103 protein-coding genes, 4 pseudogenes and 2 riboswitches (2 of these 109 cut by a window edge) are annotated in these 115,343 nt (G+C 44.5%); of the genes and pseudogenes, 85 read left to right on the top strand and 22 right to left on the bottom strand.

Annotation, left to right across the window (positions count from 1 at the left end; genetic code table 11):
- From ACM1ND_RS14550 to ACM1ND_RS14490, 13 genes are all read left to right on the top strand, one after another.
- Nucleotides 1–852 carry the 3' portion of an ATPase, T2SS/T4P/T4SS family gene (locus ACM1ND_RS14550; protein WP_418026197.1) on the top strand. 984 nt of this gene lie to the left of the window's left edge, so the window shows 852 of its 1,836 coding nt (coding positions 985–1,836); the start codon falls outside the window, past its left edge; it ends in the stop codon at nucleotides 850–852.
- The gene (locus ACM1ND_RS14545) at nucleotides 842–2,926 is read left to right on the top strand and encodes a hypothetical protein (protein WP_076264872.1); all 2,085 of its coding nucleotides are present in this window, start codon (nucleotides 842–844) and stop codon (nucleotides 2,924–2,926) included. Before ACM1ND_RS14550 ends, ACM1ND_RS14545 begins: the two co-directional genes overlap by 11 nt.
- Before the next feature lie 51 nt (nucleotides 2,927–2,977).
- On the top strand, nucleotides 2,978–3,457 hold the full coding sequence (locus tag ACM1ND_RS14540) for a hypothetical protein (protein WP_023988985.1): 480 nt from the start codon (nucleotides 2,978–2,980) through the stop codon (nucleotides 3,455–3,457).
- A gap of 40 nt (nucleotides 3,458–3,497) precedes the next feature.
- A complete protein-coding gene (locus tag ACM1ND_RS14535) occupies nucleotides 3,498–3,893 on the top strand; it encodes a hypothetical protein (RefSeq protein ID WP_076264873.1) in 396 nt (131 codons plus the stop codon).
- A gap of 1 nt (nucleotide 3,894) precedes the next feature.
- Entirely contained in the window at nucleotides 3,895–4,449 is a 555-nt protein-coding gene (locus ACM1ND_RS14530; RefSeq protein WP_028541716.1) for a hypothetical protein, read from the top strand.
- Complete coding sequence (locus ACM1ND_RS14525; RefSeq protein WP_028541715.1) at nucleotides 4,436–5,425, top strand: hypothetical protein; 990 nt, start codon at nucleotides 4,436–4,438, stop codon at nucleotides 5,423–5,425. Before ACM1ND_RS14530 ends, ACM1ND_RS14525 begins: the two co-directional genes overlap by 14 nt.
- A 183-nt stretch (nucleotides 5,426–5,608) precedes the next feature.
- Nucleotides 5,609–7,162 carry an ABC-F family ATP-binding cassette domain-containing protein gene (locus ACM1ND_RS14520; RefSeq protein WP_023988981.1) on the top strand — a complete coding sequence of 518 codons (1,554 nt, stop codon included), beginning with the start codon at nucleotides 5,609–5,611 and terminating at the stop codon, nucleotides 7,160–7,162.
- 93 nt (nucleotides 7,163–7,255) lie between these two features.
- Nucleotides 7,256–7,364, top strand: a riboswitch (TPP riboswitch).
- Nucleotides 7,365–7,628: 264 nt separating this feature from the next.
- Entirely contained in the window at nucleotides 7,629–8,222 is a 594-nt protein-coding gene (locus ACM1ND_RS14515) for a thiamine phosphate synthase (RefSeq protein ID WP_081391172.1), read from the top strand.
- 64 nt (nucleotides 8,223–8,286) lie between these two features.
- Nucleotides 8,287–9,435, top strand: coding sequence for a glycine oxidase ThiO (thiO, locus tag ACM1ND_RS14510; protein ID WP_071558660.1), 1,149 nt, complete (start codon nucleotides 8,287–8,289; stop codon nucleotides 9,433–9,435).
- Nucleotides 9,432–9,635 (top strand): sulfur carrier protein ThiS, encoded by a 204-nt coding sequence (gene thiS / locus ACM1ND_RS14505; protein ID WP_013310519.1) that lies wholly within the window; start codon nucleotides 9,432–9,434, stop codon nucleotides 9,633–9,635. The genes thiO and thiS overlap by 4 nt, the downstream gene beginning before the upstream one ends.
- Before the next feature lie 2 nt (nucleotides 9,636–9,637).
- A complete protein-coding gene (locus ACM1ND_RS14500) occupies nucleotides 9,638–10,405 on the top strand; it encodes a thiazole synthase (protein ID WP_338532477.1) in 768 nt (255 codons plus the stop codon).
- A complete protein-coding gene (locus ACM1ND_RS14495; protein WP_053325600.1) occupies nucleotides 10,402–11,463 on the top strand; it encodes a ThiF family adenylyltransferase in 1,062 nt (353 codons plus the stop codon). Before ACM1ND_RS14500 ends, ACM1ND_RS14495 begins: the two co-directional genes overlap by 4 nt.
- A 138-nt stretch (nucleotides 11,464–11,601) precedes the next feature.
- Complete coding sequence (locus ACM1ND_RS14490; protein WP_023988976.1) at nucleotides 11,602–12,294, top strand: response regulator transcription factor; 693 nt, start codon at nucleotides 11,602–11,604, stop codon at nucleotides 12,292–12,294.
- 65 nt (nucleotides 12,295–12,359) lie between these two features.
- Here ACM1ND_RS14490 and ACM1ND_RS14485 read toward each other — a convergent pair whose 3' ends face one another.
- Entirely contained in the window at nucleotides 12,360–12,857 is a 498-nt protein-coding gene (locus ACM1ND_RS14485; protein WP_028541710.1) for a C40 family peptidase, read from the bottom strand.
- A gap of 280 nt (nucleotides 12,858–13,137) precedes the next feature.
- Nucleotides 13,138–13,779, bottom strand: coding sequence for a thiamine diphosphokinase (locus ACM1ND_RS14480; RefSeq protein ID WP_069080597.1), 642 nt, complete (start codon nucleotides 13,777–13,779; stop codon nucleotides 13,138–13,140).
- Nucleotides 13,780–13,920: 141 nt separating this feature from the next.
- Between ACM1ND_RS14480 and ACM1ND_RS14475 the strand changes: the two genes are divergently transcribed.
- Entirely contained in the window at nucleotides 13,921–14,385 is a 465-nt protein-coding gene (locus tag ACM1ND_RS14475; RefSeq protein ID WP_023988973.1) for a low molecular weight protein-tyrosine-phosphatase, read from the top strand.
- A 144-nt stretch (nucleotides 14,386–14,529) separates the two neighbouring features.
- Here the strand turns inward: ACM1ND_RS14475 and ACM1ND_RS14470 are convergent, their stop codons facing one another.
- A complete protein-coding gene (locus ACM1ND_RS14470; RefSeq protein WP_339200232.1) occupies nucleotides 14,530–15,264 on the bottom strand; it encodes an alpha/beta hydrolase in 735 nt (244 codons plus the stop codon).
- A gap of 255 nt (nucleotides 15,265–15,519) precedes the next feature.
- Between ACM1ND_RS14470 and pdhA the strand changes: the two genes are divergently transcribed.
- The 8 genes from pdhA (at nucleotide 15,520) to ACM1ND_RS14430 (ending at nucleotide 26,898) form a co-directional block, all read left to right on the top strand.
- Entirely contained in the window at nucleotides 15,520–16,587 is a 1,068-nt protein-coding gene (pdhA, locus tag ACM1ND_RS14465; protein ID WP_013310511.1) for a pyruvate dehydrogenase (acetyl-transferring) E1 component subunit alpha, read from the top strand.
- A gap of 100 nt (nucleotides 16,588–16,687) precedes the next feature.
- Nucleotides 16,688–17,668, top strand: coding sequence for an alpha-ketoacid dehydrogenase subunit beta (locus tag ACM1ND_RS14460; RefSeq protein WP_013310510.1), 981 nt, complete (start codon nucleotides 16,688–16,690; stop codon nucleotides 17,666–17,668).
- Between the two features lie 34 nt (nucleotides 17,669–17,702).
- Nucleotides 17,703–19,316 carry a 2-oxo acid dehydrogenase subunit E2 gene (locus ACM1ND_RS14455; RefSeq protein ID WP_028541707.1) on the top strand — a complete coding sequence of 538 codons (1,614 nt, stop codon included), beginning with the start codon at nucleotides 17,703–17,705 and terminating at the stop codon, nucleotides 19,314–19,316.
- 3 nt (nucleotides 19,317–19,319) lie between these two features.
- Nucleotides 19,320–20,741: a dihydrolipoyl dehydrogenase gene (gene lpdA, locus ACM1ND_RS14450; RefSeq protein WP_023988970.1), complete on the top strand. Its 1,422-nt coding sequence runs from the start codon at nucleotides 19,320–19,322 to the stop codon at nucleotides 20,739–20,741.
- Between the two features lie 254 nt (nucleotides 20,742–20,995).
- Complete coding sequence (thyA, locus tag ACM1ND_RS14445) at nucleotides 20,996–21,790, top strand: thymidylate synthase (protein WP_023988969.1); 795 nt, start codon at nucleotides 20,996–20,998, stop codon at nucleotides 21,788–21,790.
- Between the two features lie 17 nt (nucleotides 21,791–21,807).
- Nucleotides 21,808–22,296 (top strand): dihydrofolate reductase, encoded by a 489-nt coding sequence (locus tag ACM1ND_RS14440; protein WP_053325596.1) that lies wholly within the window; start codon nucleotides 21,808–21,810, stop codon nucleotides 22,294–22,296.
- A 238-nt stretch (nucleotides 22,297–22,534) separates the two neighbouring features.
- Nucleotides 22,535–24,022, top strand: coding sequence for a glutamate synthase subunit beta (locus ACM1ND_RS14435; RefSeq protein ID WP_076265275.1), 1,488 nt, complete (start codon nucleotides 22,535–22,537; stop codon nucleotides 24,020–24,022).
- A 527-nt stretch (nucleotides 24,023–24,549) separates the two neighbouring features.
- Entirely contained in the window at nucleotides 24,550–26,898 is a 2,349-nt protein-coding gene (locus tag ACM1ND_RS14430) for a DNA topoisomerase 3 (protein WP_418026195.1), read from the top strand.
- A 69-nt stretch (nucleotides 26,899–26,967) separates the two neighbouring features.
- Here ACM1ND_RS14430 and ACM1ND_RS14425 read toward each other — a convergent pair whose 3' ends face one another.
- Together ACM1ND_RS14425 and ACM1ND_RS14420 are read right to left on the bottom strand one after the other, a co-directional pair.
- Nucleotides 26,968–27,732 (bottom strand): HAD family hydrolase, encoded by a 765-nt coding sequence (locus ACM1ND_RS14425; RefSeq protein ID WP_028541704.1) that lies wholly within the window; start codon nucleotides 27,730–27,732, stop codon nucleotides 26,968–26,970.
- 66 nt (nucleotides 27,733–27,798) lie between these two features.
- On the bottom strand, nucleotides 27,799–28,716 hold the full coding sequence (locus ACM1ND_RS14420) for an ArsR family transcriptional regulator (RefSeq protein ID WP_310165809.1): 918 nt from the start codon (nucleotides 28,714–28,716) through the stop codon (nucleotides 27,799–27,801).
- A gap of 437 nt (nucleotides 28,717–29,153) precedes the next feature.
- Between ACM1ND_RS14420 and ACM1ND_RS14415 the strand changes: the two genes are divergently transcribed.
- The 5 genes from ACM1ND_RS14415 (at nucleotide 29,154) to ACM1ND_RS14395 (ending at nucleotide 34,577) form a co-directional block, all read left to right on the top strand.
- Nucleotides 29,154–30,311, top strand: a complete 1,158-nt coding sequence (locus ACM1ND_RS14415; protein WP_418026194.1) for an MFS transporter — start codon at nucleotides 29,154–29,156, stop codon at nucleotides 30,309–30,311.
- An 82-nt stretch (nucleotides 30,312–30,393) separates the two neighbouring features.
- On the top strand, nucleotides 30,394–31,119 hold the full coding sequence (locus ACM1ND_RS14410; protein WP_023988962.1) for a phosphonate ABC transporter ATP-binding protein: 726 nt from the start codon (nucleotides 30,394–30,396) through the stop codon (nucleotides 31,117–31,119).
- Nucleotides 31,116–32,450 carry a hypothetical protein gene (locus ACM1ND_RS14405; protein WP_310165795.1) on the top strand — a complete coding sequence of 445 codons (1,335 nt, stop codon included), beginning with the start codon at nucleotides 31,116–31,118 and terminating at the stop codon, nucleotides 32,448–32,450. Before ACM1ND_RS14410 ends, ACM1ND_RS14405 begins: the two co-directional genes overlap by 4 nt.
- 1 nt (nucleotide 32,451) lies before the next feature.
- Nucleotides 32,452–33,150 (top strand): response regulator transcription factor, encoded by a 699-nt coding sequence (locus ACM1ND_RS14400; RefSeq protein WP_023988960.1) that lies wholly within the window; start codon nucleotides 32,452–32,454, stop codon nucleotides 33,148–33,150.
- Nucleotides 33,147–34,577: a sensor histidine kinase gene (locus tag ACM1ND_RS14395; RefSeq protein ID WP_418028032.1), complete on the top strand. Its 1,431-nt coding sequence runs from the start codon at nucleotides 33,147–33,149 to the stop codon at nucleotides 34,575–34,577. The genes ACM1ND_RS14400 and ACM1ND_RS14395 overlap by 4 nt, the downstream gene beginning before the upstream one ends.
- Before the next feature lie 84 nt (nucleotides 34,578–34,661).
- On the opposite strand, the gene ACM1ND_RS14390 is transcribed toward ACM1ND_RS14395, so the two are convergent.
- Nucleotides 34,662–35,888, bottom strand: coding sequence for a glucose-1-phosphate adenylyltransferase (locus ACM1ND_RS14390; protein WP_418026193.1), 1,227 nt, complete (start codon nucleotides 35,886–35,888; stop codon nucleotides 34,662–34,664).
- 236 nt (nucleotides 35,889–36,124) lie between these two features.
- Here ACM1ND_RS14390 and glgB point away from each other — a divergent pair, with 236 nt between their 5' ends.
- Complete coding sequence (gene glgB, locus ACM1ND_RS14385; RefSeq protein WP_068942610.1) at nucleotides 36,125–38,047, top strand: 1,4-alpha-glucan branching protein GlgB; 1,923 nt, start codon at nucleotides 36,125–36,127, stop codon at nucleotides 38,045–38,047.
- 21 nt (nucleotides 38,048–38,068) lie between these two features.
- Nucleotides 38,069–39,511: a glycogen synthase GlgA gene (gene glgA / locus ACM1ND_RS14380; RefSeq protein WP_418026191.1), complete on the top strand. Its 1,443-nt coding sequence runs from the start codon at nucleotides 38,069–38,071 to the stop codon at nucleotides 39,509–39,511.
- Between the two features lie 88 nt (nucleotides 39,512–39,599).
- Here glgA and ACM1ND_RS14375 read toward each other — a convergent pair whose 3' ends face one another.
- On the bottom strand, nucleotides 39,600–40,670 hold the full coding sequence (locus ACM1ND_RS14375) for a hypothetical protein (RefSeq protein WP_068942605.1): 1,071 nt from the start codon (nucleotides 40,668–40,670) through the stop codon (nucleotides 39,600–39,602).
- Between the two features lie 42 nt (nucleotides 40,671–40,712).
- Nucleotides 40,713–41,891 carry a M20 family metallopeptidase gene (locus ACM1ND_RS14370; RefSeq protein WP_071558666.1) on the bottom strand — a complete coding sequence of 393 codons (1,179 nt, stop codon included), beginning with the start codon at nucleotides 41,889–41,891 and terminating at the stop codon, nucleotides 40,713–40,715.
- 148 nt (nucleotides 41,892–42,039) lie between these two features.
- Here ACM1ND_RS14370 and ACM1ND_RS14365 point away from each other — a divergent pair, with 148 nt between their 5' ends.
- From ACM1ND_RS14365 to ACM1ND_RS14355, 3 genes are all read left to right on the top strand, one after another.
- Complete coding sequence (locus ACM1ND_RS14365) at nucleotides 42,040–43,503, top strand: ABC transporter substrate-binding protein/permease (protein ID WP_023988953.1); 1,464 nt, start codon at nucleotides 42,040–42,042, stop codon at nucleotides 43,501–43,503.
- The gene (locus ACM1ND_RS14360) at nucleotides 43,490–44,212 is read left to right on the top strand and encodes an amino acid ABC transporter ATP-binding protein (protein ID WP_013310491.1); all 723 of its coding nucleotides are present in this window, start codon (nucleotides 43,490–43,492) and stop codon (nucleotides 44,210–44,212) included. The genes ACM1ND_RS14365 and ACM1ND_RS14360 overlap by 14 nt, the downstream gene beginning before the upstream one ends.
- 234 nt (nucleotides 44,213–44,446) lie before the next feature.
- Nucleotides 44,447–44,615, top strand: a riboswitch (cyclic di-AMP (ydaO/yuaA leader).
- Nucleotides 44,616–44,621: 6 nt separating this feature from the next.
- Nucleotides 44,622–45,290 carry a 3D domain-containing protein gene (locus ACM1ND_RS14355; protein WP_418026190.1) on the top strand — a complete coding sequence of 223 codons (669 nt, stop codon included), beginning with the start codon at nucleotides 44,622–44,624 and terminating at the stop codon, nucleotides 45,288–45,290.
- A 198-nt stretch (nucleotides 45,291–45,488) separates the two neighbouring features.
- Here ACM1ND_RS14355 and ACM1ND_RS14350 read toward each other — a convergent pair whose 3' ends face one another.
- Nucleotides 45,489–46,295, bottom strand: a complete 807-nt coding sequence (locus ACM1ND_RS14350; RefSeq protein WP_418026188.1) for a polysaccharide deacetylase family protein — start codon at nucleotides 46,293–46,295, stop codon at nucleotides 45,489–45,491.
- Between the two features lie 305 nt (nucleotides 46,296–46,600).
- Between ACM1ND_RS14350 and ACM1ND_RS14345 the strand changes: the two genes are divergently transcribed.
- The 11 genes from ACM1ND_RS14345 (at nucleotide 46,601) to mobB (ending at nucleotide 54,546) form a co-directional block, all read left to right on the top strand.
- The gene (locus ACM1ND_RS14345) at nucleotides 46,601–47,623 is read left to right on the top strand and encodes an NADH:flavin oxidoreductase/NADH oxidase (RefSeq protein ID WP_418026187.1); all 1,023 of its coding nucleotides are present in this window, start codon (nucleotides 46,601–46,603) and stop codon (nucleotides 47,621–47,623) included.
- Nucleotides 47,624–47,710: 87 nt separating this feature from the next.
- A complete protein-coding gene (locus ACM1ND_RS14340; protein WP_013310486.1) occupies nucleotides 47,711–48,379 on the top strand; it encodes a PspA/IM30 family protein in 669 nt (222 codons plus the stop codon).
- A 131-nt stretch (nucleotides 48,380–48,510) separates the two neighbouring features.
- Nucleotides 48,511–48,918 carry a DUF350 domain-containing protein gene (locus tag ACM1ND_RS14335; protein ID WP_013310484.1) on the top strand — a complete coding sequence of 136 codons (408 nt, stop codon included), beginning with the start codon at nucleotides 48,511–48,513 and terminating at the stop codon, nucleotides 48,916–48,918.
- Nucleotides 48,919–48,942: 24 nt separating this feature from the next.
- Entirely contained in the window at nucleotides 48,943–49,449 is a 507-nt protein-coding gene (locus ACM1ND_RS14330) for a DUF4178 domain-containing protein (protein WP_007432513.1), read from the top strand.
- Between the two features lie 13 nt (nucleotides 49,450–49,462).
- Nucleotides 49,463–50,218, top strand: a complete 756-nt coding sequence (locus ACM1ND_RS14325; protein ID WP_028541696.1) for a DUF4247 domain-containing protein — start codon at nucleotides 49,463–49,465, stop codon at nucleotides 50,216–50,218.
- A 186-nt stretch (nucleotides 50,219–50,404) separates the two neighbouring features.
- The gene (locus tag ACM1ND_RS14320; RefSeq protein ID WP_264453701.1) at nucleotides 50,405–50,857 is read left to right on the top strand and encodes an SRPBCC family protein; all 453 of its coding nucleotides are present in this window, start codon (nucleotides 50,405–50,407) and stop codon (nucleotides 50,855–50,857) included.
- A 192-nt stretch (nucleotides 50,858–51,049) separates the two neighbouring features.
- Nucleotides 51,050–51,763 carry a hypothetical protein gene (locus ACM1ND_RS14315; protein WP_076159564.1) on the top strand — a complete coding sequence of 238 codons (714 nt, stop codon included), beginning with the start codon at nucleotides 51,050–51,052 and terminating at the stop codon, nucleotides 51,761–51,763.
- A complete protein-coding gene (locus tag ACM1ND_RS14310; protein WP_076159567.1) occupies nucleotides 51,714–52,262 on the top strand; it encodes an accessory gene regulator ArgB-like protein in 549 nt (182 codons plus the stop codon). The genes ACM1ND_RS14315 and ACM1ND_RS14310 overlap by 50 nt, the downstream gene beginning before the upstream one ends.
- Nucleotides 52,235–52,366, top strand: coding sequence for a hypothetical protein (locus ACM1ND_RS14305; RefSeq protein ID WP_023988946.1), 132 nt, complete (start codon nucleotides 52,235–52,237; stop codon nucleotides 52,364–52,366). The genes ACM1ND_RS14310 and ACM1ND_RS14305 overlap by 28 nt, the downstream gene beginning before the upstream one ends.
- A gap of 357 nt (nucleotides 52,367–52,723) precedes the next feature.
- On the top strand, nucleotides 52,724–54,001 hold the full coding sequence (glp, locus tag ACM1ND_RS14300) for a gephyrin-like molybdotransferase Glp (protein ID WP_418026186.1): 1,278 nt from the start codon (nucleotides 52,724–52,726) through the stop codon (nucleotides 53,999–54,001).
- Entirely contained in the window at nucleotides 53,998–54,546 is a 549-nt protein-coding gene (mobB, locus tag ACM1ND_RS14295; protein WP_028541693.1) for a molybdopterin-guanine dinucleotide biosynthesis protein B, read from the top strand. The genes glp and mobB overlap by 4 nt, the downstream gene beginning before the upstream one ends.
- 4 nt (nucleotides 54,547–54,550) lie before the next feature.
- Here the strand turns inward: mobB and xerS are convergent, their stop codons facing one another.
- Nucleotides 54,551–55,651, bottom strand: coding sequence for a tyrosine recombinase XerS (xerS, locus tag ACM1ND_RS14290; RefSeq protein ID WP_023988943.1), 1,101 nt, complete (start codon nucleotides 55,649–55,651; stop codon nucleotides 54,551–54,553).
- A 116-nt stretch (nucleotides 55,652–55,767) separates the two neighbouring features.
- On the opposite strand from xerS, the gene ACM1ND_RS14285 reads away from it, so the two are divergent.
- The 7 genes from ACM1ND_RS14285 (at nucleotide 55,768) to ACM1ND_RS14255 (ending at nucleotide 67,092) form a co-directional block, all read left to right on the top strand.
- Nucleotides 55,768–56,277, top strand: a complete 510-nt coding sequence (locus ACM1ND_RS14285; protein WP_023988942.1) for a GNAT family N-acetyltransferase — start codon at nucleotides 55,768–55,770, stop codon at nucleotides 56,275–56,277.
- Between the two features lie 284 nt (nucleotides 56,278–56,561).
- Complete coding sequence (locus ACM1ND_RS14280; protein WP_418028031.1) at nucleotides 56,562–58,178, top strand: ABC transporter substrate-binding protein; 1,617 nt, start codon at nucleotides 56,562–56,564, stop codon at nucleotides 58,176–58,178.
- Between the two features lie 50 nt (nucleotides 58,179–58,228).
- On the top strand, nucleotides 58,229–59,155 hold the full coding sequence (locus ACM1ND_RS14275; RefSeq protein WP_023988940.1) for an ABC transporter permease: 927 nt from the start codon (nucleotides 58,229–58,231) through the stop codon (nucleotides 59,153–59,155).
- Between the two features lie 30 nt (nucleotides 59,156–59,185).
- Nucleotides 59,186–60,082, top strand: a complete 897-nt coding sequence (locus ACM1ND_RS14270) for an ABC transporter permease (protein WP_076265281.1) — start codon at nucleotides 59,186–59,188, stop codon at nucleotides 60,080–60,082.
- Between the two features lie 45 nt (nucleotides 60,083–60,127).
- Complete coding sequence (locus ACM1ND_RS14265; protein WP_418026185.1) at nucleotides 60,128–62,260, top strand: dipeptide ABC transporter ATP-binding protein; 2,133 nt, start codon at nucleotides 60,128–60,130, stop codon at nucleotides 62,258–62,260.
- A gap of 114 nt (nucleotides 62,261–62,374) precedes the next feature.
- Nucleotides 62,375–63,547, top strand: a complete 1,173-nt coding sequence (locus ACM1ND_RS14260; protein WP_340958625.1) for a M20 family metallopeptidase — start codon at nucleotides 62,375–62,377, stop codon at nucleotides 63,545–63,547.
- Nucleotides 63,548–64,020: 473 nt separating this feature from the next.
- Nucleotides 64,021–67,092: a X2-like carbohydrate binding domain-containing protein gene (locus tag ACM1ND_RS14255; protein ID WP_418026184.1), complete on the top strand. Its 3,072-nt coding sequence runs from the start codon at nucleotides 64,021–64,023 to the stop codon at nucleotides 67,090–67,092.
- 344 nt (nucleotides 67,093–67,436) lie between these two features.
- Here ACM1ND_RS14255 and ACM1ND_RS14250 read toward each other — a convergent pair whose 3' ends face one another.
- Complete coding sequence (locus ACM1ND_RS14250) at nucleotides 67,437–68,354, bottom strand: AEC family transporter (RefSeq protein WP_418026183.1); 918 nt, start codon at nucleotides 68,352–68,354, stop codon at nucleotides 67,437–67,439.
- A 250-nt stretch (nucleotides 68,355–68,604) separates the two neighbouring features.
- Between ACM1ND_RS14250 and ACM1ND_RS14245 the strand changes: the two genes are divergently transcribed.
- Nucleotides 68,605–69,609: a copper amine oxidase N-terminal domain-containing protein gene (locus ACM1ND_RS14245; RefSeq protein ID WP_023988933.1), complete on the top strand. Its 1,005-nt coding sequence runs from the start codon at nucleotides 68,605–68,607 to the stop codon at nucleotides 69,607–69,609.
- 188 nt (nucleotides 69,610–69,797) lie between these two features.
- Nucleotides 69,798–70,586: an SDR family oxidoreductase gene (locus ACM1ND_RS14240; RefSeq protein ID WP_053325578.1), complete on the top strand. Its 789-nt coding sequence runs from the start codon at nucleotides 69,798–69,800 to the stop codon at nucleotides 70,584–70,586.
- Nucleotides 70,587–70,680: 94 nt separating this feature from the next.
- On the opposite strand, the gene ACM1ND_RS14235 is transcribed toward ACM1ND_RS14240, so the two are convergent.
- Nucleotides 70,681–71,409 carry a DsbA family oxidoreductase gene (locus ACM1ND_RS14235; RefSeq protein WP_023988931.1) on the bottom strand — a complete coding sequence of 243 codons (729 nt, stop codon included), beginning with the start codon at nucleotides 71,407–71,409 and terminating at the stop codon, nucleotides 70,681–70,683.
- A gap of 212 nt (nucleotides 71,410–71,621) precedes the next feature.
- Here ACM1ND_RS14235 and ACM1ND_RS14230 point away from each other — a divergent pair, with 212 nt between their 5' ends.
- From ACM1ND_RS14230 to ACM1ND_RS14180, 11 genes are all read left to right on the top strand, one after another.
- On the top strand, nucleotides 71,622–72,650 hold the full coding sequence (locus tag ACM1ND_RS14230; RefSeq protein ID WP_053325576.1) for a LacI family DNA-binding transcriptional regulator: 1,029 nt from the start codon (nucleotides 71,622–71,624) through the stop codon (nucleotides 72,648–72,650).
- Nucleotides 72,643–73,521 (top strand): ribokinase, encoded by an 879-nt coding sequence (gene rbsK, locus ACM1ND_RS14225; protein WP_068942581.1) that lies wholly within the window; start codon nucleotides 72,643–72,645, stop codon nucleotides 73,519–73,521. Before ACM1ND_RS14230 ends, rbsK begins: the two co-directional genes overlap by 8 nt.
- A 1-nt stretch (nucleotide 73,522) precedes the next feature.
- A complete protein-coding gene (gene rbsD / locus ACM1ND_RS14220; RefSeq protein WP_023988928.1) occupies nucleotides 73,523–73,957 on the top strand; it encodes a D-ribose pyranase in 435 nt (144 codons plus the stop codon).
- 30 nt (nucleotides 73,958–73,987) lie between these two features.
- The gene (locus ACM1ND_RS14215) at nucleotides 73,988–75,469 is read left to right on the top strand and encodes a sugar ABC transporter ATP-binding protein (protein ID WP_023988927.1); all 1,482 of its coding nucleotides are present in this window, start codon (nucleotides 73,988–73,990) and stop codon (nucleotides 75,467–75,469) included.
- A gap of 1 nt (nucleotide 75,470) precedes the next feature.
- Nucleotides 75,471–76,439: an ABC transporter permease subunit gene (locus tag ACM1ND_RS14210; protein ID WP_013310465.1), complete on the top strand. Its 969-nt coding sequence runs from the start codon at nucleotides 75,471–75,473 to the stop codon at nucleotides 76,437–76,439.
- A gap of 34 nt (nucleotides 76,440–76,473) precedes the next feature.
- Nucleotides 76,474–77,394, top strand: a complete 921-nt coding sequence (rbsB, locus tag ACM1ND_RS14205; protein WP_023988925.1) for a ribose ABC transporter substrate-binding protein RbsB — start codon at nucleotides 76,474–76,476, stop codon at nucleotides 77,392–77,394.
- A 220-nt stretch (nucleotides 77,395–77,614) separates the two neighbouring features.
- Complete coding sequence (locus tag ACM1ND_RS14200; protein WP_418026182.1) at nucleotides 77,615–78,622, top strand: ABC transporter substrate-binding protein; 1,008 nt, start codon at nucleotides 77,615–77,617, stop codon at nucleotides 78,620–78,622.
- 32 nt (nucleotides 78,623–78,654) lie between these two features.
- Nucleotides 78,655–80,370, top strand: a complete 1,716-nt coding sequence (locus ACM1ND_RS14195; RefSeq protein ID WP_418026181.1) for an ABC transporter ATP-binding protein — start codon at nucleotides 78,655–78,657, stop codon at nucleotides 80,368–80,370.
- A 68-nt stretch (nucleotides 80,371–80,438) separates the two neighbouring features.
- The gene (locus tag ACM1ND_RS14190) at nucleotides 80,439–81,389 is read left to right on the top strand and encodes an ABC transporter substrate-binding protein (RefSeq protein WP_256715645.1); all 951 of its coding nucleotides are present in this window, start codon (nucleotides 80,439–80,441) and stop codon (nucleotides 81,387–81,389) included.
- 224 nt (nucleotides 81,390–81,613) lie between these two features.
- Nucleotides 81,614–82,678, top strand: a complete 1,065-nt coding sequence (locus ACM1ND_RS14185; protein WP_025720646.1) for a FecCD family ABC transporter permease — start codon at nucleotides 81,614–81,616, stop codon at nucleotides 82,676–82,678.
- Nucleotide 82,679: 1 nt separating this feature from the next.
- A complete protein-coding gene (locus ACM1ND_RS14180) occupies nucleotides 82,680–83,726 on the top strand; it encodes a FecCD family ABC transporter permease (RefSeq protein ID WP_053325571.1) in 1,047 nt (348 codons plus the stop codon).
- Nucleotides 83,727–83,828: 102 nt separating this feature from the next.
- On the opposite strand, the gene ACM1ND_RS14175 is transcribed toward ACM1ND_RS14180, so the two are convergent.
- The 3 genes from ACM1ND_RS14175 to aiiA form a co-directional block, all read right to left on the bottom strand.
- Nucleotides 83,829–83,996, bottom strand: a complete 168-nt coding sequence (locus tag ACM1ND_RS14175; protein WP_007432475.1) for a hypothetical protein — start codon at nucleotides 83,994–83,996, stop codon at nucleotides 83,829–83,831.
- 514 nt (nucleotides 83,997–84,510) lie between these two features.
- On the bottom strand, nucleotides 84,511–84,690 hold the full coding sequence (locus ACM1ND_RS14170; RefSeq protein ID WP_143109555.1) for a hypothetical protein: 180 nt from the start codon (nucleotides 84,688–84,690) through the stop codon (nucleotides 84,511–84,513).
- 69 nt (nucleotides 84,691–84,759) lie between these two features.
- Entirely contained in the window at nucleotides 84,760–85,515 is a 756-nt protein-coding gene (gene aiiA / locus ACM1ND_RS14165; protein WP_071558670.1) for a quorum-quenching N-acyl homoserine lactonase AiiA, read from the bottom strand.
- Nucleotides 85,516–85,715: 200 nt separating this feature from the next.
- Here aiiA and ACM1ND_RS14160 point away from each other — a divergent pair, with 200 nt between their 5' ends.
- The 7 genes and pseudogenes from ACM1ND_RS14160 to ACM1ND_RS14130 all read left to right on the top strand — a co-directional run bounded on the left by ACM1ND_RS14160 (nucleotide 85,716) and on the right by ACM1ND_RS14130 (nucleotide 91,507).
- Entirely contained in the window at nucleotides 85,716–86,024 is a 309-nt protein-coding gene (locus tag ACM1ND_RS14160; RefSeq protein ID WP_076159600.1) for a hypothetical protein, read from the top strand.
- A gap of 383 nt (nucleotides 86,025–86,407) precedes the next feature.
- Nucleotides 86,408–87,364 carry a tyrosine-type recombinase/integrase gene (locus tag ACM1ND_RS14155; RefSeq protein WP_023988917.1) on the top strand — a complete coding sequence of 319 codons (957 nt, stop codon included), beginning with the start codon at nucleotides 86,408–86,410 and terminating at the stop codon, nucleotides 87,362–87,364.
- Nucleotides 87,365–87,819: 455 nt separating this feature from the next.
- A complete protein-coding gene (locus tag ACM1ND_RS14150; RefSeq protein WP_418026180.1) occupies nucleotides 87,820–88,821 on the top strand; it encodes an ROK family protein in 1,002 nt (333 codons plus the stop codon).
- Between the two features lie 11 nt (nucleotides 88,822–88,832).
- Nucleotides 88,833–89,116, top strand: a pseudogene (locus ACM1ND_RS14145) (MFS transporter); the annotation flags it as partial.
- A gap of 406 nt (nucleotides 89,117–89,522) precedes the next feature.
- Entirely contained in the window at nucleotides 89,523–89,690 is a 168-nt protein-coding gene (locus tag ACM1ND_RS14140; protein ID WP_338532453.1) for a hypothetical protein, read from the top strand.
- A gap of 48 nt (nucleotides 89,691–89,738) precedes the next feature.
- Nucleotides 89,739–90,545 (top strand): HAD-IIB family hydrolase, encoded by an 807-nt coding sequence (locus tag ACM1ND_RS14135; protein WP_338532452.1) that lies wholly within the window; start codon nucleotides 89,739–89,741, stop codon nucleotides 90,543–90,545.
- A gap of 59 nt (nucleotides 90,546–90,604) precedes the next feature.
- Nucleotides 90,605–91,507 (top strand): ROK family protein, encoded by a 903-nt coding sequence (locus ACM1ND_RS14130; RefSeq protein WP_023988912.1) that lies wholly within the window; start codon nucleotides 90,605–90,607, stop codon nucleotides 91,505–91,507.
- A gap of 360 nt (nucleotides 91,508–91,867) precedes the next feature.
- Here ACM1ND_RS14130 and ACM1ND_RS14125 read toward each other — a convergent pair whose 3' ends face one another.
- Together ACM1ND_RS14125 and ACM1ND_RS14120 are read right to left on the bottom strand one after the other, a co-directional pair.
- Complete coding sequence (locus tag ACM1ND_RS14125; protein WP_338532451.1) at nucleotides 91,868–93,829, bottom strand: endonuclease MutS2; 1,962 nt, start codon at nucleotides 93,827–93,829, stop codon at nucleotides 91,868–91,870.
- A 694-nt stretch (nucleotides 93,830–94,523) separates the two neighbouring features.
- Nucleotides 94,524–95,708, bottom strand: a pseudogene (locus ACM1ND_RS14120) (IS1380 family transposase); the annotation flags it as partial.
- Between the two features lie 443 nt (nucleotides 95,709–96,151).
- Here ACM1ND_RS14120 and ACM1ND_RS14115 point away from each other — a divergent pair.
- From ACM1ND_RS14115 to ACM1ND_RS14075, 9 genes and pseudogenes are all read left to right on the top strand, one after another.
- Nucleotides 96,152–96,622: a hypothetical protein gene (locus ACM1ND_RS14115; RefSeq protein WP_418026179.1), complete on the top strand. Its 471-nt coding sequence runs from the start codon at nucleotides 96,152–96,154 to the stop codon at nucleotides 96,620–96,622.
- A gap of 722 nt (nucleotides 96,623–97,344) precedes the next feature.
- Entirely contained in the window at nucleotides 97,345–98,040 is a 696-nt protein-coding gene (locus tag ACM1ND_RS14110; protein ID WP_028541665.1) for a response regulator transcription factor, read from the top strand.
- A gap of 1 nt (nucleotide 98,041) precedes the next feature.
- Nucleotides 98,042–99,097, top strand: a complete 1,056-nt coding sequence (locus tag ACM1ND_RS14105) for a HAMP domain-containing sensor histidine kinase (protein ID WP_028541664.1) — start codon at nucleotides 98,042–98,044, stop codon at nucleotides 99,095–99,097.
- A gap of 221 nt (nucleotides 99,098–99,318) precedes the next feature.
- A complete protein-coding gene (locus ACM1ND_RS14100; protein WP_418026178.1) occupies nucleotides 99,319–100,500 on the top strand; it encodes an alpha/beta hydrolase family protein in 1,182 nt (393 codons plus the stop codon).
- Between the two features lie 90 nt (nucleotides 100,501–100,590).
- Nucleotides 100,591–101,541 (top strand): ABC transporter ATP-binding protein, encoded by a 951-nt coding sequence (locus ACM1ND_RS14095; RefSeq protein ID WP_418026177.1) that lies wholly within the window; start codon nucleotides 100,591–100,593, stop codon nucleotides 101,539–101,541.
- A 13-nt stretch (nucleotides 101,542–101,554) separates the two neighbouring features.
- Nucleotides 101,555–101,875, top strand: coding sequence for an ABC transporter permease (locus ACM1ND_RS14090; RefSeq protein ID WP_418026176.1), 321 nt, complete (start codon nucleotides 101,555–101,557; stop codon nucleotides 101,873–101,875).
- A 20-nt stretch (nucleotides 101,876–101,895) separates the two neighbouring features.
- Nucleotides 101,896–102,270 carry a hypothetical protein gene (locus ACM1ND_RS14085; RefSeq protein WP_418026175.1) on the top strand — a complete coding sequence of 125 codons (375 nt, stop codon included), beginning with the start codon at nucleotides 101,896–101,898 and terminating at the stop codon, nucleotides 102,268–102,270.
- 374 nt (nucleotides 102,271–102,644) lie between these two features.
- Nucleotides 102,645–102,892: pseudogene (locus ACM1ND_RS14080) on the top strand (YdeI/OmpD-associated family protein); the annotation flags it as partial.
- A gap of 73 nt (nucleotides 102,893–102,965) precedes the next feature.
- Nucleotides 102,966–103,259, top strand: coding sequence for an ROK family protein (locus ACM1ND_RS14075; protein WP_023988903.1), 294 nt, complete (start codon nucleotides 102,966–102,968; stop codon nucleotides 103,257–103,259).
- Nucleotides 103,260–103,418: 159 nt separating this feature from the next.
- Here ACM1ND_RS14075 and ACM1ND_RS14070 read toward each other — a convergent pair whose 3' ends face one another.
- The 4 genes from ACM1ND_RS14070 to ACM1ND_RS14055 form a co-directional block, all read right to left on the bottom strand.
- Nucleotides 103,419–104,807: a sigma-54 interaction domain-containing protein gene (locus ACM1ND_RS14070; protein WP_034095041.1), complete on the bottom strand. Its 1,389-nt coding sequence runs from the start codon at nucleotides 104,805–104,807 to the stop codon at nucleotides 103,419–103,421.
- Nucleotides 104,808–104,997: 190 nt separating this feature from the next.
- The gene (locus tag ACM1ND_RS14065) at nucleotides 104,998–105,957 is read right to left on the bottom strand and encodes a DUF561 domain-containing protein (RefSeq protein ID WP_418026174.1); all 960 of its coding nucleotides are present in this window, start codon (nucleotides 105,955–105,957) and stop codon (nucleotides 104,998–105,000) included.
- A gap of 83 nt (nucleotides 105,958–106,040) precedes the next feature.
- Complete coding sequence (locus ACM1ND_RS14060) at nucleotides 106,041–107,285, bottom strand: OFA family MFS transporter (protein WP_418026173.1); 1,245 nt, start codon at nucleotides 107,283–107,285, stop codon at nucleotides 106,041–106,043.
- 117 nt (nucleotides 107,286–107,402) lie between these two features.
- The gene (locus ACM1ND_RS14055; RefSeq protein WP_023988899.1) at nucleotides 107,403–109,010 is read right to left on the bottom strand and encodes an acyl CoA:acetate/3-ketoacid CoA transferase; all 1,608 of its coding nucleotides are present in this window, start codon (nucleotides 109,008–109,010) and stop codon (nucleotides 107,403–107,405) included.
- Between the two features lie 833 nt (nucleotides 109,011–109,843).
- Here ACM1ND_RS14055 and ACM1ND_RS14050 point away from each other — a divergent pair.
- The 6 genes and pseudogenes from ACM1ND_RS14050 to ACM1ND_RS14025 form a co-directional block, all read left to right on the top strand.
- Entirely contained in the window at nucleotides 109,844–110,140 is a 297-nt protein-coding gene (locus ACM1ND_RS14050; protein WP_023988898.1) for a PTS sugar transporter subunit IIB, read from the top strand.
- A 490-nt stretch (nucleotides 110,141–110,630) separates the two neighbouring features.
- Nucleotides 110,631–111,005 (top strand): hypothetical protein, encoded by a 375-nt coding sequence (locus tag ACM1ND_RS14045; RefSeq protein WP_226887810.1) that lies wholly within the window; start codon nucleotides 110,631–110,633, stop codon nucleotides 111,003–111,005.
- A 380-nt stretch (nucleotides 111,006–111,385) separates the two neighbouring features.
- Nucleotides 111,386–112,060: a response regulator transcription factor gene (locus tag ACM1ND_RS14040; RefSeq protein ID WP_023988895.1), complete on the top strand. Its 675-nt coding sequence runs from the start codon at nucleotides 111,386–111,388 to the stop codon at nucleotides 112,058–112,060.
- On the top strand, nucleotides 112,057–113,424 hold the full coding sequence (locus ACM1ND_RS14035; RefSeq protein ID WP_069080626.1) for a sensor histidine kinase: 1,368 nt from the start codon (nucleotides 112,057–112,059) through the stop codon (nucleotides 113,422–113,424). The genes ACM1ND_RS14040 and ACM1ND_RS14035 overlap by 4 nt, the downstream gene beginning before the upstream one ends.
- Before the next feature lie 228 nt (nucleotides 113,425–113,652).
- Nucleotides 113,653–114,615: an alpha/beta fold hydrolase gene (locus ACM1ND_RS14030; protein ID WP_371263077.1), complete on the top strand. Its 963-nt coding sequence runs from the start codon at nucleotides 113,653–113,655 to the stop codon at nucleotides 114,613–114,615.
- A 189-nt stretch (nucleotides 114,616–114,804) separates the two neighbouring features.
- Nucleotides 114,805–115,009 (top strand): annotated as a pseudogene (locus ACM1ND_RS14025) (ABC transporter ATP-binding protein); the annotation flags it as partial.
- Between the two features lie 134 nt (nucleotides 115,010–115,143).
- On the opposite strand, the gene ACM1ND_RS14020 reads toward ACM1ND_RS14025, so the two are convergent.
- Nucleotides 115,144–115,343, bottom strand: the end of a protein-coding gene (locus ACM1ND_RS14020; RefSeq protein WP_069080628.1) for an MFS transporter. It continues 1,018 nt past the right edge of the window; the window shows 200 of its 1,218 coding nt (coding positions 1,019–1,218); its start codon lies off the right edge, out of view; its stop codon occupies nucleotides 115,144–115,146.

Genomic DNA, 115,343 nt, shown 5'->3' with positions numbered 1-115,343 from the left:
GTAGTGGTAGTGCGTCCTCCTTTCTCAGAATCGTGGGCTTTCTTTGTTCGTAAATTCGATATTCAAAGCGCATCACTGGAACAGTTAATTAAGGGACAAAATGCTGATTTTCCAATCCAGTTACTTTCTTATTTAATGAAAGGTAGCCGGATTACTGCTATTACAGGCGCGCAGGGTTCAGGTAAGACGACGTTGTTAATGGCGATGGTCAAGCATATTTATGCTTCGTATACGCTTCGTGTTCAAGAAATGGCCTTTGAACTGCATCTACGCAGCATTTACAGTCGCCGTAACATTCTTACCTTTCGAGAAACGGACCATATTTCAGGACAACAAGGGCTTGACTTGCAGAAAAAAACAGATGGAACCGTCAATATACTAGGCGAAGTAGCAAGTGATGAAGTAGCTGCTTGGATGATTCAAATGTCGCAGGTTGCCAGTCTGTTCACCATTTTTACTCATCATGCCAAAACATTTCGTGATCTCGTGTTTTCACTTCGTAATTCATTGCTCAAAACAGGAGTATTTCAGCATGAAGGCATCGCTGAGGAACAGGTAGTTCATGTCATTAACTTTGATGTGCATCTCAAACGTGATGCGGAAGGGCGACGCTACATCGAACGGATCACAGAATGTGTGCCGCGTGACCCGGATCATACGGATGCAGGCTCCAATGTTTCAACGAGCTATAGTTATCGCCACATTATGGAATATCGGAACGGAAGCTATATACCGATGGAGCCCCTTACTGCCAAAAGTGCAAAAGAAATGTGTGAGCAGATGAATGTAAAGGATGCCAGAGATTTCCGCAGTTTTTTGACCCGCTATTGGGAGGAAGACTATGAGTCTTAAAGAAATTTTATTATGGATTTTACTAATATCAGGTGGGGGCTTTGCGCTTCTATATATAGTTTTGTGGGGGTTGCGTAAGCGAAGTAGTCATGCAGTTCGCAGAGGACGAATTCATTCTGTTCAGGAAGGTCGCAAAGGAAAAGCGGTACTTCAACGTGAGCTGCAAGCCTTACTGCATAAGTTGTACACGCTGTGTATGAAGGTGCCTTTTTTATCTGGATACATCACAAGTGTACGTAAGCGTCTAGCTGGTCAGCATGCCTACGATGAGTACAAGCTTCGCCTACAGACCATGAAGATGACGCTGTTCATCTGGGGGGCTTTTACTTGCAGTGGCGTTGTGCTGGTCATGATGAAGCCAGGAATAGAGTTTGCTATATTGGCTGTTTTATGCGGAGTGGTAATCAACAGTCTTATTTTGGATATGGCCATTAGCCGGATGGAGAAAAGGCTACTTGCACAGATGATCGAATTATTCGCCAATGTACGTCATTATTACCATCAGCACGGTATGGTGGAGGAAGCCATATCCGAAGCGGCCGATTTAGCGGAGGCAGAGGCTGGGAGACACGCACGACTCATCCATGAGGCGCTAACAGATGTTGATCCGCACGAAGCATTGGAAAGATACTATGAGTCGGCTCCTAATCGATTTTTAAAAGCTTTTGCCGGTATCTCATATATGGTAATGGAGTTTGGTGACCGGGTTGATGAGGGGGGCTCCATTTATTTGAAGGGGCTCGGCAGTCTCGCACGCGAAATCCAGTTGGAGTTGCTGCGAAGAAATAAACTGGACTATCTGTTAAAAAGTCTAAACGTGATCGCACTGGCACCTGTTTTCTTTACGACCCCAATCGAGACATGGGCGAGATCCAGCTTTCCATCCATGAATGAGTTTTATCAGGGAAAATTGGGTTATATAACGAAATTGTCCGTTTATATTGTGATAATCGTATCTTATTTCCTGTTACAGAAACTGCAACAGACCGATGAGACAGGATATCGTGCGGGTAGAGGCCGGAGGGTTTGGGAGCAGAAGCTATACCGTTTTCCCATCATTCGTAATGTGGTGGATTCTTTAATTCCGCGTCAGCATATGTCTTCTTATTTCCAAATAACCCGTCTATTAAAGGAAAGTGGTGCGGAGGTTAAGCTGGAGTGGCTCTACATACGCAGAATGGCTCTTTTTATCGTAGGATTGGTGCTCAGCATCAGTACGATATTTTTTTTACATGAAGCTGAGAAAACGCATATCCTTCACGCCCCAGTACAATCAGGTCAAATGTTTGGACGTTTAAGTCCGGTGGAGCAAAAAGAAGCTTCGAAGCAGAGTGAGATTGATCGCAAAATCATGCATTCGCTGAACATGAGGGCGAACAGCACATACGAACAAACGTACATTGTTTTAGAGCATAATGCTAATGGAACTGCTACTCCTGAACAGCTATCCACAAATACTCGGCGTATCCTCCAAAAGCTGAAAGATTGGAATGATGAATACATCAAGTGGTGGGAAGTACTGATTAGTTTGATTGTTGGGTATGTAGCCTATCAAATGCCTATGCTTTTATTATATTTGCAACGAAAAATGCGTCGGTTGGATATGAGGCATGAGGTGTATCAATTTCAAACGGTTATTTCCATTTTACGGGTTATGGAACGAATGTCTGTCGAGGAAATATTGGAGTGGCTGAACAGATTTTCAGTTATATTCAAAAGACCTCTGCAAAAATGTTTGCTTCATTATGAACACGGGCCAGAGGCAGCTCTCGACTTGCTAAAAGAAGAGGCACCTTTGCCGGAATTTCAACGTCTAGTGGACAAGCTCCATTTGTCTTTGGGTAAAATTACGATTCGAGAGGCCTTCGATGATTTGGAATCCCATATGTCCTACTATTTCGAACAAAGAAAACAGGAGTATGAAAAAATAATAGACAGCAAGGCTATCTGGGGAAGGATGATTGGTTTTGCCCCGATGTATGGTCTTATCTTTTTATATTTGGTGATTCCGTTGATCGGTATGAGCTTTGTTCAAATGGATAACTATTATGAGCAAATACAAAAAATTCAGTAAAAAAGTTCTATTATGACTAATACAAAATAACAAGCTGAGGAGAGAAAAATAATGAATAACGCATCAACAGCTTTAAAGGTAGCCGCTGGGATATTTTTGACCATCGCTCTAATTACGATTGTAGTTATACTGTTTATTTCAGCCCAGGAGGCGACTAAAACGGCACAAAACAATTTTGCTGATATCCAGACCGAATTGTCTCAGGCCTCTTTTACGGTATATGACGGCACAACGATTAGCGGTTCCCAGGTGACCAATGCGCTGCGGAAGTTTCAGGGGAAGGACCAATTCGGCATTCAGATTAAAACCGGCAAAAATATGGCAGGCCAGTGGTACGGTAATGCTCTGAACATTAGCCCAGACAGTGAACAGTATGGCGCCGTGAATGGCGGCAGTGATAAGACTGGGAAAATCACGAATACGCTTAATGAGAAAGAGAATGAATACGTAAATCCAAGTGGCAAATTCAAGGCTGAAATCGTCAAGGACAAATCGAACGTTGTCCGTGGATTGTTGTTTACCCAGTCCTAAGCACTACAGTAAAGATAATAATCATAAGGGGGATGAGGGTATGTCTGATCACGCTTCAAGCATGCTGCGGCTTGGTGTGTCAGTTATTCTGTTCATAACCGCATGTGTAACGGAAGCAGACTTGTCCAGCCAGCTGGATGGTGCACTGGAATTAAGATCACAGCAGGAGGAGCATTCTGAAGGGCGAATAGCCCGTACTGCTGGGGTGGGGTTGCCGGAACGGATAAAAGGGACTCAGGTAATGCAGGCAATTCGCATGAACTTACAGGAGGGGATTTCGATTCATGTCGACGGGACAGAGTACGATGCGTATTCTGAACCGTTTGAGCCTGATGTATCGACCTTAGATGCTTCTTCTTTATATTCCATATACCCACAGCGTAATGGGAATGGGGACATAACATCTGTACGTTTTGAGAAATTGGGGGAGGAATGAAGTGGTTCAAACAATATCCAAGCTGTTGGGGGCGCTGATCGCTGTATTGCTTTTGTACATCGTACCCGCAGCTCAAGCTGCTGAACGGCAGGAAGATATATCCGGGTTAAATACATATCATTCAACTGTACGTTTTGTTGATATGGTAAGAACCAAAGGTTACATTACACCGACGATGTATAACGATTTTATGCGTGATCTGGAATTGACAGGCAATATCTACAAAGTTGACTTGGAGCATATGCACAAAAAGTATGTACCGGACTATGCAGATGCCGCGAAGCCAGACAGTTTTCTGGGCAATTATGAAACTGTATATGATGGGTACTATAATCCGCAAATCTTACCTGTACTGTTTCCTGACAATCAGCAGCCAAAATCAGATCAGCCACGTCGGTATACCTTGATGGCCGGGGATTATTTTACGGTCCGGCTACATAATACGAATCGGACTCCTGCGGACTTGTATAAATCATGGCTTCTCGGTGGGGCAGATAGCGGAAAGCCGGCAGTTACAGCTTCTTACGGGGGCATGGTTCTGAATGAAGATTACTGATTTTGCAGTCATATTTATACTTTTGTTTTTGCCCTTTGGTGTAGTTAGTGACTTACGGGTCCAGAATCAGCGTGAAGTGCAGCAGCTAGAAATGAAATATACGTCGGCTCTCCGTACCGCAGTTCAGGATGCAGGGGTTATGCTCTCACAGAATGAACGTCAAGAACGCGAGGCCGGATACGGATCGGATAAGTTTTTTCGTGTAGATAAAGAAGCAGCGCTGCACACGTTCCTGCACACCCTTTTTCTTAATGTAGGCATTGATGGGGATATAGTAGCACAACGTGCATTATTGGATTACATACCAGCCATTGTAATTCTAGATTATGACGGTTATTATGCGTTCACTTCAGAAGCCTATACCGACGAGCATGGACAAGCTGCCATAGGTCCCAAATGGAGCGAAAAAAAGCCATATGCCTATGTTGATTCAGTAGACAACAGTGTGGGGTTCACCTTGGATAATTATGTGCACGCATATGATGCGCGGAATCACAGGTGGGTGGAGGGCTTTCAAAAGGAACTTCAGGACCAGACCCCTATATCTTTACTGAATAATTCAGAAACTTTTGAGCAAATACGTCGTTCCACCATCGTTCGCAGCGTCCAAGAGGACCTGGCGCGAATTATTAATGTCCATAACGAAAAAGCTGCACGTAACGGCATAACTTATACGTTCACGCTACCGCTCATTCCGCAAGAGGAGTGGTACAACACAGTAGATGATGTGGGTCTGATCGCGTTTATCCAAGGCATTCCGGTCGGAGACAGGTATTACAATAACTATGGATTTGGTGGTGGGAGAGTCGTTAGAAAGCAAGACATTATAGGCGGCATAGAACCAGATACTGGGATGAAATATTTTTATAGAGATTCATGTCCAGCTCCCTTTAAAGCGAGTGAACGTTTTGCGGATGAAAAATCTGCAGCAGCTGCGGGATACTTTGAGTACAAATGTTATAATGGCTTAAAATAATCACCTTCATGGGTGGTTTTTCTTTTTTTAGGCAGATCCATATCAAAAACCTTAAAAATCGCTGTTTTCCATATTCCGATATGGTGACAGAATGTGCTACAATAAAGCTTTGAAAGAAACGAAATGCATATGAAATAAGAACAGTCGGCAGCGCCGATGACAATAAGGAGCCAAAAACAGCTTATGAGTTTATTGACTGTAGAAAATGTATCTCACAACTTTGGGGACCGCGCATTATTTAAAAATGTTTCCTTTCGATTGCTTGCGGGGGAACGTGTAGGTTTGGTAGGAGCTAACGGTGTCGGTAAATCGACACTCATGAACATTCTGACTGGAAAATTGCTTAAGGATGAGGGTAAAGTGGAATGGACTCCACGTGTACGTTACGGCTATCTGGATCAGCATACCAAGCTGACACCGGGCAAAACGGTACGTGATGTTTTGAAAGACGCTTTTCTTCCTTTGTTGGAATTGGAAAAGGAAATGATGCAGATTACTGACAAGATGGGGGATGCTTCTCCTGAAGAGTTGGAAGTGCTGCTGGAACAGATGGGTGAAATTCAGGAGCAACTGGATATGGGGGATTTTTACCTCATTGATGTGAAGGTTGAAGAAATGGCGAATGGACTAGGTCTGTCGGCCATAGGACTGGATCGGGATGTATCTGCACTTAGCGGTGGGCAACGGACAAAGGTGCTTCTTGCTAAGTTGCTGTTGGAAAAGCCAAATGTCCTGCTGCTGGATGAGCCTACCAACTATTTGGATGTAGAGCATATTGAATGGCTTACGCGCTATTTGAAGGATTATCCCTATGCTTTTATCCTTATTTCACATGATACTGAGTTTATGAACCAGGTCGTTAATGTTATTTACCATCTTGAATTTGCCAAGATGACCCGTTATTCAGCTAACTATGAAAAGTTTCTTGAAATGGCGGATCTGAACAAAGCTCAGCATATTGATGCTTATGAGAAGCAACAGGACTTTATTAAGAAACAGGAAGATTTTATTCAGCGTAATAAAGCGCGTGCCTCTACATCTGGCCGAGCAAAGAGCCGTGAAAAGCAACTTGATCGGATCGAACGTATAGATAAGCCTGAAGAAGCTGCGAAGCCAACCTTTCAATTCAAAGAAGCACGTGCAAGCGGAAAGACGGTATTTGAGGGTATTGATTTTGAGATTGGTTATACGCATGCCCTTTTGCCTAAAATGTCCATGACGATTGAACGTGGCGAAAAGATTGCTATTGTTGGCTACAACGGTGTCGGTAAATCGACATTGCTCAAAACCATATTGGGAAAAATTCCACCAATCAGTGGAAAAACCTATCAAGGTGATTTTTTGCAGCCCGCTTATTTTGAGCAGGAAGTAAAGGCGGAGAAAATTACACCGATTGACGATGTGTGGAATGAATTCCCACATTTGAACCAGCATGAAGTACGAGCGCATTTGGCGCGTTGCGGTTTAAAGAATGAGCATATCACGCGTCCGCTATCTGCGCTCAGTGGTGGAGAACAGGCTAAAGTCCGTCTTTGCAAACTGTTAATGCGTGAAAGCAACTGGGTACTGTTCGATGAGCCTACCAACCACTTGGATGTTAAAGCTAAGGATGAGCTGAAACGTGCCTTGAAGGAATACAAAGGGACCGTATTGCTTGTATCTCACGAACCGGACTTTTACGAGGATTGGGTAACCAAAACGTGGAATGTGGAAGAGTGGTCAAGTAAAGTTAACTAACATCAACTAAATCCAATTCTGCATATTTCACACGAAGTGGGGTTTGCAGAATTAGGAAAATATGCTAAGCTATCTTTAGCTTATACAATAAAATAGTCACACTAGGGGAGCCGCCCATGCGGCTGAGACGGAATAAATGGATTTCGGACCCTTTGCACCTGATCTGGGTTATGCCAGCGTAGGGAAGTGAGCGCCGTACAAACAAGGCAACACCATCTTATTTTTGTTTGTGCGTGGGACGATACACGTATACGGATATCATTGTCCGTTCGATTATTGGACGTTCGTTAAACCACTTCCTTGGGGAAGTGGTTTTTTTGCGTTTCGTTCACTTTAAGTTGTTCGAGCTTCCGTAGACGATTCACATACAATCCTCTTTCATTACTGCTGGTAGACGTGACTGGCTAAGCTTATATCTTTTAGTCCAATGTGAGGTGAAGACAAAATCGAATTACACGCAATTTCGATGGAAAAGGGCACTTTTGCACAAGCAGCCCAAGTGGCTGCTGTGATTTGTCCGTATGTTCATTATGTACACGCACGTTTAAAACAGAATGGTGCCTCTGCATTGCTATCTTTGACTCGCAGCATGGTGGAGCAGGGAGTTCCTTTGCAACAAATTGTAGTAAATGATCGTGTGGATGTAGCTTTACTTACTTTGGTTGGAGCCGTCCAGCTACCAGCTAATGGATTACCTGTAGCGGATGTGAAAAGCCTACTTCCAAAGGGTACACGCTGTGGAGTATCTGTGCATTCCTTGAAGGAGGCGCAGACTGCCGAGCGGGTAGGAGCGGACTATGTACTTTATGGTCACATATATGAGACCCATTGTAAGCCCGGTATTGTACCACGGGGTTTAGCTCAGCTTGAACATATTTGCAGGCTGTCGAACATTCCGGTGATCGCGCTGGGCGGCATACAACCGCACCATATCCCGGAGCTTTATAGGGCCGGAGCAAGCGGAATTGCGGTGATGTCTGGTATATGGGAGGCTGAGTCGCCCGTTGCAGCTGCGCTGGAATATCGGCGAATGGCAGATCTTGTAGTTCACGACCTGTAGCGAGAAAACGAGAGTAGAGGCAAGCTGAAAGCAGAATGGTTTATGGAGAGGAGACACGGAACAAATGCCAAAGATACACATAGAGGCAAGAGCGATAGGACACGCTGAATGCTTGGTCATAGGTGGAGGTGTCATCGGCAGTTCCATTGCTTATCATGTGGCCAAGGAGGGAAGAAGTACGATCATGCTGGAACGATTGATCCCGGGTGAGGGAGCCTCAGGAGCAGCGGTTGGAATGCTGGCAGCGGAAAGTGAAGAGTTCACCGACTCTGAGCTGGCACGATTTGCTCGCATAAGTCGAGACGCATTCCCTGAGCTTGTTTGTGATCTGGAGCGTTTGTCAGGTATTTCGGTGGAATTCCGTACAGAAGGATTTGTGACTCCTTTCCGTACGGAAACTGAAGGCCAAAAACGCTGGAAAGCTGCTAAAACGCGAGAGGATGATTGTCCTATCTGGTGGGATGCGAGGGAATTGGCCCGACGAATTCCAGGTTTGGATGAACAAGCGATCGGGGCAATATATCGTTCAAAGGAGACACAAGTGGCTCCTGTCCAGCTTTGCCATGCTTATGCAGGTGCTGCTGCGGTGCTGGGGGCAACGGTATGGTCTGGTACACAGGCAGAGCAACTGGTCATACAGAATGGTCGAGTTTGCGGTGTTCGAACAGATAGTGGCTTTTTTTCCTGCGATCAGGTCATTATTGCCGGAGGCTTGGATAGCATGAAATTGCTAGCGCAGGTTGGATTTGAATATCCACTTTATCCGGTCAAGGGTGAAGCGGTAGCGGTCTCCTTGAAGGATCACCCGTTAGAATATACCATTTATGCTGATGATATTTACCTCGTGCCTAAACAGAATAACGAGCTTTGGATTGGGGCAACGAGCCTTCCGCATCAATATGACGAAGAGGTGACCGTAGGAGGCTTGGAGGGGTTGCTGGCACGTGCCTCTGCTTGGCTGCCGCGCGTCCGTGAAGCTTCTTTTATACGCACTTGGGCGGGCTTACGTCCGCAGGCCGCATCAGGTCATCCTTTTATAGGCACTGTCCCTGGGGTCGAGGGCGTATATGCTGCCGTCGGGCATTATCGCAACGGTGTCCTGCTGAGTGATGCTACCGGGCGTGCGCTGGCAGCTATGCTTAATGGGGCTGGTGCAGCTGAACTTGGGATAAGTAGATTTTCTTCTGAGCTCCTCAAGGAGGAAAGCTTATGAAGCTGACGATTAACGGCCAGAGCCTGACCTTTTCTAATCGAATCACTCATGTGGATCAATTGCTACATGAGCTTGATGTAAAGGTGAAAACCGTAGTGGTAGAGCTGAATCGGCGTATATTGACCCGTGAAGATCATGATGAAGCGGTACTGAAGGATGGAGATTGCCTAGAGATTGTACATTTTGTGGGAGGCGGTTGATCATGTTAACCATTGGAAAAGCATCTTTTACCTCAAGGTTGTTGTTGGGAACAGGAAAATTCTCTGATCTAGATATCCAATCCCAAGCCGTAGAGGCTGCTGAGACGGAAATATTGACGTTTGCTGTACGGAGATTGAACTTGGAGGAACGGGATAAGCAGCATTTTCTCGATATGCTGGATTTGAGCCGGTATACACTTCTTCCCAACACAGCAGGGGCTACAACAGCAGAGGAGGCCATTCGTATTGCCCAATTGGCAAAAGCCTCCGGCTTGTGCGATATGATTAAGGTGGAAGTCATTGGGGATAGCAAGACACTGCTGCCTGACCCTTTTGAAACGTTGAAGGCTAGTGAAAAGCTGTTAGAAGAAGGCTTTATCGTGCTGCCCTACATATCGGACGATGTGATTCTAGCCAAGAGGCTACAAGAGCTTGGAGTACACGCCGTTATGCCTGGAGCTTCACCGATTGGTACAGGACATGGTTTGCTCAATCCGTTTTCATTAGAGCTAATTATTGAACAGGCGGAGGTCCCGGTTATTGTCGATGCGGGTATTCGCTCACCCAGTGACGCGGCAATGGCTATGCAGTTGGGGGCAGATGCTGTTTTGTTGAACACAGCCGTATCAGGAGCGAAGAACCCAGTAAAAATGGCTGAGGCCATGAAACTGGCTGTTCGTGCTGGAAGATATGGTTTTGAGGCGGGGATGATTCCTGTAAAACGTTACGCTTCAGCGAGCAGTCCGACAGAAGGCATGATTCAGGCATGAAGGTATCTGACAAATCCGGTGCAGGAGGAACACATCCAAGTGACCGTTATTCCAGACAAGAAAGATTCACACCCTTTGGACCGACAGGACAACGTCGGCTTGCTTCCTCTCACGTATTAATCATAGGTGTTGGAGCGCTAGGCACAGGTATTGCGGAAACACTTGTTCGCGGGGGCGTAGGTACAGTGAGCCTCGTAGACCGGGACTATGTGGAATGGAGCAATTTGCAGCGCCAACAGCTTTTTCAGGAAAGTGATGCTGCGCAAAGATGTCCCAAAGCAGTAGCTGCTCAGCGAAGATTAAAGGATATTAATTCGGAAACGGTTATACATGCACATGTACTGGATGTTAGGGTGGAAGAGCTGGAAGAGTTGATCCAGGGGGTAGATCTCGTAATGGATGCAACCGATAATTTCGATACCCGACTTCTTATGAATGACATGGCACTAAAGCATCGGATTCCTTGGATTTATGGGGGATGTGTGGGCAGCTATGGTGTAACCTACACCATTTTACCGGGTCAAACGCCTTGTCTTCACTGTCTGCTGGGAACTGTGCCGTTTGGTGGTGAAACCTGTGATAGCGCCGGGATTATTCCGCAGGCCGTACAGATGGTCACGGCTAACCAAACTACGGAAGCTTTCAAACTTCTGGGTGGATATCCAGAAGATTTGAGAGGAAAGCTGCTTTCGTTTGATTTGTGGAAAAATGAGTATGTAACGATAGCAGTAGATAGCGTTAAAAAGGAGAATTGTCCTTCTTGCGGCAACCAACCGACGTATCCCTACTTGTCGGCCTCTCATCGGCAGAAAACAGATGTTTTGTGCGGCAGGGATACCGTTCAAATTAGACCAGCAAACCCGACACATCTGAATCTTGCGGAAATAGCAGATAGATTTGCTTCTTTGGGAGAAGGAAAAGTAGAGCAGAATCCGTTTTTGGTTTCCTTTAGTACAAGCGAGCATCGCTTAGTTGTTTTTGCAGATGGCAGAGCGTTGATCCATGGGACAAAGGACGTGGCAAAAGCAAGAAGTCTGTATCATCGCTATTTGGGTTAAACCATAAAAGCAGAAAGCCATTCTTTGGAGAATGATTTTCTGCTTTTTTGTTACAATAATATTAATATGCTTTAATGGCTTATAACAAACTTGTTCGTATCCAATGTAATGCTATGTCCAAACCAGGTGGGTGAAAAGATGAGCCCGTTAATTTTACTTGTGGATGTAAATGAAGCGTCTCCCGTAATTGTTCTTCCATTGGAGCAGGCAGGTTATCAGGTGGTACATGTTAGCAATACATCGGATGCAAGCTCTTATGCAGCCCACAATCCGGTGAATTTGCTACTCCTGAACATAGGAGATGAACAGGCGGATACACAAGGCTTGATTCGCATTTTGCAGCAAAACCATCCTCATGTCCCGCTATTTGCAATGACTTCATCAGATGAGGAGGACCATATTGTTTCCTGCTTTGAACAAGGGGCACATGATGTGATCGTTCTGCCCTTTTATCCAAGAGTTTTTCAGGCAAGAGTGGCTAATTTATTGCGGATTTTTGGTATTGAACGTGATGTGAAAAGGGCGATCGAAGCGGGTGATTTACATATAGACAATGCAAGCAGAATGGTGAGCAGAGGGGGACAAAAACTGGAATTAACTCCGAAAGAATTTGATCTTTTGCTTCATCTGGCGATACATCTTAACCAAGTTTGTAGCAGGCAGCAAATTCTGAAGGATGTTTGGAAACATGATTATATCGTTGATACGAACGTGGTAGACGTCTATATCAGACATTTGAGGGTTAAAGTAGATAAAGGGTATAAGTTTAAAATGATCCGTACGGAACGAGGTATTGGCTATTCACTCAGAACACCAACAGTATCAGAATAGCATAAGGCATATAAAAAAGCCGGAACTTTTCGTCCCGGCTCGCATATTTCAAAATGAGTTTCATATTACAGCACGCGGCGTGCTTTAATGTATGTTCTTTTCCAGTTGCCGGAGTTCAAATCGGAGATGGTCACGCCAGGTCCGCCGTAAGTGTGTAAAATTTTACCCCCGCCCATATAGACTGCTACGTGGGTAATGTTGCGTCCTGTGGCACGGCTACCGCTTGAAAAGAACACTAAGTCACCTTTTTTCAAATTGGACTTGGATACGGCATGTCCGACTTTAGACTGTTGAACAGAAGTACGTGGCAAATCCACTCCGTATTTCTTGAATATGTGCTTCATGAAAGAAGAACAGTCAAAATTACGTGTAGTGCTCGTGGAAGCTCCAAACTTATAAGGAGTTCCCATATATTTTTCACCGTAGTTAATTACTTTTTGGCCTACTGAAGTAGTAGTGGCAGCTTGTGCCGTATTTGTTCCCTCAATTGCAAAAGTACCAAAGCCGATAGTGGCTGCGACCCCTGCTATAATTACCTTTTTTATGATTTTCTGCATATTCATGTTGTAAGTACCTCCAGAAATTGATTTGTGCAATATTTTGCTGAGTTGCTAACTAACTGACAGCGTTGAGTATAACAGTTTTGAAACCGCCTAATAGTTGGAAAAGAACTCTCAAATGCTTGAGGGACAAGACTTACACAGCGTTTATTAAAAAACGATTAAAAATTACAATTTGTAAAAAATATATCGATTCATAGATCTCTATAAACGGAAAAACCCTTGTTAATCAAGGGTTTTGAGTGAAAGAACAATCTGAACAATGGTTACAACAATGTCATAATTAATCCTTGCTTTGAATAACGAGTAGTAGACCGCTTTTGATGGAAATCGTACCTTTTGAAGCCGTTAGCTTATTACTGACAGCACGCGATTGTCCCATTTTGAGGGTGGCATTATGTAGCGGATACATAAATCCTTCCAGTTGTATACCTGTTACTTCGGCAGTCATAGGAAGCAGCGATGTATATGTATAGCCCATAGGCTGGATCTCAAGCGTTGATCCGGTGAGCTCAATATAATTATGTGCGTCCATAATAGCGCAGCTAATATGATGCTGCATTGCGCGTACCAATATTTGAACATTAGCTAATGTGTGATCCATCCGGGTGCCAGTCACACCAAGCAACAATACATGATCTACGTGCTCGTCCATAGCGATTTCCAAAGCAAGCTCAGTATCTGTTAAGTCTTTAAGTACTGGATCACACGCAATCATACGTTGGCTTGCTAATTCTACCTTTTCTTTTTCCTCTGGTGTGATCGAATCAAAATCTCCTACAGAGACATGTGGTGTAATACCGTGTTCGATCAGGAAAAGAGCACCTTTATCTGCACCTATAATAAAATCATCGGGTTGTATTTGATGTAAATCTTCTTCATTAAGACGACCGCCTGAAAATACAATCGCTCGTTTTTTTGTCATAATCAACATCCTTTCTTTCTGATACGATCCTATATATACCATCGTTTTTAAGTATACCGCGTTAAATATGGCTTGCACAATTTTGGAGGACACGGATACAATGAAACAGAAAAAAGGAAGTGTAATAGGAAGGAGAACGAAATGATTAACGTTTTGTTTGTATGTTTGGGCAATATTTGCCGCTCTCCGATGGGGGAGGCGATACTGAGACATAAAGCGCAGGAACGGGGATTGGGTGCAGAAATCGGGGTAGACTCGGCCGGGACAGGCGACTGGCACATCGGAAATCCCCCGCATGAGGGAACACTAAAGCAACTTAAGCTGCATGGAATCAGCGAACAAGGCATACAGGCGAGGCAAGTAACGGGCCGCGATTTTGACGCGTTTGATTATATTGTGTGCATGGATGACTCCAATGAACAAAACATGCGTAAGATTGCAGGTGGGGCGGAGGCTGATATTCTAAAATTTATGGATTTGCTCCCTCAAGAAAAATTAAGAGAAGTACCCGACCCGTATTTTACAGGGAATTTTGAAGAGACCTATCGATTAATGGACGCAGGGTGCGACGCCTTGCTGGACAAGATCATAGAAGAAAAGCTATAATGTGAACGAAAGATGACGGCAATAATTGCCGTTTTTCGTTATACACTTTTGAAAGCGTAACCAAATTATGAAAAAGAGGAAGGAGCTTTATGACCTATTAGGTCAATGCTCTCATTCCCCTTAGTTACCTGGAAGAATATTTACTCAGGCGCGATCCAAAAAATACATTAGCGCGTCAGGCAACTCGTTTTGCCAAAAGCCCCACAAATGTTTGCCATCCTTTTCACGGTAAGAAACTTCAGCGTTCCGTTCGCGCAGCAAATCTGCACATTGACGGTTAAGCTCTACAAAGTTGTAAATGCCAGTATCACTCTCAAATGCATCTTCCTGAAGGCCAACTGTCATCCACACCCGCAAATGAGACAGATCTTTCTCACGGGCTATGATTTCCTGCGAAGCTTTATAGTAAGCACCTGAGAGGCTGATAATGCGGTTGAACAGCTGAGGATACATCAAAGCCAAATGCAGAGACACACTGCCTCCCAGTGAATCCCCCGCCAAAATGCGGGACGCTGCATCTTTTCTTATAGGATACTTTTGCTCTACATAGGGAATAATTTCTTCTGCAAAGCAGGCGGTATACGCCTCAAAACGATTGCCAAAGGGAGCATACTCCTGAGTTCTGATTTTGGTGTTCACTTCCACTCCTACAATAATGAAGGGTTCGACGCCCTCATCTAGAATGAGGCGGTTGGCGTGAGTTGCAATGCGGCCAAAATTGAAAAATTCTTCTCCGTCCTGACAGTATACGACCGGGTAGCTCAATATTTCATTATAGCCGGGCGGCAAATAAATCCGGAGAGTTCTGGTCTCGCCAAGAAAGCGGCTGTCTACTTCGTCTTTAAGGATGGTTCGTTTTAAATACCGAGAATCCGTCATTTTTCGTCACCTTTCTTGGGTATTATTTTGCATTCGGGATCACAATAAGTTAAGATTACCCTGATTGCAATAGATGTTTAAAATTTCAATCATGTACTAAGCTGTTATAGTAAAAAACATACCCTGTTACACACACAAAAATGTGGCAAACTCAAAAAAAATAACTAAATCTTTGACGCGAGCGATATAACAGGTGTATAATAATCCTATAACAGCGGAACTTGATATTCAAATTTTTTTGTTGAGGTGAAGAAAATGAGCAAGGTTCCTTATGAAGTTTACACAGAGGAAGTTGAGGCGCTGTCCGTACTTTCTCCAGATGGTGAAATTATCAATAAAGATATGTTGCCTAAACTTACAGATGATCAATTGAAAGAAATTATGTATCGAATGGTATTTACACGTACTTGGGATGACCGTGCCGTTAACTTAGGCCGTCAAGGACGTCTCGGTTTCTACGCTCCGGTATCCGGACAAGAAGCAACCATGATTGGTAGCGAATATGCGCTCCAAAAAGAAGACTTTATTGCTCCAGGCTACCGCGATATTCCGCAAATCGTTTGGCATGGCCTGCCATTATACCAAGCTTTCTTGTATTCCCGTGGTCATCAACACGGCGGCCAAGTGCCGGACGGTGTTAATGTACTGATGCCGCAAATCATCATTGGCGCGCAAATTTTGCATGCTATGGGTATTGCGATGGGTTACAAACTGAAAAAGCAAAAACAAGTCGCCATTACATATACAGGTGACGGCGGTTCTTCCGAAGGTGATTTCTACGAAGGCCTGAACTATGCTGGTGTATACAAGTTGCCAGTTATTTTCTTTGTGCAAAACAATGGTTACGCGATCACGACTCCATTCTCAAAACAAACGGCTGCTCTTTCGATCGCTCATAAAGCAGTAGCTGCTGGTATTAAAGGCGTGAAAATTGACGGCATGGACGTGCTTGCAGTTATTAAAGCCGTTCAAGAAGCTGCAGAACGTGGACGTAATGGTGAAGGTGCTACATTGATTGAAGCTGTAACGTACCGTTTCCGTCCGCATTCCCTTTCTGATGATGCAACAAAATATCGTTCCAAAGAAGAAGAAGGCGAATGGAATGCGAAAGATCCGATTGCCCGCTTTGCGAAATACCTTGAGAAAAAAGGTCTTTGGACTGAAGAAGATACAGCTCGCGTAAAAGAAGAAGCTAAGGCAAAAGTGAACGAAGAGATCAAAAAAGCCGAGAAAACAGAGAAAATGACAATTCCTGGCCTGATTGATAGCATGTTCGAAACAACGCCTAAGCACTTGGAAGAACAAAAAGCTGATTTTAAATAATTGAACTTAAAAGAGACCGGGCGGTAACCCGATCCGGTCTGCTTTTCGATTGACCTGAACTGAAATTGATCTGTCAATGTTTAAGGAGGAAATGAAGCAAATGGCACAAATGAACATGAAAGAAGCGATTCGTGACGCACTGCGCGTAGAGTTGAAACGCGACCCTAACGTCCTGCTTTTCGGTGAAGACGTAGGTCATGTAGGTGGCGTATTCCGCGCTACGGAAGGTCTGCAAAAAGAATTTGGCGAAGAACGTGTATTCGATACTCCGCTAGCGGAATCCGCAATCGGGGGTCTTGCTGTGGGTCTGGGTATTCAAGGCTTCCGCCCTGTAGCTGAAATCCAGTTCGTAGGCTTTATCTTTGAAGCACTCGATCAAATGGCAATTCAAGCATCCCGTATGCGTTACCGTTCCGGTGGACGTTACAATTCTCCAATCGTATTCCGTACACCTTTTGGTGGTGGTGTTAAGGCAGCCGAGCTGCATACAGATTCCTTGGAAGGTCTTCTGGCTCAAACACCTGGTATCAAGGTTGTTGTTCCTTCCAACCCTTACGATGCAAAAGGCCTTATGATCGCGTCTATACGCGACAATGATCCAGTATTTTTCATGGAGCATTTGAACCTGTATCATGCATTCCGCGCTGAAGTTCCTGAGAATGATTACACAGTTGAACTGGGCAAAGCTAATGTAGTTCGTGAAGGTTCCGATGTGACGATCATTACTTACGGTATGATGGTACACACTTCGATTAAAGCTGCTGATGAGCTGGAAAAAACAAAAGGTATTAAAGTAGAAATCATTGATTTGCGTACCATTAGCCCGATTGACATTGATACCGTTGTTGCTTCTATTCAAAAAACCAATCGTGCCATCGTTGTTCAAGAAGCGCAAAAGAGTTCCGGTGTAGCTGCTGAAGTTATTGCACAAATTAACGAAAAAGCAATCCTGCATCTGGAAGCACCCGTTCTGCGTGTAGCAGGTCCAGATACCGTTTATCCTTTTGCTCAAATTGAAGATACTTGGTTGCCAACGCCAACACGTATCATTGATGCGGTTAATAAAGTATTGGAATTTTAATTAAAGCACACCGTAAATTTGGGAGGTTTTAAACGTGGCTAAATTTGAATATAAATTCCCGGAGCTAGGTGAAGGTCTTCACGAAGGCGAAATCATCAAGATTCACATCAAGCCCGGCGACAAAGTAACAGATGAAGATATCATCATGGAAGTACAAAACGATAAGGCTGTAGTTGAAGTTCCTTGTCCGGTTAATGGTACAGTACAAGAAGTATTTGCCAAAGACGGCGACATCTTTAACGTAGGTCAAGTCGTAGCTGTAATTGATGCAGAAGGTGAACTTCCTGAACAAGAAGATGCACCAGAAGCACCAGCTGCTAGCCCTGAACCAAGTGCTGCTGCACAAGGCGGAGCTGCAGGTACAGCTAGATTTGAATATAAATTCCCAGAGCTGGGTGAAGGTCTTCACGAAGGCGAAATCATCAAGATTCACATCAAGCCCGGCGACAAAGTAACAGATGAAGATATCATCATGGAAGTACAGAACGATAAGGCAGTAGTTGAAGTTCCGTGTCCAGTCAATGGTACGGTTCAAGAAGTATTTGCCAAAGACGGCGACATCTTTAATGTAGGTCAAGTTGTGGCTGTAATCGCTGCAGAGGGCGAACTTCCTGAACAAGAAGATGCACCAGCTGCTGTGAAACAAGAAGAGGATGCTGCAAAAGGCGGAGCTAACACAAAACCAGCTGCAACACCTGCTGCTTCTAACAAAGACGTATTGGCTACACCTAGCGTCCGCAAATTTGCTCGTGAGCAAGGTGTAAACATCGCTCAAGTGAGTGGCTCCGGCAAAAATGGTAAAATCACCAAAGAAGATGTAGAAGCTTTCAAAAATGGTGGAGGTCAAGCGGCTGCACCAGTAGCGAAAGAAGCTGCAAAAGCACAAGAGCCTGCTAAGAAAGAAGCGAAAGCTGCAGCACCATCCGCACCAGCAGCAGATCCACGTGCTGAGGAAGAGCGCGTACCATTTAAAGGTATCCGCAAAGCTATTTCCAATGCTATGGTTAAATCGGCTTATACGGCTCCGCACGTTACGATTATGGATGAAGTAGATGTAACTGAACTGGTTGCTTTCCGTACTCGTATCAAACCAATTGCTGAGAAGAAAGGCACAAAAGTAACTTACCTGCCATTCATCGTAAAAGCTTTGGTTGCTGCTTCCCGTCAATTCCCGGCTCTGAATGCCACGATCGACGAAGAAGCAAACGAAATTGTCTACAAAAAATACTACAACATCGGTATCGCTACAGATACAGACAACGGCTTGATCGTTCCTGTTATCAAAGATGCTGATCGTAAGAGTATCTGGATGATTGCTGATTCCATTCGTGATCTAGCTGTGCGCGGTCGTGATGGAAAATTGGCTGCGAATGAGATGAGAGGGAGCACAATCTCCATCACTAACATCGGTTCCGCAGGCGGTATGTTCTTTACTCCAATCATTAACTTCCCTGAAGTTGCGATTTTGGGTACTGGCCGCATCAGTGAAAAAGCAGTCGTGAAAAACGGTGAAATTGTAGCTGCTCCAGTAATGGCTCTTTCCTTGAGCTTTGACCACCGTATTATTGACGGTGCAACTGCTCAAAACTTCATGAACTATATCAAACAGCTGCTCGCTAACCCTGAGTTGCTTGTTATGGAGGTGTAATCAATGGTAGTAGGAGACGCTTCTCTGGATATTGACACATTGGTTATCGGTGCGGGTCCTGGCGGCTATGTAGCTGCCATCCGTGCCGCACAATTGGGACAAAGCGTATTGATCGTTGACAAATCTGAGCTGGGCGGTGTCTGTCTGAACCGTGGATGTATTCCATCCAAAGCTTTGATCTCTGCAGCTCATCAATACGAAGCAGCTAAACATGGCGAGTCTTTCGGTATTACGGCTGAGAACGTAAAAGTAGACTTTGCTAAAACACAAGAATTCAAAAACGGTGTTGTTAAGAAAATGACAGGCGGCGTAAGTGGCTTGCTCAAAGGCAACAAAGTTGAAGTTTTCAATGGTGAGTGCATGTTCATCAACGAAAACGAAGCGCGTGTATTCAACGAACATGAATCACCACGTTACCGTTTTAAAAATGCAATTATCGCAACAGGTTCCCGTCCAATCGAACTGAAACCATTCCCATTTGGCGGACGCATTCTGTCTTCGACAGAAGCATTGAACCTGCCTGAAATTCCGAAAAGCCTGATCGTAATCGGTGGTGGATACATTGGTGCAGAGCTTGGACAAATGTACTCCAAATTCGGTTCCAAAGTAACGATCATTGAAGGTATGGATACAGTGCTTCCTGGTTTCGACAAAGATATGACTTCGATCGTTGCGAAAAGCATGAAGAAAACTGGCATCGAAATCTTCACTGGCGCTAAAGCGGAAAGTGCAGAGCAAACAGATAAAGACGTAACAGTGAAATTCTCCGTTAACGGCGAAAGCAAAGAAGTAACTGCTGATTATCTGCTTGTAACTGTTGGACGTCGTCCAAACACTGACGGTGAACTGGGTCTGGATCTGATCGGCCTCGAACTGGATGAGCGCGGAATGGTGAAAGTTGACCACCAAGGACGTACTAGCATTCCTCACATCTTTGCAATCGGCGATATCGTAGCTGGTCTTGCTCTGGCGCACAAAGCTTCTTACGAAGGTAAAGTAGCTGCTGAAGCAATCGCAGGCGAGCCGTCTGTAGTAGATTACAAGTGTATGCCGGCTGTCGTTTTCACAGATCCAGAATGCTCCAGTGTAGGCTACACAGAGACACAAGCCAAAGAAAAAGGCTACAATGTCAAAGTTGGCAAGTTCTCTTATGGAGCAAACGGTCGTGCGGTTTCCCTGAACGCTGCTGAAGGTTTTGTGAAAATCGTAGCTGACGCTGACACAGGTCTGGTACTGGGTACGCAAATCGTAGGTCTGGAAGCTTCCAACCTTATTGCTGAGCTGGGTCTGGCGATTGAAATGGGTGCTACACTCGAAGATATCTCCTTGACTATTCATGCTCACCCTACATTGGGCGAAATCGTTATGGAAGCAGCGGAAGTCGTGCTGGGTCATCCGATTCACGCATTGGCACCACGTCGCTAATACCATTTTTCATTATCTCGTTTTTGGTTTTCATACATGACAAAGAGAGGCAAGGAGCGCTATATCTGCGCTCTTTGTCTCTTTTTTTTCAAGCTTTAGGATTTTCAGGACTACCATGAAAATTCACACAGTACATGGTCAACGAAGCACCGTACATGATAAACTAAATATAGATATTGGTGCAGAAAAAGAATTTTAAAGATTAGAATCTGGCGATGCCAGGTTTTTATTCATGCTCAAAGGAGAGGAATAACGTGCGTAACTATTTGGAACTGCTGGAGGATATTTTAGAGAATGGAGTAAAAAAAGAGGATCGTACAGGAACGGGTACACTATCTGTTTTCGGAAGACAACTCCGTTTTGATCTGGCCAAGGGCTTCCCCTTGGTGACCACCAAAAGAGTACATTTGAAATCCGTTATTCATGAGCTGTTATGGTTTTTGCGGGGAGATACCAACATTTCTTATCTCAAGGAGAACGGAGTTACCATTTGGGATGAATGGGCCGATGAGCAGGGCAATCTGGGGCCTGTATATGGATCGCAATGGCGCTCGTGGGAAACAACAGATGGACAACATATTGACCAAATTTCGAATGTCATTGAGGCTATTAAAAATAATCCGGATTCACGTCGACACATCGTCAGTGCTTGGAATGTGGCTGAAATCGAATCGATGAAGTTGCCGCCATGTCATTTTGTATTTCAGTTCTATGTAGCTGGAGGGAAACTTTCCTGTATGCTAACGATGCGTTCTGTGGATACCTTTTTAGGGTTACCGTTCAATATTGCAAGTTATGCATTGCTAACGCATATGGTTGCACAGCAGTGCGGTTTGGAGCCCGGCGAATTTATTTGGTCAGGCGGCGATGTGCATATTTATTCAAATCATATGCAGCAAGTGCATACGCAGTTGGAACGTGATCCTTATCCGTTGCCTCAGTTGAAAATTCTGCGCAAGCCGGATTCGATTTTTGATTATACCTACGACGATTTTGCTTTTGAAAATTACGAGTATCATCCAGGGATTAAGGCGCCTGTCGCCATCTGATTAGAGGAGGTGGAAAAATGGGCATTTCAATGATATGGGCTATGGCACAAAATGGTGTGATTGGCCGGGATAACAAACTTCCCTGGCGCCTCCCTAGAGACATGGCTTTTTTCAAAGAGCAGACGATTAATAAAACGGTACTCATGGGACGCAAGACGTGGGAATCCTTTGGAGGAAAAAGCCTGCCAAACCGACGTAACGTCGTCTTGACTCGAGATCAGCGCTATCAGGCAGAAGGTGCAGAAGTAATTCATTCACTGGAAGAAGGGCTCCAATTAGCAAAGCAGGAGGAGTTAATGGTCATTGGAGGAGCGGAGATTTATTCACTGTTTTGGCCACATGCTGATCGGCTGATTGTGACTCGGATTGAGGAGACTTTTGAAGGCGATACAACCTTCCCTGAGCTGGGTTGGAACGGCTGGAATATAGTCAGTGAGACCCCGGGTATCAAGGATGACAAAAATCCCTATGAGTATCGTTTTGTTATTTACGAGAGAACGGAATAAGAATAGACTGTATCCGACCCCACTCATTTGAAAAATTAATAAACCATATAAAAAATCCTTTTGGCTGTTGATGCAGAAAGTTGCATAAGTTTTCATCACTTTTACGCTGTATTGTGATACAATAAATCAAATTCAACGAGAACAGACCCTTTCATAATACAAACAGACAAATTCGAATTTGACTTAAATTCTGAATGGATGATCGGGGTTCATAAGCGAAGAGATGGGGGAACGTAACATGTCTACACCAACTGGATTTATGGAATACACACGGCAGCTTCCTACAGACCGGGACCCGGCAGAGCGTATAAAGGATTGGGAAGAATTCCATAAGCATATGTCCGAAGAAGAGCTGCGTACCCAAGGGGCGCGTTGTATGGACTGCGGAACTCCTTATTGTCATACGGGGATGGATATCATGGGAGCAACTTTAGGCTGCCCGGTTCATAATCTCATTCCGGAATGGAACAATCTCGTATATCGTGGTTTGTGGAAGGAAGCGCTAGAGCGGCTGCACAAAACGAATAACTTCCCGGAATTCACAGGTCGTGTCTGTCCTGCGCCATGTGAAGGTTCGTGTACAGTCGGCCTGATCGGACAGTCTGTTACAATTAAAACCATTGAGGAAGCTATTATCGAAAAAGGCTTTGAGGAAGGTTGGGTCGTTCCTAATCCGCCAGAAAAGCGTACAGGCAAACGTGTGGCTGTTGTTGGTTCGGGTCCGGCAGGTTTGGCTGCAGCTGCTCAGCTTAACAAAGCAGGGCACAGCGTGACTGTGTATGAGCGTGCGGACCGTGTGGGTGGATTATTGATGTATGGAATACCGTCTATGAAATTAGATAAGAAGGTTGTTCAGCGGCGTGTGGATTTGCTAGAGGCTGAAGGTATTCAATTCATCACAAATACGGAAATCGGCAAAGATATCCCTACCGATCAGTTGATTGCTGAATATGATGCGGTTGTCCTATGCGGTGGTTCTACGAAGCCAAGAGAATTCAACATTGAAGGTAGCGATTTGAAGGGTGTTCATTATGCGATGGACTATCTGAATGGTACCATCAAAAGTTACTTGGATTCCAACCTGGAAGATGGCAACTATTTGTCCTCCCAAGGTAAGGACGTTATTGTAATCGGTGGTGGTGATACGGGTTCAGACTGTGTAGCTACTTCTTTGCGTCATGGTTGTCGGAGTGTCACTCAATTTGGCACTCACACCAAAGCGCCTATGGAGCGTGACCCGATTGCCAATCCTTGGCCACAATTTCCAAACGTGTATTCTCTCGATTATGCACAGGAAGAAGCGAAGGCGCTGTTCGGAGAAGATCCGCGTGAGTTCTCCATCATGACGACCAAATTTGTAGGTGATGAGAACGGTAATTTGAAAGAGCTGCACACCATTCAAATTCAACGGATTGTTGATGAAACGGGGCGCAAAATCTATCAACCGATTCCAGGTACGGAGAGCGTATTCCCTGCACAAATTGCTCTTATTGCCATTGGATTTGATGGTCCTGAGCAAACGATTGTAGAGCAAATTGGTTTGGAGACGGATCGTCGCTCCAACGTTAAAGCACGTTATGGAAAATATGTTACCAATGTAGATAAGGTTTTTGCTGCAGGTGATATGCGTCGCGGACAAAGTCTTGTCGTGTGGGCTATTAATGAAGGTCGCGAAGCTGCACGAGAGGTTGATAAATACCTCATGGGCGCTACCGTTTTGGTGTAATTATAAATTTTATGTTACGGATCAGTCAAAGCTCCATCTTCGGATGGGGCTTTATTGTATTTCAAGCTGAGTCTGTCAGAAGCGAAAAATGAATAAATGATTATTAAGCTGTGAAACATTGTGAAATTTATGTTAGTTAATGTAACTCGAATTTAATTATCTCACCATATATTTCTTATCTATATTGATCATAACATAAAAAAGAGTGTTTAGTGTAGCTTTTTTATAGAAAAAAGAATTAATTCACAAGAAAATTAGATAAAATCCGATATTTATGTAATATAAATTAACATATACATAACTTTTATTGACTGTTTAAAATCATGACCTGAGAGAAGCATGGCATCTATGGTATAATACACGTATATTGTTGAAGCGTTTGACTAAATGAATTTACAAAGGAGCTTTCATCGGGAGAAGGCTCCTTTTGCATGAGGCCAGGATACCTGTGTTTTCATTAACATTCCATGTATATGTATGATTCATGGAGGAGAAACAGAAGGCCGTCAGGAAGGAATGGAGTATGAATGAAGACGTTGATTATTGCTGAGAAACCAGATATGGGACGGACGATTGCCGCTGTTATGGAGCCGCGGGCTAAAAATAACCGTACCTATTTGGAAGGTGAGAAATACATTGTAACCTGGGCGATCGGACATTTGTTGGGTTTGGCTGAGCCGGATGCATACGATGATAAGTACAAACGATGGAATATTAAGGATCTTCCTATTATCCCTGAGCAGTTCAAAATTGTACCGAATCCGAAAACAAAAGATCAGCTGAAAATGATTGGTGAACTGGCTAAACGCTGCAATGCTATCGTAAATGCTTGTGATGCTGGACGGGAAGGGCAATATATTTTTGCGTTGATTCAGCAGCAATTGAAGTTGCATCAGCCAGTTAAGCGGCTGTGGATTTCAGATTTGACAGCGGAAAGTATTGCGACAGGCTTTGAACGATTGCGAGATGCTTCGGAGTTTGAATTTCTGACTCAAGCTGCGAGGGCACGAAGTGAAGCGGACTGGCTGATCGGAATGAATGCTTCCAGAGCGTTCACAACACGACATAATACACTGCTGTCAGTAGGACGGGTGCAGACTCCCGTGCTGGCACTGATTCATGACCGGGAAAAGGAAATTGAGGCATTTCGGTCTCAAACCTTCTATGATGTATGGGCTGAATTTAAGCAAGATCAGATCAAGTACAAAGGTGCGTGGCAGGGGGATCGGTTGACGAAGCCAGAGGAAGCTGAAGCGATCGCTGCGGCCGTTCGTGGAAAAACAGGTAAAATCACCAAATATGATACTAAGCAGACAAAAGAGTATCCTTTTAAATTGTACGATTTAACGCTGCTTCAACGCGAGGCGAATGCCAAGTACGGTTATTCGGCCAAAAAAACACTGGATGTGGCACAAGCGCTTTATGAGCGTCACAAGGTCATTTCCTATCCGCGTACCAATTCTAACTATGTGACAGAGCAAAATATAGACGGCATGCACAAGGCACTACGGATGCTGGGGACAGGTCCTTATGCTGATCTGGTACAACAAGCCAACCCCAATTTGGTCCATAAACAAAATAAATCGGTCTGCAATCCATCTCGTGTTGAGGATCACCATGCTATTCTGCCGACGTTAAAAAGGCCAGGAACGCTAAGCAAGGAGGAGCAAAATGTATATGACCTGGTTATTCGCAGGTTTTTATCACATTTTTTCCCGCCTGCTGAATATAAAATGCATACCGTAATGACGCAGGTGGACAAGCATCTGTTTAAAACAAATATCAAAGAGCTTCTTTCCTTGGGTTGGAAAGTAGTTTTAAGTAAGGTTGATCAGGATAAAGGTAAAAAGAGCAAATCACCGAAAAAAGAGGATGAAGAGGAAACGGACGAGTGGACGGATAAGAAGTTTGAGATTGATGCGGGGCGTCCCGTGGATTGTGTTCGGGCCGAGATGAAAGAAAAGGCGACTCAGCCCCCTAAAAGCTACACGGAGGGTACATTGCTTAAGGCGATGGAAAGCGCGGGCAAACAGATGGAGAATGAGGAATTGCGTGAGGTCATGAAGGACGCCGGTTTAGGCACACCTGCGACGCGGGCCGCCACAATTGAACGATTGAAAAAGGTTGGCTATATTGAAATGAAGGGCAAAAAGATTCTTATTACGGAAAAGGGAAAGATGGCTATTGACCTGATCCGTCATGCTGGGGTTGATCTATTAGCCTCGCCGGAGATGACTGGTCAATGGGAACGTCGTCTACACCAAATTTCCAAAGGAGAGGCGGCTCAAGAGAAGTTTATGGATAACGTTAAAAGATTTACGTTGTCCATCATTGACAAGGTGAGGCAGCAGCCACCGGCTCCGGCAAATGCCTTTGGCGAGGAAGCAAGGGGAAAGCGTGCAGCTGGAAAAGAAGGCGCACGTAATGCACGCGCGAGTGGAGGCACCGCCGCTAAAGGGGTGGGGCGTGCTTCATCAGGACGCGGTGGAAGCGCAACGCTGGAGCAGGCAGCAGCACCAGCAAGTCGTGCTGCGGGAACAGCGGGTTCCGCTGCACGCAGCTCCTCCGAAGGAGCCTCAGGCTTTTCGGTGAGCCAAAGGCAAGCTTTGGGTAGCTGCCCACGCTCTAATTGCGGCGGAAGCATTATAGAAGGCCGCAAAGGGTATGGGTGCAGCCACTACAAGCAGGGTTGTGGCTTTGTCGTCTGGAAGGAATATGCTGGAAAGCAGATTACCGGAACGATGCTCAAATCTCTGTTGACGAAGGGACAGACGCAATTGTTGTCTTTTAAGCGTAGAGATGGATCGACCGTCAAAGCGCGAATTGTTCTGAATGAACCAGGTACAGGACAACTTAGCGTTCGAGAGGAATCCTGAGACAGGGTTTAGACCACCATTTTGGCTGAATCAAAGGTTGAATAACATTTTTTTTTAAAAAAAGGGACCCTATCCGAGGGTCCTTTTTTGTTGATGCAATTGTATGCTTTCGTGGATAACCCGTGGTACTTCCGTTAGCTTCTGTATCGTATACATCACGGAGTTCACGTTTTTTTGCAATTCAACCATATTGTAAATCCATTCCTTTGGCTGCTTGAGATATACAGCATGAATACCTGCGGCAAGGGCTGGAGATACATCAGTGCGCAGAGAATTCCCGATCATCCAGGTGATGCTTCGGTCCAAGCGATTCATCTGGATGATTTCTTCCAGTGCTTCGACATTTTTATGCTGGCGAATGTAGATGCGCTCATTAAAGTAGGTAGCCAGTTTCATTTGTTCAATCTTTCTTTCTTGAATGATCTGCTCACCCCCAGTATAAAGATGGAGGGAATGCCCTGCTTTTTGGAGGGAGTTCAACGTTTCGACCATGCCTGGATACGGTTCGATTTCCTGTTCGTACACACTTCGGCCAAGAGAGCGAAGCTCCTGCTCTTCCCGAAAATCGAGACGGCGTCCGAATTGTTCCGAGAAAAATTGGTACGTATCTATCAGAGATTGTGGAAAATGCTCGCTGGCAAAGCCCACTTGATGAACTCCAGCCACATCAATTTCGATTTGTTTTTCACGAATCGTATTTTTCGTTAGATTATGAGTTGCAAACCATTCCTGAAGCAAATCGAAAAAGTGGTTGAGGATAAGGTCAAAATACTTGTTGCAGTGGACTAAGGTGTCATCAAGATCAAATAAAATGTGCTGCTTCGGATACGACATGATGCATACTCCTTCCAAGCCAAAGCTTTAACGCTGCTTTGGTTATAACTAAAAGTACAATTTAAATTACAATCCAATATAGGATTCCAAAAATACCTGTAAATCAGCCGCGCCATCGGGACGGATGCTGAATTTTTCCTTATGATAACGTCCGATGTGAATACGGAGCAGACCAGCCACTCGTAAAATCATCATATCAGACATGAGTGTATCTTCCAAACGGCTCAAATCATGGCGCATATCTTCGAGAGACTTAGGACCTTGAGCTACATAACGCAGAATTCGCAGCCGCTGCGGATCATTGACCGCACGAGTGAGCCGTAGCAGAAGCGTAGGCGGTTCTTCCTCGCTCTCCTCGGGAATATCTACCGGATACTGGATCAGCAGTGTGCGGGTATAAAAACAGTATGAATTAATCGGGCGATTATGGACAACCGGAAATAGGACTACTGTATCCAGGTCTTCCATGTGTGGCACGACTAGTCCAGCTGTCGCATACTCAACCAGTGCTTCTGGTTCCATTTTACTCAGTAGCATGCGCTTTTCCGCAGCGTCTTCTTCTGCCAACACACGTAGTTCGCCTTCCAAGGCCCGAAAATAATCACGATCCCACAATCTGAGGAGTGGTGCGTATACCTTACGAATGCGTAAAGATTCTTCAAAGGTTAAAAAAGGGATATGCGGAACGAGCAGCTCAAACATATCTTTATCCGGACCGTGGTCCAAATAAGAGATATAATCAGATATTTCATCCGATTCCGGTCGAAGTAACGCCCAGGCATAGAGTGCGTCATAATCGCTAAAAGGGCAATCCTGAGCTGTAGCAAGCTCAGTACGAACTTCAAGTTGTAGTCGTGCATCTACCTTATCGATCCATTCATGGCCCAAGTCCATATCTTGGACCCACTTTTTAGTCACATAGGCCATGAAGCTGCCGAGCAATTCATAAATTGGAGAAGTGTCTATTTTAATTTGATAACTCATGGAACCCAATGCCTCCTATTCTGTCTTCTAGCCCAGAGCGGTGAACGTAATTAAGCCCGTCCATAAGCAAAACATGAGCATTTTAATAATTGCTCACTTATTTATTATGGCTTGTTCTGCCAGGGATTGTCCACTATAATATGAAATAGTGCGTTGTGACGTGAATGGGTTCGGATTGAACATACGAGGCTCCTTAACCAAAGGAGTCGGATACATACCAGACAAGCTCTTTCCGTAAAATCGTCATCTCAGATGGCGATTTTTTTCTTCTATTCTTTAATACACTAATTACACCTGAATTTGTATGTGTTTGTCGGTTTTGCAGGACGGTATGGAATACATAGTGATAAGAATTATTATTGATTATGGAATCAAATGCAAATCATTTCTTAACATTGATTTTAATTATTTTATTTGTTCGATCAGGAGGAGCTAGGATGTCGTCGTCGTTACGGGTTCATTATTTTATTTTAATTGCTGTTATTATTGTTGCTGGATTATGCCAAGGTTTATTATTACCTATTCTGTCTATCTCGTTGGAACAAATGGGAGTTTCATCTTCACTAAACGGAATGAATGCGGCTGCCCTGTATATTGGCTCATTCGCAATGACGTTGGTGGCAGAACGGACATTGGGCTTGTTGGGGTTCAAAAAGCTGATGGCCGGAGGGCTTGTGCTAGTGCTCATTACGCTGCTGCTGTTCCCGCTAATCCCTGATATTCGGGTATGGTTCGTACTGCGTCTGCTAGTAGGTATTGGTGACAGTGCACTGCACTACTCTGCGCAGCTATGGATATTGCTGGTGACTCCAGCAGAGAAGCGAGGCCGCAACATTTCCTTTTATGGTATGTCATACGGTCTGGGTTTTGCATTAGGACCATTGGGATTATGGCTATTCGATTATGGAATGCTGGTTCCATTCGCTGCGTTGGCCTTATTGTGCTTGCTTGTCTTGCTGTTGGTGTTAATTAAGCTGCCAGACTCTAGACCGGAGAAGCTGGAGTCCGAGGCACGTCCCACTCAAAGATTTCGTCGCAGTTACAGCTGGGCATGGTACGCTCTTTTGCCAGCATTTCTATACGGCTATATGGAAGCGAGCCTGAACAGTAACTTTCCAGTCTATGGCCTACGTATTGGCTTTCATACCGATGAAATCGCCGTCTTGCTACCGTTCGTCAGTTTGGGAGGGTTAGTGCTGCAGCTACCGCTAGGGATATTGAGTGACCGTTGGGGACGTAAAAAGGTGCTAATGAGCGTAGGTATAGCAGGGGGAATGACCTTTATGTTGCTACCATGGAGCGGTAATCATTTTATGTTCACTTTGATATTGCTGACCCTAGCAGGTGGTTTAGTAGGCTCCTTTTTCTCCCTCGGTTTGGCCTATGCCGCTGATCTGCTGCCCAAATCATTTTTAGCAGCCGCTAATGTACTGGCATCCTTTCACTTTAATCTGGGAAGTGTGATCGGACCTAATATTAGCGGAGGATTGCTGGACTATGGAACTCAAGGCAGCATGTTTCTTGTCCTTGGAGGTAGTTACGTTGTTTTCGGATTGTTAGGTCTGTTTTCCAGAAAAAGAGTACCGGCGGTTTAAAACTGCGGTTTGCATGGTATTTGTTTCACATTTACTATAAAATATAAACAGTATTGATGGCGCGCAAAGGGGAATCACTTAGATGATTAAAATTCGGAAGCTGACCAAGCAAGTGGGGCCTGAACGGACCCAGCTACTTCGAGGAATTGATGCTGAAATTCATCAGGGCGAATTCATTGCCATAGTAGGGCCAAGTGGAAGCGGCAAAACGACGTTGCTTCGCTGTCTTGCTTTACTAGAGCCATGGGATGAAGGCAGTTTAATTGTAGGTGGCAATGATGTGCTGAAATCCGGGTGGACGGGCAAGATGAAAATAAAGCGGGAATGGGCATACCTGGAGCAAAACCCGCATCTAAATATGAATCGAACCGCTCTTAAAAATGTGCTCATTGGCAGATCCGGTCAAACTCCAATGTGGAGAATGGTGACCGGTATGGTGCGTTCCGACGATTACATGGGAGCGATGGACGTACTGGAGGATCTGGGTCTGCTGGATAAGGCGCATGATAAATGCGACAAGCTCAGCGGTGGCGAGCGGCAGCGGGTAGCGACTGCGCGTGCTCTCGTGCACGGAGCCAAAGTTATTTTAGCTGATGAGCCTGTAAATGGACTTGATCCAGCTTCGGCAGCGCATGTATTGGAGACCTTTCGCAAGCTGTGTTCTGACGAGCGGGTGACGATCATTACTGTATTGCCGCTGGAAATGGCTGAACGCTTTGCTTCCCGTATATGGGGGTTGAATGATGGTGAATTGGTGTTTGATATTCAGGGAAGACGATTGACACAAGCAGAAAAGAACAAATTGTGAAGGGGACGGCAAGAGAAGTGAAAATAATGCTGTTGAGAATGGTAGCTGGCTGCTGTTCCTTGCTGCTCCTTGCTGGATTTTTAAGCGGCTGTAATGTTATTAGCGATCCCATTTCGCTGATGGAGACACCGACGATGTCTGACGAGAAACAGCAGTTGAATGGTGCAGTGAATACGCAACTAGGGGCGGTACAGCCTTTAAGACCGAATGACCCAGATGACCCGACGCCAATTCGGACGGGTGATCTGAACAATGATGGCACAGACGAAGCAGTGCTCTTTTATGAAACGCCAGATGAGAGCGTAAAAATACATGGTGCCTTGTTTGAAGATCAGGGCGGAACGTGGGTAAAGAAGCTAACGTTTGATGGGGAAGGCACTGTGCTAGAGTCATTTAAGCTCGTGGATTTAACGAATGATGGAACACTCGATATTGTAGCGGGTTTTTCCAGTGGAGATAGTGGCGATGGCGGGGATCAGAAGGGACTCATCGTGTATTCCTATACCGGAGGAACTCTGGAGAAAATATATGCTACAGGCTATACGGACTTCGTCGTAGATGATTTTAACCATAACAAGATGGACTTGAACGGGGATAATTTGAATGATTTGACGATTATCACGCTGCGACGTAATGAATTCTTTACAGTTAAAACATTTCAATTCAGTGGGGGAACCTTTAAGGAAATCGGATCGTTGGATTTGGACAGTCAGGTCTTAGGTGTCTATAATGTCGTTGCTGGCAAGGTAGCCGAGGGTAGGCAGGGGATTGTTATAGACACCAAAATTGCCCAGACCACTACCGTCTCCAATGTCATTGTGATGGATAACGGCAAGCTCAGGAAGCTTAATCTTATGGATGTCACCTTCAAGGATGCGACCATCGCCAGTGGTGATGTGGATGGTGACGGTATTCTGGAATTTGGTAATTTGGAGAAGCCAAAAGGTTGGAGTAACAAGCCGCTGGATGAGGTTCCATATTTTGTGTCGTTCTATCAGTGGGACGGGGCGAAAGGGACGATTTTTAAGCAGCAGCAGTATCGTGATTCTAATGAACAGGTCTACTTCAGATTACCGAAAGAGCTGCATGGCAAGGTGACGATTGATCCGAAAGTTTCGAAGAAGGACAGCTATTTGCGCTTCATTTTGGATGATACAGACAAAACGATAGCGGAAATTAAATTTTTCTCGTTGTCACAATGGGAGCGAAACAACGAAGGGTATAGCCAACTGTGGCGAACGAATGCGCAGGTCATTGGCATTAAGCGATCCAGTGAGCTGGAACCGCGTAAAACCATAAAAAACAAGATGGGGGAAAGGCAGGTAGAGTAGAGTGAGTAAAGTTTTAATCATGGAAGACGAGGAATCCATTCGCAGTTTTATTGTCATTAACTTGAAACGTAACGGTTTTGAGGTGCTGGAGGCGTCGGAAGGGCATGAGGCTCTGAATATTTTGAACACGGTGCGGGATATTGATATTGCACTGCTTGACGTAATGGTACCCGGTATGGATGGTTTTGAAGTCTGTCGGAGAATCCGGGAAACGAATGAGCGCATCGGCATTATTTTTCTCACAGCGAAGGTACAGGAGCAGGATAAGGTGTATGCCTTGTCTGTAGGGGCCGATGACCATGTGAGTAAACCTTTTAGCCCGACGGAGCTGATTGCACGTATTCAATCGTTATTGCGTCGGGTGAATGTACATCGTGAAACAGCAGCCAAAGTGTCCTTCCAGTCTGGACCGTTTACGCTAGATTTGATTGCTAAGCAATTTAAGAAGAGCGGGCAGCTGATCGAGTTGACACCGACTGAGTTTTCCCTGATTCAATTTTTTCTCGAAAAAGAAAACACGCCGCTCAGCCGAGATGTTCTACTTGATCACGTATGGGGCAAGGAATATATGGGCGATCCGAAAATTGTGGATGTGAACATCCGACGTTTGCGGCAGAAAATTGAAAACAATCCATCTGAGCCAGCTTTTTTACAAACAGTGTGGGGACATGGATATAAATGGAAAGGTCAGTCTCAATGATCAAAAAGGGGATTCGCCGACAGATTGTGCTTCACTATTTTTTCGTAGTGTTCTTGGCGCTTCTGTTAGTAGAAGTCATTTTTATGTTTGCACTCCGGTCGTACTATTACGATTCCATTTACAAACATATCGAAAGCCGTATCGAATCGGTAAGTGAATTTGCACCCAAATTCAAAGAGCCGGAACAGTCTTTGCAATCGTATTTGTTAAATACATTTTCTCTGCCCTTCACTGAACTGCAGTTGCTTGATGAACAGGGAAATGTAATTGATAACTCGACTAATTTTGCAGCAGATCTAAGTGTGCAAACAAGTGATGTGACACAAGCATTAGCTGGAGATACGGGCAAATGGATCGGAAAGCAACCGAGTACGGGGCAGCAGGTGATGGCGGTATCTCAAAAACTGGACAATATCGTCGGAGACCAGGTGTATGTTATTCGGTATACGACTTCGCTGGAATTGGTAAATGATAAGTTGTTTACGATTACGCTGTTTTCTCTTGGCATCATGGCAGCTGTACTGGTTATTGTATTTGTGGTCAGTACAGGGCTCGCGAATTCCATTGTTAGACCAATTAATAATATCCGCGATGTATCTGCTCAGATGGCTCAGGGGAGGTTTGATGCACGCATTGAAGGCGATTATCGCTATGAGTTGGGTGAACTGGCTTCGACTCTGAACTATATGGCACAGGAAATTGTCAGAACAAATCAAATCAAGGATGATTTTATATCATCCATATCTCATGAATTGCGTACTCCGCTTACATCTATTAAAGGTTGGAGTGAAACGTTAAATTCTGGCGGTTATGACCCGGAAGAGACGAAAATCGGGATGAAGATTATTTCTAAAGAGACGGATCGACTGATTGGCTTGGTGGAGGAAATCCTCGATTTTTCCAAGCTGGAGCAGAATGCCATGAAGCTTGTGATGGGAACGGTGGATCTACGGGAGCTTTTGCAGGAAATTATGCTGAACGTATGGGCCAAAGCAGAAATGAAGCAGATAAAACTTCAGCTGGATTCGGAGGAAACGGCATATCTCGTCCATGGAGACGGTAACCGTCTAAAACAGGTGTTTTTGAACATTGTGGACAATGCTATCAAGTTTTCGCATGAAAGCTCAATTATTTTCCTGTCTCTACAACGGATTGATGGCAATATCGAGATATCCGTACAAGATACAGGGATTGGAATTAGTGCTGAAAATCTTGCCAGAGTCAGAGACCGCTTTTTCCAGGTAGACCACCAAAACGGTGGTACTGGACTGGGATTGGCAATCTCGCAACAGTTTATCGAGCGCCATCATGGTCAGATGCTCATCAGAAGTGAACTGGGGGCTGGAACTACGATTACGGTTTCATTACCTGCTCTGCAAGCAGAGCAGGTAATGAAACCATCACAACTTACTGAAGGGCTGATTTAAAAGGCCCATTGTATAGATTTAACTAGAAAAACAGCCAGTCCTCTCAAATCGGGAGGGCTGGCTGTTTTTAATTTGGGGGTAACGTTATGAAGTAAAACCTTCGGCACGCAAGCGTGTATTGCGCTCGTAAGCTTCTTTCAGCATACGCGTAGTTTGCGGTCGTACCGCCATTTTACCAAATACCACTTCATTGGGTCCGATAACCATAATTTCGCCCGGATTACCTTTAATGACAGCACCATCGCGAATCACAGCACCTTCACCGATAATCGCATGTTCAATATGGACGTTACGTCCAATGCGTGTGTCAGGCATAACGATACTTTCTTTGATGGCTGATCCTTTACCTACCTCGACACCACTAAATACAACGGAGCGTTCTATTCGGCCCTCTACTTGGCAGGAATCATGCAGCAAGCTGCCCAATGGTTGTGTTTGAAGGTTAGGTACCTTTTGTGCGCTCAACCTTGTGCGGCGTTCACGTGTATACATCGGCCAGTCCTTGCGTTGAAGGTCGATAGCACAATCATCCTGTAACAAATCCATGTGTGAATCCCATAGGCTTTTAACGGTACCCACGTCCTTCCAATAGCCCTGGAATTCATAAACGTACAAGGATTCTTGGTCCGCTAACATTTTAGGGATGATATCTTTACCAAAATCATGACTGGATTGAGCATCCTGTGCGTCTTCTAACAAGTAATTTCTTAAGTAATCCCATTTGAAAAGGTAAATCCCCATAGAGGCCAAATTACTTTCCGGTTTCTCCGGTTTCTCTGCAAATTCTGTGACACGCAGATCTTCATCGGCACTCATAACACCAAAACGGTGTGCTTCATCCCAAGGTACCTCCATGACAGAAATGGTAGCCGCAGCTCCTTTTTCCTTATGGTGGTTTAGCATTTCACGATAATTCATATAGTAAATATGATCACCGGATAAAATAAGCACATGCTCCGGATTTTGGCTGTCAATATATTCGATATTCTTATGAATAGCATCTGCCGTTCCTAAGTATTCAGCGTTACCTGTGTTATAAGATGGAAGCAGGGTAATTCCTTTGTCATCTGTTTTTGTAAGACCCCATGGTGTTCCATCCCCGATATGTTCGTGCAAGGATTCTGCCTCATATTGCGTCAGTACACCTACAGTATCAATGTCTGAATTTACGCAGTTACTGAGAGGAAAATCGATGATCCGGTAATGACCGCCAAAAGGTACGGCGGGTTTTGCAATCGTTGAAGTAAGGGGAGCAAGACGGCGTCCCTCTCCGCCTGCCAGCAGCATGGCAATGCATTCTTTATTAAACATTTCGTTTCCCTCCCGGTTTAGTTGTCAGTGTAGTACATACATAAACGGTATGGGGTACTCTTGAAACCATAAGGTATATAAGATTCCCCCAAAACTAAGGTTTATTTTTTTCCTAGTCATTTTTCTGTTCATTGTGGCTAGAATGGGGTAATAACTCAGGTCAGCTTTGACCCAAAAGCGAATGCATTACCGATTCATACATTTTTACCTACAAAACATATAAGGGTGGTGACGTGATGACAGACCAAACTCTTCCGCAACAGGCTATTTCATCAGAAGATATTTATTTGTTTCATGAAGGAACGCTTTATCACAGCTACCGATCTTTGGGTTCCCACCTTACTGTGGAGAACGGAGAACAGGGCGTCCGCTTTACGGTCTGGGCTCCTCATGCTCTCCATGTCGGGCTTGCTACAGATCGCAACAACTGGAATGGGGAACAGGATTCCTTATATAGGGTTCCCAAATCCGGTTTTTGGAGTCGTTTTTTTCCGGGGATATCCCAAGGAACTTTTTACAAATACGAAATTACGGGTGCAAACGGTGAACGATTTCTGAAAGCAGACCCTTACGCGGTACGTGCTGAAGTGAGACCGGCAACGGCTTCTGTGGTAGCTTCTATAGATGGTTATGCTTGGAACGATGCGATTTGGCGCCGAAAACGTAGAGCACCTTATGGAAAGCCTCTGCACATATACGAGCTTCATCTGGGCACTTGGAAGCAAAAAGAAGATGGTACGTTTTATACATACAGGGAAATAGCTGAGCTTCTTGTGCCTTATGTGACCGATATGGGGTATACACATATTGAGCTAATGCCGCTGAGTGAACATCCGTATGATCTTTCCTGGGGCTACCAGCTCACCGGATATTTTGCACTCACAAGCCGGTATGGAGAACCGCATGATTTTATGTATTTGGTGGATCGTTGCCATCAGGCGGGAATTGGAGTGCTGATGGATTGGGTCCCAGCCCATTTTGCAAAAGATGCTCATGGATTAAGGCTGTTTGACGGATCGCCCCTGTTCGAATACGCGGATCCGCTGATTGCGGAAAAGCCCGGCTGGGGAACACTGACGTTTGATTACAGCAAGCCGGAGGTGCGTTCTTTCCTGATATCTAATGCGCTATTCTGGATGGATGTGTACCATATTGACGGCCTGCGCGTAGATGCTGTGACGAGTATGCTACGACTGGATTTTGAAAAGCAGGACGGTCAATATCGTTTTAACTCTAAAGGAGGCATTGAAAATGAGGAGGCTATTGCCTTTCTTCAACAACTGAATGAAACAGTATTCCGCTATTATCCGTATGCTCTGATGATGGCAGAGGAGTCCAGTGCCTGGCCGATGGTGACTTCCCCGGTAAGCGATGGAGGACTCGGTTTTAATTACAAATGGAATATGGGCTGGATGAACGATACGCTTGATTATATCGAAACGGATTTCGATCAGAGGCCGGAGCGCCATAATTTGCTGACATTCCCCATAGCTTATGCGTACAGCGAGAATTTTACACTGCCGTTGTCGCACGATGAGGTTGTTCATGGTAAGAAGTCGTTGCTTGATAAAATGCCGGGTAGCTATGAGCAAAAATTTGCCGGGCTTCGAGCGCTTCTCGGTTACCAAATCACCTCACCGGGCAAAAAACTCTTATTTATGGGAGGGGAATTCGGCCAATTCATCGAATGGAAGGATGAGGAGCAGCTTGACTGGTTTCTGCTGGATTATGACAGTCACCGTTCGCTGCACGCTTTTACGAAAGCGCTGAATCATTTGTATATTCAGGAAAAGGCATTATGGGAACTGGATCATTCGTGGGATGGATATCAGTGGATTGAGGCGGAGGACCGTGGGCAGAGCGTAATTACGTATTTACGTAAAAGTAAAAAGCCGGGAGATACACTGGTCGTGCTTATTAACTTTCAGCCCGTGCCCAGAGAGAACTACCGAATTGGGCTGGAAAAGGCCGGGAGTTATATCGAACTGCTGAACAGTGATCATAAGGACTTTGGGGGAAGGGACCAGCTGAATACGGGAATAATACGGACCGCCCCCATCCCTTGCCACGGACAGCTTCACAGCTTGGAGGTGACCATACCACCCCTGAGCATCGTTATACTCAAGAAAGCGCCTCGGAGGCCTAAAAAAGCAGATTAAACACATAAGGAGGAAGCACATATGAACATTTTGTTTGCGGCAGCAGAAGCACATCCATTTATTAAAACAGGCGGGTTGGCTGATGTCATTGGCGCACTGCCGAAGGCACTTCGTCAGGCGGGGTGCGACGTCCGAATCATTTTACCTAAATATGCGGGGATTCCCGATACTTATAAAAAGTCTCTGCGTCCGGTAGCGGTGAAGCAAGTAGCCGTAGGCTGGCGTAATCAATATTGTGGAATAGAGGAACTGACATTAGACGGAATCAAGGTTTATTTTATTGACAATGAGTATTACTTCGGTCGTGACGGTATTTACGGTTATATGGATGATGGCGAACGTTTTTCCTTTTTTAACCGGGCGATTTTAGAAGTGCTGCCTGAACTGAACTTTCGGCCGGATATTTTGCATTGTCATGATTGGCATACGGCGATGGTTCCGCTGCTTCTGAATGCCGATTATCGACATTTGCCCTTCTACAGTGATATTCGCACGGTGTTTACGATACATAATCTGCTGTATCAGGGGGATTTTCCGTATGAGGTCTTAACTGAGCTGCTCAACCTGGATGGGAGCTATTTCACCCCCGAGGGTGTGGAGTATCATGGCAGACTGAATTTTATGAAAGGTGGGCTTACGTACTCGGATCATGTCACGACCGTGAGTCCAACCTATGCAGAGGAGATTCAAACGGAATTTTACGGATATGGGCTGGAGGGTCTGCTTCGTAAATTGGGAGATCAGGGTCGCTTAACGGGGATTGTGAACGGAATTGACACCAAAAGCTACAATCCTGCCACGGACAATCGTATTTATACGAAGTACCGAACGAATCTGACAAAGAAAAAGGAAAACAAAATTGGCCTGCAGCAGGAGCTGGGTCTGCCGGTGCGGCCAGACGTACCTATGATTGCCATGGTAACCCGGCTTGTAGATATGAAGGGGCTAGATCTGGTAACAAGAGTGCTTGACGAAATCTTGTATTATGATGATATCCAGTTTGTCGTGCTGGGAACAGGGGATCCGGCTTTTGAGCATTGGTTCCGTGAGGCAGCGGGACGCTATCCACTGAAAATGTCGGCGCAGCTCGCTTTTAGCGAACCTCTGTCACGAAAAATATATGCGGCAAGCGATATGTATCTTATGCCATCAAGGTTCGAACCTTGTGGGATCAGCCAACTGCTGGCACTTCGTTATGGAAGTATCCCTATTGTACGAGAAACAGGGGGCCTAAACGATACTGTGCAGGCTTACAATGAATCCACAGGTGAAGGAAACGGATTTAGTTTCACGAACTACAATGCACATGATATGCTGAACACCATTCGTCGTGCTGTTCATTTTTATCGCCAATCTGAGCATTGGTCGAAGCTTACACAGACGGCTTTTGCAGGAGAATATAGTTGGGATGTTTCAGCCGAAGCGTATATAGATATTTACCATTTGCTAACAAAAACGGACTGAATAGAATAGGAACACCCCAGTCATGTTAAAGAAAAAGGGAATCCCTTTAGCCAAGTTTTCTGGCTGAGGAATTCCCTTTTTGCTATGATCAGTCGCCCCCGCCACCACAGCTGCTTCCACATGAAGAGCCGCTGCTACACGAAGAATGGCTACCAGAATCGCCTGAATCATGATGAGAAGAGCCTCCATGATGAGAGCTGTCATGGGGGGAATGATGGTGCGAGTGATGCGTATCCCAGTTCGAACAGCCGCTTGCCGAGCTACAGCCGGATGAGCTAGCTAATACGGCATTACCTGTAGCATCCGGGTGCATGTGTATGGCAAATTGTTCAGGTTGATACCATGAATACCACACAACAGCTAATAACAAGTAGTCGACCTGCAAATAGTTGACCTTAGGCAATTGCTTACCCTCAGGATCATCCACCGCTTTATTCACCCGCTCGCGCAGATGTCGTACAATCTTATGAACCGCTTGTTGGGCCTGCTGTGAAATAGCTATATTCTCCTGCATATTCCAGCGGTCACCTGCTGGCTGCGCGGAAGTTGTGAGTTTGTAATAGCGCGAAAGCTCGTCGCTCGGTAATGGATGATTAAAAAAAGTTCCCCACAAACTGGCGCTATAGCGGTTCCAGCCAAAGCATTCTACATACAACCAGTCAAACCACGCCCGCTCCTCAGGCATCGGCTGAGAGCCGCCGGAATGAGGAGCATGGTGAAGCATACGACCAAAAAAAGCTTCCGAGAATTGCTGATATTCGCGCGTAAACATCAACATTTCGTGCCATAATTCATCCACATCACTACTGAACATAGGCACTCGATTCATAATCGCGCATAGCATAAAATATCGTTTTAGCTCATGCCAGCGCCAATCATATTCTTGCTCCGTCAGCTCAGGGTGGGCTTCGATTACACGACTCCTTACGCTATGAGCATAGGAGGCGGGAATGGATTGCTCCAGTAGCTGCATCAGCTCTGTAATCTCTGGATGACGCTCCTGCGCAAGGGACGAAGGGGATGGGGAGCTGAGGAAAAAAGCATTCCGGCTCCGTGTTTTTCTGTTTCCCCGGTTTCTGCGTATTGCACGGAATATAAACCAAAAAATGATGAGGATCACCACAATAAACAACGTCCAAAAGCTGCTCATACTATCCATGATGGCTGACTACTCCTTTCTGAAAGAACACGGAATTAAGATTTAGCGTTCGTTATTCAGCAGAGCGAATTCTTTTTTTATCCGGGCTAGCAGTTCAGGATTCGTGATTACATCGCAAGCAGTCCATGCCAAAGTTCTCGCAGCCAGCAGCATTCCTTCCATGGCCCGGTCCTGCATCGTCAAATCGCGGAATTCTGGTGTATGCAAGGCATGCTTCTCGTCAATAACTTGAATGTAAGGATGGATAGCAGGGCAATGAAGCGATACATTTCCGATATCCATGGAGCCGTGATCTTCGCCTTCCGTTATATCTTCTTGTGAAATGCCAGCCTGCACCAAATTTGCGGTAAACGCATCGGAAAGTACACGGTTCGTGACCATTTCATCATAAGAAGTCTCATAATTGGAGGTCTCCAAACGACACCCGGTCTGTAAAGCAGCTCCTTCAGCAATTTGAATAACACGGCGAGTCAGCGGGTTCAGTTCTTGACGTGTAGCGGCTCTCACATAAAATTGGGCTGAGGCGTAATCAGGAATAATATTGGCTGCTTGCCCACCCTGATTAATGATCCCATGGATACGCACTGTACTTTTTACTTGTTGACGGAACGCATTGATGCCATTGAACGTTTGAATCACAGCGTCCAGCGCGTTAATGCCTTCGTGCGGGCTGGCAGCCGCGTGAGCAGATTGACCAAAAAATTCGAATTGTACAGCATCAATCGCCAGAGATTTGCCTGATTTTTCGTAACTGTCATAAGGATGCGTCATAAGTGCTATGTCACAATCATCAAACAACCCGGCAGCGGCCATCGGAACCTTTGCACCGCGTGTTTCTTCGGCAGGTGTGCCGTATACCCGTACTTCTCCACCAGTTTCGTCGATGATCGACTTGAGGCCGACGGCAGCACCGGTACTCATCATACATATCAGATGGTGCCCACAGGCGTGTCCTAGACCTTTCAGAGCGTCATATTCTGCCAGAAAAGCGACAACCGGTCCGGGTTTTGCAGCTTTGTAAGTTGCAATAAAGGCTGTTTCTATGCCCAATACAGGTGCCTGGACCTCAAATCCGTGAAAAACCAGTTCTTCTTTTAAACGGGCAGCGGCCAGAAATTCCTCGTTTCCAAGTTCAGGATTTGCGCCAATATATAACGAAATGTTCTTAAACCGTGGGGCATGCTGCTCAATGGTCTGTTGAATGGTCTGTTTAAAATCCATGCTGAAAACTCCTTTATATAAGCTGTAATGTAGGTACTGCGTTAGGTATGCTGAAATTGTACTATAACATTCATTGCATAATCATGCATATTCATTTATAATGACACAATCTTATTTATTATAAAGAATTTAAGGAGAGAAAAAAAGATTGAAAAAGGCATATCGTTTTACCGCCCTGGTTTTGACGGCGGTTATCTTGCTGTTGACTGGTCTTCCCATGCTCAATGCATACGGAACGGAAGCAAAGCCACAGAAAAAACTTGTAGTGGGCATGAGTGCCGACTTTCCGCCGTATGAGTTTCATAAAGTCATTAACGGTAAGGATACCATTGTTGGGTTCGATGTGGATATCGCCAAGGAAATCGCCAAAGATTTGGATGCGGAGATGGTCCCTGAAGACATGAGTTTTGACTCTTTGCTGCCTGCTCTGCAAAGTGGTCGTGTAGACTTGGTACTGTCCGGTATGACACCAACGGATGAACGCAGAAAGAGTATTGATTTTTCGGATGTATACTATCGCTCCAAGCAAGTCATCATGGTACGCCCAGAGGATAAAGACAAATATCCGACGATGGATGCTTTGAAAGGCGAGAAGATCGGAGCACAAAAGGGAAGTATTCAGGAAGAGATTGCTCAAAAAGTGCCCAATGCCTCTGTAACTTCACTGGATAAAATATCTGACCTGGTACTCCAGCTGCGGACCCAGCGTGTGAACGCTGTCGTGATCGAAGATACGGTTGCTAAAGGATACACGTTAGACGGTACCGTAACCCTTGCCAAGGCTGTGCCTGAGGATGCGGGAGCAGAAACAGCTGTGGGTATCCGTAAAGGGAATGCAGAATTGCTTGCTTCTGTAAATAAAACGTTGGCTCGCCTGAAAGCAGACGGGTCGATTGAGAAGTTTTCCACGGAAGCGAGTGCACTTTCTGCGGATCGTCAGGTTTCTTCTAATAACATTGTAGATATTTTTTGGAAATACCGCAGTTTATACGCTACGGGTATCGGCTACACCTTGTTGCTGTCTGCGCTCGGAGTACTGTTCGGATTCATCATTGGTCTGATCATATCCTTGCTACGTATGAGTGGAGTACGCATCATTGAGTGGTTAGGTACCACTTATGTAGAGATACTGCGTGGCACACCTATGCTGGTGCAACTCATGATTATTCACTACGGGGTTGCTTTGACGCTGGGTGTCAATTTTACTCCACTCCAGTCTGGTATAATCACATTGTCTCTGAATAGCTCGGCATATCTGGCTGAAATTTTCCGTGCAGGTATCCAGGCAGTAGACCGTGGACAGATGGAGGCTGCCCGTTCATTGGGTATGGGACGAGGCAAAGCTATGCGTCATGTCATTTTGCCGCAAGCGTTTAAATCTATTTTGCCTGCTATCGGTAATGAGTTTATTACGATCATTAAAGAATCATCCATTATTTCGACCATTGGGATGGTGGATATTATGTATCAGGCCCAGGTCATTAAGAACATTACCTACGAAGGATTAAGTCCGTTCGTAATCGCAGCCGCTATTTATTTTGTAATGACATTCAGCTTGTCTAAGCTGCTGGGTTTATGGGAAAGGAAGTTGAGAGCCAGTGATCACCGTTAAACAACTGCGTAAATCGTTCGGCAAGAATGAGATTTTAAAAGGCATTGATATAGATATCGCCAAAGGTGAAGTCGTCGTCATCATCGGTCCCAGCGGTTCGGGGAAGAGTACGTTTTTACGTTGCATGAATCTGCTAGAACAGCCTACGGACGGGGAGATTTTGTTTGAGGGCGAGCCGATTACAGCTCGTGGTCATAATATTAATGTAACCCGGGAGAAGATGGGGATGGTGTTCCAGCATTTTAATCTGTTCCCGCATAAAACAGTGTTGCAGAACCTGACGCTTGCACCAACGCAGGTTAGAAGACAGTCAGGGAAGGAAGCGGAAAAAATTGCGCTAGAACTCCTGCGTACCGTAGGGCTTGAGGATAAGAAGAATACCTATCCGAACCAGCTATCCGGTGGTCAGAAGCAACGTATTGCGATTGCGCGTGCTTTGGCCATGCAGCCGCACGTAATGCTGTTCGATGAGCCGACTTCTGCATTGGACCCTGAAATGGTTGGAGAGGTTCTGGATGTAATGAAGAAGCTCGCCGAAGGCGGCATGACCATGGTAATCGTGACGCATGAAATGGGCTTTGCCCGCGAGGTAGGCGATCGAATCATCTTTATGGATAACGGTCAAATTGTGGAACAAGGTACACCAGAGCAGGTATTTGGTACTCCAAGCCATGATCGCACCCGTGATTTTCTTGCCAAAGTATTGTAAGAAAGTGCTGATATGAGCTATAAAAAAGCCCTCCGTTTGACGGAGGGCTTTTTCTTTTTTTGTCACCATTTCACCATATTTTCGTAACAAATATCGATTTCTTGGTGGCAAAATTGTAACGATTATAGTATGATGTTCAAGGTTCCCAACATTTTCATGCGGATAAGGTTACAAAATTGTGATATTATGCAGTAAGCCAAAACTTACCGGGACAGCATGCGGTTATGACAAACGCTGAATGCTGGGCCCAAACTATGGGAAGTGCGGGGGACGTAACAACGGCAGTCTTTCCGAAACGTCATAAGACGATATGGAATATGCCTAGGGGTGAATTGCACAAGCATAGGGCTTCTCCTGAGTCCGAATCCGACAGCTAACTTCGCAGGCATAACAGAGGAGGTACATATCTTTGAAACATCTAAAACATATTGGAAAAACCATGAAATTTGCGGTGCTTGCCGCAGCCATTGCAGGGCTGGCACAGACAGCTGGAGTAGCGGATGCTGCTTCGCTTCATACTGCCAAAGATGGCGATACCTTCTTTTTGCTTGCTCAACGTTATGGAGTATCAGTGGACGAGCTGACGAAGGCGAACCCAAACATTGCCTCTAACAATATATATGCAGGTCTGCAAATTAAGGTACCTGGTGAAAAAAGTGTGAATGTAGCTTCGGATTCGAAGCCGCAGCTTCTTACGGAGAAAGCACCAGCGAATGAGGGGCCAACGATTGAAGCGTGGGGCAAAACATTTAACTATAGCAAAATAGTTGACGTTAAGGCTACTGCGTATTCTGCCGCAGCCGATGAGAATGGTAAATGGGGAGCAGTGGACTACTACGGCAATCCGCTTAAACTAGGTACAATTGCGGTAGACCCGAACGTCATTCCGATGGGCACGAAAGTGCTGGTTACAGGCTATTCCCACCCAGGTTTGCCGGATCATTCTTTTGTAGCTGTCGCTCGCGATCAGGGCAGCGCCATTACAGGAAAACGGATTGATATCTTTATTCCTGGCAACAAATCATTTGTGAACGACTTTGGATTTCAAAATGTGAAGCTGTACGTTATTGATAAATAGCATTATACGTATATACGGTTTAATTAAACATAATATATATTATGTAAACTTAATGCCTGTATCCTACCGCATATAACTGGGTCAGACTCTTATCAGGTCCTATCCATAAAAAAGGCTGTCTTGACGAGCAGAAAACTTCTGCTGGTAAGACAGCCTTTTTACGTTGCTTTAGCTTGTAGCTCAATCCTAAACATATGGTTATTTCTGTTCCGATGTGTGGAGTAGCCGGGGGACTGTCACAAATTTGTAGCCCTTAGCTTTTAGAGAGTGAATTAGACCCGGCAGAGCTTGGACAGTGCCTTGCAAGTTGGAACTTTGACCTCCACCTGCGTGCATTAAAATAATAGAGCCAGGCCCAGTAGCTGGGATCACATTGCGCTGAATTTGTGTTTTACTTAGTCCCTTCCAGTCGAGAGAGTCTACATTCCAATTGACAATCATGTAGCCATGACGACGTGCCCACTGGATTTGAGGCTCCGTGATTTCACCGTAGGGTGGACGAATCAACTTGGGGCGAAAACCTGCGCTGGCTTGTAAAATACGTTCTGTTTTTGTAATCTGGTTGCGAAAGCGTTCTGGTGTGGCCTTCCTAAAATCCGGATGAGTATAGGAATGGTTTCCTATAGCATGGCCTTCACGGATAATACGGCGTATGATCCCCGGATGCTTTTCCGCACGGTGACCGACGATGAAAAATGTAGCTTTGATGCCATTGGCGTGTAATACGTCCAAAACCTGCGGCGTATACCTAGAATCGGGCACATCATCAAAGGTTAGGGCAATTTGGCGGGTGTGTGGGCCGCACATTTTAAAAATGTCCGCATGTTTTTTTCGCAGCATTGCTAATGTAGGAGTTGCTCGATCTGTGCTCTGTTGTACAGAAGAAGTAACAGCTGCTTCCTTGGGATGGGGCGTTCCGATGTTGGGAGGCGCATCCGCGTGAACGGGTAAACTTGAAAATGCTAGTAACAGTGCCAAGCCTGGCAACACTCCCCTGTACGGCATATGTATCCCCCCTTTCCGTGCAGTGATACCTAGTGGTGCTCTCGACTATTATGTACCTGTCCTATTAAAAATATGCTGGTTACCAAGTTCGGCTCATAAACGACTGGAAAGAAGTCCACGATGAAACGATTATCAATGAAGATGATGGAGCTAAACGTACATATTCTCTTAAACATGACCGAAAACAGGAGCATTTTCGCAAGTTTTAGCCTTACAACGAATTCGGTATACCGTGACAGCTGGTGTATAATGGGGATGCAATTCATAATTATACAGACATGGAATTGAAGGAAGGATGGATAAAAGTGACCGACTTGTTTACTCCTTATCAATTAAAGGGGCTTTCTTTAAAAAATCGGATTGTCATGCCCCCGATGTGCCAATACAGCGTGGAGGCCAAGGACGGAAATCCAACGGATTGGCATCATGTCCATTATGTGAGCCGGGCAGTAGGAGGCACTGGACTTATTATTGTGGAAATGACAGCGGTCCATCCAGATGGACGTATTACAGATCGTGATTTGGGTATTTGGAGTGACGAACATATTCCTGCATATCGTAAGATTGTAGAGGAAGTTCACAAGTATGGTGCCAAAATTGGCATTCAACTAGGCCACGCTGGACGCAAGGCTGAAGATGCTGAGCAACCTGTGGGTCCTTCCTCGATTCCTTTTAGCGAACGCTTTAAAGAGCCGCACGCCTTAAAGACAGCTGAAGTCAGGGAACTGGTTCAGGCATACAAAGAAGGCGCGCGCCGCGCGGTGGAAGCAGGTTTTGACACGGTCGAGATACATGGCGCTCACGGCTATCTGATCCATCAATTTCATTCGCCTTTAACAAATGCCAGAGAAGATGAATATGGGCAGGATTTGTCACTGTTCGGTGTTGAGGTCATACATGCTGTTAAAGAGGTTCTTCCTGCTGATATGCCTGTGCTTATGCGGATTTCTGCCAAAGAATACGTCGAGGATGGATATAATGTGAAATACATAACAGGCGTAGGGGAACGATATCGTGATGCGGGTGTGGACATTTTCCATATCTCTTCTGGTGGTGAGGGTCCGATTGGTTCTGGCGGAGGCCCGTCTGCGCGTGCCGGCTATCAGGTGGATTTGGCTCATACCATCCGTGAAAAGCTGAATGTACCTGTAATTGCTGTTGGCTTACTGGATGATTATGAGGACGCCCGTCGGGTTGTTCAGCAGAAAGAAGCTGATCTGGTAGCAATAGGCCGTGCCATGCTGCGTGATCCCTATTGGGCGTTGCATGCATCGCGGGAGCTAAAAGTACAGGCCGACATCCCAGAGCCTTATTTGCGCGGCTTTTAGATATTTTTGAAACCCTCTTTGCAAAGCTTGCGTAAACATGTGTACAGAGCTTAAAATTTAAGCATTCAACTCTAGGAGGAACTTCACATGTCTATTTTCAAACGATTAAGAGATCTTACGATGTCCAACATTAATGCCATTATTGACAAGGCAGAAGATCCAATTAAAATGACGGATCAATACATTCGTGATATGCAAGAGGACCTGGAAGATGCAGAGAAAGCGGTAGCCGCTCAAATTGCTATTGAAAAGAGATTCAAACAGCAATACGAAGAACAGGCTGCTTTGGTAAAGAAACGCGAAGAACAGGCACATACCGCTGCAAAAGCACAAAATGTAGATCTGGCTCGTCGCGCGCTGGAAGAAAAGAAATCTGCTGAACAAAAAATGAATGAGTTCAAAGCTGGTTACGAACAGAACAAAGCTGCAGCCGATAACCTGCGTGGCAAGCTGGATGAAATGCGCAGACAGCTGACAGAAATGAAAAACAAGCGCGAGACACTGGTTGCCCGTTATAATGCAGCTAAAGCGCAAACTGAAATTAACAAAGCTATGAACGGTTTTAGCTCTGATACGGCAACTGCCGGATTGAAGCGTATGGAAGAAAAAATGCTGCAAGCAGAAGCACGTGCCGAAGCGAGCAACGAAATGTCTTCTAAGGAAAAATCGTTGGATGAGGAGTTCAAGGAGCTGGATAAGAAAAGCGCCGTGGACGATGAGCTTGCCGCTTTGTTGAAGCAATACGAAAATAAATAAGAACATTTTAGCAGTGCCGCCAAGGGTGATTGCTCAGGAAGCGAAGGAGAAACGTTTTCTCCTTCGCTTTTCCCTGCCTGGAGGCGTAAAACATTATATGAAGGTCAAGAAGATGTGGAGGATGGTATGAAATGCATTTTTTAGAAACGATGAAAGCAATGCTTGTATGGACTGGTGCGGGGGCAATTTTGATCTTCGCATTAATGTATGTCGACTCTTTATTTACGAAGTATAAGGATTTTGCCGAAGTGAAGGCTGGAAATATGGCCGTAACGGTACGAATGATTATGAAGTTAGTTGCACAAGGCTATATCTTGTCAGGCTCTATCGCTACAGCTAATAATTTGCTCGAAGCGCTTGTGTATTCTGTGATTGCCTTTGTCATCCTGCTTGTTTTGGAAGTTATTGTACGTCTGCTGTTGCGGTACTGGGCTCAGTTTGATCTGGATAAAGGGACACAGGAAGGTAAAATTGGTTTCGGTCTGTTTTCAGGAGCGCTGCATCTGGTTGGCGCCTTGATCATTACAGCATGCTTCTAGGCTAAGAAAGGCAGGAATATAACCATGGGTGTGTGGAAACGAATTTCAAATCTATTTGCTAAGCCGGAGCCGCCGAAAGCAGAGAAAAGCATGCTTCACTTAAATCCAGGTGATATCTGTGAAGTGTCGCTTGTCACCTATGAAGTGGTAGGTCGTGTACATAATCGTGCCCGGAATGCCGTTGTTTTGACGCTTCAGGATGGTAATCAAGTCAGTTATCTTCATATTGAGGAACGGGAAACACTGCAATTTGGACTATATCAGGCCATCGACGGCAGACTTGACAACCCTGAGGAAGTGCCGACCATTTTAGAGTTGGATGATACAACGTATCATTTGGAGGAGCAGTATTCTGGGCATGTTACCGTCATGGGCCGTGCTCCTTTCCGACAGGGTGGAGAGCAGCATGTGTGGCAGTACCAGTCTGATGATTACCATCTGTTGCGAGTAGAGTGGCAGGACGGTCGCTTTATGCTTTATGAAGGAGAAGAAGTGATTACCGGAGACGTCAAGGTTATTCGGGCAAGCTAGGAGAGGGTTACACATGAGCAAACGCACCTGGCAGTATGCATTAAAGGTCATTGTGGCGCTGAGCTTGTTCGTATCCGTGTTAAGCGGCTGCGGCGCGCCAAGTGTAAAAGATACGTATCCGCTGGAATCGGTTAGTGGCAGCGGAAACTCGACCTCGTATGTATACCGGGCAGCTGGCAAGACAGTCCCGGAAGTAGCGGAGGAATTGAAAGAACAGCGTACACCGGAACAAATGTCACCGCAGAGCAATGAGCGGATGTTTCTGGTATATAGCGATGAGTGGTACCATTTGCAGCAAGATCCAGCTAAGAAGGAAGATACACTCATTGAAATTGACAGTAAAAAGTATGTCGAACAAAATTACAGTTCAAGCTTTCTAAAAGGATACTTAACCGCAACTGTACTAGATGCTCTGTTTGATTCGTTGCGTGGTTCAGGCTCCTATCGAGGCTACTCCAGCAGAGATGTATACCGACCTTCTCAGGGCCAATATCGTGCTCCTACAGTGCAGGAGAAAAAGGCAATTCCGCCGATTACGGTGGAGCGGAAAGGTTCGGTTACCCGTAGAGGAAAGAACTCGGATTCTAGCGTTGGATCAAGCGGAAGTTTGTTTGACAGAGGGTCCAGCAGTTCACCGAGCAGAGGCTCGATTTCACGTGACCGGAGCGACAGCGACGGTTCCAGCATATTTGATTCGCCGCGTAGATCTTATAGTAAGCCCAAAACACGTAGCGGTTCAGGTAAAATCAGCCGACGAAGTCGACGATAATGGGTATCGTCAATTTATTTGAAAACAAAAGATTCGCGGAACTGTGGTACTGATGCACAGTTCCTTTTTTTATTTTTAGAGATGACGTTGGTGATCATCTAGCGGCACAGCCAAACCTACACTTTTATGGATATAATAATGTAGAGATAATCAAAACTTTGTTTGATTGAAGGGATTGAAAATTAAATGGTACTATCTATTTCTTGGCCAGATCTTTCACAAAGACCATTTAATCTAATGGTGGAACGAAAAATGGAGTGTTCTCCGAATGTCCTGTATCAGGCTTGGACGAAGCGGTTTGACAGTTGGTTTGCAGCCCCAGGATCAGTATTAATGGAGGCTGAAGTGAACATGACCTTCTTTTTCGAAACGCATTTTGAGGGGAAGCGTCATCCACATTACGGAAGATTTCTAAGACTTGAGCAAAACCGACTGATCGAGCTGACTTGGATTACTGGCGAAGGCGGTACCAAGGGAGCTGAAACAGTTCTCACTGTTGAGCTTAAACCTCGCGGTAATGGCACGCATCTTTACTTAACGCATGCAGGTTTACCAGACGAGAATTCAAGAAACCAACATGAGCAGGCTTGGCCGCTTGTACTTGAGCAGCTCGACAAAAGGATGATGCCAGATAGATAATTCAGAAGGTTCCAGGCTAAAACTGCAACAAGAGGACGATTTTAAAATCGTTCTTTTTATATTTTTTGATGACAAAAATAAATATTTACCTTACATAAAAACAAATATTACCAGTTTACTAGATTATTTCATTGCCACATCTAATAGTAAAATATACAATTACAACAGGCGAAATAAGAGGATGGTGTATCTGTGTTATCTGCTTTTTTATATATATCACTTGGTGTATTCGATGCTTTGGCCGCTGTTATTTTGGTCTTAAAGCTTTATATGCTTCCCGTGAGGGAATATCGTAGAAAAATATTATTTTATGCAATTGGCATAGCTTTGTTTTCCTTTCTAATGAGGGAAGTTATAGGCTTGCCTAAATTAGATTTGCCGCTTCAGTATTTGTTAATGGTTATCTTTTTTAGATTTGGTTTAGGGATCAAAACCCATCTAGCAGCTTTTTCTGCTGGTTCTGGTCTAACGGCCTACATTAATTTACAACTTTTTGTATTTCTGTTTGCTTATTTTTTTGGAGTAGCAGAACCAGGTGCTATTAATGATACTTCTGGCTCTTCTATTTACGTTATTCAGTTAACTTCTATTATTATTGCGTGCTTTATTTCTTATATAATGGGAAAATATAACTTTGGTTTCTCGTTTATAATTCAGCCTCCACATGATTTTTTAAGAGCTGAAAATTACTTATCATCCCTAAATAAAATGTTGATTCTAGGTGCTCTAATATCAGCTGTCACCATTTTTATTACTTTGTATATGCTCTATAGCTCAAATACCATAGGATTACTATCCATTTCATTGCTTACTTTCGGCGTGTCGTATTTCTTTTCAGAGAGAGGAGATTATGAGGATGCTAGAAGCGCTATCACGGTACATCGCAACGGAAATAAAAAAAGCTGATCCTGATGGTCCAACAAGTGTAGAAGTGATGGAATATGCGCTTGGTATAAAAATTACCGAAGTGTCTTCGATACTAATGGTTGCGATTATAGCTTGGATGACTGGGCATTTTTTGGGGTCGTTATTAGCTCTAGTAACTATCATGTTTGTAAGAAGATTTTCAGGAGGGGCACACTTCAGTAATCTTACATTTTGTGTCTGTTTTACAACGGCAATATGTGTAACTATACCTCTCGTCTCTTTAAATTTATCAACGATTTTGATTATTAATGCTTGTTCAGTATTAGTGTTTTTAGTTTATGCACCCAATCATTTTATTTATATTCATAAGACCAATAACCACAAATATTATAAAACGGTATGTGTTTTGATTTGTGCGGTGAATTTTTTTGTACAATCCCACATAATATGCTTATCTTTAGCTATTCAAGCATTCAGTATTCTTCCTTTATGGAAAGGAGGTGAACGAAAATGGATAAGAAATTGGCGAGAGCTTTAAATTTAAGACTGGGAAAATACGCTAACGAATCTACCAAAAACGAAAAAACAGTATTTGGCGCTAAACCGATACCGGCAGAGCTCAAGAAAAAAGAAAAGAACTGATTATGTACCGCGTTACTCTAGACATTGTTCTTATACGATCGGGGTAACTGCACAGGCTTGTAAGGAAGCTTTTCAGCTGTGAGATCGAGTCTAGCGCATTTGAAGGCCTGGTACGATTCGAAGCTTCACTTGCTCTATTTCTCATAATAAGCTTGAAGCACTTATAAAGTTATGGAAATGACCCGTGGAATTCACGGGTTATTTTATTGCCAACATACTTATATAGTAAGCCCAAAACACGCAACAGCACGGGGAAAAGCAGCCGAGTTTGACGTTCTAAACTCCGCCCGGATTTGCCAGATAACGGTTTTAGCGTTATAACAGAAAGAGGGCATTTTAGAAGAACGGAGTGAGATTATGAATCATACATCATTAAACGCAGAAAAATTCCAGCGTAAAGCAGTTCAGGTGGAAGAGGCACAAAGCAGGATAGCTAGCTATGTTAAACAGTGTGAAAGGGAAGACGTAGAGCTGGAGCAGGCGCATGGACGTTATTTGGCGATGGATTTGACCGCACCACACCCGTATCCCCGTTTTCGTCGCTCAGGTATGGACGGTTATGCGATCCTAGGCTCGGACACCGAAGTGTGTTCGTCCGGTCAGGAAATCTGGCTACATGTGATTGATGAAATTCCTTGTGGCACCGTATCGGACAAGCGGGTGGAGACTGGAATGGCTGCCCGCATCATGACAGGAGCGCAATTACCTGAAGGAGCGGACACGGTTGTCATGCTGGAAGCGACACAGCTGCGTGAAGAAAACGGACAGACATATGTCGGCTTGAAGAAGCGTATAGAAGTTGGCAAAAATGTGACACAGATTGGTCATGAGATTCAGGAAGGTCGGCTTTTGCTTAGTAAGGGAACCTGCCTGGGAGCAGGGCACATCTCGGTACTGGCTACTTTTGGAGTACACCGGGTACCTGTTTACAGGAAGCCAAAGGTGGCCGTTTTTTCTACAGGATCGGAATTACTTGCAGTGGATGAGCCGTTACAACCGGGGAAAATTCGAAACAGTAATACATATATGTTGGCTTCTCAAATTAGAGAGGCAGGAGGAGAGCCGTTTATTTTACAAGCCATTCATGATGATTTGAGCCTTGCCCGTACTTCTGTACGTGAAGCGATAGATGCCTATGATATCGTGGTCACGAGTGGAGGAGTATCAGTGGGGGATTTTGATATTATGGGTGATCTGGTACGACAGGAAGATGTGAATATGCTGTTCAACAAGGTTACGATGCGTCCAGGAAGTGTGACCACAGCCGCAGTGATTGACGGCAAGCTGTTATTTGCGCTTTCAGGCAACCCCGGTGCGTGCTTTGTAGGCTGTGAGCTGTTTGTACGGCCGACGATCCAAATGATGGTATCTTCGGCACATCCATATTTACAAACCTGGACGGCGAAGTTAGGCGCAGATTATACGAAGGTAAACAACTATACACGCTTTGTACGCAGCTCTCTGGAGATACGTGGTGGACAAGTATACGCGATTCCTGCGCGAGTAGATGAATCCAGTGTCATGGTGACCATTAAGGACAGCGACTGTCTGATCGTGATTCCTCCCACAACAGAAGGATTACGCGAAGGTGAAGAGGTGCGTGTACTGGTGTTACAAGGTGGACAGGTGACGTGAATACGAAACATCCATTTGTATGTCAAATCGTCGGATTCAAAAATACGGGAAAAACGACCTTTCTCGGAGGATTGATTCGTTATGTGCAGAAGTCAGGTCTACGCGTAGCAGTGATTAAGCATGATGGACATGAATTTGAAATGGATCATGAGGGTACAGATACGTTCAAGCACCGACAGGCGGGTGCTGAAGGCATAGCTATTGTTTCGGCTGGAAGAACAGCCATTTTAGAGGAGAATAGTCAGCCTGTCACCGGACTGATCCGGCATTTTCAGGCCTATGATTGTGTGTTGCTAGAAGGCTTCAAGCAAGAGGATTATCCGAAGCTGGTCATGGTGCGGGAACAATCGGATGCTCAGCTTACCGATAAGCTGACAAATGTACAGGGAGTAGCGGTTTGGGAGCATCAAATGGATTGGGCTCAAGGTCACTACTCAGATGAAATGATACAGATATTTCCTGCCGAGGCCAACGGACCCGCAGGCCGCTGGCTACTCGAACAGATTCAAAAGCAGATAGAAGGAATGAGGAATGAGCAGGGGTGAGACATCAATCGGCTGAGTCGGTTAGAGTCTCTACCCGCCGTTCGATCGCCTGAGACATGGTTTTGTCAGTCAGGTGAGCATACACTTCTGTTGTTTCTGTCGAAGCGTGCCCCAGCTGTTCCTTTGTTTTGTAAATATCATTTTGTAAATAATAGTCAGTAGCAAAGGAATGACGAAGCTTATGCACGGTAAGGTAAGGCTTGCCGAACCGTTTGGCGTACTTAATGATCATTGCCTGAATCGCTCTTTTGGTCATTCGTTTGCCTTCTGTACTGCCGTTAGGACGTGTGACAAAGAGAGCCTTTTCTTTTTTTGGAGCGCGGTAACGGGTATGTCTCAGGGACAAATAAAGTACGAGATCATCTTTGGATTGCTCGCGGAAATACACCGGCGTTTTAAAGGTTTCGTCGTTATTGCCTTTGCGGTACACATATAATAGTTTATTGTTTATGTCTAAATCGTCCAGATTCAGATTGACGATTTCAGATACGCGCAGGCCTGAGTTCAGAATGAGGCTGGCGATGCAGGCATCCCGTTCCTTATTTAGTTCATAGGAGTATAATGCTTGCTTGTTATCGGCCAAATCTTGACCATAGCCTTCATAAATATAACCGATGAATTCAAGCAGTTCTTCCTCTTCCAGTATTTTACCTTTAAGCTTAGCCGCCGTATCCTTGGGTTTATGTATACGCTTGATTTCGACCTTAGCCATAATGTTGCGTTTGAGCAACGGATAAAAATTTTCATCCTCAGCGATCTGACTTAAATAATGAAAAAGCGAACGCAGAGACGATAGCTTACGTGAAATGGTAATACGGGAGTTGGAGCCTTCGCGCTTAGTAGACAGGAATAATCGAAAGCCTGTAATACTGTCCATATGAAGTGTCTCCAACTCTTCCAGTGTAACTTGGGCATTCGTTTCTCCGGTGGACAAGCCTTCCGCGCGAAGCCATGAAAAGAAAGCTTCGTAATCCCGCACATATTCTAGTAATGTGGAAGGGGACAGGTCGGGCAGCTTATAATCCATAAATTGCTGCACGTACCATGGTAATCCCGGCATTTTTTCATCTAGTTTGCGCCGGTCGATGATCTTTTGTATATTCATTGAGTTCCACCTCGTCCGGTCATAATATATATGTATTTTAGCATATTTTGAACAGCACTGGATGGGATGTAATTCGAAGTTAAAGAACAGATTGAACCGCCAAGAGAGGTGAAAGTATGGGGTATAATATCAAATCGGAACTGAAGCTATCTATTAAGAGTGTACCGGAGTCGCAAAAGGACATTATTGTACAGCTCATGCAATTTTATTTATATGATTTTACAGCCTATCTTCGAATTGATGTCACTGAGAAGGGGACATTCCCGGCTTATCCAGACTTGTATCAATATTGGACGAGCGGTGAACAGAAGCTACCTTTTCTGATTTGGAGACAGGATATTCCTGTGGGTTTTGCACTCGTTGACCGAATGTCCAGCAATCGAGAAGCTGACTACTACATGGCTGAGTTCTTTGTACTTCGTCCTTATCGGCATAATGGGGTTGGGACTTGGGCGGCTCATGAGCTGTTTGGACGTTTTAACGGACGTTGGAAGGTGACCCAAATGAGCACGAATAGGCCGGCACAGTCCTTTTGGCGTAAGGTGATTGGAAGCTATACGAAAGGTGAGTACAGGGAACAGACACATCCGGTAAGAGGGAATATCAGTCAGTTTTTCAATACCTGAAAAATTCGAAATAGAAATTAAGTAATGAAAAAGAGTCGGGGAGAGTATCCTATCGGCTCTTTTTTGTTGTCAATTCAAGTCTTCTATCCATCTATAGAGCATTCCAATTAGAACCTGCATTGACACTATAAAAACGCAGGTATACAGTTATTAACATAATTCATATATATCTCATTGGAATTATCAACAATGAAACATAGGCTCCAAAAATGCAATGTAATCATAACATCACCCATCAGATCGGAGAGTGTTTTTAGGTGAAACGAACAAGTCGATTTGCAAAAATGGTAGCTTTAACCCTGTCGATGGTGCTGGTCTTATCGGCATGCTCGGGTAATAGCGGGGCCAATTCTACGAATACTGAGGCGAATGCAGCGGGAGGCGGGCAAGCTGCAGAAGGTGGAGATCTTACCTATGCACTGGCAACATCGCCGGATTCACTGGACCCGCATAAGAGTGGATTGGCAGTAGCATCTCGGGTATATCGTGCGATATTCGATAACTTGGTGGTAAAGCTACCGGACAATACGATTAAGCCTTGGCTGGCAACCGAATGGAGCGTTTCCGAGGATGGCAAAAGCTATACATTCAAGCTGCGCAAGGATGTTAAGTTCCATGACGGAACTCCGTTCAATGCGGAAGCCGTCAAATTTAGCTATGATCGGATTATTGATCCGCAAGCCGTAGTAGGTAATGCCGCTAACTTGCTGGCTCCCTATGAATCCTCACAGGTGATTGACGAATACACGATTAAATTGAATCTGAAACGACCATCGCAGGCATTTTTGAGCAATTTAAGTGTTCCGGCTGTAGCCATTGTTTCGCCAGCAGGAGTTAGAAAATATGGAGATCAATTCGGTAAGCATCCAGTGGGTACAGGCCCCTTTAAGTTTGTAAAATGGGACGAAAATGCAGAAATCAAAATCGAACGTAACCCGGATTACAAATGGGCACCGGAAACTATTGAGAATCAGGGAGCGCCGTATTTGGACAGCGTGACCTTTAAAATTGTTCCGGAGGAGGCGACCCGGATCGGCAGTGTGCAGAGTGGGCAGGCTTTGGCCGCTGAAACCGTCCCACCGCAGAACATTTTGACGTTGAAGAGTGACCCTAATTTCCAATTGTTGCAGGTCAATACCCTAGGATTGCCATATACACTGTTCATTAACCAAAAGAAGACACCGTGGAATGAATTAAAGGCGAGGCAGGCATTGCAATATGGTATTGATGTGGGGACGATCGTCAAAACGCTGTATCTAGGAACTTATGAACAGGCTTGGTCGCCACTCACTCCAAGTATTTTTGGATATGATAAATCACTGGAAAACGGCTTGCAGCCTGATCTTAACAAGGCCAATCAGTTACTGGATGAGTTGGGGTGGGCTAAGGGAACGGATGGTTTTCGGGTGAAGGATGGACAACGTCTGACGCTGCATTATGTAGACGGCACTCCGAACCGTGAAAAACGGAACGACATTGCAGCCATTATTCAGCAGCAGCTGAAGAAAATCGGTGTTGATGTGAAGATTGAAATTACCAAGGATATTGCAACAGTTGTATATACGAACGGAAACTATGATTTCTACGGAAATAGCCAGGTCAATGTGGACCCGAACGCTTTATATGCTTTTTACCACACAGCGGCACCAAATCAGCGGCCTACACTGCCTAACTTCTCCAATCCAGAGGTCGACAAGCTGTTGGAGCAGGGAGCTATTGAACAGGACGATGCCAAGCGGGAGGAGATTTATAAAAAGGTGCAACAGCTAATACGTGATCAGGCCGTCATCATTCCGATTTATGTTTTCCCTTATACGGTTGGAGCAGCCAAGTCAGTGCAGGGTCTCAAATTCGATTTAGTGGGTTATCCGCTCTTTAACGATGTGCGTATTCAAAAATAGTATTGCTAAGTAATTTCTGGGGACCATCCAGTAGGGAAGGAGTGTGGGCTATGATCAGAGCTGTTGCAGAAAGACTGGTTACTTCTTTGTTGGTCATTCTGGGTTCCTGTATTTTGGTATTCAGCATTTTGTATCTGCTCCCGGGGGACCCGGTAGATTCGATTCTTGACCCTTCAACGGCCACGCCAGAGATGATCGCCAATTTGCGTCATAAGCTGGGAGTGGATCAGCCTTTTCATGTTCAGTTTTTGAACTATTTCGGAAATCTGCTACAAGGTGATTTTGGAAAATCACTGCTCAATGCTGATCCGGTGCTGCCTAAAATATGGGTCAATCTCCCGCCTACACTGGCGCTGACGCTTGCCGGTTCTGCTATTTCGGTCATTATTGGTGTCCTGCTTGGAGTGCTGTCGGCCATTCATCGGGATAAACCGATTGATATCATCGCTCGAATCGTTGGATTGTTCGGCATTTCTATGCCCACATTCTGGTCAGGCATTCTGCTGTTGCTTATTTTCTCCATTCACTTGGGATGGCTGCCTGCTATGGGCTCGGACGGTTGGAAAACTCTTGTGCTTCCGTCTCTCACTTTGGGCATTGTCGGTGCAGGGTTCATTGTCAGAATGGTGCGTAACAGTATGCTGGAAGTCATTAATGAGCAGTTCATCGTAACGCTCCGTTCCAAGGGTTTGTCTGAAAAGGTTATTATGTATCGCCATGCGCTACGCAATGCGTTGATTCCAGCGATAACGATGATCGGGATGCTGATGGGAGAAATGCTGGCCGGAGCAGTTGTGAGTGAGACGGTATTTTCACGGCAAGGCATTGGGCGTTTAATTGCGGACGCAATTATGGCTAAAGACTTACCAGTTGTGCAGGGAGTTGTATTGTTCTCTGCCATCATGTATGTGATCGTAAATCTACTGGTGGATATATCGTATACGTTCATTGATCCAAGGGTTAGACGCTCGGCGTAAGCCGGAAGGATTCAGGGAGGAGGAAGTCGGTTGAGAGAAACAATGGCTGCCAAAACAATTTGGAAGGAAAGAAAGCTGCGGGTAGCTCGGCAAACTGGAAGGTGGCGGCTCGGTGGAGTGTCGGATGGGTTCGTATATGCGGCGGGACTGATTATTGTGTTCGTAATCGTCTGTGCGGCGTTTCCGCAATGGATTGCTTCTTATGCACCCACAGAAATGTTAAGCGACCATATTTTACAAGGCCCAAGTGCTTCTCACTGGTTCGGAACGGACTATTTTGGGCGGGATGTATTCAGTCTGGTTGTTCACGGAAGTCGGGATTCTCTGTTTATTGGCTTCATGTCGGTACTCGTCGGCGGTCTGGTGGGTGGAATTATTGGTGCGCTCTCAGGTTACATTGGCGGTACAGTGGATTCGATACTGATGCGATTTATTGATATTTTGATGACTATTCCCGGAATTCTGCTGGCTTTGGCGATTGCGGCGGCTCTTGGCCCAAGCTTGTTCAATATTGTGCTGGCGGTAGCCATATCTGCTGTCCCCGGTTATGCAAGAGTTATGCGAGGCCAAATTATGAGTATAAAAGGACGTTCTTACGTCATTGCTTCGCTTTCCATCGGAGTTACACCTTTCGGCATCTTTTGGCGTCATGTGCTTCCTAATTCCTTGTCCCCTTTGCTCGTGATGGCGACGCTTGGCATCGGTAGCGCTATTTTGGCCGGATCGGGATTAAGCTTTCTGGGACTTGGCACGGTAAAGGAAATTCCAGATTGGGGAACAGTATTGTCTCAAGGACGAGGATATTTGACAGTAGCTTGGTGGATATGTACCTTTCCTGGCCTAGCCATTACGTTGTTTGTGTTGTCAGTCAATATTTTGGGCGACAAGCTGAGAGACCAGTTGGACCCGAAAAAGAACGCAAACTAGCATCAGGAAGCCTATTCTTAAGTGCTATAGAAGGAGGGAGTTCGTTTGTCATCATTGCTGGAGATTGAACATTTGTCGGTCGATTTTCACACTAAAAAAGGTTTGCTGCAAGCACTCGACAACGTATCACTGACGATCAGGGCGGGAGAAACGGTCTGCCTCGTCGGTGAATCTGGCAGCGGAAAAACGATTACCTCCAAGGCGATTATGCGGCTAATCGATTATGAGAACGGACGAATTGCCCAAGGACAAATACGGTTGCAGGGCATAGATTTGACCGTTTTGTCACAGCAGGAATTACGCTCACTTCGTGGCAAAAAGATGGCGATGGTATTTCAAGAGCCGATGTCGGCGTTTGATCCGGTGTACACTATCGGGTATCAGCTGATAGAAATCATCATGGAGCATGACCGGAAGACACGAAAGCAAGCATGGGCTCATGCGGTTCATTTGCTGAACAGGGTAGGGATTCCTGAACCGGAAATTCGTATGAAGCAATACCCCGGAGAGCTGTCCGGTGGGATGCTACAACGGGCGATGATTGCAATGGCACTTTCATGTGGCCCTGAGCTGCTAATAGCGGATGAACCAACAACGGCGCTGGATGTAACGATTCAGTCACAAATTTTGCAATTGCTTCAGGAATTAAAGACAGAATTCAACATGTCGATTCTGTTGATTACGCATGATTTGGGTATTGCCGCAGAGGTTGCGGATCGAATTGTTGTGATGTATGCCGGTCGAGTTGTGGAGCAAGCAGTAACGGAAGAACTGTTCGAGCTGCCATTGCACCCTTACACTAGAGGGTTACTTCGTTCGGTGGCAACACTGGATACAGATCGCAGCAGCAAGCTGTTTACGATCCCGGGGGCAATTCCGAGCCTGAGTGCATTGCCTTCCGGCTGCTTGTTTCACCCGCGTTGCCCGCATGCGACAGATCAATGCAAAAACGAAGCGCCACCGCTGGCAGCCAAGGATGAACGCGAGGTAGCTTGCTGGCATTCGGAGCAATTGGCTGCGTCCGGCGATTGGTTTATTACAGAGCTATCGGTGAAAGGGCAGATCACGGCAGATGCTGTTGCAAAGGCAACCGAAGTAAAGGAAGAATTGATGAACGTATCTGCTGTTGATGGGGCTAAGGTGAGCAGTCATGGCGTACAGGTAAAGAACTCCCCTAAATCCAATGAGACTATCACGGAAACCGTCCAGAACAAGCAGGACTTGTTTAGAGTGGATGAAATTCGCAAGTATTATCCGGTGAAAAAAAGCTTTCCCGGTCGGACGGGTGCTTCGATCCGGGCGGTGGATGATGTATCGTTCTCAATCCGGCAGGGCGAAACCTTTGGATTGGTCGGAGAATCCGGCAGCGGTAAGTCTACTTTAGGCCGGCTGCTGATGCAGCTGGAACGTCCGACCTCAGGGCAGGTATGGTTCCAGGATCGGGAGCTGACACGTTTAGGAAATTCTGAGTTGCGATCCGTTCGCCGTGATATGCAGATGATTTTTCAAGACCCCTACGGATCACTTGATCCACGGTGGAATGTGGGAGATATCATAGGGGAGCCGCTTGCGGTTCATGAAGGGTTGTATGGCAAGGCAAAGCAGGAACGGGTGGAAGAACTCCTGAGCGCTGTTGGATTATCATCTTCGCTGGTTACGCGGTTTCCGCATGAATTTTCGGGAGGACAGCGGCAGCGAATCGGGATAGCCCGTGCCATTGCTCTGCAACCGCAGTTTATTTTGGCGGATGAGGCAGTGTCGGCTTTGGATGTTTCCGTTCAGGCGCAAATTGTCAATCTGCTTCAGGACTTACAGCGTAAGCTGGATACAACCTATTTGTTTATTGCACACGGATTGCACATTGTCCGCCATATTTCAGATCGGATAGGGGTTATGTACTTGGGGAAACTTGTAGAAATTGCGCCAAGTGACGAGTTGTTCAGGCATCCTGTCCATCCGTATACCCGGGGGCTTGTTGCCTCGATACCTAACCCAAATCCGAAAAACCGTCGGGAGCTAATTACGGTACAAGGTGAGATTCCTTCGCCTGCGAAGCCGCCATCCGGCTGTCGTTTTCATACCCGCTGTCCACTAGCGACCTCGCGTTGTCGTGAGGAAGCACCTGAGCTGACAGCGATTAGCACAGGACATTATGCCGCTTGTCATTACCCGGCCTAGGTTCAACCCCTTCCTTTGATCTGCTATCGGCATGATAAGAGAGCTACATTCTACAGGCCGTTCATGGTAAGATAAGGATATAAGTATATAAATTCAATAGGAAAAGAGGGCATTATGCTAGATAAATGGGTTCAGGAATTAAAAGATGATGAACAAGAGCTGATTGCGTGGAGAAGACATTTACATCAGCATCCCGAGCTGTCTTTTGAAGAAACGAATACGTCTGTATTTATCGCCGATCAATTGCGTTCTTTTGGTATTGAGGTAAGAACGAATGTGGGTGGAAACGGTGTGCTGGGGTTTTTAGAAGGCGGTCAGCCAGGTAGAACGATTGCATTTCGTGCTGATTTTGATGCACTTCCCATTCAGGATGAAAAGGATGTGCCTTATAAATCGACCGTTCCGGGTGTTATGCATGCCTGCGGACATGATGGTCACACGGCTGCGTTACTTGGAGTGGCACGCGTGTTGAGCCATAACCGTGAGGCGCTGAAGGGAAAGCTTGTGTTTATTTTTCAACATGCGGAAGAAAAACCGCCTGGTGGAGCCAAGTTTATGATTGAGGATGGCTGTCTGGATGGGGTAGAGGCGGTATATGGTATTCACCTCGCATCTGAAATTCCTTTTGGTAAAATTGGATTAAAGAGTGGGCCTGCGATGGCGGCTGTCGACGCGTTTACGATCCAGATCAACGGTAAAGGCGGGCATGGCGCACGACCGCATCAGACGGTGGACTCTATTGTTATCGGCAGTCAAATTGTGAACGGGTTGCAGCAGGTGGTTAGTCGCAGGGTGGACCCTATTGAATCAGCAGTGTTAACGATTGGGGTATTTCAAGCTGGAACTGCCTTTAATGTGATTGCAGATAAGGCTAAAATTGAAGGCACCGTACGTACGTTTAATAAGGAAGTGCGTAAGGAAGTCGAGAATGAAATTCGCAGTATCGTCAAGGGGTTGACTGAGGCTTATCATGCCGGATACGAAATTGACTATCTGAATGGCTATCCTTCTTTGGTGAATGCCGAAGCCGAAACGGAACGTGTACGCGAGCTCATCGGCAGACTGTATGGAGCAGACGCTTTTTTGGATTTGAAGCCGGTCATGGGAGCAGAGGATTTTGCTTATTATTTGGAGCATCGACCGGGAGCCTTCATTCATGTGGGTGCACGCAATGAGGATGAACGAACGCATTTTGCTCATCACCATCCTCACTTTGATTTTGATGAGCGGGCATTGCTCGTCTCAGGGCATATTTTTTTAGCACTGGCGCTTGAATACTTGCAATAATAGGCATATGTTTATGACTGAGGACATATTAACGAAGCTGGAACCGCGCATAGCGCGGTTTTTTGTTGTAAATCAAAGTATTTTGACACCCATAAAGAATGAAAATCAAGTAATTAATTCACTATATGAAAAATTCATAATAGAATTAAATAAAAGGTATTAACTCTGAAGGAAGTTCAAACCTCCTATTATAAGCTGCGGAGCAGGAGATAAAATTGTATTATCTTGATTTTTCGCACAAGGAAATGGGAAAAAGATGACGAATCTATTGAGCAAGTCACCGATGTAAGCGCTAACAAAAAACAGTGTTGCACCGTATTTATTGGGAATGAATGGGGGTGAGTCTGAGAGGACATTTGTCAGAATTGTGAGAAGCAACGATAACGATAGGGACGAATTCAGAATCGGCTGATTACTTTTATCTCAAAATGACTCGCATATTCAATTGATAATGAAGAAGGAGGTTGAATTCATTGACTAAGGCAAAAAACAGGTTGAGAATTGCTTGTTTGGCGCTTGTGGTAGCGGGTGCTTCCTGGACAGGAATGATAGCGCCGACTCATGCTGCTCCAAGTGACGATTACAGTTGGAAAAGTGTGGTTACGGGTGGAGGAGGTGGTTTTGTACCTGGCATTATTTTTAATGAAACGGAAAAAGACCTGATCTATGCCCGTACAGATATTGGAGGAGCTTACCGCTGGAATGCTGCCAATGAGAGTTGGATTCCGCTGACGGATTCTGTGGGCTGGGAGGATTGGAACAAAAATGGTGTCGATGCACTAGCGACTGATTCTGTTGATCCGAATCGTGTATATATAGCTACAGGTACGTATACTAATTCATGGGATAAACAAAACGGGCAAATTATGCGTTCCATCGACAGGGGCAATACGTGGCAGACAACCAAGCTTCCTTTTAAGGTGGGGGGCAATATGCCGGGGCGTTCAATGGGTGAACGTCTGACGATTGATCCAAATAAAAATAATATTTTGTTCTTTGGAGCTCGAAGTGGTAATGGACTATGGAAAAGCTCTGATTTTGGAGCAACTTGGAGCAAGGTAAGCAGTTTCCCGAATCCAGGGACGTATGTACAGGACCCTTCCAATGAATATACCAGCGACATTGTCGGTTTAGCGTGGATCACCTTTGACAAAAAAACAGGCTCTTCCAGTAAAGCAACGCAGACGATCTATGTAGGTGTTGCAGATAAAAAGCAAAGTGTCTATCGCAGTACAGATGGCGGGACAACCTGGTCTGCTATAGCGGGACAGCCTACGGGCTATTTGCCACATCATGGTGTGTTATCACCGGACGGCAATCTATATATTTCTTATAGCGATGGAGCAGGTCCATATGATGGATCAAAGGGTGAACTGTGGAAATTGAATACAGCAAGCGGGCAATGGACTAACATTAGCCCCATAGGTAGCAGTAGTGCGGACAATCATTTTGGATATGGTGGACTGACGGTGGATGCCCAGAAGCCAGGTACACTCATGGTTGCTACGTTGAATGCCTGGTGGCCGGATGAAACGATTTATCGCAGCACTGATAGTGGGGCAACTTGGAGTCCTATTTGGGAATTTGATGGTTATCCGTCTCGTAAGCTAAAATACAATCTGGATATAAGCGGTGCGCCTTGGCTGACTTTCAATGCCAACCCTGCTCCACCGGAAGTATCGCCCAAGCTGGGGTGGATGATTGGAGATCTGGAGATAGATCCATTTAATTCAGACCATATGTTGTACGGCACCGGAGCTACGATTTATGGCTCTAAAAATCTGACCAATTGGGATAAAGGCGGAAAGCTGGATATTTCAGTAGCCGCTAAAGGGGTAGAGGAAACGGCAATTTTGGATCTGGTGAGCCCTCCAACCGGCGCGCCTTTGGTGAGCGCAGTAGGTGATGTCTCTGGATTCAGACATGACGATTTATTCAAGGCTCCAGCTAAAATGCTGGATAATCCGACCTTTACAAGCAGCGAAAGCATTGATTATGCCGAGCTGAATCCTTCTTTTATGGCCCGAGTAGGTAAAGCGGATTATAAAAAAGATCCAAATGCCAAATCCATCGGTTTTTCCAATGATGGAGGAGCCAACTGGTATAAAGCAAATAGTGAGCCTTCCGGTACAGCAGGAGGAGGCAGCATCGCCGTAGCAGCAGATGGTAATGGCTTGCTGTGGAGTACATCAGACAAAGGTGTGTTCTACTCCAAAACTGGCGGCAACTCATGGACAGCAAGCACAGGGATTCCAGCGAATGCAAAGATCGTCTCTGACCGAGTGAACCCTAATAAATATTACGCATTTGCCTCCGGGAAAATATATGTGAGCACCAATGGAGGCGTATCCTTTACGCCATCAGCGGTAACTGGCTTGCCGACAGCAGGCAATGCTGATATTGATGCTGTACGAGGAGCAGAAGGAGATGTATGGTTCGCCGGAGGCTCCGAGGATGGAGGGCCGTATGGCTTATGGCATTCCAATGATTCCGGCGCTACGTTCACCAAGCTCTCTAATGTGCAGGAAGCGGATTTTGTAGGCTTTGGTAAGGCAGCGCCGAACCGTACGAATGCAGCGGTATTTATCGTTGGTAAAATTGATGGTACACGTGGATTTTACCGTTCGGACGATGCTGGCGCAAACTGGGCGCGCATTAATGATGACAAGCATCAATATGCTCGAGTGACCAAAATTATTGGGGACCCTCGGGTTTATGGACGTGCTTATCTGGGAACGAATGGCCGTGGCATTCTGGTGGCAGATCGTGTGGGTGGTGATCAGCCATCTACCGGGCAAGCAAGTATTACACCAACGACTGCAACCTATGGATTGAATAACAGCAATACGGATCTTACTGTCAAGCTAACACTTAACGGCAATACGTTAGAAGCTATCAAGCAGGGGAGTGTGGTGTTGAACAAAGGTGAAGATTATACGCTTAGTGAAGAAACAGTCGTTCTTACCAACAAGTATTTATCTAAACTTCCTAAAGGAGAGACAGCACTAAACTTCCATTTTAGTACAGGTAATGATGTGTTGCTTACGATTACGGTGAAAGGGGATACGCCAAGTGAGCCGGGAACAGGCGAGGGCGTTCTGAAGGTGCAAACCTTCAATGGGAATGTATCCGCCACAAGCAATACAATCAGTTCCAAATTTAAAATAACCAATACGGGAACCTCATCAATTTCCCTAGCAGACGTGACATTGCGTTATTATTACACCATTAACGGGGAGAAAGTACAAAATTTCTTCACGGATTGGTCGAGCGTCGGTACAGGGAATGTGATTGCTAGCTTCAAAACATTATCCAATGCGAAGCCAGGGGCAGATTCTTATGCAGAAATCGGGTTTAAATCGGCTGCGGGTTCTTTAGAACCCGGTCAAAGTGTGGAGTTGCAAACCCGGATATCCAAAGAGGACTGGAGCAGTTACACACAAACCGATGATTATTCATTTAATCCCACAGCAAACAGTTTACAAGATTCTGCTAAAATAACCGCTTACCTGTCTGGAAGCAAGCAATGGGGAATTGAGCCCTAAACCTTAATAAGGATAATCCTAAGTCAGCCACTCTAATGAGTGAGCTGGCTTTATTTTTGACGACCTGTTGTCCCGGATTCTTTTTTTGGGGAAAAAGCAACGACAAGTTGAAAACAGCAACTAATAGAGATTCAAATTAAATTGTATGATTATTTCACTATATGAAAAATTCATAATAGAAAAAAACTCTTTCTCGCATACGATCTCCACAAAACAAACACACCACTTTAAGTAGAAAAAAGAAACAATAACACGAACGCATGTTCCCTTCATCTTGAAAAAGAAACGCTCCTGTCCTTAGACAAAAAGCGTCTCTAATCCATTTTTTATATTTATCATACACCTCAAATAAGATGCCGAGATGCTGAAATTAACAGTGTCATCGTAATGACATTCACAATCGTAGAAAGTAATACTGTTTGTGCGGCAAAATCGGGTTCATTTTTATATTCTTCCGCCAAAATACTTGTATTAACGCCGGTAGGCATACCCGATGCAATGAGCAAGGCTTGAGCCGGAATCCCCTTAAGACCCAGCAGCAAGACGAGCATAAAACCGACCATTGGACCAGCAATCAGGCGTAGTACCATACTGATGTACACGGCTGCCCGGCGCAAACGAAAGGGATATTGCACAATTTGTGCCCCCAAAGTAAGCAGAGCCACGGCAACCATCGACTGACTAATATAATTCAAAGGTTCAGCCAGTAAATTAGGCAATGGACTATGCAGCAGATTTAGGAGCAAACCTAGCGCAAGCGCATAGGGAACAGGCATTTTAAAAAAATTAATTAATATTTTTCGAGTATTGGCCTTGCCGTTTTGCACAACAAAAGTGCCGTATGTAAATGTGACAAAGCTTTGAAAGGTCATAATCAGAGCTTGAACGGAAATGGCCAACGGGTCACCTTTGAACACCAACTGATTGATTGGCAGACCATAATTCCCTGAATTATCTAGCATTACACTATTTGTAAAAGCTCCACGCATTCCGGGGCTGTATTTCAGAGATCTGGCGACGGTAGTGCTGATTACGTACAGAATAGCTATGTACAAGGCATAAAAAAGTGAAACCTCACCCATGAGCATTAAAGAAATTTCCGAGTTATAAAGACCTGTAAACACAACTGCGGGGGTGATATAGTAAAAATTGATTTTAGCTAAGGTATACAAATCCAGTCGAAAATAATATTGCATGATACAACCAAAACCGATAAGTACAAAAATAGGTAAAACAACGTCCAAAAGAATGGTGCCGAACATGTCTGTTTCATCTTCTTTCTATTATGCGAATGTAAAGGCTGATTCTTAAAAATGCATGTGTAATTCTCATTATACTGTGTAAATAGGTTAGGCGTATAATAAAATTTTATAGTGGTTTTGGTAATATGGACTGCAGCTATAGTAGTGTCTCACACATTAGATAAGAAAAGATAAAAAATCAGCTTAGAGAAGCCGTTAATACATCTAGGGACATTTGAGCCCGGTCTTTACTATAAGGAGGAATCGCATCATGAGAAACACTTGGACAGCCTTACTAGCGTGTATACTGGTCTTGGGATTGGCAGCGGGAACCGCTGAAGCCAAGCAGGGACGCGGAAATGATCAGGAGGACAAACAGGAAGCAAAGACGTCTGTTAAAGACGGGAATGAAAAGAGCGGGGAAGAGCTAATCAATCCCCATGACTCAGACAATGATCAGTCCAAAAAACAAAAGGACAAAGCATCCGGGAAAAAGGATGAAAACAGAAAAAAAGACAAACACGCAGAAATCAGAAAAACCGAACCTGTTGCAGTAACAGATGATACATACGAGGAGTCCAAAGACCATAATGGTCACAAGGGACGCAACGGTTATAAGGGTCTGCTTCACGCGGTAGAAAATACGAAGGATAAGCCGGCAGGAGCGGTTATTGCAAATCTGCTGCTTACGAAATACCCAAACCGTTTGACTCCGGAGCAGGTTGCTGAACTTGAATTGATCCGGAATTCTGGTAAAGCACTGACTGAGGCAGCTGAGCTACTGGCTGAAAACGGAAATGTGACTGATGCCGTTTACATGCAGGAGGAGGCGGTACTGGCTAATGTGTCCGATCTGGACAGCTACAAAAAGCTGGGTGAATTCTCGAAGAAGGCCGGACGGCCGTCGGGTATGAAGCTGTTCGTGAATGGTGAAAAATACGATGCCAAACCGATTAACCGCAATGGGACCACACTTGTTCCGTTTAGAACAGCTTCCGAAGCTTTGGATGCAAAGGTTTCCTGGGATCCGAAAGAAAAGGCTGTTACTGTCACCCGTAACGGCGTGTCCGTCAAATTATTTGTTAACAGTCCAAAAGCATATATTAACGGTCAGCCGTATTCTATAGAGCAGCCAGCATCCATAGTGGATGGGACGACAATGGTACCTGTAAGGGTAATCGGAGAGGCCTTGGGGACAAATGTTAAATGGGAGCCTGAGAGCCAGTCCGTTGTTGTATACGAGCAGACAACAACAACACCTGCATCAACATCATAACGTGCTGTAAACAAAAAGGGCCCTGACTAACTGTCAGGCCTTTTTGTTTTACCTTGCAATTAATGATTTCGTATTCTTTTTAATGGTGAGAAGATAGATAGCCTTCATAATACTACCAAGCTATTCGCATTATGTGCTGGTCATGTGTACAATTAAATAGAGAACGCTTAGAAAAGGGAGTGTCATAGATGGATTTAGGATTAACGGGAAAAACAGCCTTTGTTGCAGGTTCCAGTAAAGGACTCGGCAAGGCAAGCGCACGAGAGCTGGCACGCGAGGGTGCGAATGTCGTCATTTCAGGACGGAACGAAGCAGAGCTTCAGCGGACGCAGGCGGAATTACTGGAAACAGCGAGTGGCCGCGTTGAATATGTAGTTTGCGATGTAACAAAACCAGAACATATCTCCCAGGCCATCCGCCGTACAGCTGATTTGTTTGGCACCGTGGATATTTTGGTTAACAATGCAGGTGGGCCTCCTGCCGGTACCTTTGATGATTTTACAGATGAAGTGTGGATGCAGGCCTTTGAACAAAATTTACTTAGTCATATCCGGTTGATCCGTGAAGTGTTACCATATATGAAAAAACAACAAAGCGGTAGGATTTTAAATATTGCTTCTTCCTCAGTTAAGCAGCCAATTCCGGGGTTAATCATTTCAAATACGCTGCGTACTGGAGTTGCTGGATTGGCAAAAACATTGTCTCTGGAATTAGCTCCTCATAATATTCTGGTACATACTGTAGCACCGGGGAGAATTGCAACTGATCGCGTGCGTAGCTTGGACGAGCATCGAGCTGAGAAAACCCAGCAAACGACGGATCAGGTTCGCAAACAAGCAGAAGAGGGCATTCCATTGGGACGGTATGGACAGCCTGAAGAGTTCGGTAAAGTCGTTGCTTTTCTGGCGTCTTCAGCTTCATCCTATTTGACAGGGAGTACCATCCTTGTGGATGGCGGAATGATTAAATCGTTATAAAATAAAGATGCGTGCCAGCCTCAGGTTTAATTGAGTGCTGGCACGCTTTTTTAAAATTTATTTAGGAAGTAGAAAATCTTTATTCACGGACTGTTCAGCCCTCACGGCCTGGAAGCTCACAACCCTCATCGGTACATAAACCACCTGCATCTTGTTTGGACGAGCTGCCGCTTATCATGGTGAAAGGTGAGCGTTCATCCCATGCTTTTTGAAGCGCATCATGAAATACTTCCTCCGGCTGGGCACCAGAAATAGCAAATTTTCGATCAAATACAAAGAATGGCACACCCTGAACACCCAATTCAGCGCCTTCGGCTTCATCAGCTCTAACTTCGTCGGTAAAACGGTCACTGGCTAATATAGCAGCCGCTTCCTTTTGATCCAAACCAACTTCAGTAGCCAGCGCTACCAGCACTTCATGATCCCCTGTATGCTTGCCTTCGATGAAAACAGCTTGGAATAAACGCTCGCTCAGCTCCAGCATTTTGCCTTGTGTTTGAGCCCAAAGTGTTAAGCGGTGAGCATCAAGAGAGTTCGTCGGCACCATGGCATGAATATTATAATCAAGACCCGCAGAGCGTGCGTTTTCGTTCATTCGATCATTCATAGCCTGAGCCTCTTGCAGACTGACCCCATATTTAGCTGATAGTTCTTCATTGATCGTTTTACCACTATCTCTCACAGCATTCGGGTTCAATTCGAAACTCTTGAATGTCAATTGCACCTCATTGCGATGTGGGAATTGCTGTAATACTTGCTCCAAACGGCGTTTGCCGATATAACAGAATGGACACATATAATCAGACCAAACTTCGATATTCATAAGGAAAAAGCCTCCATGTATACGTATTTTATTGAGTAACTGGGAGTGGTGCTCCCCCCTTTAGAATGTGTATTAAGGTGGAACTTCATTAGTTACAATAAGAATTATAAAGCTAAAGCATTCAACGTGCAAATAATTAATGCTTGTCAAAAAATTAATGCTGTGATATTTTATATGTGTAACCGGTTACACATTGGAGTTGAACCTACACTATGACAACAATTAAAGAAGTCGCCAGCTTTGCAGGTGTTTCCGTAGCGACCGTATCCAGAGTTATTAATGAAACTGGATATGTACATGAGGATACACGGCGAAAGGTAGAGGCTGCTGTGAAGCAGTTAAATTACAAGCCTAATGAAGTTGCACGTTCTTTGTATAAAAAGAAATCCAGATTAATCGGCCTGCTGCTGCCGGATATTACGAACCCTTACTTTCCCTTGTTAGCTCGTGGGGTGGAGGATCGAATGCAGGAAAATGATTTTCGGATTATTTTCGGTAATAGTGATGAAGATCGCCAAAAAGAATTGGATTACATGGATACTTTTGTTCAAAATAATGTCGTTGGTGTTATTTCTTCTACCAATGATCCCGATGCCGATTGTTATGCCAAACTGAAGATCCCGGTCGTTTTTCTCGATCGAACTTCCAGTGACAGCCTCTCCGTATATGCAGATGGAGCCCATGGCGGTTGCTTGGCTGCTCAAGAAATGGTTGCCCGCGGCAGCAAACAAATTACAGTCATGCAGGGCCCTGCACATATTCGTCCAGCACAAGACCGTTTTCGCGGGGCGGTTGAAGAGCTTCAGCAATCCGGAATTGCTTACCATGTGGTCGAGACAACCTCCTTTTCGTTCAAGGAGGCCGAGTCGTGGGCCAAAGAGCTGTTTAGCAAGTACCCGGATACGGACGGAGTTATCGCAAGTAACGATATCGTGGCTACAGCGGTGATGCATGAGGCACATAGATTAGGAAAGAAAATCCCGGATGATGTTCAAATTATCGGGTTTGATGATATACCATTAAGTAGTTTGTTATTCCCGCCTTTGTCAACGATCCGACAACCTGCTTATGAAATGGGCTGGGAAGCAGCAGGGCTACTCATTCAGTTGATTGAGCAGTCGCAAGTAACGAAGTCAAGCGTACCTAATCTTCATTCGAAAGTACTTACCTATTCAAGCATACAATTGCCCGTCAAATTTATAGAACGGGAAACGACAAGAAAGGTGGATCATGATGGCTAAAATTTCAATTATCGGAAGCAGTTCTATGGATCTCGTAGTTACTTCGTCCAAACGTCCCGGTGCTGGTGAAACGGTATTGGGTGAAAGCTTTACAACCGTACCTGGAGGTAAAGGAGCCAATCAGGCAGTAGCCGCAGCACGACTCGGAGCAGACGTTACGATGATTGGACGTGTAGGGGATGACCATTTTGGAGAACAGATTTTACGGAATTTTGAAGAAAATCATGTTCATACTGGCTATGTGAAACCGGTTACACATATGGAAAGCGGTACAGCGCATATTGTACTAGCTGAAGGTGATAACAGTATTGTCGTGGTAAAAGCAGCAAATAATGAAGTGACACCCGCCTATGTGGAAGAAGCACTTGACGTCATTCGAAGTTCGGATATTGTGTTAATTCAACAGGAAATACCGTCGGAAACGGTTGTTTATGTAAGCGAAATTTGTGCGAAGTACCAGGTACCCTTGTTGCTGAATCCAGCCCCGGCTCGTGAAGTGGAAGAAAGCGTAATTGCGAATGCGACCTACATTACGCCAAACGAGCATGAAGCTGCCATTATGTTTAAGGATATGAGCCTGCAAGAAGCGTTGCGCAAATATCCCAACAAGCTGTTTGTGACTGAGGGCAGCAACGGTGTACGATTCTTCGACGGAGAACAGGAAGTCGTGGTTCCTACTTATAAAGTAGAAGCCGTTGATACAACAGGTGCAGGAGATACGTTTAACGCTGCTTTTGCAGTGGCATTGGCTGAAGGAAATTCGTTGGCAGACAGTGTGAAATTTGCTAATCGTGCTGCGTCATTGTCCGTAACCAAATTTGGAGCCCAAGGTGGAATGCCAACCCGACGTGAAGTGGAGGAGCAAATATAATATGAAGAAACATGGAATCCTAAACAGTCATATATCCAGAATACTGTCGGATCTCGGCCACACAGACTATATTGTCGTGGCTGATGCTGGCTTACCTGTTCCTGAAGGCGTTACCAAAATTGATTTGGCCCTTAAATTGGGGGTTCCATCCTTTCAGGACGTCGTTGATGTCATTGCAGCAGATATGGTGATCGAAAAAGTAATGCTGGCCGAAGAAATTAAACAAGAAAATGAACAAGCATTACAGTATATTATGCGCACCTTTGCAGGGGAGCAATTAGAACAGCCACAGCTTAATAAGCAGGCAGCCGTCATTGAGTTTTGCCCTCATGAACAATTCAAGGAGCTGACCCGGTATGCGAAGGCGGTCATTCGTACAGGAGAGGCTAAGCCGTTTGCCAATTGTATTTTGCAGGCAGGAGTTCATTTTGGATAAATCAATGTTGAATAAAAAGGAGGGTACAGCATGCAGATTCAAATGAAAGGAATTCACAAAGCCTTTGGAACCAATCAGGTACTGAGTGGTGTTGACTTTGATCTTCGTGAAGGAGAAGTACATGCCCTCATGGGTGAGAATGGTGCAGGCAAATCAACGCTGATGAATATTTTAATCGGACTGCATCGGCGAGATGAGGGAACGATCATCATTGACGGTCAGGAAACCTATTTTGCCGACCCCAAAGAAGCGGAGCAAAAAGGAATTGCTTTTATTCACCAGGAACTGAATGTGTGGCCGGAGATGACCGTGCTGGAAAATCTATTTATCGGCAAGGAAATGACATCCAAGTGGGGCTTACTAGACAGCTCCAAAATGAAAGCGCTAGCAAATGAACAATTCAGCAAGCTTTCGGTAAATCTTCCATTGAACGGTGAAGCAGGCGATTGTTCAGTGGGTCAACAGCAGATGATTGAAATTGCCAAAGCACTCATGACGGATGCTAAAGTTATCGTGATGGATGAGCCGACAGCCGCCTTAACCGAACGAGAAATTCAGAAGCTGTTCGAGGTTATTACTTCCTTGAAAAAAGATGGTGTTTCGATTGTGTATATTTCACATCGGATGGAGGAGATATTCGCGATCTGTGATCGGATTACCATCATGCGTGACGGGAAAACGGTGGATACTCAGGCGATTCCCGATACGCATTTTGATGAAGTTGTACGGAAAATGGTGGGTAGAGAGCTGACTGAACGCTACCCGGTAAGAACGCCTGCTTTGGGAGAAGTGGTGCTGGAGGTCAAAAATGCTTCGCATAAAGGGTTATTTGAAAATGTGAATTTCACTGTACGATCTGGGGAAATTGTAGGTTTTTCAGGCTTAATGGGCTCGGGACGGACCGAGATCATGCGGGCGTTATTTGGACTGGATGCTTTGGATCGTGGTGAGATTCATGTGCGTGGAAAAAAAGTGTCTATTCGTAAGCCGGATGATGCGGTGAAACTAGGGATTGGCTTCATTACAGAAGATCGAAAAGATGAGGGCTTGGTGCTGGACTTTTCCATCCGGGAAAATATGGTGCTGCCAAATCTGTTCAGCTTTACTTCAAAAGGATTTATTTCAGGTAAAAAAGAGCTAGATTTTGTTAACACTTTAATTAAGCGCTTACAAATTAAAACCCAATCGGGCGAAACAACGGTTCGCAGTTTGTCAGGTGGTAATCAGCAAAAGGTGGTTATTGCCAAATGGGTAGGTATTGGTCCAAATGTACTCATTCTTGACGAACCGACGAGAGGTGTGGATGTGGGAGCCAAGCGGGAAATCTACCAGTTGATGAACGAGCTGACCGAACGTGGAGTCGCGATTATCATGGTATCCTCGGAACTCCCTGAGGTACTCGGCATGAGCGATCGTATTGTCGTGGTGCACGAGGGAAAGATCAGCGGAGAGCTGAGCAGGGAAGAAGCCACACAAGAAAATATTATGACGCTAGCTACAGGAGGACAGTAATATGACAACTATGAATGAATCAAAAAGCAGCAAAGGCTTTCAAATGTCACAAATCACACAGAAGCTTGGCCCGTTGTTGGGACTCATTATTTTGGTAATTATCGTATCGGTCTTAAATCCCAGCTTTTTGGAACCGCTTAATATTTTGAATTTATTGCGCCAGGTATCTATTAATGCGTTAATTGCGTTCGGTATGACCTTCGTTATTCTCACAGGCGGAATTGATTTGTCAGTCGGCTCCATATTAGCACTATCCAGTGCGTTTGTCGCAAATATGATGCTGGCCGGGTTCGATCCTATTTTGGCGATTATCATTGGCTGTGCATTGGGTGGCGTGATGGGCATGGTCAACGGCTTGATGATTACGAAAGGTAAAATGGCTCCGTTCATCGCTACACTAGCAACCATGACCATTTTCAGAGGATTAACACTCGTTTATACCAACGGTAACCCTATTACAGGACTCGGAGACAGTCTGGTATTTCAATTGTTCGGTCGTGGCTATCAGTTCGGTATTCCGGTTCCAGCGATTACGATGCTCATTACCTTTGCTGTCCTATGGATCATTTTGCATAAAACACCATTCGGACGCAAAACGTATGCCATCGGTGGTAACGAGAAGGCTTCGATTGTATCCGGTATTAAAGTACCGCGTGTGAAAATTTGGATTTACTCTCTGGCTGGAATGCTTTCCGCGTTGGCGGGTGCTATCTTGACCTCACGTTTGAACTCGGCACAACCGACAGCGGGTACTTCTTATGAACTGGATGCCATTGCGGCTGTCGTATTAGGTGGAACAAGCCTCTCGGGAGGACGCGGACGAATCGTAGGTACGTTAATTGGTGTGCTTATCATCGGTACACTAAACAATGGCTTGAACTTGCTGGGGGTTAACTCTTTTTATCAAATGGTCGTAAAAGGGATAGTCATCGCTATTGCTGTATTGATTGACCGTAAAAAATCCGCATAATACACCTAATCTGCGTAGAAGGAGACACATAAATATGAAAAAGCTTATATTAATCATGACTGCCTTGCTGCTCCTGCTCATGACAGGGTGTTCCTTGGAACCGCCCGAATGGGCCAAACCTAAAGCGGCCGCGAACCTGAAGGACATTAAAATCGGCTTGTCGATCTCAACGCTGAACAATCCATTCTTCGTCTCTCTCAAAGACGGAGTTGTGGCAGAGGCCAAAAAACAAGGAATGCAGGTCATTGTTGTGGATGCACAAAATGATTCGGCGAAACAAAGTAATGACGTGGATGATCTGATTCAACAGGGAGTAAACGCGTTACTCATTAATCCGACAGATTCGTCGGCCATCTCCACTGTGGTACAATCAGCGAATGCATTGAACATCCCGGTTATTACACTGGATCGTTCTGCTGACAAAGGAGACGTAAAAGCACTCGTCGCTTCAGACAACGTAGAGGGAGGACGAATGGCTGCCAGATATGTGATTGATCAAGTTGGAAAAGGTGCCAAAGTGATTGAGCTGGAAGGTGTTCCAGGAGCATCCGCTACCCGTGAACGTGGGAAAGGCTTCCATGAAGTAGCAGATAAGGATCTGAAAGTCATAGCCAAGCAATCGGCCGATTTTGATCGGACCAAAGGTTTGAACGTGATGGAAAATCTGCTGCAAGGAAACCCGGACGTACAGGCTGTATTTGCCCACAATGATGAAATGGCGTTGGGTGCTATCGAAGCAATCCAAAGCTCAGGTAAGAACATTCCAGTCATCGGTTTTGACGGTAACGAGGATGCGCTTAAATCAATTAAGGAAGGGAAACTGACAGCCACTGTAGCTCAGCAACCCGAGCTTATTGGACAATTGGCGGTGCAGGCAGCCAAGGATGTACTTCAAGGTAAAACTGTGAAAACATCAATTCCTGCTAAGCTGGAGTTGGTGGACCAATCGAAATAAAATGGGTACTTGACCCGACATATTAAGCCTTCGGACTGATGCAAAACATACGCATCAGTCCTTTTTTTGACTAATCTACGATGATGATACATACCACATAAATGGAAGTTTTTAATTTTTGTATTGTAAGAAGAGACGGTAAAAGATAGAATAACAATTATATGATAATGAGAATCACTATCATATTATGAATTGTATATATCTAAGGAGGACGTATATTGTGCAACAAAGGTACAGATTAAAATGGGAATCCACGCTTTGTCTTGTGGTTCTTTTGATGGTTGTATTGAGTGCATGTGGAAACGCAGCTAGCAAGAACCAGACAAACGACAAGACCAGCACTAATGATCCTTCCGGGCAATCCAAAACGGTTGTCATGCGCGAATATACTGATGCCACTGGCAATAAGATCAGTATCCCTGCAAATCCACAGCGAGTCGTCACAACACAATATTTGGATGCTATGCTGGCCTTGGGAGTTAAGCCTGCAGGTGCTGCTTCCCATTTGTTGGAAGGCGACTATTTAAAAGGTAAGATTGACGGAGTTGCGGATATTGGGAACCCGACAAATGTAGAAAAGGTGCTGGAGCTACAACCGGACCTCATCATCACAACAGAAGATACCACGCCAGAAGTGAAAGAGCAGCTGGAGAAAATTGCTCCAACCGTAGTCGTTTTGTTTGGAGATGGGGATGTATTTAAGCAACTGCGGGATGTCGCAGCCGTGCTGGGTAAGGACAAGGAAGCCGAGCAGTGGATCGCTAGTTTCGACAAAAAGGCTGAAGAAGGTCGAAAGAAGCTGGCTGGAAAATTCAAAAAAGATGAAACGGTTACCATTTATATGACCTACGGTAAGGATGTGCTAAGAGTATATGGAGCGCGAAATGTAGGACATGTCATTTACCGTTCACTGGAATTGAATCCTCCTGAGTACATACGACAGAAGCTGGAAAATGACCCGAAGTTTAACTTTGTATACGATAGCATTTCAATGGAAAAGCTGCCTGAACTGTCAGGAGACCGTATTATTATGCTGGTTTATGATGAAGCGAGCAAGGACGGAATGCTTAAGCAAATTGAGCAAAGTGCACTGTGGAGAAATCTCCCGGCTGTCAAGAACCACAAAGTGTATTTCATCAAAGCTGACCCGTGGTTTACCTACTCGCCGCTTGCTATTGACAAATCGCTGGATGAAGCCGTTAACATGCTTTCCGTCGATCCTAAATAATCACTCGAAATTAGAAAGGAGAAGTCATGACTATGCTTAGACGATTTTTTGAATACTACCGTCCTTACCGGACTTTGTTCATCATTGATTTCTCTTGTGCCTTGCTAGCTGCACTGCTGGAGCTGGCTTTTCCGCTTGCAGTCAACCGGGTGGTCGATGATTTGCTGCCCAGCGGGAACTGGAAATGGATTTTATATGCCTGTCTAGCTCTACTCGGTATTTATGTCATAAGTGCTGCGCTGAATTACGTGGTTACCTATTGGGGGCACAAGCTGGGCATCAACATCGAATCGGACATGCGTAAAAAGCTGTTTGATCGAGTACAAAAGCAATCTTTTCGCTTTTTTGACAATAACAAAACAGGGCATCTCGTTTCACGTATGACCAACGATCTGATGGATATTGGGGAAATTGCTCACCACGGCCCCGAAGATTTGTTTATCGCATTGATGACACTGGGGGGAGCCTTTGGTATCATGCTCGGTATTAACTGGAAGCTGGCTGTACTGACTTTCATTATTGTACCCCTCATGATTTACTTGTCTCTTTATTTCAGCCGAAAAATGTCTGCTGCTTTCCATCGTATGTTTTCTGATATTGCGGATTACAACGCTCGTATTGAAAATAACGTCAGCGGGATTCGCGTTGTTCAAGCGTTCTCCAACGAAGCCCATGAGATGGAACGTTTTGCTGAAAATAATGGGCGTTTCCGTAAAACGAAGCTGATCGCGTACCGGATTATGGCCTGGAATTCCTCAATTAGTTTTATACTAATGAAGCTGGTTTCATTGTTTGTGCTTGTGTGTGGAACATGGTTTGTTATCGAAGGACAGATGACCTACGGGGAATTTATCGCATTTGTGATGTTGTCTAATGTATTCCTGGGGCCGATTAAACAAATTAATTCTGTCATCGAAACGTATCCGAAAGGGATTGCTGGCTTCCGACGGTATCTGGATTTACTGGAAAGTGAATCGGATGTAGAAGATCTGCCAGGAGCCAAGGCGGTTAGCCATCTTAACGGAGATATTCACTTTGCAGGTGTAACGTTTGGTTACGAGAACAAAGATAAGGTATTACGCAAAGTGGACCTATCTATCCATGCGGGTGAAACCGTAGCACTTGTGGGGCCTTCAGGAGCAGGTAAAACGACACTTTGCAGTTTGTTGCCTCGCTTCTACGATGTCGAGGAAGGCAGCATTACCATTGATGGGATGGATATCCGTGAAATGAAGCTGGAATCGCTGCGATCCATGATTGGTATCGTACAGCAGGATGTATTCCTCTTTGATGGAACGATTCGTGAAAATATCGCTTATGGTAAGCTGGATGCTTCGGAAGAAGAAATCTGGGATGCTGCTCGTCGAGCTCAGATTGAAGACCTTGTTCGCTCATATCCGGATGGTCTGGATACAATGATCGGTGAGCGAGGTGTGAAGCTCTCCGGTGGTCAAAAGCAACGTTTGTCTATTGCCCGGATGTTCCTTAAAAATCCGCCAATTCTCATTTTAGATGAAGCGACATCAGCATTGGATACAGAGACAGAAGCCGCGATTCAGCAGGCGCTGACAGAGCTATCCCAAGGCCGTACGACACTCGTTATTGCGCATCGTTTGGCAACGATCAAAAATGCTGACCGCATTATCGTAGTTGCAGATCAAGGGATTGCCGAGCAAGGCAGACATGAAGAGTTATTGGCAGTAAAAGGGGCATATAGCCGCCTGCACCAAGCTCAATATGGAACGTAAATAGGTCGATATGACGCCGTAAATAGAGAGAGGAATGAACGGGTTTGACAAAGAAAATGTGGATTGTGATGATGCTTCTGTCAGTCATTTTAGTTCTTACCGCCTGTGGTGGAAACGTAAAGCAACCGGATGAAAAGCAGAATCAAACTTCTAGTGAACAAAAGTCAGAGGAAACGAAAACAGTCAAAACGATTCATGGAGATATTAAGATTCCGGTTCACCCTCAGCGGGTTGTAGTGGATTTGTACCTGAATGATTTATTAGCACTAGGAATTAAACCTGTGGGAAGTGTTAAATATTATCTGGATAATCCGTTTTCGAAGGATCTTGTACAGGGAATTACAAGCATTGGAGACCGCGGAAGTGTATCCATTGAGAAAGTATTGACTCTGCAGCCGGATTTGATTCTGATTGGTTCCAAAGATGCTTCTGAATATGAAAAATACAGTAAAATTGCTCCGACCATCGTGATTCCTTATGGAACGTACAAGAATGTGCATGAGGAACTGACAGCTTTTGGTGAGCTGCTTGGAAAAGAACAGGAAGCCAAAACATGGCTTGCTCAATACGATCAGCGGATGCAGGCTGCACGTGACAAGCTAAAGGGAATTGTTCAGCCTGGGGATACTTTCACCGTAATGGAAGCTTCGGAAAAAGAATACTATGTCTATGGTGATAATTTTGGCAGAGGAGGACAGGCGGTATACAGAGGACTGAATTTGACACCTCCGCCGCTTGTCCAAAAAGAATTATTAGGTGAGACTCAATGGAAATCGGTGTCAAAAGAAGTCATTAATCAATATGCCGGCTCTTATATCTTTCTGACGGTTAACAAGGATTTGGGTGGTTACGAAGGAGACAGCATATGGAAATCACTGAATGCGGTCCGGCAAGGTAAGGTTTTTGAGCTCCAGGAGGATCGATATTGGTACTTCGATCCCATCGCTATTGTAGGGCAAGCTGAAGAAATCGCAGATATGATCGTCCAGCGGAATAAAGAGAACGCCGCACAGAAGTAGTCGCTTCGGTGTTGTTGGCAGCCCTTTGGTATTTATGCCGAAGGGCTTTATTTTTTCACAATAGGGCAGATCATTAGGCATTCCTCGAAATTTGCTATTGAAGCCGTTGCCACATTAATTTACAATAGTAAAGATTGCATGATAATAATTCTCATTATCAACATCATCTTCAACACAGTTCGTGATAGCTACATACTATTCAACAGTAAGGGTGAACAATAGTTATGAAATTATCAGAATCATCGGATAGCCCCGCTCAAAGTAATCATAACCAGTCGCCGACTCAATTCCACTCGCGACCTTGGGCGGCTTCGCTTATCCTGACAGCTGGGCTTGGACTTTTAGCGTTCGGTATCGCGCTATCCCTATCTTTTGGTGCAGCCTCTATTAGGCTAGAAGAGGTATGGAACGCCGTTTTTCATTTTAAACCCGAGTTACAAAACCATCAAATTATTTGGGAAATCCGTCTACCTCGGATTCTGGGTGGGGTTCTAATCGGAGTTTGCTTTGCCGTAGCAGGTGCAATTATGCAAGGAATGACCCGAAATCCGCTTGCTGACTCGGGCTTGCTTGGACTGAACTCGGGAGCCAGCTTGGCGATGGCGATTTGCTTTGCCCTTTTTCCCGGATCTTCCTTTTTACAGTTAATGTTGTATTCCTTTGTTGGTGCAGCTCTGGCTGTTGTGATGGTATATGGTACAAGCTCCATATCCAAATCAGGTCTTACGCCAGTTCGTCTTGTATTGGCGGGTGCAGCTGTCACGGCATTGCTGTCTGCCTTAGGAGATGCGATCAGTTTGTACTTTAATGTTGGACAGGATTTAGCCTTTTGGTATGCCGGAGGGCTTAGTGGAACCAAGTGGGTTCAGCTCGGTATAGTTTTGCCTTGGGTTGTGGCAGCTTTTATCGGCGCTCTCATGTTGTCGCGCTCCATTACGCTGCTTAGTTTGGGAGACGAAATTGCGTTAAGTCTTGGTCAGCGAACTGGGGTGGTAAAGGTAGTCGGGATGATTCTTGTTCTGATTCTGGCGGGTGCAGCGGTGTCGTTGGTTGGTTCTATAGGTTTCGTGGGATTAATTATTCCCCATATAACCCGCAAGCTGGTTGGCGTCGATTATCGCTGGATTATTCCATGCTCGGCCATTATGGGAGCTTTACTCATTGTGTTTGCCGATCTGGCAGCCCGTATGATTAACGCACCTGAGGAAACACCGGTGGGCGTACTTATTGCCTTAATTGGGGTTCCATTCTTCCTTTATCTGGCACGTAAAGAAAGGAGGGCGCTGTAAGATGAATAACGTTACGAATGGGGCTATTGCCAAAGCTAGTCATCGTAAAAAAATCCATGATTGGATGGTTGTAATTATTCTGCTCGTATTGCTCATTGCTGCGTTCACCATAAGCGCGAATACGGGAACCATCCGGCTTTCGCCAATGGAGCTATTTAGAACCTTGTTTGGACAAGGGACTCCACAGCAGGAATTAATCCTCTTTGAATTCCGATTGCCGCGAATGGTTATTTCTCTTCTAATCGGTGCAGGTCTCGCTGTTTCTGGCTGCATCATGCAAGGGGTCTCACGTAACGGCCTAGCGGACCCTGGTATTCTGGGGATTAATGCGGGCGCCGGGCTGATGGTCATGCTGTTTGTATTGCTTTTTCCATCTATGCAAACTACGAATTCATTGTTTTTACTTCCCGCTCTTGCGCTGATTGGATCAGGAGCAGCTGCTATTCTCATCTACGCGCTTTCTTACAAGAAAGGCGAAGGAATTTCCCCGACAAGGCTACTGCTGAGCGGAATTGGCGTAGCGGCGGGTATCAGTGCTGCGATGATCATTATGACTCTTAAGCTGACACCTGAAAGCTACACGTTTGTAGCTAATTGGTTAGCAGGAAGCATCTGGGGCTCAAACTGGAAATTCGTAATGGCTCTGTTGCCTTGGCTGATTGTATTGCTTCCTTTCGCATACTACAAAGCAAATGTGATGAATGTGCTTAATCTGGGAGATCAGACGGCATCGGGGTTGGGTACACCTATCGAAAAGGAACGTATTCTCCTTCTCGCTGCTGCGGTTGGATTGGCCAGTTCTAGTGTTTCGGTTAGCGGCGGTATCGGCTTTGTCGGTTTGGTGGCTCCACATTTGGCGAGAAAGCTGGTGGGTCCGAAGCATAAAATGCTACTGGTAACCTGTGCTTTAGTCGGAGCACTCCTGGTACTTGTAGCGGATACGATCACACGATCCTTACCTTTACAGAAAGAAATACCGACAGGTTTGATTGTAGCCATCATTGGTGCGCCATACTTTTTATATCTGCTGAGTCGCTCCAAAGGGTAACATCACGAAAGGATACCACCTGTCAATTAAAATAACCTTCAACACCACTAAGGAAGTGGGGCTGAAGGTTATTTTTTTCATTTGATTTAGCAGCCTTTTATCTCAACGGGAAGTATTCAAGGCATGAGAGGTTTGATGCAGCTCTCTGATCATTTTATGCAACGTGTAATTTTCCTGACGTGTCACGCCGTGTTGATTTTCCTGAACCAGCAACTGATGGATGTTTCGTTTTAGAATTTCACTTCGACGTTCCAGCATTTCGGTACTCATAAATAAATGAACACTCCCTTTGTCATGAATAAACCTACATTTTTGAAATGAGCATAGGCTGAATATAAGTTTGCCTTTCGACTTCTTTAAGTATATCGTGCTAGATGATCAAGGGAAAACGGAGCGAGACTGCAAATTACTTTTTCTCATCATCCATGCCGTGTCGACAGCGACTCACCCCATGAGTTCTTAGATATACTTCCTGATGCTGGCGATAACAGGAGATTAGACGTAATTAACTTCATGTATATAATTTGACTAGCTCATGTTTTTTGATATAAACGGATTTAGTGTATTAATCCATTTAAAATTTTGCTGAAAGCTATGGAGGGGAGCAACTAGAACTGCAAAGGTGTATTCAATGCAACATTGGTTTATTCCATATCAGCGAGCTCAGTTAACCAAATTTTGCAGTTCTAAATGTCGGAGTCATTACAACTACCTAATGAAAAGAAAAGAATAAGAGGCTATAACATTTTGGAAGTGAGGAGATACAATAATGATTATTTAAAAATCAAATGAAGAAATTGAGATCATGAGGGGAGCTGGCCGAATTACGACTATTCTGCCAGTCCGCACCACTTGCCTTTGAGGCCGAACTTTTCAAGTCCTGTGTGTACGCCGTAGACGTATACTGGAAGCCATGATCCGAATGAAGCACGGCTCCGGATACGTCTATTTTGTGTGCATTCATAATACCAATTTCTTTATACCCCGGACCGAAAAGATCCGGAATGGTGGAGAAATAGCTGCTTTATTATCATTATTTGTATTGTGGATATACCGGCTGAACGGCTACCTGCTCAGGATCATGACCGAAGAACAACAGATTCGGCTTAACCTCCTGCACAATCTGCTGAATGCGGGCGATTGACTGGCGTGCCTGTTCACGGTCAAAGCCGTCAAACGGCACGTCGTTTGCGTAATTCTCCTGCGTGTAGGCAACATCAATCGTCAGCATGACCGGACCCGATTCCTTTGTTGTGACCAGCGCGGACTGATGACCCGGCGAATGACCCGGAGTATAGAACAGTTGCAAACCTGGAACCAGCTCATGATCCCCTTGAAGCAGTCGGTAATTCAAGTCCGCCTGCACGCATTCCGGTGGCGCATACTCCAGATTACCGATCGCAGCGTCTGCTTCGGTCTGCTGCACATAAATCGGTGTATTCGGAAAATGCGGATTGCCTCCAGCATGATCCATATGCATATGAGAGATTACGATGGCATGGATATCGTCCGGTTGATAGCCGATCCGATCCAGTACAGCCACGATACTATCATCGGCTGACATATGGGGAATGAAGCGCCCTTCAAACGGTGTACTTTTAAAATAATTTGGATTGTTGATAAACGAATCCGGCATACCGGTATCAATGAGAATCGGACCGTGATCTGTCTCCAGCAGATACGACCAGATTTGCAGGCGCACCAGTTCACCGGGCTGTGCATGATGGTTGAGTGAGGAGCGATCAATATCAAGCTGACCGATCGGTAACCAGTACAATTTGTTAATCATACAATCATCCTCCAATCTTAGTTTACATAATAATTATTATGTAGTTATGAATCAGGGTTTCGGCTGACAGAAAGTGATGTTTGTATTTTCGTTTGTAAGATCCGGGTGCTGGAGCCTCATGCTGTCGTTGTAATCTCACTCTTTCGAAAATTAATTTTTAATAGTTTAAATGATAAGGCATGTAGGCGTCCAGCAGAAATTTGCCGTCAGGCAGCTCAGTTCATGCTTTTCCTGTGAACAAGACTGTTTCTACGCTCTGCTCGAAATTTGTCCAGAAGCTGGATCACACGGTCATCATCTCGAAAATCGGTGAAATTCTTGGTGATCCACTGCTGCTATTGGGTGAAAATTACAATCAGCTAGCAGGCTATCATATGGAGATGGTGCACGCGCCGGAAGATGATCCGGATAGCGAGCTGGAAACTGCATATGATATTCATGTTTTGGCCACTATGGCGATTTTGACTGCTACCGATCGAGAGCAGCGCCCCAGCTTGCTGATGAAGTAGAGAAGTGGTGCTGCATGCAAGACTATTGGCTATTTAGTTTTGTTTTGGATATGAATGAATTACATTCGGAGAACTTTTCTTGAGCGTGTTTTAATTTGTCTACATTGTGGGATCGACCCCCTCTGACCCTATGCCACCCCGTTAAGTGCTTTGAAATGTCTGCTTGAAGGCGATACCAGGCTGGACAAGAGGGGAGCGCTTTATTTATACTTAAAAAGCGCTAAAAAAACAGCGTATAATATAAATTATACGCTGTTTAGGTTTAAAACGACTTTTAGAATCCCTCCTGCATAAGATGTCGATTGGATTGTCGATAAAAATCAGACGAAAATGATCATTTTACAGTATATTTCGGAATATGAACTGAATTGGAGGCGAACGGGATGAAAAAAGAGTTACGACATGTGGGGCTCGATTCAACTGAAGAAACTGATGAAATATATACTGAGGAGCTGGAAGCTTTTTTGATCTGGATGAAGGATGCGGGATATACGATACATACGCAAAAAAATTATATGGGGGATGTAAAGCAATTTTTACGCACGTTGCGTGAAAAACCACTCGATCAGGTGAAGAAGATTCATGTTATGTCGTATTTGTCTAAAGCGCGGGAGGGAGGCGCCGGAGATAGTACGCGGAACCGGAAGCATGCAGCGGTGAACAGTTTTTTTAAAGCGCTACAGGAATTTGAGTTATGCAGCACAAATCCGGCAGCGGGAATCAAAAAAGCAAAAACTGAAAAGAATCGTATGCCCGTCTATCTGGATGAAAAGGATATTCATCCGTTTTTGCTCGCGGTGGAGGGGAAATATGCAAATCGTAATATGGCTATTTTTCTGCTGATGGTCTACATGGGATTGCGGGTGGGGGAGGTTCATTCATTGAATGTCTCGGATTACAGCCGAGAAAGACGTACCTTAGATGTGTTCGGTAAAGGACGTAAGTGGCGTACTCTCCCGGTACCGGAAGCCGTATGTGATTTTGTAGAGCATGCGTTGGAGGAAAGATTGACGCCGTGGAGAGGTAAAGAGGATGCGATGTTCATATCCCAAAAAGGCCGCCGTCTGGCAGTGCGCACCATTCAACAGATCGCTACAGAAACGTTCGAACGATTCCAGCAAGATAAGAGTATAGATCGCCGGGAGGCTTATTCCAGCCATAAGCTGAGACATACATTTGCGACAATGCTATTACGTAAGGGAGCAGATCTGCGTACCGTACAGGAGCTACTGGGGCATTCATCCATTCAGACAACCACAGTATATACACATGTCACTGATCGGGAAAAAGAAAAAGCAATGGATAAGCTGGATATTCAGATACCGATATCAGGATTGTAAGTATAGCATGAAAGTTGAGATTAAATGAAAAATAGTTTACATAATAATCATTATGTAAACTCGTCAGAGGAAGTTACATAATGACTTGAAAATTACATCAACGGCTTTAGGTCATTATGATCATGAACGTAGTATTCTTTTTCATAGCGTTAGTTTTGTTTTTGATTGATTTGCTCCAACCTGATACTGATTAGCTGCCACCCAATCATTTTGCGCATACGATTCGATTTTGGTTCTTCAACAGCATTCTTCAATAGATTAGCCTCCTTATTTTAGCGATCATCTTATGTTAAGCATGAGAATAATTCAGAATAAGCTGGAAAGCAATAGTGAATTAAAGGTTAGTACGATATTGCCTTGACAAAGGTAATATTTAGTTGCAAAATTGGTAAAACAACTTTATAAATATGGTTTATAAAGTTGTTTTATGATTTTATAAAAAGAAGGTGCTATGTATGGAAAAAGCTAATACAAATTTAATTAAAGAAATAAATCTGAACCTGGTTCGGAAAGTATTGAAACAGATTAGTAAGACAACAAAACCTCAACTAGCCGCATTGACTGATTTAAGTGTGGTAACTATCAATACCCTTATGCAGGAATTGCTTAATAATGGAGAGATCTTTGAAGATGAAATCGTTCCTTCAAACGGAGGCAGGCATGCGTTAACCTATCGTTTTAATTATGAGTATAGTCTAGCACTGATTATACATATTAATGAAAAACAAGGGACAGATGTAGTGTGTACTACGGTAGTTAATTTAAATGAGGATGCTCTGATGAAAGAAGAGCATCCCTTTCAAATTTTTAATGCTACACAATTTTATTCCACGATTCAAGACAACATTTCCCTCTATCCTTCCATTAAAGTTATTGGAATAGGAATCCCGGGACAATCTGTAAATGGAGAAATTACAGTCAGCAGTCATGAAAGATTAAATGGAATTCGGTTGGCAGAGGATGTGCAAAGCAAATTTGGTTTGCCGGTTATTGTGGAGAATGACGTAAATGCCGCTGTATGTGGTTACGTCTATAGAGAACAAATAGATGAAGATCAATGTGTACTGGCTATTTATTTTCCTGAGAATTCTCCACCAGGAATGGGGATTTATTTGCGAAATGGGGTTTTAAAAGGCAAACATGGATTGGCTGGTGAAATCAAATTCCTTCCGTCGATAGTTTGGGATGAGAGTAAGGGAACGGAAGTTTTCTTCAATAGTATATGTGAAATTATTCAAATATTACAATCTGTATTTGATCCTGATCGAATTGTGATCTATAGAGAGAATATAGAAGAAGTGTCTTTCTTTCATTTTTTAGAATCCTACAAATCTAAACATAAGATGCCTTTGTACCCTGAGGTTATTTTCTCAGATTTATTTTATGAAGATTTTAAAACAGGTTTGAGAGGGTTAACTCTAAAAGAATTGGAACGTCCAATCATTGTCTTTAAATAATGTATATATGATTACCTGGGTTTATTCTTATTGGTTAGGACTTGCGCCGATTTACCCTGGACTTCTTCATGAAACGCCAACTCGGTTTGGTAAAGAGAATTCTTCCAAACTCATGAGATATCAAATGGCAGTTGCTTATACAGGAACGACATTACTTCCTCCCATTTTTGGGGTTATAGCTTCTCAGACAAGTATTCATTTTTTTCCGATTGCCGTCATTGTTTTCCTTCTTTTTATGCTGTTCAGTTCAGAACAAGTGAATCGTACATTGAAAAAGAGAACTTTGAACGGTTAACCCAAGATTATATCTTAAATCATAAACATCCATGACAAAAATGTGCTTTTCTATAAATTATCGCTTGACCTGAAACGCGTTTCATCAGCTAAAGTAAACGTGTAACCTAAAAGAGAAAGAGAGGGCACTCTATGATCTCACTGATTTTACTTTGCTCAGTTATATGGGTTGGTACTTATTGGTGCTTAGCATTATCCGGGCAGCCTAAGGAAGTAAAACCTTACCGCTCCATCGATGATTTTTTTGAATAACTTTGTATGTCCACTTAATAAAGAGGCTTTTTTTACTCGCTTTATTAATGTGTTTAATTAAATGGTTTAATAAGTGTACAGGATTTGCAATGCACCTATTAAATGGATCAAGTTCTGGAACTAAGTTGGATTTACGGAAATAAGGAGGTGTGACTGTGTGGGCGATAGAAGGTATTTCATGTATCATAATTTTAATCATTATGTATTTCATGATCAGTAGTTTGGTACATTCTCCTCATGTTCAAAAGCTTGCAGCACGAATGTTTGAAGATTTTAATAGAGATTTTGATGTTGATCCATGGAAAGAAAATGAAAACCCATAAATTAAACTTGACTAATAAAGATCTTTATATTTTAAGGGGGATTTATATATGTTTAAACTGGTAGTAAGTGATCTGGATGGTACTTTTCTGAATAATAGTAGCACTTTCGATGTCGAATTATTTAATCAGGTGTATGGAGAAATGCAAGAAAATAATATTTCCTTTGTAGCCTGTACAGGCAAGCAGTGTGAAAGAGTAGAAGAATTATTTGGCGAGCACGGAAAAGGGATCTGGATCTTAGGGGACAGTGCTACGCGGATTAAAAAGGATGGAGTCGTCGTCAAAGAGTTTACGATTGAACGCAATTTAGCTTTACAAGCGATAAGAGATATCGAAAGTTTTTCCAATGATTTCATTATCATAGCATGTACAACGGAAGCAGCATTTGTTCATTCTTATATTCAAGACGAATACTATAAAATTGTGAAAGGCTCGTATAAAGAAGTGATTAAAATTGATTCATTTGATCAAATCAACAGTAGCTTTCTTAAAATAACTGTATATGATCCAGCTGGAAGAAGTTCCTTATTAAGAAAACATGTTGAAAAGACTCTAATGGATCAAATTTATATCGTTGATTCTGAAGCAAATTGGCTGGATATTACAGCCCTTCATACCCATAAAGGGGAGACGGTAAGAAAACTCCAAGAGATATTGGGGGTTACTGAGGATGAGACCCTGTCTTTTGGAGATGGTGAAAATGATGTGGAACTTATGAGTATAGCAAAATATAGTTTTGCTATGAAAAACGCATGTGATAATACTAAAAATGCAGCCAGTTTTATCACTAAATCCAACGAAGAAAACGGTGTCTTATTAACGATAAAAAAAATGATGGATTTACAAAAGCAATAATATTAATTATCGTTATGGAGAGAAGACCCCAAATGCCTCATGAAAGGACTATACGTAGCATGAAAAATAAAATACTGGTTTTTGATATTGGTGGCTCTTTTATTAAATTTAGTTTGTATTTTCAAGGTGAATTTATGTGCAAGGGGAAAGTTAAAACTCCATTGGACTCACTTGAGAATCTGCTTGTAGCTTTGAAGCAAATTCATAATCAGTTTATGGATGAATGTGAAGGTATAGCCGTCAGTATGCCAGGTATTGTGAATTCTGAAAGCGGTCACATGGTGCATGGCGGTTCATTAAGATATATAAATGATATAAATATGCTTGACGTTTTTAAGAAAGCGTTTCACAAGCCTGTAGCGATTGAAAATGATGGAAAGTGTGCTGCTCTTGGAGAAGCATGGCGTGGTTCATTACAAGGGATTACCGATGGTGTCGTTCTGGTCGTTGGAACAGGGATGGGCGGTGGAATCATCTCTCAAGGGAAATTGTTGAAGGGCCATCATTTATCAGCTGGGGAGTTCTCCTTCATTAGAACGAACAACGAAAATGCAGACAATGATGATTACTTGCTTGGTATGCAAGGGAGTAGTTTTGTTTTAACTAAAACCGTTGCGAAAGCCAAAGACCTTCCTGCAGATTCTATGACAGGTGAAAAGATATTCAAGTTCATTGAAGAAGGTGATGGCACGGTCCAAACGATTTTTCGAGAATACTGTAGGAACATCGCAACACAAATCATTAATTTGCAATCCATACTTGATCCTGAAAAGTTTGTAATTGGGGGAGGCATATCTGAAAATCCATTACTGGTTATTACCATTAGGGAAGAGCTAGAAAAGCTTTATAAGGATTCTTTCTATAATTTTGTGCGTGCAGATATTGAACAAAGTAGATTAGGCAATGAAGCGAATTTGCAAGGTGCTATATATAACTACAAACAATCCTATCATCTTGAATGATAACAAAAGTTATATTTCGATGAGCGCGGGATTGAGTATTACAAACAAATAAAATAACAATAAAAGAGCGTGCCTTAACTTTGGACACGCTTTTTTTGCATTACAGACGTTTGATATAGGAGCTTTATATAATGAAGCTGGATTGAAGGTTAGAAGCCGAGTTTTACATGAACTTTGGATGTCTGATTTATCTTGTCCCTCTCTAGTAAGGAATCATTAAGTTTACATAATATATATTATGTTTTTTGTGTGGTAAAATCTGCAAGTGGATCACTCTTATCAAGTGTCCGCTTGCAGATTCAAGTTTCACTGACAATATAAAAATAACTTATTTTTTATATTGAGAATATACGCATGCGTCTATATTTCATTTTCCGGGGGAGATTCAATCATCACTCCTTCGACATGCTTGCGTCCCAGCAGTTTTCGTTTTTTGCGGTTTTCCTTGGTTTCTAAAACAATATCCAGATCATAGTCGTCAGGATACAATTCAGTAGCAGCGATGTGAAGGGCGAGCCTCTTTTTGTTTATGGTTAGCTTCTGTCCTTGGATTAAAATCCCGACATTCCCCCGTTCATCCTCGGTTTTGTATACAATTCCAGTTCGATCCAGGTAGCCTACATAAACACTATCACCAAGGGCAAATGGCTTGGTTTTGAGAGGAATTTCTTGTTTCCCCCGTTTTGTGACTGTACCGTCTAAAGCTGCTTTTTTAGGGAGAGGCTTATTTGCATCATCAGACTTTTCATCATCTACAGAAGGGGGAATAACAAACGATTCCTGTGTTTTCCGAGACACTCTGCCTGCAGAAATGGCCTCAGAACGCTCGATAATACGTGTCCACATGCCCAGCTTCAAGGCAATCGCATATGCATAGCTTTCTCCGGCCTCTCCAATGCGAAGTCGGTACAATGGTTGCAGCGTTTCGGTATCAAACTCCATACGAGCATTCTGAAATCCCGGTGTGTTTTCAGCAAAATGCTTGATTTCGCTAAAGTGGGTTGTAGCCACTACTGTCGCCCGGCGACGGTGGAATTCTTCTAGCAACGCGATAGAGAGGCCTACCCCTTCTCCCGGATCGGTACCAGATGCCATCTCGTCAATCAGGATCAGAGTAGAGTTGCCCGTCGTTTCTAAAATGCTAATCATGTTGCGGATGTGTGCAGAAAAGGTGCTCAAAGCATGTTCAATGCTTTGTCCATCCCCGATGTCAACCACAATTTCCTCGAATACAGCCATTCGGCTGCCATGCAAAACAGGTACCAGTAGCCCAGATTGCACCATTAATGTTAATAGACCGACGCTTTTGAGGGCCATCGTTTTTCCGCCTGTGTTCGGTCCGGTGATGATGAGTGAGGAATATCCTTCACCAATTGAGAAATCAAGCGGCACCATGGTATTGGACATCAACGGGTGACGTGCACCTCGGATGTCTATAATCCCGTCAAGGTTAAGTTCGACAGGGACAGCATCCAGAGTCATGGCGTATTTGGCTTTTGCCAATAAAAAATCCAGTACACCTACCGTCTCTGTATTGATGCTTAGTTCCCGATTGTATAACTCAGCCATTGCCGTTAGGTCTCCCAGTACTTTCGTTTCTTCTTTTGATTCTTCTGCCATGTTCGCGCTCTGATCGAATTGCAGATTCGTGATCTCGGCAGGTTCAACGTAAACCGTTTGACCACTTCCCGATTCATCCAGTACATTGCCTTTCACTTGTTTACGGAATTCTTTTTTGATTGGAAGCACGTAACGGCCATTGCGCTGACTAATCATATTTTCCTGCATAATGGATCGGTGACGGCTGGTGAGAGAGTCAAGTTTTCTCTTGATACGTTCTTCAGTAACCGCAATTTTTTTGCGAATTTTAGCTAGTTCTTTACTGGCGATATCCGTCACACGTCCCGAATGAATACATCTTTCGATTTCGGATAGAAGTGGCTCCATGCTATACATGGAAGATGCATAAGCGCTGACGGTTGGAGCAGCGTCCGCCTTGGAATGCATATATTTTATTAGTTGAATGCAGCTTCTAATGAATTGGGCCATATGAGAAAAATCGCGCTCGCTGAACATATACCCGGTCCCGAGCAGATGAAGAATGTGCTCCATTCCTTCCAACGAAGGGACAGGGACGCTTGCTCCATGGCGAATGATCTGTAAGGCTTCGTTCGTTTCGTCAAGACGAATCTTAATTGTACGGATATCAGTAATTGGGCGCATAGAAGCAGCGTGACGCTTACCCAGGTAAGAAAAAGCACATTCGGAAACTCTTATTTTAATTTGATCATATTCCAAACGCAGCATTGTAGTTTCGTTCATGAATAAATCGCTCCTTTAGTTGTGTAGTGTCAGGATTTTGGAAACCTTGCTGTTAAAATAAAAAAGGGCGGAGAATGAACAAAACGTTCATTCTCCGCCCTTAAGGAAAGAGGGAATTTATCATCAAATAAGCCTGTTATGCAGCTTTTGTAGTTCCGAGTTCCGTGTTTCCAATTTATTCACGCAACAGCTCTTTTCTAAGCTATTTGGATCGAATGGAAGACGTTTAAAGGGAAGTTACAAAATCTGAAAACAAAAAAACCGCGCTGAACACAGCACGGAATAGGGCCTGGATGAAGATAATCCCGAAGGCGATTTATGATATCCGCATGTTCTTAACTAATATCAGGGTAACAACAAAGCAACAAACAAACCTGTCCCCGAAGGGTACAAGCGCCTGATGATACTCCCTGAATATGCAATTGCTTAGTTAAGAACGTTCACCGACATCAAAATCTCTCCCTTAATTGAAGATATAACCATACTATACGATTGGACAGGCGTTGAAGTCAAGGTCGACTTCTTTAATTCGATACAATGGTGATCATAAAAATAACATAATATATATTATCCTGAATTTCGAAAGCCCGTAAGATCAAAGAAGCCAGAGACTCACCGCTCAAAAAAACTGTAAGAATCAGGGTGTATTAACAGGGGGAATATTCCAAAACGGCTTACCAGCACGTAGATTCCGGAAGAATTCCAGACGAAACCTTGCAATCGTGTAGCCCCTATGAACCGGTTCGCAGCAATCTTGTTTGAATCGCTCGTACAGGTTATAGGCCAGTAATTTGACGAGCAGGTCAATTTCATTGGCTTCAAAAGAGCCCGTGGCGAATTTTATCGATGGCAAATCCGCACTTGGCTTCCTGGATGTAGTTTTCCATACAACACCGCTGGTTGTAAAAGCGCCACAAATCGATGGATTCCCACTCCAGGCTCGTGACGATCGCTTCATACTCCCAATCGGTAAACAGCAGGAGACAAGCTTGGTCGTCCTGAACGACTTTGCCTTGCGGATGACGGCGACCCGCCGCGGTTTCTTCCAAGACGTGGCTTGGTACCAAAGGGCGATGCCTTCAATGATCCAGTCTTCGTCCACGTAACGTTTCCAATACCGACAAGCGGCCACTTCAGCCGCCAAACGTTTGGTCCATTTCATTTTGCCCACATAGCCGATCTGCCGTCCTTTCCAGAGCGAATAGAAGTCTTCGCCGCCAAAGCCCTTGTCAAACCGGGCGTATTGGACCGGGTGCTGACCTAAGAGGTCAAAGGTCTCTTTCAGAAAAGGGGCGGCCTCGGTGGACGAGTGAACGTTTCCTGCCCGTAGCACGGCATTCAGGCAAAGGCGGGACTGTCCTTCAAAAGCGAGCAAGGGATGATAGCTTTTGCGCCCCGGCTTATGGGCATTCACGCCTTTCGCCGCTTGGGCCTGATTGCCGTAGACCGTCTCCACGGTCGAATCCAAATCGAGAATGAGCTTGGAGGGCAGACAAGGCCGGATCACTTCGAGGTTCACTTGCCGGAGTTCCATTCGTACATTAGGATTCGTTTTTCCCAGCCGATCCAGTTCCTTGTACAGAAGCGAGTGGTGTGGACAGCGTCCACCGAGAAACCGCTGAAGGAGGGAGTCCTTTTGCCATCGGCGAAAGTGAAACAGACGCTCACAGCCCAGTATCCAGCCGACGATGAGGTATAGCAGAATGCGGTGCACTGGGAACAGTGCATTGTGAGCTTTGCCTCCGGATAAGGTTTGGAGCACCTGGCTCAGTTTAATTTTTTCGAGATAATCGAGGAAGATCTTGCTTCCTCCGATGTTTGTGGACTGGTTTAGGGGAAATTAGGTCTTGATTTTATGGATGGGTGTGGTAGACTTCACCTAAAAGGTGCTCCTCTCTTTGGGTGATTTTGTTCTCGACAAACACCATTCTACCAAAGATTTGAGCCCTTTTTTTATTTTTTATAGAAGGTTACTTTCAGGATAATGTACAATTGGTTAAAAGGTAAATTTCCTAATGCAATTGTGGAATTTGAAGTGTATATCCCCACTACAAGGCAAATAGCAGATATTTATGTTGAGCATCAAGATGGAGAGTATGAGGGAATGAAATGGGCTTTTGAATTTCAGCATAGCCCCTCTTACCATTGCCCAATGGGAAGAACGTCATAATTTATTTGAGTCCGTTAGTATTCAAGATTTCTGGATCTTTGATAAGTCCAAATTCATAAAATTTTCTTCGGCTAGAGACTATACAGATGCTAGAAAAAGAGTGGATTTCGATGAATACATTTATAAAAAAATAGGTTTGGTATACTTTCTCGATGTCGAAGAAGCCAACCTTAACCATTGAGTTCAATTACTCTTTAACATCAAGAACGACCAATGTAAACGGCCACGATAGAAAACAATATTTTACTTATCATAATCCTGAAGATATTTCGGTTCAAATATCTAATGTGAGAGTAAGAAAATGCAAAACATACGATTATTGTGTTTTGGTTTCGGATAGTTTAGAACCATTCATGGAAGATCGATTGAGATATATCCTGAATCTTCTTTTACAAAAAAGTTTACAAGAGCGGGAAGAACTTTTTCTAAAAAAACTGCAAGAAATGGTTAGCTTTGCTAGCGCTATCTATGGAGAAAAGTTTATGAATCGCTTAAAGGTAATTATTGGGGATAGTGATAGGGAATTTTCTTATTATCAAACTTCAGTAGGTTCATTTGATGACGGATCTTATGATAAAGAGAGAACTTCAATAAATTTAAAGATAGCGAAGATATTTCATTAAGAGCATTAACAAAGCTTATTTCCCCTAGTGATTTTGTGCTGATTGGTGCTTTAAAGAGACAGGGGGACATGACTCTACGAGAGTATGTAACAAGTAAACACAAAAATGAGATCTCGTTAGTGGAGTATGTGTATACAGAGCACAGAGACACTCTGGATAGATTAACAAGGAGAAATAAAATCTTCGTAAATAAAATGCTGGAAGAGGTTAATATCAAGCTTTGTGTTCATGGTGGTGCACGTACTTCTACGGACTATGCAATTCAATATTTATACCTTGATTCTATTTACGAAGTGGAGAATTGCATCAACAAGATTAAGGAATTATTATTTATATCAGATCCGTTTGCGTAATTCTGATCATCAATTGTTTAAAAATAGCCTACAATAGCCGGTACCAAAGAATCCTGAATCATGAAATTCATGAACACCGCCATAAGAAGAAAGATTTTGCGCTGGTTGTTGATATTATTTATCCGAAAGGAATAAATGTTCGTATATTTATCTGTTCTAAATTGACACTGACGCCCATAACTCGACCGCTATTGAAGGGCATACCAGCTTGTTAAATCCAGAATTCCCCAAGGCGTTGCTCAAGCTCTTATTCCAGCGTATCCGGAACTGGAGAGGCGCTTTGAGCGCGACTTTTTTTGTCAATTCGAGTCCATGCGGTTCTTGTGTTATATAAATGCAGTCCATTTAAAGAGGTTGGGAGGTATAAAGATGCCAAAAACGATATTAGTTGTAGACGACGATGAAGAAATCGTAAAACTCATCACAAAGAGTTTAAGGTACGAGCAATTTGCAACAATTTCGGCATGTTCCGGGAAAGAAGCCTTATCTGCATTGGAAGAAAATCACATTGATTTCATCGTTCTTGATATAGTGATGCCTGATATGGATGGACTTGATGTCTGCAGAAGTATCCGAAATTCTTATAATGTCCCAATTCTGTTTTTAAGTGCGCGTGATAAGGACATTGATAAAATCGTCGGGCTCGAAATAGGAGCAGACGATTACATGACCAAACCTTTCAGTATTCAGGAGCTTGTCTCCAGGATAAAGGCTCACTTCAGAAAAGTGGACAGGCTTTTTAAAGAGTGGGATGAACTTAGTCCCAGTAACGAAAAGGCGGATGCTCCGCTCATTTTGAACGATAAGACGTTTGAAGCATTTCTGAATAGCAGGAAGCTCGACTTATCAACGAAGGAATTTCAGATTCTGTCTATCCTCATGCGCCACCCCAATCATGTATTGACTCGTGAGCAGATATATGAAAACGTCTGGGGAGACGAATACGGAGAAATAAATACCGTAACGGTTCATATAAAAAATATCCGTAAGAAACTTGGTTCTGAATATGACTTTATTAAAACAATATGGGGCATAGGATATAAATACACGGAAAGAGAGCAATAGTATGAAACTGAAAATAAAGCTTCCTCTTTTGTTCCTGCTGATGTTTATAATATTCATGTTTTCGATTGGAATGTATCTGAAGCTTGTCTTTGCAGTATATTCCCCTATACGCAGTTCATTGCTGGACTCGCGATATATAGCATTGCTCCTGCCCATATTTGCAATTGCCTGTTTCATATTTATTATTCTGATTATCTATATTCATTTTTGCATAGAGAAACCCATTCAGCTTCTGAATACCAGGCTTGAAGAAGTAAATATTGTACATCCACTGCCTCCGCTAGCTCTGAGAAGTAATGATGAGATCGGAGAACTTTATAAGCACTTCAATAAGATGGAGCATCGGCTTCAACTCGCGCACAAAGAGCAGATCGATATGATCGCGGCAATTGCCCACGACTTGAAAACACCCTTGACATCTATTAATGGTTTTACTGAACTGCTGGCTACACACAAGGATTTACCAGAAACTGAAAAGCAGGAATATTATGATTTGATTCAAAGGAAGTCAGGATATATGGTCGAACTCATCAATGATTTCTCCAGCTTCACCAAAGAAAAACTGGAGTTGGAATCTATGGTAGCTAAACCTGTAAAAGCATCAAAATTATTTGAAAACATTGCCCTTGAATATGAGTATGAGTTGGCGGGACTTGACAACGAGCTTACTTGCCGCCATTCATTCACGGAAAATATATTGCTGATGGTCAATGAACCGATGATACGTCGGGTTTTCGGCAACCTCTTTAGCAATGCTGTAAGATATGGAGGGAAAAATAAACTGAAAGTGTATATGACCGGATACCCGCTAGGACAGTATGCCTTTTTTCAAATCGAGGATAATGGAATTGGAGTGCCGGATAAGGATATATCTTCTCTGTTCCTCAAATTTTTCACTGTGGATAAATCGCGGCAAATCCAAAAGGGCGGGCTGGGTCTGGGTCTTGCAAGCTGTAAATCCATTATTGAACATCATAGGGGCGAAATTTGCGCCTACCCTTCCGAATATGGCGGTTTGGGGATAAGATTCAGCCTTCCCTTGGCCGCACAACACTGATTTTATTTTTGCACATTTTCTTTTACTACAGGAGTTAAAGGCTGCTGCCAGGTGTGAACACCCAGGCAGCAGCCTTTTTTGTTTTTTCAGCGGTTTATAGTTTTTTATATTCTCTTTATAAACATTTATTTTTCTTTTAAAGAAGCTTTATCTTTGTGTTGTAAAAATTACTTGTAGTAAAAAAACTACAATCACTAGAACTGGAAAAGGAGGATGTTGCAATGTCAATTGAGTTCAGCCGTTGGCCCAATAACTACATGATGTCATACCAAGTCACCAAAGCTTTAGGTATGGCAAGCCTCGGTGCTACGGACGTCACCGAGATCTACGAGGCCTGCAAAAAAATCGACCCCGATGACAAGGACACGTGGCACAGGGAATGGCTCATAACGGCTCAGGCATTGGAAAGACACGGCAAGGAGGCCGAAACGGCTGGAAACTGGTATACAGCACGAAACTGCTACATTCGTGCCTGCAATTACTACAGAATTGCGGAATATGTGGTGATGGATGATGACACCGAGAAAATCCGTATATTTAAGAAAGTAAATGAACTCTTCGAAGCTGCCGGAAAGTACTTCGATGTCCAACCGGAGAAGATCCAAGTCGATTACGAAGATGTCAAGTTGGATGGTTACTTCTTCTCCCCTTCCTGGATAAAAGGTCCGAAGCCGACCCTTTTTGCTCTCAACGGTGGCGACGAGTGGTCAATTGAAAACTATTTCTGGCTAGGTCCCGCTTTTATTTCGTGTGGATATAACTTTCTGGTCTATGACCAGCCTGGCACCGGCCTCTCGCTGTACGAAAAGGGAAAAGGAAGACGAGCGGACAGTGAGGCTTTCCATTCCCGAGCAATCGACTTTCTTCTAACGCGGCCGGAAGTCGATCCCGATAAGATTATCGTGCACGGGGAGAGTTTTGCGGCTTACGACTCGCTGCGATTCGCTTCGTTCGATCACAGGATTGCTGCCGTCATCTCCGACGGCGGTACGCACGCCTTCGACTGGGATGCCATGCTTAAATGGATGCCGCCGAGTCTGGCCGCACACGGCATGAGAATTCTGGGGGCAAAAAGCTTGGAGGATTTTGCGGGGAATCCGCGTTTTGCCTATGATCTTGAGGGCGTGCTCCACCAGATAGAATGTCCGCTTCTTGTAATGCACGGAGCGGAAGAGATATTGGTTCAGCCAAATCCGCTGACACAAGCCTTGAAGAATTACGAGCTAGCGGGTTCGAAAAACAAGACGTTCTACCCGATAGAGGATAGACGACTTGGCGGATTAGAACACTGTCAGGTAGACAACATCAACGTGCTGCATGAGGTAGTGCTGAATTGGCTCTGCTCAATTGGGCTTGGGCCAGCCTCGCCTCGCTTAAGCGATTGCCAGGACATCATAAAGTAGATTTATTGAAAAATTTCTGATTGAGCTTGTTCAGGAGTGTCGTACTTAGAATCCTGAATAAGCTCTCTCTTTATGGAGGAGTTGAAGGCTATGAGTATTTTATCAAAGGGAAAAAATGGAGGAACGCCCGCCATACAAATTGAGGGAGTGCACAAAAAATTTGACGACTATATCGCATTGAACAATCTTTCGCTGGAGGTGAGCCGAGGAGAGATATTTGGATTTTTGGGACTGAATGGCGCTGGAAAGACAACGACCATAAAGATGCTCTTGGCGATGCTCAAGCCAACCTCCGGCAAGCTCTATATGTTAGGTGAAAAGGTCGATGCCGGAAACTATAAATTATGGGACAAGGTTGGATATTTGGAGGAGGCTACTTTTTATCCCGATTTAACTGTAGTTGAAAATCTTGACATAGCACGACGCATGCAAGGGGTGCCTGACAAAGATTCCGTAAATCGGGTTATCTATAAGTTGGGGCTTGAGCCGCACAAACAGAAAAAGGCAAAGAATCTTTCTTTAGGAAACAAACAGCGCCTGGGACTTGCGAAGGCAATGATTCATAATCCGGAAATTCTAATATTGGATGAGCCGATAAATGGCCTCGATCCCGCAGGCGTGGCGGAGATACGGAATATGTTATATGGCCTAGCGAAAAATTTCGGCGTAACTGTTTTTATATCCAGCCATCTGTTAGAGGAGCTCTTGAAAGTTTCCACACGCATTGGGATTATTCACAATGGCCATCTTGTTAAAGAAGTCGCAATGGATAAGCTGGAGCAATCGTTACAGAAAAACTTAGTGGTGAATGGCCGCGACAAACATGCCTTAAAGGAGGTGCTTGAAGAGCATGGATATGAATTTGAGGAGACAATAGACGGCTATATTAAACTAACCGATGACCACGCAGCGGATAGTCCTGAACGACTGGCCGAACTGCTGGTTAAATCCAATCAACCGCCAACATTGCTTCGAGTGATTACGGAGGATTTGGAAGGATATTTTCTCCGCACAATTGGTATGACAAGGGGGAATATATAAGGGGGAATATATAATGAATATTTTTTCTGTCTTACATTGTGAGATTCGCAAGATTATCCGCGCCAATGTGTTTTGGTTGGTATTTCTTATTTTTGCATTTGGGCCAATCATGATGGGTGTCGGAATTATTTTATCCAGTGACGCCGGCGGCATCAATTGGAAAATGTATTTAACCGAATTGCTTGATAGTCTTGCCCCGCTGGGACTTATCGGGTACACCTTTATCGCGGCATGGGTATTTGAACGAGAGTTTTCGGATAAAACAATTAAAGATTTGCTTGCAAAGCCCGTTTCCAGATCGAAAATTGTACTTTCCAAATTTATTGTATTTTAGCATGGAGCCTATTACTTTCCATGTATATGTTTGCCATAGGTTTTGCCGTGGGGGGTATTCTAGGAGTTGCGGGCGGGTCAGCTTCTTTTATTTGGAATATCTTCTTTAAATTCATTATAACATCGCTATTGTTTATTATTGTTACCACACCAGGCACTCTTCTGGCCAATGTGAGCAAGGGATACTTGGCACCATTAGGACTCATCCTGATAATCGTCATTCTCTCAAATGTTTTGGCCTCTTTTGGATTCGCCCCCTATTTTCCGTGGACCATCCCGTCGGTATTTCAAAGCACCGGGTTTTTAAAGTTGAGTAGTATAATCATTCTTGCGTCTACGGGAATAGCCGGAATAGTCGGAACATTTGCCTGGTGGAGATTTGCCGAGCAGCAATAAACGCGCTACATGCACTGAGTTGTAGATATATCAATTATGAAAAGGAACAACAATCTCTCCGCTGCTCGCACGTTCATGCTTGACGATAAACTAAGCGCTGGATTGGAGAGTGTACCACCATATCTATCAAAGCGGCCGTAAACTTATAAAACTGCCAGTGACAAAGGGCATAAATATAACGATCAGAGCAAGTTTTCGAGAATTATTGAATGCAACGGCTCGCATTATTTCATTACATTAAATTATCCCGGTATTGTTAAATTGAATATGGAAGATCACCGTATAGAAATTATAGACGAGCGGATAGAACCCGTTCAAAAGATGATCTTTGACCCTGAGCGCGGCTATTTGTCCAACAGTGTTTAGGAGGAGGCGCTGTTTGGATGGAGGAAGCCGGTCTTGCAGTGGAACTGAAAAACATGCCGAGTATACAGTTCCCGAAGAACTGCGGCTTAAATTCGAGGAGCGACCGGTCCTAAAAACGGCGTTTGAAGCGTTGACGCTCGGACGCCAGAGAGCGTATCTGCTGTATTTTTCAGAACCGAAGCAGTTCAAAACGCGCGTTTCAAGGGTTGAAAAATACACACAGCCCATTCTGGAGGGCAAAGGGTTGAACGATTAGAACGGACAAATGGATCGGATAGTCTCAAGAAATACGAAAGGCGAGGAACATCTGCCGAAGAGCAGGTGTTTTTTTGCTTAGAATTACAGAGGGAGCAGCAACGATTTTTCAAGAATACTGTAGAAACATTGCAACTCAGATTATTAATTTACAAACAATTCTTGACCCTGAAAAGTTTGTAATTGGGGGAGGCATATCTGCGAATCCTTTACTCGTTGTTACCATTAAAGAAGAGCTAGAGAAGCTATATCTAGATTCGATCTTAAATTTTGTGCGTGCAGATATTGAGCAAAGTAAATTAGGCAATGAAGCCAATTTGCTAGGCGCTATATATAACTACAAGCAAACACATGATCTTGAAGTATGACATTCATTTTATTTTGACGGGTGCATAATTGAGAAAAAGAAACCGTTACAAAAAAGAGTGCCTTTAACCTGAGACACGCTTTTTTGTATGAAAGCCACTAGTATAGGTGACTTCTATGAAAATGGGAAGGATAGGCCCTGTGTGCTCTGTACTTCGTAGTTAAACCTTCAGCTTTGCAAGAATGTCCTCCATCTTCTTCAGCTTACGATAAACAGCGGAGCGATCAATTCCTAGCTGTCTGGCTGCTTCGGCACTATTGCCACCACAGACCTGCAGCATCTGCTGAATGTATCGTCCCTCGGTTAACGCCGTATATTCCTTCAGCCCGCTCAGTTGACTGCGATTGGCCTGAATGAAATGGTCCAATGTGAACCAGTCTGTAACTTGTTCGATCGGCTGCTGCTGGCGCAGCACGGTCTGATCGGTTACGATCAATCGTTCGATGTAATTACGAAGCTCACGCGCATTCCCATGCCATGGCTCGGCTAGCATTCTTTGAAATTCGTCCGCTGGCAATACATACTTTTTATCATATACCTTATTGAAATGAGCAATAAAGCTGGAAATCAGTCCGACGAGATCCAGTCTGCGACTACGTAGCGGCGGGATATGGATCGGAATGACATTGATTCGATAGTACAAGTCCTCGCGAAACAATCCTTTTTTCACCATACTCCATAGATCACGATTGGTAGCAAATATCATCCGGCATTGAATGAGAATGGCTTCGGTGCTCCCCACACGCCGGAATTCACCACGCTCAAGCACATCAAGCAGTTTGGCCTGTATTTCCAGTGGAAGCTCGGCGACCTCATCAAAGAACAAAATGCCTCCTCTGGCCACCTCAAACAAGCCTTGCTTCTCGTCCATTAAGCCGGGCATAGCCCCCTGAACATATCCGAACAGCTCATATTCGAATAATGCGGCTGGAATAGCGGCACTATTAATCGGAATGAAAGGTCCGTTCCACTTCGCGCTCTGGCGGTGAATGTATTTGGCAATTACTGATTTGCCTGTCCCTGATTCGCCCAAAATCAGTACTTTGCTATCGTAAGAAGCGATCTGGTCACACACCTGAATAATTTGCTTCATCGCCAGGCTCTCAGCAATGATCCCGTTATTCTTAAGTACAGAGGCTGAAGTGACTGAACGTTTGCTGTTCTCATACGCATGTGGCAGCGTAGGGGCAGCTATGATGGATAATCCACCTTTATAGTTGTTAGTACTGGTAACAACGAGCTGCACCTCATCTGTACTATCAAGTATTGGAAGAGCAGTGGACTTGAGCTTAAAGCCACGTACAGTGTTGATATACTGAGTTACCTTTTGTTTGGACTGTATTGCTTTCATTGTTATTGATTCCTTGTAGTAGCCGGCTTTCACCAGGTCCTGTACATTGCAGCGCAACAGCTCCTCCAACGGAATGCCGATAGTCAAGGCAGTGAATTCATTGGAGATTAAAATATTACCTTTGGAATCCGTGACAAACAGAGGGGCAGGGGACTGATCGCTCTCATCGGTGGAACGTTTATCTATACGTCGGGTCATGATCGATCAACTCACTTTTGGATTATCGAGGCTATGCTGAAGTGATTGTTTCATTTTTATTATATCTGCTTTACGCTACGAACAACAGAGGTTACCCAGATAAAAATTAGCACGCAAATCTAATCAAAAAACGGACCGTTTCCTATTAAATATGGATATGGTCCGTTTTTTTCTTTGTTTACAAGTTATATTATACTGATGCTATCTGCTCACCGGTAATCTGTGTCTGTCCAAGACGATTTAGCAGTGCCTGCGCTTCGCTGAACATTGTCGTAATCATCTGCTCAACTGTCGTAATCTCGTCGCACAGGCCGCATATTTGTCCTGCCATGACCGAACCGCGATCTGTATCACCTTCGAAGACGGCTTTGCGCAGGGAGCCAAGGCTGATCTTCTCCAATTCGTCACGGGAGGCATGCTCTTGCTCCAGCTTGAGGTATTCGGCGATCATGCTGTTCTTGATGCTGCGGACGGGTCCACCGATGCTGCGTCCAGTAACCGTAGTGCTGGTATCGTCGGCGTCAATGACGGCTTGCTTGAAATTGTCGTGCGTCGGGCATTCGACGGTGGTGAGGAAGCGCGTTCCGACCTGAACTCCCTGTGCGCCGAGTGCAAAGGCTGCTGCAATTCCGCGTCCATCGGCAATGCCGCCTGCGGCAACGACAGGGATGGATACGTTGCTAACAACCTGTGGAACGAGTGCCATGGTGGTTGTTTCACCGACATGGCCGCCAGCTTCTGTACCTTCGGCCACGAGGGCATGTACGCCGATAGCCTCCATTTTTTTGGCAATCTTGACGGAAGGGATGACGGCGATCACCTTAATGCCATGCTCCTTGAAGATTGGCATATACGGAGCTGGTGTGCCCGCGCCCGTCGTAACAATGTTGACTTTTTCCTCGACGATAACCTCGATCAATTCGGGAATATTATGCATCATCAGCATCAGATTTACGGCAAACGGCTTGTTGGTGGCTGCGCGAACCTTGCGAATTTCTTCACGAAGTACCTCAGCCAACATGCCCCCAGAGCCAATAATGCCCAGCCCGCCAGCATTGGATACAGCACTTACGAGTGGTTCACGGGCAATTTGGGCCATAGCACCTTGGAAAATAGGGTACTGGATACCGAGCAGTTCTGTAATATTCATGGTTAATTCCTCCAATATAAATTTATAGGTTGTACTATACTTAATACTAAAAATAGTGATTTGCTAATATAGCAACGGATTGATCAAACGGTTTCAACAGCAGCTGGTGCAGGGTTCTTACCATTTTCCAAGGCCTTATACAGGAATGTCAGCGCGAACCCGACCAAGGCAATAACGAGCGCAATGTAAAAGGCGTTGGTGAATATGCCGTTATTGGCGGCAGCTACCGAGTTCGCAATTCGCGGTCCAAAGAATGCGGCACCGGAATAGCCGATAAAGGTTATTCCGTAGTTGACACCATAGTATTTCATGCCAAATTTCTGTCCGACGATTGAAGGGAAGACGCCCATCGTACCACCAAAGCACAGGCCGATGCCAATAATGGCAATAGCAAATCCAACTATGGAGCCGGATAATGCAAGTGTCAGCATCATGGTGGCAATGACCAGATAGATCATCATCAGACAACGCAGATGGCCAATCTTGTCTGATATGGCTCCCCAGAAAATGCGTCCCAGACAGTTGCTAAGCGAATAAAGACTCACGAACAAGGCTGCTATACTGGCCGATAGACCGAACATCGTCTGGCCAATGACGGAAGCATTGGATGTAACCATCATGCCAGATAAAGCGCCGATCAGGAACAGGCAAGCAATGACGTAGAACAGGGGTTGCTTGATCATCTGCCGCCAGTTCAAGTTCACGGCAACCGGACGTAAACCTGACGTCTGCGGTGGTGTCCAACCAGCAGGGATATATCCTGCCGGACAAGCTTGAGTAAATAGCCCACCTGCCAAAATGACGATCAGAAAGGAGGTGCCAAGGATCATCATAGTGGTCTGAACTCCTGAGTGGGTAATCATCGCGTTTGCAAGTGGGGCAATGATTACTGTTCCACCGCCATAACCTGCAGTCACGATTCCAGCCGCGAGTCCGCGTTTGTCTGGGAAGAACTTGATGGTGTTACCGATTGTTGCCGCATAGACGACACCTTGTCCAAGACCAGAAATGATGCCATACGTCAGATATAGCATCCAAGGTGCAGTCGCAAGGCCAGTCAAGATGAAGCCAAGTCCAAACATGGTACCGCCAATGAAGATGGCAATTCTGGCACCTCCCCGGTCTACGAGCTTTCCGCCAAGAATCGCCGGAATCGGTGCAATTGCGCCGTTAATCGTAAAGGCCATCATAATTTCAGGCATGCTCACTGCAAGCAATTTACTCAGTGGCAGTGCAAAAATGCTGAAGGCGTAAATAGAGCCGACGCAAATATTGATCAGGGTCGCGGCGATTAGAATGCGCCAGCGATTCAGTTGTACATTTTCCATTTCGTGTTGGTCCTTTCTGATGCAGGATCAGTGCGCGTGGGATGAAGCATTACTCCGCAATTCCATAATTCGTGTCTGGTAGTCCGTTTGACAGCTACCGGTATCTCCTGAGCTGTACTATACAGTAGTCAAAGCGACATCCTCATGCTTCGCTTGCTCGCTACCCTTGATCGTAATCACGTCATGCAGCTTACCCCAATGTTCACAGAACATGCCGGCGTCCATTTCCTTCAGTTCTGGTGAGATGACAGGCATGAAGTCCATCTGATCGAGAATCTGGGTCTGCAAATCAATGCCAGGCGCGATCTCTGTCAGTGTCATTTTTCCATCTTGCAGCTGGAATACCGCACGTTCCGTCACATAGACGACCCGCTGCTTGACCTTGGTCGCATAAGAGCCACTGAAGGTAATTTGCTGGACCTCCTTCAGGAATTTCTTAGTTTTACCCTCCTGTACAATCCGTAGCTTGCCGTCCTCAACAGCAATTTGCAGGCCTCCTGCTGTGAAAGTTCCGGCAAAGACGAGCTTTTTGGCTGATTGGGAAATGTTGATAAAGCCGCCACAGCCAGTAACACGGGTACCGAACTTGCTGACATTCACATTCCCGGATTCGTCGGTCTGAGCCAGCCCTAGCACGGATAGATCAATACCACCACCGTCGTAAAAGTCGAACTGGGACACATGATCTACGATGGCCTCAGAGTTGTACGCATGCCCAAAATCCTTGATGCCTGCTGGTACGCCGCCGACTGAGCCTGCTTCGGTTGTCAAAATCAATTGGTCGCTGACGCCTTCCTCTGCCGCAACCGTAGCCACACATACCGGAATACCCACGCCAAGATTCAGAACGGTATTTGGTACTAGCTCAGCTGCGGAACGACGGGAGATAATTTTACGCTCGTCGAGCGGAATCACTTCCATGGCGTCCATCGGTACCTTCACATGTCCTGCGAAGGCAGGGCTGTATTGTGTGTTTTCAGTCTGGAAATGATTTTTCGGTTCGGAGATAATTAGATGATCGATCAGAATGCCTGGCACTCTAACATCCTTCGGATGCAGGGTCCCGTTCTTGGCCACAGTCTCTACCTGAGCAATTACGATACCGCCAGAATTGCGCACTGCCTGAGCAATCTGTAGAACCTCCATATGCAGGCCTTCCTTTTCCAGCGTCAAATTCCCGTTCTCGTCAGCTATGGTACCGCGGATCAATGCGACCTGAATCGGGAAGCTCTTATAGAACAGCCATTCTTCGCCTTCCAGTTCAATCAGCTTGACGATCTCCTCCGTTGTGCAGGCTGACATTTTGCCGCCTTCCACACGAGGGTCGACGAAGGTCTCCATGCCTATCTTGGTAATGACACCTGGGCGCTTGGCAGCAATTTCACGGAACAGCTGTGTGATTACGCCTTGCGGCAAATTGTAGGCTTCACATTTATTGTCTTCAATTAATTTAGCCATAGCAGGCGAAGCAAGGGCGATCCCGCCGATCCAGCGTTTGATCAGACCTTCATGGCCTAGATGGCTCATTCCCTTGGTCCGGCGGTCGCCAACCGCACTGGCATGAACAACTGTTAGGTTGCGAGGATGACCAGATTCCAAGAATCGTTCTTCGATGGCGATACCCATCTCCTCGGCCCAACAGGAGAGCCCAAATCCGCTTGCGGCAATGGTGACTCCATCCGGGATAAGTGCTGCTGCTTCACTCGCTGAAATGATTTTGGACATAGAGTGCTCACTCCTTCAATAAAATGGATTGAAATCATATGGATATAAGTACATATATTAGAAGTTCACATTACGTGCGGGCAAGCTGCCGAGTGTCATGTGCAAGCTAATTGCCGTCATCACGGAATAAGTAGAAAAATAGAAAAGTGGATATTCTGTTTATTGTGTGAAAACATTCACTTTCACTCCGGAATGAATTGTGAATATTTTCACTTGAATCATAATGCGTGTTTTTTTTCTCGTCAACGGGGGGCCAACGACTCGGGATAGAGGTGAGGAAGTGTAGCAAAATTGCGAATATGATGAGGGGTGAAAGGTTAGAAAAGCATGCAAATAAGGAAGAAAAATTGTTTATGGCAAGGGGCCTGAGCATAATAGAGCCTTGGAACACGGGATATAAAAGGAACGATGCCTTGTTTCAATAAGAAGAATCAAGGGGAGCCGAGGGAAAGTCTGGGGAAGTTATTATGCGTTGGCAAAAATGCAACACTTTCTTGATCTTGTGAGAATGGACGATGGGCAGAGGAGCCATTAAACCTTGAGGGTACTGGGGATATTCAGCAAGTAAGCACTATGTAAGTCCAATACATAACAATTCATATACCCAGGGCGAAGGGAGAATTCTGCATGAACAGTTTAAGGAGTTCAAAAATAATGAAAAAAATTTATGTTGTCTGTCGAGGTAGATTTTTTCGCAATTTTGCTACGATAGACTTTTTCGGAAATGGAAATACTTGACTGTAGAAACTTGGTATTACTTAGCTATCACAGTCCGTCCCGAGCTAAGAGCTACGTTTCGAGCCCTGTCCTCGAAGGAAGCAAACGCCTGATAAATGAAAAAGATATTGCTGGCTTGCGCAGGAGGATTTTCTACAAGTATGCTGGTGGAGAGAATGAAAGAGGCGGCTCGTGCACAAAATGTGGAAATTGTAATCGAAGCTTGTAGTGAGAGTAGCATAAGAGAGCATATGCCGGTCAATATTGTTATGCTGGGCCCCCAAATGGGACACGCGGAAGATGACGTGAAGAAAGAAGTGGGCAACGAGATTCCAGTCACTGTAATCAATATGATGAATTATGGAATGATGAATGGAGCGAATGTGCTGAAAACAGCGCTGGATATGATTTAAATCGCCAACTTTATAAAGCGTTATCATTCCTCACATTTAAACCTTTAAGACTACTTATAAGCAGTCTTTAAGGTTTTTTATTTCTGTATCCATAAGTTATGTTCAAGCATCCATATTTTGAAAATTCGATAAATTAAACAACAGAGATTAGATATTGATATGTTAAAACTACAGAATAGAAAATTAATCTCGCAATAAATATTATGTTAACTTAGTAGCGAATGGATGTTATTATCTTTTGGATGAGAATGATAATCATTATAATTGTAATCATGAATGGAACTCGTATGCACTACGAATCCAGATAAGGGAGGAAGCGATAACAAGATGAAGATACATAATTCTCCGTCTACATTTAATGATTACTATAACCATATAACCATATAACCATATAGCCGATTCAAACCTTATAAACGATGAAAATGATCTCACTCAATCGGCATTGAAACATGAACATATTTATCATATACCCGAATAGTGGGGAAGCGGTGTGCATCGTACACATTTTTTACGTAAAGGCTTCGAGCTTTCGCACAGTAAAATGCTATTTCATGATCCAGTCCAGATTACAAGAAGGTTCGTTACGCCTTATTTAGAACTAGCGCTGAACATCGACTATTCAGCCGCCTGGTCCGTGGATGAATTTCGTTCAGAGCGTGAGCATGGAAGGCATGTACAGCTCATTTACATGAATGATGTGAAGATCCATGCGGCGATGCCAGCAAGCAAGGCGATGAATCACATGGAGCTGCGTTTTAACCCTTTGCTATGGAGAGAATTGCTACAAGAACTGGATATTCGTCTGGAGCAATCTTTTGCTTGTATGGAGACGCTAATTACTCCTGACATGCGAGCTATTGCTTAGGAATTGTCATCTCATCCTTATCAGGGCATAACCCGACAGCTTTTTTGGAGAGTAAGGCACTGGAACTTATAGCTCTGTCCCCATTAATGCTAGTAGGGTGTTTTTAAATTAACAGGAGTGTCCTTATGACAAATGATGAGCATTCCTGGTTTCAAGAAGCAAAAAAAGTATAACCGAGGCAGGGATTTAAGACGTCCTGCAGTGCCCGCCCTTTGGGTATTGGTAAATCAGGACAACAGGGCCATGATGAGGGCTCTGAGGCCTGCGGAAACCAGGAGGAATAACTCTGTAAAATTATAGGAAGAATAGGAGCGATTCAATTTTATCTATAGTATAATGGTTACTTCAATATGGGATGAAAACAGGGAAAGAGGAAACGAATGCCTACTATACTGGTTGCTGACGACGATGCGAACATTCGCGAACTCGTCTGTTTATTTCTACGCAACGACGGATTCGCAACAGCCGAAGCCGCAGACGGCAAGGAAGCACTGACCGTCTACGCTACAACGCATGTCGATCTTGTCGTGCTCGATATTATGATGCCGATAATGGATGGTTGGACGTTATGCAAGGAGCTCAGAAGAGCCAATCCTGATCTTCCCTTACTTATGCTGACTGCGAGAGGCGAAACATGGGAGAAAGTGAAAGGTTTCGAACTTGGAACCGATGATTATTTGACGAAACCGTTTGATCCACTGGAATTGACAGTTCGGGTCAGAGCACTGCTGAAACGCTATCGGATTGGCACCACGCAGATGATCCAGTTCGGCAACGTCATCCTTGATCGGCAGACCTATAAGGTGATGAGAGGGACGGAGTCGCTCACGTTGCCGCTCAAGGAGTTCGAATTGCTGTATAAGCTCGCTGGAACACCTGGACAAGTGTATACGCGCGAGCAGTTGATCGATCAAATTTGGGGGATCGATTATACTGGAGATGATCGAACGATAGACGTACATATTAAACGCCTGCGCGAACGGTTCGCTACAACACCCGATTTTCGTATCGAGACGGTGCGTGGACTTGGCTACCGGCTTGAGGTTTACGAATGATCAGATCCTTATATACACGTGTTGTCCTGACATTTCTGGTCTCCGTCCTCGCGGGCACGATCATTGCTTTTTTTGTAACATTTTGGGTGTTTGAAGAGAAATTGAACGAAAATTTGCAAACCACCTTATTTAACTTTGGTCAGGACATTGTCCGGGTTTACGAAACCATTCCGTTACGTGAAGCGGACTTATTCGTAAGTGGAATGAAACAACTCGATTCCTATTATATTCGAATTTTTGATGAAACGGGGCAGTTCCAGTCTTACGGAACGCTTAACGGACAAAAACCTGTTACTGTGACGATGGATCAAGTAAGGAAAGTATTGGGTGGAGAAGTTGTTCAAGTTAATCCGAGTAGTGTTTCAATGAACCTCTTGGGACTGAGGTTGAAAACGGAAATGGGAATGAAAGCGATGTTTGTGGAGCCGCTTATGTATCCTTCCGTCTCTTTTGCCCAAAAATGGTTATTTACTTTTTTGACCTATTCGTTGGTAACAGGAAGTCTATTGATTTTGGTTGCCTCTATATTCCTAGTCAGACCGATCAAAAAACTGACAAAAGCGACCAGACGTATAGCAGTTGGAGATTTCAACGTCAAGCTGAATATTAAGCAAAAGGGTGAGCTAGGTACTTTGGCTCGCAGCTTTGAAGAAATGATGCATGATCTACAGCAACTTGAGCAGATGCGTAGGGAGTTCGTCACGAATGTGTCGCATGAAGTTCAGTCGCCGCTCACCTCGATATCCGGTTATGCTATAGCACTCAAGCAAGTAGACATAGCAGATAACGAGCGAAGCCGTTATCTCGATATCATCATCGCGGAAGCAGATCGGATGTCCAAGATGAGCGATAGCCTGCTAAAGCTGAGTTTGCTTGAATCGCAGTCACAGCAGATGCGGCTGGTCACGTTCAGCCTTGATGAACAGATCAGACGAGTCATCGTCGCGATCCAGCCGCAATGGTCGGCTCGCAACATCCGTTTCGAGCTCAATTTGAAGACCGTTCGCCTATTGGCGGATCAAGATCAATTAAACCAGGTATGGACGAACATACTCGGTAATAGCATCAAATTTTCCAAGGATGGCAGCGTTATTAACGTCAGCATCAAGCAAGATATCAAAAGCGTAACAGTCCGAATATCCGATACGGGCATTGGTATTTCCCTTGAGGACCAGAAGCGTATATTCGAGCGATTTTTTAAAGCTGATCGTTCCCACAGTCGTAAATATGGCGGTAGCGGTATGGGACTCGCCATCGTTAAACAGATCGTATCGCTTCATCAAGGCGACATTCGAGTGGAAAGTGAACCCGGCCAAGGAACGACCGTCATTGTCACCTTGCCAATCACAACGCCACCAGATTAGTTAGATTCATAGGGTATCATTCGGATTATCTAAACCGCATTTTCCATGATACAGCATAATGTGCAGTTTCCTTGGACAACGTAGCATTTTTTTGCTTGTTCATACTCCGTTCATATTGTCGTCATAGGGAGTACATCTTCTTTCGTTAAGCTTTCATTAGCGGCTCGTTAAGGTAGCCCAACAAACAGAATGGGACAGGAGAAGTTGAGCGTGAAACGAAGAGAGGTAATGAAAATGAGGAATGGAACGAGAACAAATAAAGTACGAAGCATTTTGCTTAAAATAATAGGAACAATAGTTATAGCAATCGTGCTTTTTCTAGCCGTTGTCTATACAGTTAATATTATCAGCAGCAAATCAGAGCAAGGAAAAATACAATCCTATGGTCAGTTCGTACCTGTAGATGGGAAAAAAATGAATGTTTTGATTCAAGGAAAAGGCGAAGAGACCGTCGTGTTACTACCAGGTTATGGAACAGCAGCACCAGCACTTGATTTTAAACCGCTAGTAGAAGAGCTATCTCCATTTTACAAAGTCATCGTTATTGAGCCTTTTGGTTATGGATTAAGTGATCTAACCGAAAAGGAACGAAACACAGAGAATATTGTAAGTGAAATTCATGAAGCTTTACAGAGTCTTAAAATTGACCGATATATTCTAATGGGTCATTCCATTGCAGGCATTTACGGACTGGATTATGTGAACAAATATGAAAACGAAGTGAGTGCTTTTGTCGGGATTGATAGCAGTGTTCCAACGCAAGGTGGTATGGATGCTGAATTACCAATAAAAACGTTTAAATTTCTCAAAAAATCAGGTTTAGCCAGATTGGTAATGAAACTAACTGGTGACCCATATGCTGGACTACCCTATGATGATGAAACAAAAGAACAAATGAGAATTCTTTCTCTAAAAAACATGTATAATTCCAGCACCTCAAACGAAATGGAAAATATTTATCCTAATTTTAAAGCAGCTAAAAATTTAACATTCCCAAAAAATCTGCCCCTTATTTTCTTTATACAAGCGAATAATACAGATGTGGAAAGATGGATACCACTACATGAAGAGCAAGTCAAAAATTCTGTTCATGGAAAAGTAATGACACTTGAAGGAGAACATTATTTACACCATACCAAATCAAAGGAAATCGTTGAAAACTTCAGGAGCTTTATGAAAGAAATAAAATAAGTGCACTGAAAAGGGCACCTTCACTATTTTCTACAAATGTATAAGTGATATAAAAAAAAGTCCTTTGGTCATATCCCTGTCAAGTAGACAGATGAAAAAAGCTATGTAGCCAGCGCGTGCGGATACTCAATCGGTGCGCGCTGTTTGAGTTAAGACTGAAATCACTCGTAGTTATAAAAGTAGAGACAACAACAGGCAGGGGAGCGTATCGTCCAATTGCTGAACGAGCCAGTGATGCCGGGTGACCAGCTGCCTTCGGAAAGACACGACATTGAGCTGAGGCGCATAAGTTTTGGGTATGGTGACCAGCCTGTACTGCGGGATGGTGAGCATGTTTATGCCATTCCGTTCTTTCACAGCGCTTGTAGGGCCTTCTGGTAGCGGAAAAAGTACGGCCTGTATGCACGATTATGGAAAAGACAGCATGAAGGAAGAGAGTCATAATCTGTATGAAATCATGATACAAACATTAAGAAACCGCCCCCGGAGGATGCCATATCATATCTCCAGGGGCGGTTTCTTGTGCTGTTATTTAGAATCATCGGCTATGACAGCTTGTACGGGCTGCCTGTCACGAAGCAATGGTAACAATAGCATCGCTCCGACCAAAAACAAGCCGGCGCTCACGGTATATACGGTGTTCAGGGAGGATTCGTGTTTGAGTGTTCCGCCGATACTCATACCGACGACCATCATCCCAGAGAACAGGGGAGAGAGGGCACCACCGA

It is taken from the genome of Paenibacillus sp. JJ1722, assembly GCF_048282685.1.
GTDB classification, from domain to species: Bacteria; Bacillota; Bacilli; order Paenibacillales; family Paenibacillaceae; genus Paenibacillus; species Paenibacillus polymyxa_B.
Note: the sequence above shows the minus strand (reverse complement) of the source record. Positions and strands in the feature narration are given on the sequence as shown.

What these genes read in the sequence shown, in the direction of transcription:
- ACM1ND_RS14110 (WP_028541665.1), top strand. Translation starts at nt 97,345, where the DNA reads ATGCCAAAAACGATATTAGTTGTAGACGACGATGAAGAAATCGTAAAA.
- ACM1ND_RS14285 (WP_023988942.1), top strand. Translation starts at nt 55,768, where the DNA reads ATGGGGTATAATATCAAATCGGAACTGAAGCTATCTATTAAGAGTGTA.
- ACM1ND_RS14235 (WP_023988931.1), bottom strand. Translation starts at nt 71,409, where the DNA reads ATGAATATCGAAGTTTGGTCTGATTATATGTGTCCATTCTGTTATATC.
- ACM1ND_RS14210 (WP_013310465.1), top strand. Translation starts at nt 75,471, where the DNA reads ATGACAACTATGAATGAATCAAAAAGCAGCAAAGGCTTTCAAATGTCA.
- thiS (WP_013310519.1), top strand. Translation starts at nt 9,432, where the DNA reads ATGAAGCTGACGATTAACGGCCAGAGCCTGACCTTTTCTAATCGAATC.
- ACM1ND_RS14490 (WP_023988976.1), top strand. Translation starts at nt 11,602, where the DNA reads ATGAGCCCGTTAATTTTACTTGTGGATGTAAATGAAGCGTCTCCCGTA.
- ACM1ND_RS14230 (WP_053325576.1), top strand. Translation starts at nt 71,622, where the DNA reads ATGACAACAATTAAAGAAGTCGCCAGCTTTGCAGGTGTTTCCGTAGCG.
- ACM1ND_RS14180 (WP_053325571.1), top strand. Translation starts at nt 82,680, where the DNA reads ATGAATAACGTTACGAATGGGGCTATTGCCAAAGCTAGTCATCGTAAA.
- ACM1ND_RS14340 (WP_013310486.1), top strand. Translation starts at nt 47,711, where the DNA reads ATGTCTATTTTCAAACGATTAAGAGATCTTACGATGTCCAACATTAAT.
- ACM1ND_RS14425 (WP_028541704.1), bottom strand. Translation starts at nt 27,732, where the DNA reads ATGTCGTATCCGAAGCAGCACATTTTATTTGATCTTGATGACACCTTA.
- ACM1ND_RS14475 (WP_023988973.1), top strand. Translation starts at nt 13,921, where the DNA reads ATGATTAACGTTTTGTTTGTATGTTTGGGCAATATTTGCCGCTCTCCG.
- ACM1ND_RS14155 (WP_023988917.1), top strand. Translation starts at nt 86,408, where the DNA reads ATGAAAAAAGAGTTACGACATGTGGGGCTCGATTCAACTGAAGAAACT.
- ACM1ND_RS14035 (WP_069080626.1), top strand. Translation starts at nt 112,057, where the DNA reads ATGATCAGATCCTTATATACACGTGTTGTCCTGACATTTCTGGTCTCC.
- glgA (WP_418026191.1), top strand. Translation starts at nt 38,069, where the DNA reads ATGAACATTTTGTTTGCGGCAGCAGAAGCACATCCATTTATTAAAACA.
- ACM1ND_RS14065 (WP_418026174.1), bottom strand. Translation starts at nt 105,957, where the DNA reads ATGAATATTACAGAACTGCTCGGTATCCAGTACCCTATTTTCCAAGGT.
- glp (WP_418026186.1), top strand. Translation starts at nt 52,724, where the DNA reads ATGAATCATACATCATTAAACGCAGAAAAATTCCAGCGTAAAGCAGTT.
- ACM1ND_RS14430 (WP_418026195.1), top strand. Translation starts at nt 24,550, where the DNA reads ATGAAGACGTTGATTATTGCTGAGAAACCAGATATGGGACGGACGATT.
- ACM1ND_RS14540 (WP_023988985.1), top strand. Translation starts at nt 2,978, where the DNA reads ATGAATAACGCATCAACAGCTTTAAAGGTAGCCGCTGGGATATTTTTG.
- ACM1ND_RS14515 (WP_081391172.1), top strand. Translation starts at nt 7,629, where the DNA reads ATGGAAAAGGGCACTTTTGCACAAGCAGCCCAAGTGGCTGCTGTGATT.
- ACM1ND_RS14535 (WP_076264873.1), top strand. Translation starts at nt 3,498, where the DNA reads ATGTCTGATCACGCTTCAAGCATGCTGCGGCTTGGTGTGTCAGTTATT.
- ACM1ND_RS14320 (WP_264453701.1), top strand. Translation starts at nt 50,405, where the DNA reads ATGGTACTATCTATTTCTTGGCCAGATCTTTCACAAAGACCATTTAAT.
- ACM1ND_RS14115 (WP_418026179.1), top strand. Translation starts at nt 96,152, where the DNA reads ATGTCGAAGAAGCCAACCTTAACCATTGAGTTCAATTACTCTTTAACA.
- ACM1ND_RS14395 (WP_418028032.1), top strand. Translation starts at nt 33,147, where the DNA reads ATGATCAAAAAGGGGATTCGCCGACAGATTGTGCTTCACTATTTTTTC.
- ACM1ND_RS14245 (WP_023988933.1), top strand. Translation starts at nt 68,605, where the DNA reads ATGAGAAACACTTGGACAGCCTTACTAGCGTGTATACTGGTCTTGGGA.
- ACM1ND_RS14470 (WP_339200232.1), bottom strand. Translation starts at nt 15,264, where the DNA reads ATGACGGATTCTCGGTATTTAAAACGAACCATCCTTAAAGACGAAGTA.
- ACM1ND_RS14335 (WP_013310484.1), top strand. Translation starts at nt 48,511, where the DNA reads ATGCATTTTTTAGAAACGATGAAAGCAATGCTTGTATGGACTGGTGCG.
- ACM1ND_RS14040 (WP_023988895.1), top strand. Translation starts at nt 111,386, where the DNA reads ATGCCTACTATACTGGTTGCTGACGACGATGCGAACATTCGCGAACTC.
- ACM1ND_RS14185 (WP_025720646.1), top strand. Translation starts at nt 81,614, where the DNA reads ATGAAATTATCAGAATCATCGGATAGCCCCGCTCAAAGTAATCATAAC.
- ACM1ND_RS14460 (WP_013310510.1), top strand. Translation starts at nt 16,688, where the DNA reads ATGGCACAAATGAACATGAAAGAAGCGATTCGTGACGCACTGCGCGTA.
- ACM1ND_RS14370 (WP_071558666.1), bottom strand. Translation starts at nt 41,891, where the DNA reads ATGGATTTTAAACAGACCATTCAACAGACCATTGAGCAGCATGCCCCA.
- ACM1ND_RS14375 (WP_068942605.1), bottom strand. Translation starts at nt 40,670, where the DNA reads ATGGATAGTATGAGCAGCTTTTGGACGTTGTTTATTGTGGTGATCCTC.
- ACM1ND_RS14485 (WP_028541710.1), bottom strand. Translation starts at nt 12,857, where the DNA reads ATGAATATGCAGAAAATCATAAAAAAGGTAATTATAGCAGGGGTCGCA.
- ACM1ND_RS14070 (WP_034095041.1), bottom strand. Translation starts at nt 104,807, where the DNA reads ATGACCCGACGTATAGATAAACGTTCCACCGATGAGAGCGATCAGTCC.
- ACM1ND_RS14125 (WP_338532451.1), bottom strand. Translation starts at nt 93,829, where the DNA reads ATGAACGAAACTACAATGCTGCGTTTGGAATATGATCAAATTAAAATA.
- ACM1ND_RS14105 (WP_028541664.1), top strand. Translation starts at nt 98,042, where the DNA reads ATGAAACTGAAAATAAAGCTTCCTCTTTTGTTCCTGCTGATGTTTATA.
- ACM1ND_RS14305 (WP_023988946.1), top strand. Translation starts at nt 52,235, where the DNA reads ATGGATAAGAAATTGGCGAGAGCTTTAAATTTAAGACTGGGAAAATAC.
- rbsB (WP_023988925.1), top strand. Translation starts at nt 76,474, where the DNA reads ATGAAAAAGCTTATATTAATCATGACTGCCTTGCTGCTCCTGCTCATG.
- ACM1ND_RS14390 (WP_418026193.1), bottom strand. Translation starts at nt 35,888, where the DNA reads ATGTTTAATAAAGAATGCATTGCCATGCTGCTGGCAGGCGGAGAGGGA.
- ACM1ND_RS14170 (WP_143109555.1), bottom strand. Translation starts at nt 84,690, where the DNA reads ATGAATGCACACAAAATAGACGTATCCGGAGCCGTGCTTCATTCGGAT.
- ACM1ND_RS14500 (WP_338532477.1), top strand. Translation starts at nt 9,638, where the DNA reads ATGTTAACCATTGGAAAAGCATCTTTTACCTCAAGGTTGTTGTTGGGA.
- ACM1ND_RS14520 (WP_023988981.1), top strand. Translation starts at nt 5,609, where the DNA reads ATGAGTTTATTGACTGTAGAAAATGTATCTCACAACTTTGGGGACCGC.
- ACM1ND_RS14090 (WP_418026176.1), top strand. Translation starts at nt 101,555, where the DNA reads ATGAATATTTTTTCTGTCTTACATTGTGAGATTCGCAAGATTATCCGC.
- ACM1ND_RS14420 (WP_310165809.1), bottom strand. Translation starts at nt 28,716, where the DNA reads ATGAGTTATCAAATTAAAATAGACACTTCTCCAATTTATGAATTGCTC.
- ACM1ND_RS14275 (WP_023988940.1), top strand. Translation starts at nt 58,229, where the DNA reads ATGATCAGAGCTGTTGCAGAAAGACTGGTTACTTCTTTGTTGGTCATT.
- pdhA (WP_013310511.1), top strand. Translation starts at nt 15,520, where the DNA reads ATGAGCAAGGTTCCTTATGAAGTTTACACAGAGGAAGTTGAGGCGCTG.
- ACM1ND_RS14100 (WP_418026178.1), top strand. Translation starts at nt 99,319, where the DNA reads ATGTCAATTGAGTTCAGCCGTTGGCCCAATAACTACATGATGTCATAC.
- aiiA (WP_071558670.1), bottom strand. Translation starts at nt 85,515, where the DNA reads ATGATTAACAAATTGTACTGGTTACCGATCGGTCAGCTTGATATTGAT.
- ACM1ND_RS14150 (WP_418026180.1), top strand. Translation starts at nt 87,820, where the DNA reads ATGGAAAAAGCTAATACAAATTTAATTAAAGAAATAAATCTGAACCTG.
- ACM1ND_RS14415 (WP_418026194.1), top strand. Translation starts at nt 29,154, where the DNA reads ATGTCGTCGTCGTTACGGGTTCATTATTTTATTTTAATTGCTGTTATT.
- ACM1ND_RS14410 (WP_023988962.1), top strand. Translation starts at nt 30,394, where the DNA reads ATGATTAAAATTCGGAAGCTGACCAAGCAAGTGGGGCCTGAACGGACC.
- rbsK (WP_068942581.1), top strand. Translation starts at nt 72,643, where the DNA reads ATGGCTAAAATTTCAATTATCGGAAGCAGTTCTATGGATCTCGTAGTT.
- ACM1ND_RS14215 (WP_023988927.1), top strand. Translation starts at nt 73,988, where the DNA reads ATGCAGATTCAAATGAAAGGAATTCACAAAGCCTTTGGAACCAATCAG.
- ACM1ND_RS14545 (WP_076264872.1), top strand. Translation starts at nt 842, where the DNA reads ATGAGTCTTAAAGAAATTTTATTATGGATTTTACTAATATCAGGTGGG.
- ACM1ND_RS14050 (WP_023988898.1), top strand. Translation starts at nt 109,844, where the DNA reads ATGAAAAAGATATTGCTGGCTTGCGCAGGAGGATTTTCTACAAGTATG.
- ACM1ND_RS14095 (WP_418026177.1), top strand. Translation starts at nt 100,591, where the DNA reads ATGAGTATTTTATCAAAGGGAAAAAATGGAGGAACGCCCGCCATACAA.
- ACM1ND_RS14480 (WP_069080597.1), bottom strand. Translation starts at nt 13,779, where the DNA reads ATGACAAAAAAACGAGCGATTGTATTTTCAGGCGGTCGTCTTAATGAA.
- ACM1ND_RS14175 (WP_007432475.1), bottom strand. Translation starts at nt 83,996, where the DNA reads ATGAGTACCGAAATGCTGGAACGTCGAAGTGAAATTCTAAAACGAAAC.
- ACM1ND_RS14325 (WP_028541696.1), top strand. Translation starts at nt 49,463, where the DNA reads ATGAGCAAACGCACCTGGCAGTATGCATTAAAGGTCATTGTGGCGCTG.
- xerS (WP_023988943.1), bottom strand. Translation starts at nt 55,651, where the DNA reads ATGAATATACAAAAGATCATCGACCGGCGCAAACTAGATGAAAAAATG.
- ACM1ND_RS14250 (WP_418026183.1), bottom strand. Translation starts at nt 68,354, where the DNA reads ATGTTCGGCACCATTCTTTTGGACGTTGTTTTACCTATTTTTGTACTT.
- ACM1ND_RS14240 (WP_053325578.1), top strand. Translation starts at nt 69,798, where the DNA reads ATGGATTTAGGATTAACGGGAAAAACAGCCTTTGTTGCAGGTTCCAGT.
- ACM1ND_RS14440 (WP_053325596.1), top strand. Translation starts at nt 21,808, where the DNA reads ATGGGCATTTCAATGATATGGGCTATGGCACAAAATGGTGTGATTGGC.
- ACM1ND_RS14135 (WP_338532452.1), top strand. Translation starts at nt 89,739, where the DNA reads ATGTTTAAACTGGTAGTAAGTGATCTGGATGGTACTTTTCTGAATAAT.
- ACM1ND_RS14195 (WP_418026181.1), top strand. Translation starts at nt 78,655, where the DNA reads ATGCTTAGACGATTTTTTGAATACTACCGTCCTTACCGGACTTTGTTC.
- ACM1ND_RS14190 (WP_256715645.1), top strand. Translation starts at nt 80,439, where the DNA reads ATGATGCTTCTGTCAGTCATTTTAGTTCTTACCGCCTGTGGTGGAAAC.
- ACM1ND_RS14310 (WP_076159567.1), top strand. Translation starts at nt 51,714, where the DNA reads ATGCTAGAAGCGCTATCACGGTACATCGCAACGGAAATAAAAAAAGCT.
- ACM1ND_RS14055 (WP_023988899.1), bottom strand. Translation starts at nt 109,010, where the DNA reads ATGTCCAAAATCATTTCAGCGAGTGAAGCAGCAGCACTTATCCCGGAT.
- rbsD (WP_023988928.1), top strand. Translation starts at nt 73,523, where the DNA reads ATGAAGAAACATGGAATCCTAAACAGTCATATATCCAGAATACTGTCG.
- ACM1ND_RS14350 (WP_418026188.1), bottom strand. Translation starts at nt 46,295, where the DNA reads ATGCCGTACAGGGGAGTGTTGCCAGGCTTGGCACTGTTACTAGCATTT.
- ACM1ND_RS14085 (WP_418026175.1), top strand. Translation starts at nt 101,896, where the DNA reads ATGTATATGTTTGCCATAGGTTTTGCCGTGGGGGGTATTCTAGGAGTT.
- lpdA (WP_023988970.1), top strand. Translation starts at nt 19,320, where the DNA reads ATGGTAGTAGGAGACGCTTCTCTGGATATTGACACATTGGTTATCGGT.
- ACM1ND_RS14030 (WP_371263077.1), top strand. Translation starts at nt 113,653, where the DNA reads ATGAAAATGAGGAATGGAACGAGAACAAATAAAGTACGAAGCATTTTG.
- thiO (WP_071558660.1), top strand. Translation starts at nt 8,287, where the DNA reads ATGCCAAAGATACACATAGAGGCAAGAGCGATAGGACACGCTGAATGC.
- ACM1ND_RS14525 (WP_028541715.1), top strand. Translation starts at nt 4,436, where the DNA reads ATGAAGATTACTGATTTTGCAGTCATATTTATACTTTTGTTTTTGCCC.
- ACM1ND_RS14495 (WP_053325600.1), top strand. Translation starts at nt 10,402, where the DNA reads ATGAAGGTATCTGACAAATCCGGTGCAGGAGGAACACATCCAAGTGAC.
- ACM1ND_RS14260 (WP_340958625.1), top strand. Translation starts at nt 62,375, where the DNA reads ATGCTAGATAAATGGGTTCAGGAATTAAAAGATGATGAACAAGAGCTG.
- ACM1ND_RS14130 (WP_023988912.1), top strand. Translation starts at nt 90,605, where the DNA reads ATGAAAAATAAAATACTGGTTTTTGATATTGGTGGCTCTTTTATTAAA.
- ACM1ND_RS14060 (WP_418026173.1), bottom strand. Translation starts at nt 107,285, where the DNA reads ATGGAAAATGTACAACTGAATCGCTGGCGCATTCTAATCGCCGCGACC.
- ACM1ND_RS14435 (WP_076265275.1), top strand. Translation starts at nt 22,535, where the DNA reads ATGTCTACACCAACTGGATTTATGGAATACACACGGCAGCTTCCTACA.
- glgB (WP_068942610.1), top strand. Translation starts at nt 36,125, where the DNA reads ATGACAGACCAAACTCTTCCGCAACAGGCTATTTCATCAGAAGATATT.
- ACM1ND_RS14330 (WP_007432513.1), top strand. Translation starts at nt 48,943, where the DNA reads ATGGGTGTGTGGAAACGAATTTCAAATCTATTTGCTAAGCCGGAGCCG.
- ACM1ND_RS14280 (WP_418028031.1), top strand. Translation starts at nt 56,562, where the DNA reads ATGGTAGCTTTAACCCTGTCGATGGTGCTGGTCTTATCGGCATGCTCG.